At 62.4% G+C, this 115,343-nt stretch carries 96 protein-coding genes and 2 pseudogenes (1 of these 98 running past the window's edge); 69 read left to right on the top strand and 29 right to left on the bottom strand.

What is annotated here, in order from left to right:
- Together ASE26_RS13000 and ASE26_RS12995 are read left to right on the top strand one after the other, a co-directional pair.
- Window positions 1–36 carry the end of a nuclear transport factor 2 family protein gene (locus tag ASE26_RS13000; protein WP_055938861.1) on the top strand. Its footprint begins 303 nt before the window's first position, so only the last 36 of its 339 coding nucleotides appear in the window; its start codon lies beyond the left edge, outside the window; the stop codon is at window positions 34–36.
- Window positions 37–50: 14 nt separating this feature from the next.
- The gene (locus tag ASE26_RS12995) at window positions 51–860 is read left to right on the top strand and encodes a helix-turn-helix domain-containing protein (RefSeq protein WP_200953874.1); all 810 of its coding nucleotides are present in this window, start codon (window positions 51–53) and stop codon (window positions 858–860) included.
- On the opposite strand, the gene ASE26_RS31955 is transcribed toward ASE26_RS12995, so the two are convergent.
- On the bottom strand, window positions 857–2,755 hold the full coding sequence (locus ASE26_RS31955) for a methyl-accepting chemotaxis protein (protein WP_082507621.1): 1,899 nt from the start codon (window positions 2,753–2,755) through the stop codon (window positions 857–859). The genes ASE26_RS12995 and ASE26_RS31955 overlap by 4 nt on opposite strands.
- An 83-nt stretch (window positions 2,756–2,838) precedes the next feature.
- Window positions 2,839–3,663: an ABC transporter substrate-binding protein gene (locus tag ASE26_RS12985; protein ID WP_057246371.1), complete on the bottom strand. Its 825-nt coding sequence runs from the start codon at window positions 3,661–3,663 to the stop codon at window positions 2,839–2,841.
- Between the two features lie 81 nt (window positions 3,664–3,744).
- Between ASE26_RS12985 and dinB the strand changes: the two genes are divergently transcribed.
- Genes dinB through ASE26_RS12965 form a run of 4 tightly spaced genes read left to right on the top strand, consistent with a single transcriptional unit; the run spans window position 3,745 to window position 7,177 of the window.
- Window positions 3,745–4,896 (top strand): DNA polymerase IV, encoded by a 1,152-nt coding sequence (gene dinB, locus ASE26_RS12980; RefSeq protein WP_057246370.1) that lies wholly within the window; start codon window positions 3,745–3,747, stop codon window positions 4,894–4,896.
- 54 nt (window positions 4,897–4,950) lie between these two features.
- A complete protein-coding gene (locus ASE26_RS12975) occupies window positions 4,951–5,589 on the top strand; it encodes a hypothetical protein (protein ID WP_055938852.1) in 639 nt (212 codons plus the stop codon).
- On the top strand, window positions 5,586–6,227 hold the full coding sequence (locus ASE26_RS12970) for a hypothetical protein (protein ID WP_055938849.1): 642 nt from the start codon (window positions 5,586–5,588) through the stop codon (window positions 6,225–6,227). Before ASE26_RS12975 ends, ASE26_RS12970 begins: the two co-directional genes overlap by 4 nt.
- Window positions 6,228–6,280: 53 nt before the next feature.
- Window positions 6,281–7,177, top strand: coding sequence for a recombination-associated protein RdgC (locus tag ASE26_RS12965; RefSeq protein ID WP_055938846.1), 897 nt, complete (start codon window positions 6,281–6,283; stop codon window positions 7,175–7,177).
- Here the strand turns inward: ASE26_RS12965 and ASE26_RS12960 are convergent.
- A complete protein-coding gene (locus ASE26_RS12960) occupies window positions 7,174–8,601 on the bottom strand; it encodes a PLP-dependent aminotransferase family protein (RefSeq protein ID WP_057246369.1) in 1,428 nt (475 codons plus the stop codon). The genes ASE26_RS12965 and ASE26_RS12960 overlap by 4 nt on opposite strands.
- Window positions 8,602–8,681: 80 nt before the next feature.
- On the opposite strand from ASE26_RS12960, the gene ASE26_RS12955 reads away from it, so the two are divergent.
- Together ASE26_RS12955 and dsbD are read left to right on the top strand one after the other, a co-directional pair.
- Window positions 8,682–9,680 carry a redoxin domain-containing protein gene (locus ASE26_RS12955; RefSeq protein WP_057246368.1) on the top strand — a complete coding sequence of 333 codons (999 nt, stop codon included), beginning with the start codon at window positions 8,682–8,684 and terminating at the stop codon, window positions 9,678–9,680.
- The gene (gene dsbD, locus ASE26_RS12950; RefSeq protein ID WP_055938839.1) at window positions 9,677–11,137 is read left to right on the top strand and encodes a protein-disulfide reductase DsbD; all 1,461 of its coding nucleotides are present in this window, start codon (window positions 9,677–9,679) and stop codon (window positions 11,135–11,137) included. The genes ASE26_RS12955 and dsbD overlap by 4 nt, the downstream gene beginning before the upstream one ends.
- 1 nt (window position 11,138) lies before the next feature.
- Here dsbD and ASE26_RS12945 read toward each other — a convergent pair whose 3' ends face one another.
- Window positions 11,139–11,624 (bottom strand): asparaginase domain-containing protein, encoded by a 486-nt coding sequence (locus ASE26_RS12945; RefSeq protein ID WP_055938835.1) that lies wholly within the window; start codon window positions 11,622–11,624, stop codon window positions 11,139–11,141.
- A 116-nt stretch (window positions 11,625–11,740) separates the two neighbouring features.
- On the opposite strand from ASE26_RS12945, the gene ASE26_RS12940 reads away from it, so the two are divergent.
- Window positions 11,741–12,520 carry a hypothetical protein gene (locus ASE26_RS12940; RefSeq protein ID WP_057246467.1) on the top strand — a complete coding sequence of 260 codons (780 nt, stop codon included), beginning with the start codon at window positions 11,741–11,743 and terminating at the stop codon, window positions 12,518–12,520.
- 66 nt (window positions 12,521–12,586) lie between these two features.
- On the opposite strand, the gene ASE26_RS12935 is transcribed toward ASE26_RS12940, so the two are convergent.
- Window positions 12,587–13,537, bottom strand: a complete 951-nt coding sequence (locus tag ASE26_RS12935) for a D-2-hydroxyacid dehydrogenase family protein (RefSeq protein ID WP_055938832.1) — start codon at window positions 13,535–13,537, stop codon at window positions 12,587–12,589.
- A 348-nt stretch (window positions 13,538–13,885) separates the two neighbouring features.
- Here ASE26_RS12935 and ASE26_RS12930 point away from each other — a divergent pair, with 348 nt between their 5' ends.
- Window positions 13,886–15,748 (top strand): phosphoenolpyruvate carboxykinase (GTP), encoded by a 1,863-nt coding sequence (locus ASE26_RS12930; RefSeq protein ID WP_055938829.1) that lies wholly within the window; start codon window positions 13,886–13,888, stop codon window positions 15,746–15,748.
- Between the two features lie 45 nt (window positions 15,749–15,793).
- On the opposite strand, the gene ASE26_RS12925 is transcribed toward ASE26_RS12930, so the two are convergent.
- Complete coding sequence (locus tag ASE26_RS12925) at window positions 15,794–16,273, bottom strand: hypothetical protein (RefSeq protein WP_055938825.1); 480 nt, start codon at window positions 16,271–16,273, stop codon at window positions 15,794–15,796.
- Between the two features lie 95 nt (window positions 16,274–16,368).
- On the opposite strand from ASE26_RS12925, the gene ASE26_RS29960 reads away from it, so the two are divergent.
- The 7 genes from ASE26_RS29960 to ASE26_RS12895 all read left to right on the top strand — a co-directional run bounded on the left by ASE26_RS29960 (window position 16,369) and on the right by ASE26_RS12895 (window position 22,626).
- Window positions 16,369–17,016, top strand: a complete 648-nt coding sequence (locus ASE26_RS29960; RefSeq protein WP_082507620.1) for a PAAR domain-containing protein — start codon at window positions 16,369–16,371, stop codon at window positions 17,014–17,016.
- Window positions 16,964–17,587 carry a peptidoglycan-binding domain-containing protein gene (locus ASE26_RS12915; protein ID WP_156398221.1) on the top strand — a complete coding sequence of 208 codons (624 nt, stop codon included), beginning with the start codon at window positions 16,964–16,966 and terminating at the stop codon, window positions 17,585–17,587. The genes ASE26_RS29960 and ASE26_RS12915 overlap by 53 nt, the downstream gene beginning before the upstream one ends.
- Window positions 17,538–18,119 (top strand): hypothetical protein, encoded by a 582-nt coding sequence (locus ASE26_RS12910; RefSeq protein ID WP_162246608.1) that lies wholly within the window; start codon window positions 17,538–17,540, stop codon window positions 18,117–18,119. The genes ASE26_RS12915 and ASE26_RS12910 overlap by 50 nt, the downstream gene beginning before the upstream one ends.
- Window positions 18,120–18,387: 268 nt before the next feature.
- A complete protein-coding gene (locus tag ASE26_RS12905; RefSeq protein WP_055938819.1) occupies window positions 18,388–19,596 on the top strand; it encodes an RtcB family protein in 1,209 nt (402 codons plus the stop codon).
- 3 nt (window positions 19,597–19,599) lie between these two features.
- A complete protein-coding gene (locus ASE26_RS31195; RefSeq protein WP_200953873.1) occupies window positions 19,600–19,746 on the top strand; it encodes a hypothetical protein in 147 nt (48 codons plus the stop codon).
- Window positions 19,747–19,750: 4 nt separating this feature from the next.
- Window positions 19,751–20,824, top strand: coding sequence for an AAA family ATPase (locus tag ASE26_RS12900; protein WP_055938815.1), 1,074 nt, complete (start codon window positions 19,751–19,753; stop codon window positions 20,822–20,824).
- The gene (locus tag ASE26_RS12895; RefSeq protein WP_057246367.1) at window positions 20,821–22,626 is read left to right on the top strand and encodes a hypothetical protein; all 1,806 of its coding nucleotides are present in this window, start codon (window positions 20,821–20,823) and stop codon (window positions 22,624–22,626) included. Before ASE26_RS12900 ends, ASE26_RS12895 begins: the two co-directional genes overlap by 4 nt.
- Here the strand turns inward: ASE26_RS12895 and ASE26_RS12890 are convergent, their stop codons facing one another.
- Window positions 22,627–23,391, bottom strand: coding sequence for a DUF6624 domain-containing protein (locus ASE26_RS12890; protein WP_156398219.1), 765 nt, complete (start codon window positions 23,389–23,391; stop codon window positions 22,627–22,629).
- Window positions 23,392–23,700: 309 nt separating this feature from the next.
- On the opposite strand from ASE26_RS12890, the gene ASE26_RS12885 reads away from it, so the two are divergent.
- Both ASE26_RS12885 and ASE26_RS12880 read left to right on the top strand, forming a co-directional pair.
- Complete coding sequence (locus ASE26_RS12885; protein WP_055938806.1) at window positions 23,701–24,147, top strand: GNAT family N-acetyltransferase; 447 nt, start codon at window positions 23,701–23,703, stop codon at window positions 24,145–24,147.
- Between the two features lie 20 nt (window positions 24,148–24,167).
- Window positions 24,168–24,656 (top strand): GNAT family N-acetyltransferase, encoded by a 489-nt coding sequence (locus ASE26_RS12880; RefSeq protein WP_055938803.1) that lies wholly within the window; start codon window positions 24,168–24,170, stop codon window positions 24,654–24,656.
- Here ASE26_RS12880 and ASE26_RS12875 read toward each other — a convergent pair.
- Window positions 24,650–27,190 (bottom strand): kelch repeat-containing protein, encoded by a 2,541-nt coding sequence (locus ASE26_RS12875; RefSeq protein WP_156409934.1) that lies wholly within the window; start codon window positions 27,188–27,190, stop codon window positions 24,650–24,652. The genes ASE26_RS12880 and ASE26_RS12875 overlap by 7 nt on opposite strands.
- Before the next feature lie 180 nt (window positions 27,191–27,370).
- On the bottom strand, window positions 27,371–27,568 hold the full coding sequence (locus tag ASE26_RS12870) for a kelch repeat-containing protein (protein ID WP_055938797.1): 198 nt from the start codon (window positions 27,566–27,568) through the stop codon (window positions 27,371–27,373).
- Between the two features lie 137 nt (window positions 27,569–27,705).
- Between ASE26_RS12870 and ASE26_RS12865 the strand changes: the two genes are divergently transcribed.
- The 3 genes from ASE26_RS12865 (at window position 27,706) to ASE26_RS12855 (ending at window position 29,927) form a co-directional block, all read left to right on the top strand.
- A complete protein-coding gene (locus ASE26_RS12865; RefSeq protein ID WP_055938795.1) occupies window positions 27,706–28,323 on the top strand; it encodes a TetR/AcrR family transcriptional regulator in 618 nt (205 codons plus the stop codon).
- A gap of 201 nt (window positions 28,324–28,524) precedes the next feature.
- On the top strand, window positions 28,525–29,130 hold the full coding sequence (locus tag ASE26_RS12860) for a 2-hydroxychromene-2-carboxylate isomerase (RefSeq protein WP_055938792.1): 606 nt from the start codon (window positions 28,525–28,527) through the stop codon (window positions 29,128–29,130).
- A 56-nt stretch (window positions 29,131–29,186) separates the two neighbouring features.
- A complete protein-coding gene (locus tag ASE26_RS12855; RefSeq protein ID WP_055938789.1) occupies window positions 29,187–29,927 on the top strand; it encodes a hypothetical protein in 741 nt (246 codons plus the stop codon).
- 10 nt (window positions 29,928–29,937) lie between these two features.
- Here the strand turns inward: ASE26_RS12855 and ASE26_RS12850 are convergent, their stop codons facing one another.
- The 3 genes from ASE26_RS12850 to ASE26_RS12840 form a co-directional block, all read right to left on the bottom strand.
- Window positions 29,938–30,405, bottom strand: coding sequence for a YbaK/EbsC family protein (locus tag ASE26_RS12850; RefSeq protein ID WP_055938786.1), 468 nt, complete (start codon window positions 30,403–30,405; stop codon window positions 29,938–29,940).
- Window positions 30,405–33,257 carry an excinuclease ABC subunit UvrA gene (gene uvrA / locus ASE26_RS12845; protein WP_055938783.1) on the bottom strand — a complete coding sequence of 951 codons (2,853 nt, stop codon included), beginning with the start codon at window positions 33,255–33,257 and terminating at the stop codon, window positions 30,405–30,407. The genes ASE26_RS12850 and uvrA overlap by 1 nt, the downstream gene beginning before the upstream one ends.
- Before the next feature lie 83 nt (window positions 33,258–33,340).
- Window positions 33,341–33,979 carry a TetR/AcrR family transcriptional regulator gene (locus tag ASE26_RS12840; RefSeq protein WP_055938781.1) on the bottom strand — a complete coding sequence of 213 codons (639 nt, stop codon included), beginning with the start codon at window positions 33,977–33,979 and terminating at the stop codon, window positions 33,341–33,343.
- Window positions 33,980–34,091: 112 nt separating this feature from the next.
- Between ASE26_RS12840 and ASE26_RS12835 the strand changes: the two genes are divergently transcribed.
- From ASE26_RS12835 to ASE26_RS12745, 19 genes are all read left to right on the top strand, one after another.
- Complete coding sequence (locus ASE26_RS12835; RefSeq protein WP_055938778.1) at window positions 34,092–35,315, top strand: arabinose transporter; 1,224 nt, start codon at window positions 34,092–34,094, stop codon at window positions 35,313–35,315.
- A gap of 105 nt (window positions 35,316–35,420) precedes the next feature.
- Window positions 35,421–35,924 (top strand): single-stranded DNA-binding protein, encoded by a 504-nt coding sequence (gene ssb / locus ASE26_RS12830; RefSeq protein ID WP_055938776.1) that lies wholly within the window; start codon window positions 35,421–35,423, stop codon window positions 35,922–35,924.
- A gap of 222 nt (window positions 35,925–36,146) precedes the next feature.
- Complete coding sequence (locus tag ASE26_RS29955; protein WP_082507619.1) at window positions 36,147–36,917, top strand: helix-turn-helix domain-containing protein; 771 nt, start codon at window positions 36,147–36,149, stop codon at window positions 36,915–36,917.
- A gap of 2 nt (window positions 36,918–36,919) precedes the next feature.
- The gene (locus tag ASE26_RS12820; protein ID WP_055939561.1) at window positions 36,920–38,182 is read left to right on the top strand and encodes a type II toxin-antitoxin system HipA family toxin; all 1,263 of its coding nucleotides are present in this window, start codon (window positions 36,920–36,922) and stop codon (window positions 38,180–38,182) included.
- A gap of 27 nt (window positions 38,183–38,209) precedes the next feature.
- Window positions 38,210–38,995, top strand: coding sequence for a hypothetical protein (locus tag ASE26_RS12815; RefSeq protein WP_156398217.1), 786 nt, complete (start codon window positions 38,210–38,212; stop codon window positions 38,993–38,995).
- A gap of 77 nt (window positions 38,996–39,072) precedes the next feature.
- Entirely contained in the window at window positions 39,073–42,945 is a 3,873-nt protein-coding gene (locus ASE26_RS12810; RefSeq protein WP_057246364.1) for a WGR and DUF4132 domain-containing protein, read from the top strand.
- Window positions 42,946–43,019: 74 nt separating this feature from the next.
- Window positions 43,020–46,550 carry a DUF4132 domain-containing protein gene (locus ASE26_RS12805; protein WP_057246363.1) on the top strand — a complete coding sequence of 1,177 codons (3,531 nt, stop codon included), beginning with the start codon at window positions 43,020–43,022 and terminating at the stop codon, window positions 46,548–46,550.
- A gap of 78 nt (window positions 46,551–46,628) precedes the next feature.
- Window positions 46,629–50,117 carry a DUF4132 domain-containing protein gene (locus tag ASE26_RS12800; RefSeq protein WP_162259172.1) on the top strand — a complete coding sequence of 1,163 codons (3,489 nt, stop codon included), beginning with the start codon at window positions 46,629–46,631 and terminating at the stop codon, window positions 50,115–50,117.
- Window positions 50,118–50,150: 33 nt separating this feature from the next.
- Complete coding sequence (locus ASE26_RS12795) at window positions 50,151–54,002, top strand: WGR and DUF4132 domain-containing protein (protein ID WP_057246361.1); 3,852 nt, start codon at window positions 50,151–50,153, stop codon at window positions 54,000–54,002.
- A gap of 4 nt (window positions 54,003–54,006) precedes the next feature.
- Window positions 54,007–55,116 carry an AAA family ATPase gene (locus ASE26_RS12790; protein ID WP_055938762.1) on the top strand — a complete coding sequence of 370 codons (1,110 nt, stop codon included), beginning with the start codon at window positions 54,007–54,009 and terminating at the stop codon, window positions 55,114–55,116.
- The gene (locus ASE26_RS12785) at window positions 55,113–57,461 is read left to right on the top strand and encodes a DUF5682 family protein (protein WP_057246360.1); all 2,349 of its coding nucleotides are present in this window, start codon (window positions 55,113–55,115) and stop codon (window positions 57,459–57,461) included. The genes ASE26_RS12790 and ASE26_RS12785 overlap by 4 nt, the downstream gene beginning before the upstream one ends.
- Window positions 57,458–58,582, top strand: a complete 1,125-nt coding sequence (locus ASE26_RS12780) for a VWA domain-containing protein (protein WP_055938756.1) — start codon at window positions 57,458–57,460, stop codon at window positions 58,580–58,582. Before ASE26_RS12785 ends, ASE26_RS12780 begins: the two co-directional genes overlap by 4 nt.
- Window positions 58,579–60,612 (top strand): SWIM zinc finger family protein, encoded by a 2,034-nt coding sequence (locus ASE26_RS12775; RefSeq protein WP_057246359.1) that lies wholly within the window; start codon window positions 58,579–58,581, stop codon window positions 60,610–60,612. The genes ASE26_RS12780 and ASE26_RS12775 overlap by 4 nt, the downstream gene beginning before the upstream one ends.
- Window positions 60,613–60,627: 15 nt before the next feature.
- Window positions 60,628–63,468 (top strand): DUF4132 domain-containing protein, encoded by a 2,841-nt coding sequence (locus ASE26_RS12770; RefSeq protein WP_156409933.1) that lies wholly within the window; start codon window positions 60,628–60,630, stop codon window positions 63,466–63,468.
- Window positions 63,465–64,508: a hypothetical protein gene (locus tag ASE26_RS12765; protein WP_057246357.1), complete on the top strand. Its 1,044-nt coding sequence runs from the start codon at window positions 63,465–63,467 to the stop codon at window positions 64,506–64,508. The genes ASE26_RS12770 and ASE26_RS12765 overlap by 4 nt, the downstream gene beginning before the upstream one ends.
- 74 nt (window positions 64,509–64,582) lie before the next feature.
- A complete protein-coding gene (locus ASE26_RS12760; RefSeq protein WP_055938748.1) occupies window positions 64,583–65,344 on the top strand; it encodes a hypothetical protein in 762 nt (253 codons plus the stop codon).
- Window positions 65,345–65,389: 45 nt separating this feature from the next.
- Window positions 65,390–66,202: an NAD(+) diphosphatase gene (gene nudC, locus ASE26_RS12755; RefSeq protein ID WP_055938745.1), complete on the top strand. Its 813-nt coding sequence runs from the start codon at window positions 65,390–65,392 to the stop codon at window positions 66,200–66,202.
- Window positions 66,203–66,251: 49 nt separating this feature from the next.
- On the top strand, window positions 66,252–66,818 hold the full coding sequence (folE, locus tag ASE26_RS12750) for a GTP cyclohydrolase I FolE (protein ID WP_028102807.1): 567 nt from the start codon (window positions 66,252–66,254) through the stop codon (window positions 66,816–66,818).
- A 3-nt stretch (window positions 66,819–66,821) separates the two neighbouring features.
- Window positions 66,822–68,183, top strand: a complete 1,362-nt coding sequence (locus ASE26_RS12745) for a thioredoxin family protein (protein WP_055938742.1) — start codon at window positions 66,822–66,824, stop codon at window positions 68,181–68,183.
- Here ASE26_RS12745 and ASE26_RS12740 read toward each other — a convergent pair.
- Entirely contained in the window at window positions 68,180–69,115 is a 936-nt protein-coding gene (locus ASE26_RS12740) for a LysR family transcriptional regulator (protein ID WP_055938739.1), read from the bottom strand. The genes ASE26_RS12745 and ASE26_RS12740 overlap by 4 nt on opposite strands.
- A 101-nt stretch (window positions 69,116–69,216) precedes the next feature.
- On the opposite strand from ASE26_RS12740, the gene ASE26_RS12735 reads away from it, so the two are divergent.
- Complete coding sequence (locus ASE26_RS12735) at window positions 69,217–70,218, top strand: aldo/keto reductase (RefSeq protein WP_055938737.1); 1,002 nt, start codon at window positions 69,217–69,219, stop codon at window positions 70,216–70,218.
- Here the strand turns inward: ASE26_RS12735 and ASE26_RS12730 are convergent.
- Complete coding sequence (locus tag ASE26_RS12730) at window positions 70,215–71,093, bottom strand: LysR family transcriptional regulator (protein WP_055938735.1); 879 nt, start codon at window positions 71,091–71,093, stop codon at window positions 70,215–70,217. The genes ASE26_RS12735 and ASE26_RS12730 overlap by 4 nt on opposite strands.
- Before the next feature lie 108 nt (window positions 71,094–71,201).
- Between ASE26_RS12730 and ASE26_RS12725 the strand changes: the two genes are divergently transcribed.
- The gene (locus tag ASE26_RS12725; protein WP_055938732.1) at window positions 71,202–72,137 is read left to right on the top strand and encodes a zinc-dependent alcohol dehydrogenase family protein; all 936 of its coding nucleotides are present in this window, start codon (window positions 71,202–71,204) and stop codon (window positions 72,135–72,137) included.
- Between the two features lie 3 nt (window positions 72,138–72,140).
- Here ASE26_RS12725 and ASE26_RS12720 read toward each other — a convergent pair whose 3' ends face one another.
- A complete protein-coding gene (locus ASE26_RS12720) occupies window positions 72,141–72,578 on the bottom strand; it encodes a hypothetical protein (RefSeq protein ID WP_055938730.1) in 438 nt (145 codons plus the stop codon).
- A gap of 115 nt (window positions 72,579–72,693) precedes the next feature.
- Between ASE26_RS12720 and ASE26_RS12715 the strand changes: the two genes are divergently transcribed.
- The 5 genes from ASE26_RS12715 to ASE26_RS12695 are packed head-to-tail and all read left to right on the top strand — an operon-like array spanning window position 72,694 to window position 79,362.
- On the top strand, window positions 72,694–76,182 hold the full coding sequence (locus ASE26_RS12715) for a response regulator (protein WP_057246356.1): 3,489 nt from the start codon (window positions 72,694–72,696) through the stop codon (window positions 76,180–76,182).
- Window positions 76,182–77,012, top strand: a complete 831-nt coding sequence (locus ASE26_RS12710; protein ID WP_055938724.1) for a protein-glutamate O-methyltransferase CheR — start codon at window positions 76,182–76,184, stop codon at window positions 77,010–77,012. The genes ASE26_RS12715 and ASE26_RS12710 overlap by 1 nt, the downstream gene beginning before the upstream one ends.
- Window positions 77,012–77,617: a chemotaxis protein CheB gene (locus ASE26_RS12705; RefSeq protein WP_055938721.1), complete on the top strand. Its 606-nt coding sequence runs from the start codon at window positions 77,012–77,014 to the stop codon at window positions 77,615–77,617. Before ASE26_RS12710 ends, ASE26_RS12705 begins: the two co-directional genes overlap by 1 nt.
- Window positions 77,617–78,840 (top strand): hybrid sensor histidine kinase/response regulator, encoded by a 1,224-nt coding sequence (locus ASE26_RS12700; RefSeq protein ID WP_055938718.1) that lies wholly within the window; start codon window positions 77,617–77,619, stop codon window positions 78,838–78,840. Before ASE26_RS12705 ends, ASE26_RS12700 begins: the two co-directional genes overlap by 1 nt.
- Before the next feature lie 51 nt (window positions 78,841–78,891).
- Window positions 78,892–79,362, top strand: coding sequence for a DUF2244 domain-containing protein (locus tag ASE26_RS12695; protein ID WP_082507617.1), 471 nt, complete (start codon window positions 78,892–78,894; stop codon window positions 79,360–79,362).
- Here the strand turns inward: ASE26_RS12695 and ASE26_RS12690 are convergent.
- Window positions 79,359–79,961, bottom strand: coding sequence for an OmpW family protein (locus tag ASE26_RS12690; RefSeq protein ID WP_055938712.1), 603 nt, complete (start codon window positions 79,959–79,961; stop codon window positions 79,359–79,361). The two genes, ASE26_RS12695 and ASE26_RS12690, sit on opposite strands and share 4 nt — an antisense overlap.
- A 169-nt stretch (window positions 79,962–80,130) precedes the next feature.
- On the opposite strand from ASE26_RS12690, the gene ASE26_RS12685 reads away from it, so the two are divergent.
- From ASE26_RS12685 to tssF, 11 genes are all read left to right on the top strand, one after another.
- Window positions 80,131–80,625 (top strand): (2Fe-2S)-binding protein, encoded by a 495-nt coding sequence (locus ASE26_RS12685; RefSeq protein WP_055938709.1) that lies wholly within the window; start codon window positions 80,131–80,133, stop codon window positions 80,623–80,625.
- On the top strand, window positions 80,622–82,808 hold the full coding sequence (locus ASE26_RS12680; RefSeq protein WP_055938704.1) for a xanthine dehydrogenase family protein molybdopterin-binding subunit: 2,187 nt from the start codon (window positions 80,622–80,624) through the stop codon (window positions 82,806–82,808). The genes ASE26_RS12685 and ASE26_RS12680 overlap by 4 nt, the downstream gene beginning before the upstream one ends.
- A gap of 20 nt (window positions 82,809–82,828) precedes the next feature.
- Window positions 82,829–83,272, top strand: coding sequence for a sulfur oxidation c-type cytochrome SoxX (soxX, locus tag ASE26_RS12675; RefSeq protein WP_055938701.1), 444 nt, complete (start codon window positions 82,829–82,831; stop codon window positions 83,270–83,272).
- On the top strand, window positions 83,269–83,712 hold the full coding sequence (locus ASE26_RS12670; protein WP_055938698.1) for a SoxY-related AACIE arm protein: 444 nt from the start codon (window positions 83,269–83,271) through the stop codon (window positions 83,710–83,712). The genes soxX and ASE26_RS12670 overlap by 4 nt, the downstream gene beginning before the upstream one ends.
- A gap of 1 nt (window position 83,713) precedes the next feature.
- The gene (gene soxZ, locus ASE26_RS12665) at window positions 83,714–84,037 is read left to right on the top strand and encodes a thiosulfate oxidation carrier complex protein SoxZ (RefSeq protein ID WP_055938695.1); all 324 of its coding nucleotides are present in this window, start codon (window positions 83,714–83,716) and stop codon (window positions 84,035–84,037) included.
- Between the two features lie 143 nt (window positions 84,038–84,180).
- On the top strand, window positions 84,181–84,837 hold the full coding sequence (soxA, locus tag ASE26_RS12660; protein WP_200953872.1) for a sulfur oxidation c-type cytochrome SoxA: 657 nt from the start codon (window positions 84,181–84,183) through the stop codon (window positions 84,835–84,837).
- Complete coding sequence (locus ASE26_RS12655) at window positions 84,834–85,136, top strand: c-type cytochrome (protein WP_055938692.1); 303 nt, start codon at window positions 84,834–84,836, stop codon at window positions 85,134–85,136. The genes soxA and ASE26_RS12655 overlap by 4 nt, the downstream gene beginning before the upstream one ends.
- A gap of 8 nt (window positions 85,137–85,144) precedes the next feature.
- Window positions 85,145–88,039 (top strand): ligand-binding sensor domain-containing diguanylate cyclase, encoded by a 2,895-nt coding sequence (locus tag ASE26_RS12650; RefSeq protein ID WP_162259171.1) that lies wholly within the window; start codon window positions 85,145–85,147, stop codon window positions 88,037–88,039.
- A gap of 13 nt (window positions 88,040–88,052) precedes the next feature.
- Entirely contained in the window at window positions 88,053–89,318 is a 1,266-nt protein-coding gene (locus ASE26_RS12645; protein WP_055938686.1) for an NAD(P)/FAD-dependent oxidoreductase, read from the top strand.
- Between the two features lie 139 nt (window positions 89,319–89,457).
- On the top strand, window positions 89,458–90,213 hold the full coding sequence (locus ASE26_RS12640; protein WP_057246355.1) for a hypothetical protein: 756 nt from the start codon (window positions 89,458–89,460) through the stop codon (window positions 90,211–90,213).
- 2 nt (window positions 90,214–90,215) lie between these two features.
- Complete coding sequence (tssF, locus tag ASE26_RS12635; protein ID WP_055938681.1) at window positions 90,216–91,892, top strand: type VI secretion system baseplate subunit TssF; 1,677 nt, start codon at window positions 90,216–90,218, stop codon at window positions 91,890–91,892.
- A 1-nt stretch (window position 91,893) separates the two neighbouring features.
- On the opposite strand, the gene ASE26_RS12630 is transcribed toward tssF, so the two are convergent.
- On the bottom strand, window positions 91,894–92,892 hold the full coding sequence (locus tag ASE26_RS12630) for a tetratricopeptide repeat protein (protein WP_055938678.1): 999 nt from the start codon (window positions 92,890–92,892) through the stop codon (window positions 91,894–91,896).
- Between the two features lie 196 nt (window positions 92,893–93,088).
- On the opposite strand from ASE26_RS12630, the gene ASE26_RS12625 reads away from it, so the two are divergent.
- Window positions 93,089–93,364 carry a hypothetical protein gene (locus ASE26_RS12625; protein WP_055938675.1) on the top strand — a complete coding sequence of 92 codons (276 nt, stop codon included), beginning with the start codon at window positions 93,089–93,091 and terminating at the stop codon, window positions 93,362–93,364.
- Here the strand turns inward: ASE26_RS12625 and ASE26_RS12620 are convergent.
- Complete coding sequence (locus ASE26_RS12620) at window positions 93,351–95,360, bottom strand: neutral/alkaline ceramidase (RefSeq protein ID WP_057246354.1); 2,010 nt, start codon at window positions 95,358–95,360, stop codon at window positions 93,351–93,353. The two genes, ASE26_RS12625 and ASE26_RS12620, sit on opposite strands and share 14 nt — an antisense overlap.
- Window positions 95,361–95,594: 234 nt before the next feature.
- Between ASE26_RS12620 and ASE26_RS12615 the strand changes: the two genes are divergently transcribed.
- The 3 genes and pseudogenes from ASE26_RS12615 (at window position 95,595) to ASE26_RS31505 (ending at window position 96,681) form a co-directional block, all read left to right on the top strand.
- Window positions 95,595–95,867, top strand: coding sequence for a helix-turn-helix domain-containing protein (locus ASE26_RS12615; protein ID WP_373922109.1), 273 nt, complete (start codon window positions 95,595–95,597; stop codon window positions 95,865–95,867).
- Between the two features lie 8 nt (window positions 95,868–95,875).
- Window positions 95,876–96,046, top strand: a pseudogene (locus tag ASE26_RS31510) (type II toxin-antitoxin system HipA family toxin); the annotation flags it as partial.
- A gap of 200 nt (window positions 96,047–96,246) precedes the next feature.
- Complete coding sequence (locus ASE26_RS31505; RefSeq protein ID WP_057246353.1) at window positions 96,247–96,681, top strand: HipA domain-containing protein; 435 nt, start codon at window positions 96,247–96,249, stop codon at window positions 96,679–96,681.
- Here the strand turns inward: ASE26_RS31505 and ASE26_RS12605 are convergent, their stop codons facing one another.
- From ASE26_RS12605 to ASE26_RS12580, 6 genes are read right to left on the bottom strand one after another with little or no spacing between them, the layout of a single operon-like run.
- Entirely contained in the window at window positions 96,682–97,842 is a 1,161-nt protein-coding gene (locus tag ASE26_RS12605; RefSeq protein WP_055938662.1) for a DUF3322 domain-containing protein, read from the bottom strand. It abuts the gene before it with no gap.
- Complete coding sequence (locus tag ASE26_RS12600) at window positions 97,826–101,173, bottom strand: ATP-binding protein (RefSeq protein WP_055938658.1); 3,348 nt, start codon at window positions 101,171–101,173, stop codon at window positions 97,826–97,828. The genes ASE26_RS12605 and ASE26_RS12600 overlap by 17 nt, the downstream gene beginning before the upstream one ends.
- Window positions 101,170–101,853 (bottom strand): DUF4194 domain-containing protein, encoded by a 684-nt coding sequence (locus tag ASE26_RS12595; RefSeq protein WP_055938656.1) that lies wholly within the window; start codon window positions 101,851–101,853, stop codon window positions 101,170–101,172. The genes ASE26_RS12600 and ASE26_RS12595 overlap by 4 nt, the downstream gene beginning before the upstream one ends.
- Window positions 101,819–103,300 (bottom strand): DUF3375 domain-containing protein, encoded by a 1,482-nt coding sequence (locus tag ASE26_RS12590; RefSeq protein WP_055938653.1) that lies wholly within the window; start codon window positions 103,298–103,300, stop codon window positions 101,819–101,821. Before ASE26_RS12590 ends, ASE26_RS12595 begins: the two co-directional genes overlap by 35 nt.
- A 9-nt stretch (window positions 103,301–103,309) precedes the next feature.
- Entirely contained in the window at window positions 103,310–103,642 is a 333-nt protein-coding gene (locus ASE26_RS12585) for a CcdB family protein (RefSeq protein WP_200953871.1), read from the bottom strand.
- A complete protein-coding gene (locus tag ASE26_RS12580) occupies window positions 103,627–103,878 on the bottom strand; it encodes a type II toxin-antitoxin system CcdA family antitoxin (protein WP_055939555.1) in 252 nt (83 codons plus the stop codon). Before ASE26_RS12580 ends, ASE26_RS12585 begins: the two co-directional genes overlap by 16 nt.
- 200 nt (window positions 103,879–104,078) lie before the next feature.
- Between ASE26_RS12580 and ASE26_RS12575 the strand changes: the two genes are divergently transcribed.
- The 6 genes from ASE26_RS12575 (at window position 104,079) to ASE26_RS29945 (ending at window position 110,151) form a co-directional block, all read left to right on the top strand.
- Window positions 104,079–104,408, top strand: a complete 330-nt coding sequence (locus ASE26_RS12575) for a type II toxin-antitoxin system PrlF family antitoxin (protein ID WP_055939552.1) — start codon at window positions 104,079–104,081, stop codon at window positions 104,406–104,408.
- Complete coding sequence (locus ASE26_RS12570; protein ID WP_055938648.1) at window positions 104,405–104,920, top strand: type II toxin-antitoxin system YhaV family toxin; 516 nt, start codon at window positions 104,405–104,407, stop codon at window positions 104,918–104,920. Before ASE26_RS12575 ends, ASE26_RS12570 begins: the two co-directional genes overlap by 4 nt.
- Before the next feature lie 120 nt (window positions 104,921–105,040).
- Complete coding sequence (locus tag ASE26_RS12565) at window positions 105,041–107,782, top strand: type VI secretion system Vgr family protein (RefSeq protein ID WP_057246352.1); 2,742 nt, start codon at window positions 105,041–105,043, stop codon at window positions 107,780–107,782.
- Between the two features lie 13 nt (window positions 107,783–107,795).
- Window positions 107,796–109,124, top strand: a complete 1,329-nt coding sequence (locus ASE26_RS12560; RefSeq protein WP_057246351.1) for a hypothetical protein — start codon at window positions 107,796–107,798, stop codon at window positions 109,122–109,124.
- Window positions 109,121–109,840, top strand: coding sequence for a hypothetical protein (locus tag ASE26_RS12555; protein WP_156409932.1), 720 nt, complete (start codon window positions 109,121–109,123; stop codon window positions 109,838–109,840). The genes ASE26_RS12560 and ASE26_RS12555 overlap by 4 nt, the downstream gene beginning before the upstream one ends.
- A 44-nt stretch (window positions 109,841–109,884) precedes the next feature.
- Entirely contained in the window at window positions 109,885–110,151 is a 267-nt protein-coding gene (locus ASE26_RS29945) for a PAAR domain-containing protein (RefSeq protein WP_082591356.1), read from the top strand.
- 186 nt (window positions 110,152–110,337) lie between these two features.
- Here the strand turns inward: ASE26_RS29945 and ASE26_RS12550 are convergent, their stop codons facing one another.
- From ASE26_RS12550 to ASE26_RS12530, 5 genes and pseudogenes are all read right to left on the bottom strand, one after another.
- Complete coding sequence (locus ASE26_RS12550; RefSeq protein WP_229208152.1) at window positions 110,338–111,627, bottom strand: alanine racemase; 1,290 nt, start codon at window positions 111,625–111,627, stop codon at window positions 110,338–110,340.
- A complete protein-coding gene (locus ASE26_RS12545) occupies window positions 111,624–112,991 on the bottom strand; it encodes a D-arabinono-1,4-lactone oxidase (protein WP_057246349.1) in 1,368 nt (455 codons plus the stop codon). The genes ASE26_RS12550 and ASE26_RS12545 overlap by 4 nt, the downstream gene beginning before the upstream one ends.
- Window positions 112,988–113,344: a cytochrome c5 family protein gene (locus ASE26_RS12540; protein ID WP_082591355.1), complete on the bottom strand. Its 357-nt coding sequence runs from the start codon at window positions 113,342–113,344 to the stop codon at window positions 112,988–112,990. Before ASE26_RS12540 ends, ASE26_RS12545 begins: the two co-directional genes overlap by 4 nt.
- Before the next feature lie 508 nt (window positions 113,345–113,852).
- Window positions 113,853–113,994, bottom strand: a pseudogene (locus tag ASE26_RS12535) (IS5/IS1182 family transposase); the annotation flags it as partial.
- 34 nt (window positions 113,995–114,028) lie between these two features.
- Complete coding sequence (locus tag ASE26_RS12530) at window positions 114,029–115,282, bottom strand: IS5 family transposase (RefSeq protein WP_057246348.1); 1,254 nt, start codon at window positions 115,280–115,282, stop codon at window positions 114,029–114,031.
- Window positions 115,283–115,343: the final 61 nt, after the last annotated feature.

Here is a 115,343-nt window from a genome sequence, read left to right as displayed (position 1 = left end):
GGCCGCCTGGCCAGCGTAACCGGGTTCCTCGATTAAGGAAAGGCGGGCGAATGGGCGCAGCAGCACCAGGGCAGTATTTCAGCGATTTCGCGGCGGCGATGCGCTATTGGCGCAGCAAGCGCGGCTTCAGCCAGCTGCGGCTGTCGACCGAGAGCGGCATCTCGCAGCGCCATATCAGCTTCCTGGAAAGCGGGCGCTCGCAGCCCAGCCGCGAGATGATCCTGAAACTCGGCATCGTGCTGGATATCCCGCTGCGCGAGCGCAATGTGATGCTGCTGGCGGCCGGCTATGCGCCGGCCTACCAGGAGCGCAACCTGTCCGACCCCGAGATGAAGGCGGTGATGCAGGCGCTGGATTTCATGCTGCGGCAGCAGGCGCCTTATCCAGCGCTGGTGGTGGACCGCTTGTGGAACCTGGTCATGAGCAATGGCCCGGCCGGCAAGATGATCGAGTGGCTGCTCGACGGACCGCCCAGCACCGGTAATGTCATCAAGCTGACGCTGGCGCCGGATGGCCTGCGCAAGTACATCGTCAACTGGGAAGATGTCAGCGCCGACCTGCTGCAGTGGATCCAGCGCGAGGCCATGGGCGATGGGCCTGGCAGCGAAGCGACCAGGCTGCTGGAGGAGCTATTGGCGATGCCGGGCATCCGGGCCGCGTCGCAGACGGCCAACCTGGACCGCCGCGCATTGCCATTCCTGCCGTTCACGGTGCGCAAGGACGGCGTGGAACTCAATCTGTTCACCACCATCACCACGCTTGGCACGCCGCATGACGTGACGCTGCATGAACTGCGCATGGAGGCGTTCTTCCCCGCCGACGAGGCGACTGCGGAGTGGTTCCGCAAGCTGCCGGCTTAAAACTCTTCCCAGTCGTCGCCAGGAGGCGTTGCGCGCGCTGGTGCTGCCGCAGGTTTTGCCGGGGATTTTGCCAAAGGTTTTGCCGCAGGTTTTGCCGCAGGTTTTGCCGATGCGCTGCGCGCTCCGGCGGAGGCTTGCGTAGCCGCGACGTCGGCCTCGATGATGTCGTCCGCCGCCGCTTCCCTGGCCCTCGGTTGCCCGCTGGCCGCGGCCGCCGCGCGCCGCGATAGGCCGGCGCCGGCCGTCCCGCGTGCTGCCCGCAACGGCGGGATTGTCGCGCGCGCCGGCACGCTGACTGCGCGGGCGGCAGGAGCCGCCGGCGTCCGCGCCGCCAAATATGTCCCTGCCGAGCCTTCCATCCGGAACACCGCCACCGCCTCCACCAGCCGCTCCGACTGCTCCTGCATGCTGCGCGCCGCAGCCGCAGCCTGTTCCACCAGCGCGGCATTCTGCTGCGTCGCGTTATCCATCTCCACGATGGCCGTATTCACCTGCTCGATGCCGGAGGATTGCTCCTGGCTGGCCGACGTAATCTCGTTCATGATGTCCGCCACCTGCTGCACCGATGCCACGATCTGCTGCATGGTGGCCCCGGCGCGATCCACCAGCGCACCGCCGGCATCGACCTTCGCGTTCGAATCGTCGATCAGCTCCTTGATCTCCTTGGCCGCCGCAGCGCTGCGCTGCGCAAGGTTGCGCACCTCCGACGCCACCACGGCAAAGCCGCGCCCCTGTTCGCCGGCGCGTGCCGCTTCGACAGCGGCATTCAGCGCCAGGATATTGGTCTGGAACGCAATGCCATCGATCACGCTGATGATGTCCGCCATGCGCGCCGAACTGGCCTTGATCCCGCCCATGGTATCGACCACCTCGCCCACCACCTGCCCGCCCTCGTTGGCGTGGGCCGCCGCCGACACCACAAGCTGGTTGGCCTGGCGCGCGTTGTCCGCATTCTGGCGCACCGTGGACGTCAACTCTTCCATCGACGAGGCGGTTTCCTCCAGGCTTGCCGCCTGTTGTTCGGTGCGGCGCGACAGGTCCAGGTTGCCCGCCGCGATCTCCGCTGCCGCGGTATTGATCGTATCGGTGGAAGTGCGAACCGAACCTACGGTGCTTTTGAGGGAAGCCACCATGTCCTTGAGCGCATGCAGCAAGCGCCCGGTTTCATCCTTGCGGCTGGTGTCGATGTCGGCAGTCAGGTCGCCGTGCGCCACGGTCTCCGCTACTTCCACGGCTTGCAGCAAGGGGCCCGTTACCGAACGCGTGATCAGGTACCCTGCCAGAATCGACAATATCGTCGCCAGCACCAGCAGGCCGATCATCAGCATCGTTGCATTGGAGGCGGACCTGGTCGCCTCATCGCCATCATGCGCCATCAGCTTGTTCTGCTGATCCAGGATCGCATCGAGCTTGCCGAAGTAGGCGTTCTGCAGCGGAATGGCCTGCTTGAACAGGATCTGCACCGCGCTGTCCTGGTCGCCGTCCTTGAACAGCTTGAGCACTTCGTCGCGCTTGGCGCGGAAGGTTTCAAACGCCTGGGTTTCCTCGGCAAACAGCTTCTTCGCCTCGTCCGACAGCAGGATCTTCTGCAGTTTCTCCGCAGCCGCAGCACCCGCTTTGTCGGCGTCCGCCATGCTGGCCAGGAAGCCATCGCTGCTGATTTTGTCCGGTGCCAGCATGGCGTTGCGCAGCGCCTGCGCCGAACGGTTGGAATAGCTGCGCATTTCGTTGGTCAGCTGCACCTTCAGGTAGCGATCGCTGATCAGCCTGTCCGTCAGGTTAGCGTTGTGGCTCAGGCGGCTGATCCCCGTCAGCGACATCGCCAGTTGGATCGCAATAGCCAGCGCAAAACCGAGCGCCAGCTTGACACCGATATTCATGTTCGAAAAGCTCATGCAAGCCTCGCCGGAAAGTGGTTTTTGTTTCGATGATCGCACAGGCATGGTAACGCGGCGCCGCGATCAGCGCCACAGCAAACTCAGGGTGCCGGCTGGTAGGCGGAAATGATGCCACGCCCGTGGTCCGGCACCAGGCTGCGGCCATTCGCCTCGCCGACATACTTGCCGTAAATGCGAGCCACGGTGCCGTCGGCCACCATGCCAAGCAAGGTTTCGGCAAACACCTTGCGCGCGGCCGGCGCCAGGCCGTCGCGCGAAAGATAGGCGCCGGCCAGCACGGCTGCCGATTCGGTCGCCGGCATCACGCGGGCCTGCTTTTGCAGGCCGGCGCTTTGCAGGTAGCGCGAGTAAATGGTCATCGGCGCCAGGGTCGCCTCGGCGCGCTGCGAGGCCATTTTCCTGAAAGCGATATCAAAGTCGTTGACCACCTCGACCCGGCCTTGCCCGCGCAGCCGCTCGACCTGGGTCAGGACTTCAGGCGCATACAGGATGCCGCGTACCAGGTTCAGGCGCGCGCTGCCATGCTCCACCAGTTCAGCCAGCGATTTGAAGGTGGCCGGCACGCGGTGCGACAGCACCAGGTCGAAGCGCGTCGTCACAAAAGGCACGAACTGGCCCAGGCGGTCGCGTTCGGCGCTGCGGGCGGAACTCGCGGTCAGGTTGATGCGGCCGTTTGCATACTCGGCCCACAGCCGCGCCCGCGGGTACCAGCTGATATTCAGGGGGCAGTTGGTGCGCCGCGCCAGTTCCCGCACAACGTCGATGGCGGCTCCGCCGACCTTGTCGTCCTCGCGGAACGACGCCAGGCCAAGATCGCTGGCGCCGGCATGCAAGGGAGCGGGGCAGGTGGCAGCGCCAAGGGCCGGGACGGCGGCGAAAGCGAACAGCAGTGGAAGGATGCGCATGCCCAGCAGTATATCCAGTGGGCACCTTGCGTAAAATGCTGTATATAATTACAGTGTCACAAGCGAACTCGACTATTTGTTATGGACTGGCCCCGCCGCATTGCCCACCTCGACATGGACGCCTTTTACGCGTCCGTGGAGCTGTTGCGCTATCCGGAATTGCGCGGCCTGCCCGTCGTGATCGGCGGCGGCGGACGCCACCAGCCGCGCGAGCTGCCGGACGGCACCCGCGAGTTTTCCCGCCTGCGCGATTACGCGGGGCGTGGCGTGATTACCACTTCCACCTATGAAGCGCGGGCGCTGGGCGTGTTTTCCGCCATGGGCACCATGAAGGCGGCGGCGCTGGCGCCGGACGCCATCCTGCTGCCGGTGGATTTCGATTCCTACCGCAAGTATTCGCGCCTGTTCAAGGCGGCGGTGGCCGCCATCGCCCCGCAGATCGAAGACCGCGGCATTGACGAAATCTATATCGACCTGACCGAGGTCGAGGGTGAAACGCGCGAACTGGCCCAGCGCATCAAGGACGCGGTGCGCGCCGCCACCGGGCTGTCGTGCTCGATCGGCGTGGCGCCCAATAAACTGCTGGCCAAGATCTGCTCCGACCTGGAAAAGCCCAACGGCCTGACCGTGGTCGGCCATGACGACGTGGCGGCGCGCATCTGGCCGCTGGCGGTGCGCAAGGTGAACGGCATTGGCCCCAAGGCGGAGAAAAAGCTGGTCGCGCTCGGCATCGACACGGTGGGCCAGCTGGCAGCGGCCGACCCAGCCCTGCTGCAGGAGCATTTCGGCCTCAATTACGCCGAATGGCTGCAGCGCATTTCCCATGGCCACGACGAGCGTGAGCTTGCCACGCGCAGCGAGCCGAAAGGCGTCAGCCGCGAAACCACCTTTTCGCGCGACCTGCACGTCAAGCGCGACCGCGCCGAGCTGTCCGAGATCTTCACCCGCCTGTGCCAGAAGGTGGCCGACGACCTGGCGCGCAAGCGCTACGCCGGCCGCACCGTGGGCATCAAGCTGCGCTATGCCGACTTCCGCACCGTGACGCGCGACCTGACCCTGCCCTCGCCCACGGCCGATGCCGCCGCCATCCGCCGCGCCGCCGGCGAATGCCTGCGCCGGGTGCCGCTGGATGACCGGCTGCGCCTGCTCGGCGTGCGCATGTCGGCCCTGTGCACGCTGGAAGAGGCTGCCCAAGCCCAGCCGGCGCAGGGTGATCTTTTTGCCAATATGTGATATTTTCGCTACGCGAGCTGGCAAGCTGAGTCCGGCTGCAAAACGGAATACCCTATGCAAGCAGATTTCCGCCCGGCGCGGCGCGCCTGGCTGGCCGTTATCGCCCTGCTGCACCTTGCAGTGTTCTTGTGCTGGCGCGGCCTGCCCGAGCGGCGCGAAGCCGGTCCTCTGCGTGAAAGCGAACTGGTCTACCTGCTGGCGCCTCCCGAGCCCAGCACCGCCGCCGCGCCTGCCCGGCGCGCGGCGGGGCGGCCGAAGCCGCCCCTGCCCTCGGTCCGCGCCGTCCCCGCGCCCGCAGCGTCCGTTAGCGAGCCTGCGCTCGCCGAGGCAGTGACGGTGCCGGCGAGCGCCGGCGATCCCGGCGATCCGTTTGCCAAACCGGCGGCGCCGGCTGAGAGCCTGCTCGAGAGAAACCGCAAGTTGGCCGCCGGCGTTGACCGCCAGCTACGCAAGGAAAGCCTGAACCAGTTCGCCACCATTGTGCCAGAGCAAAGTCCGCTGGCCCGGCAGCTGGCCCGCGCCTATAAAGGGGAAGTGGTGCTCGAGCAAGTCTCCACCATGGCTGACGGCCGCAGCGTGAAACGCTACCGCGCCGGCGGCCAGGAATGGTGCGAAGTGGTGAACCTGGTGGGGGCGGCGGGGCAGGACCCTTTCCGCGACGGAAACAAATATCAAGTGAAGACCTGCCCATGAGCGCGCTGCGACGGCGGCATGGCTGGCTGCTCCCGATTGCCGGCCTGCACCTGGCCCTGCTGGTTTGCTGGCGCTTGACCGCAACGCCCACCATTGCGACCGAGGCGCAGCGTGAGGGGGAGATGGTATTCCTGATGCACATCGCGGACCGGCAGCCGCAACCGGAGGCGCCGCGGGTTCCCTCGGCGCCGCGCTCGCGCCGCAGTGCAGCGCCTTTGCCCACGGCGGCAGGACCCGCAGTCCCGGCAGCCGCCAGCATGCCGCCGCGGGCCGAGCTGCCACCGGAGGCGGCTGCGCCCGATCCCTTCGCGCAACCGGCGCCCGAGGTGCGAAGCCTGGTTGAGCGAGCCCGTTCAGCGGCCATCGGGGTCGACCGCGAACTGCGCAAAGAGAGCAAAAATGACAATGACCGGGCCCTGGCGCACGAACCGAAACTGGCGCAGGACATCGCCCTGGCCTACAAAGGGTCCGGTGCCTTTTCGATGACCGAAACGGTGTTGCCCAACGGCGACAGCCTGGCACGCGTCACCACGCCCCTCGGCAGCTACTGCATTCTCAAGCGCGGCAACCGCGACAAGGCAGGGCTGAACGCCGTCGACAACAACGGTAAAACATTTATCGTTCGCTGCCCCAAATAGCTCCTGCTAAAATGTCGTTCCTTTGAAAATGCTCAGCTAGGCTGCAAACAAGTATGTGGTTTAAGAATCTCCAGGTCTACCGTCTGCCCGCGCCTTGGGCATTTACTCCAGAACAACTCGAAGAGGCCCTCCAGCCGCAGTCCTTCTCTCCTGCCAGCAGCAATGAGCTGATGCGCCAGGGCTGGGACAAACCGCGCCCGAACGGCGGCCTGGTGCACGTCGTCAACAAGCAGATGCTGATGGTGCTGGGCACCGAGAAAAAGCTGCTGCCATCGACCGTGGTCAACCAGGTTGCCAAGGCGCGCGCTGCTGAAATGGAAGAGCAGCAAGGCTTCGCCCCTGGCAAGAAAGCCATGAAAGAACTCAAGGAACGCGTGCACGACGAACTGCTGCCGCGCGCCTTCACCATCCGCAGCAACACCTGGTGCTGGATCGACCCGGTCAACGGCTGGCTGGTGGTCGATGCCGCCAGCCCGGCCAAGGCCGACGACATCATCAAGATGCTGCTGAAAGCGGTCGACCGCATGCCGATCGAGAGCCTGCGCGTACAGCGTTCGCCAGTCGGCGTGATGACCGCCTGGCTGCAGGACGACGAAGCGCCGGCCGGCTTCACCGTCGACATGGACACCGAACTGCGCGCCACCGGCGAGAGCAAGGCGGCGGTGCGCTATGTGCGCCACACCCTGGAGCCGGAAGAAGTGCGCCGCCACATCGCGGCCGGCAAGCAGTGCACCCGCCTGGCCATGACCTGGGACAGCAAGATCAGCTTCGTGCTGACCGAAGCGCTGGCCATCAAGGGCGTCAAGCCGCTGGACGTGATGAAGGAAAACGACGCCGTTACCCGTAACGACGACGAACGCTTCGACGGCGACTTCATGCTGATGACCGGCGAGCTGTCCAAGCTGCTGCAGGATGTGGTTGACGCCCTGGGCGGCGAAGCGAAAGCTTAAGACCGCGTGAGCGCCAGCAGGCGCTCGCAATAGCCCGCAGCCGTGTCCTCGGGCACATTGGTCACACCAAGCAGCAGCCCGCCGCTGGCGGGTGCTGCCCCGGCATACCATCCGGACAAGGCGGATGGCGCCATGCCAAGGCTGCGTGCCCGCGTAGCGACTTCCACATCGTTGACTCCCTGCGGCAATTGCAGCAGCACGCCCAGTGCCGCCGGCGCATGGACCGCGCCCAGCTGTTCCAGCGCCGCGCCCAATGCGTTCCTGCGCTCCTGGTACAAGCGCTTCATGTGCCGCAAATGGCGCAGGTAGGCGCCGCTATGCAGGAACTCCGCAACGGCCAGCTGCACCACCGGCGGTGGCGCGCTGGCGCAAATGGAAGCCGTTTGCGCCAGCAAGTCGGCCAGCTCCGGCGGCGCTACGAGGAAACCCACCCTTAACGAAGGGGTCAGCGTCTTGCTGAACGTGCCAAGGTGTAGCACGCGGCCTTTGCGGTCCTGCGATGCCAATGCCGGCGCGGCGCGGCCTTGCGGCTGCAATTCGCCCAGGTAGTCGTCCTCGATGATCCAGGCGCCGGCCTGCGCCGCCCACTCCAGCAAGACCTGGCGCCTGCGCAGCGACAGCGTAACGCCGAGCGGCGCCTGCTGGCCAGGCGTCACCACCGCCAGTTTGGCACGTGGCGCCAGGTGCACACCGGCTGCCACGTCCAGTCCTTCGGCATCGACCGGGACCGGCACCAGCTGCAGGCCCGCCGCAGCGAGCGCATCGCGGGTAGCCATATACCCCGGCTGTTCAATCCATGCCTGCTCGCCTTTCAACTCGAGTGCACGCAGGACCAGTCCCAGCGCGCCAGCGTAGCCGTTGCAGACCAGCACCTGCCCGGGCGTGCAATCGAGCCCGCGCGCCACGCACAGGTAAGCCGCGATTTCCGCGCGCAGGGAATATTCGCCGCGCGGATCGGGATAAGACAGGGGCAACGCAGCCGCTGCGCGGGCAGCCCGGCCCATCACGCGCGACCAGGTCTTGAAGGGAAAGGCATCCTGGGCCGGCACGCCGACCTGGAAAGGTTTGGTGCTGACGGCGCGACCGGGAAAGGCCCGCACCACTTCCAGCACTGCAGCACCCGGTGCAGCGCGTGTAGACTCGCTGCCTTGCCGGCCTGCGCCTGCCACAGCGCCTCCGGCACAGACGAAAGTGCCGGCCGCGCCTGCGGCGTAGACCAGTTGTTCATCGCGCAGCCGCTCATAAGCCTGCCGCACCGTGCCGCGCGCGACTCCCAGTTGAGCCGCCAGGTCATTCCAGGACGGCAGCCGTGCCTGCGGCGCCAGGCGGCCATCGCTGATCGCCCCGCGCAGGCCGAGGAAGATCTGGTCTGCCAACGTGGCAGCGGCTTTGCGGTCAATGGCGAGCTTGATCGAATGGTACATAAATTCAGCGCATTCTTGCGTCTTTAGAGTGAACCAAGGCAAAGGTACCATGGTTTTCCTACCAATCCACGAAAGCCATCATGTTCAAACCCCTGATCACCGCACTGCTAGTGAGCCTCTCCACCGTCGCCGCCCATGCCGATGAAGCAGGCAGCGGCGCCAGCCGCGCCAGACTGGCCGGCAAGGCGTTGTTAGGCCAGCCGGGTCCCGCCGCTGTACTGCAAACCATTGACGGCCAGCGTATCGACCTCGCTTCGTACTACGGCAAGCAGCCGGTCTACCTCAAATTCTGGGCCACCTGGTGCGTTCCCTGCCGAGAGCAGATGCCCGCGTTCAAGAAGGCTTTCCAGCAGTACGGCGACAAGCTTGCCGTGGTCGCAGTCAATGCCGGCTACAGCGATACCGAATCGGAAGTGAAAAACTACCGCAGCCAGCATGGCCTGCATATGCCAATCGTCATCGATGACGGTTCGCTGGCGGCCAACCTGAACCTTCGCGTAACGCCGCAGCACATCGTGATTGGCCGCGATGGTCGCATCCGGCACATCGGCCATTTGCACGACAAGGAACTTGAGAACGCCCTGCAAAGCGCGGTAAACGAACGCGCGGTCGCGACTCCCCTGGCGCTGGCGCCGGCTGCTGCGGCGCCCCGTCCAGCCCTGAAAGTTGGCGACATTGCGCAAGGCCTGCCGCTGCCCGTCGTACAGGACAAGCCGCGCGCCCTGATGTTCTTTTCCCCCTGGTGCGAATCCTATTTTCGCGAAAGCCGCCCTGCGATTGCACAGGCCTGCCAACGCATGCGTGAAGAAGCCGAGGCGCTGGCCGCAACGCCGGGGGTTGAATGGACTGCCGTCGCATCGCCGGTATGGTCGTCGGAAAAGGAGGTCGCGGAATTCGCCCGCAGCAAAAAGTCGCGCATGGCCATGCGGCTGGACAAGGACGGAGCGCTATTCAATGCCTTCGGCGTACGCCAGATTCCCAGCATTGTTCTGCTTGACCGGCAAGGCCGCGTAGCGCGCGTCATGGGCCCTGAAGAGCGCGGCCTGGCGCAGGCAGTGCAAGCCTTGCAGGTGCAATGATGCGGCGCCTGTTGCTGGCGCTGCTGCTCGCAGCGCTGGGGATGGCTCGGGCGATGGCTGGGGACTTCCTCGAACCCGAAGCCGCATTTCGCTTCTCGGCGCGGATGGCGGACGGCGGCGCCGCCGAGGTCAGTTTCGACATTGCCGACGGCTACTACATGTACCGCGACCGGTTCCGCTTCACTGCGGACGGGGCCAAACTGGGTGCACCCGAACTGCCGCCAGGTAAAGTGAAATTCGACCAGACCTTCGACAAGGAGGTGGAAACCTACCGCCACCGCGTCACGTTGCGCGTGCCGGTGCAGGGCGAAGGTCCCTTCGTGCTGCGCGTGACGAGCCAGGGCTGCGCCGACGCGGGCCTGTGCTACTCGCCAATGGATTCCGGCGTCACGCTGGAGGCGGCGGCACCGCTGGCGCAAGCGCTGCAAGGCGGCCAATTACTCACGATCGTGCCCCTGTTCCTGCTGCTTGGCCTTGGCCTGGCCTTCACGCCCTGCGTGCTGCCGATGGTTCCGATCCTGTCTTCGATCATAGTCGGCGACAGCGCAAAGCCAAGCCGCCGGCGCGGCCTCCTGTTGTCTGGCGCCTACTCACTGGGCATGGCACTGGTGTACACCGCCTTCGGCGTCGCAGCCGGACTGGCCGGCGAAGGCTTAGCCGCTTCGCTGCAAAAACCGTGGCTGATCGGCGCCTTTGCCTTGCTGCTTTCCGCGCTGGCGCTCTCGATGTTCGGCCTCTACGAACTGCAATTGCCTGCGATCCTGCAATCGCGCCTGGCCGACAGCGCCAATCGCCGCACAGCCGGCAAGCTGGCGGGCGTATTCGGCATGGGTTCCATCTCCGCGCTGATGGTCGGCCCCTGCGTGGCAGCACCGCTGGCAGGCGCGCTGGTCTACATCAGCCAGACGCGCGACGTGCTGGTCGGCGGCAGCGCGCTGTTTGCAATGGCGGCCGGCATGAGCGTGCCGCTGGTGCTGGTCGGCCTGTCGGCTGGCAGCCTGCTGCCGCGCGCTGGTGCATGGATGGAATGGGTCAAGCGCGGCTTCGGCATCATGCTGCTGGCGCTGGCCGTGTGGATGGCGTGGCCGCTGCTACCTAACCCTCACGTTTCCGCGCTTCCGTTTAAGCCGGTCGCCAATGTGCAACAGCTCGAGGCCGAATTGGCGAAAGGCCGCCCCGTCATGCTCGACTTCTACGCCGACTGGTGCATATCATGCAAGGAAATGGAAAAGTTCACCTTCCGCGCCGCGCCGGTGAAGTCAGCCCTGGAAGGCACCGTGCTGCTACAGGCCGACGTCACGGCCAATAGCGAGGAAGACAAGGCCCTGCTGAAACGCTATGGCCTGTTTGGACCGCCCGCCATCATTCTGTTCGATGGCGGGGGCAAAGAGCGGGCGCGCGTAATCGGCTACCAGGACGCCGCGCGCTTCCAGCAAACGCTGGCGAGACTCAAATGATTCAGAGCGGCTGGAACACACCGGCCGCTTTGTTCTTCTGCACGTTATCCCACGCGAAGATCTGGCCATTCATCGCCACGTATACGCCGGGCGGCAGCACTTGCGCCACGCCGCAGGCAAACCCCATATTGAAGAACGCGTCGGAATTATCGATCTCGTAAGGGATCATGGCGCCGGTGAAAACGATGGTCTTGTCCTTGATCGCGGGGCCGAGGACGGCAGCGGTCTGCGGCATGGTATCGGTGCCATGCACGATCACGATCGCTTTCTCGGGAGCGCCCTGGCAAGCAGCCAGCACGCGCTGGCGGTCGGCATCCACCATGTCCAGCGAATCCAGCAGCGACACGACTTCCAGCTCGCAAGGCGTGGTGATGCGGGCGCGCTTGATCGCAGCAGGCAAGTGACTTTCGGTGAAAGCCAGGGTGCCATTCAGTTCGTTGTAATGCTTGTCGAAGGTGCCGCCGGTGGCGATGATACGCAGGGTCATGATGAATTAAAATGAAATCGATGAATGGCGTGCATGATAGCCGAAAAAAGTTTGCGCCTTCCGGCTGGCATTCCGCTGAACAGTTGACTACACTGGGTTTTTTGCCCGGCAAGACCATGAAAGCGCTCGCACCAGGAACCGTGATTTTCCACCGCTACCGCGGGTATGGCGTGATTACGGCTGTCAATTTGCTGACCGGCTGGATTTCCGCCCGGTTTGGCAACGAGTCGCGCACGCTCGACCTGAACCTCTCCACCGACGAAGTGCAGTTTGCCGACGGCGAAGCAATCCTGTTCCGCCGCGCCCCGCCCGACCGCATGCCGCATGCGCGGTTGATGGCGGTGGTGCGCGAATTGCACAAGGCCGGCTACCAGAAGTTATACCTGTACTCCTGGCCCAAGGCATCCGGGCTGCACTGGCGCTGGCACCTGTTCACCGGACCGCGCGACTGGATGCAGCGCTCCTGGCGCGAAGGCTGGTACGGCTCCGGCGCCGACTACATTTTCAATCCCGTGATGGGCTGGGGCGACCAGCCCGGCGCCACGACGGAAGAACTGGTGCACGCGCTGGCCAGGTTCGACCCGCACGGGTTGGCGCAAGCCCTCGGCCGCGACGAAGACCACACCAACTGGTTCGCCCAAGTCTGCGACGCCCTGCTCCCCGGCTACATGTACAGCCTCGACATGCAGCGCCCCCATGGCGGGCCGCTGACCGACATGCCGCCGGTGCCAGTAGTGCCGGTCCGCGCCAACCTCCCGCCCTACAGCGGCGAATCGATCACCTGGCCCCCAGGCTGGGCCGGCCTCTGGAGCAAAGTCCACGCCATGCCCCCACAGCCCAGCCCGTGTCACACCCTGGGGTCACACCCCAACTGTGACACGGACACAGCCGTGTAATGCTTCAGCTCGTGTCACACTTAGGGACTCGGCGTCCCCGTGATGACCCCAAGGTGTGACACGGGCTCAGCCGTTGAGGTGCTTGACCAGGTTCTGGAAGGCGTGGCCGAAGTACAGCTCGTAACTGGCTTTCTCGACGTAGCCTAGGTGCGGGGTGCACAGCACATTCGGCATGCGCAGCAGCGGCGAATTTTCCGGCAGCGGTTCGGTTTCGAACACGTCCAGTGCTGCATAGCCTGGATGGCCGGACTTCAGCGCTTCTTCCAAAGCGCCGCTCGCAACCAGCTCGGCACGGCTGACGTTGACGAACAAGGCATCGCGCTTCATGCGCGCCAGGTCTTCGGCGGTGACGACGCCGCGCGTGCCGTCGGCAAGGCGCAGGTGCAGCGACAGCACATCCGCCTCCGCAAAAAATGCTTCGCGCGAAGCCGCCGCTTGGTAGCCGTCGGCCGCCGCTGCCGCGCGGCTCGACTCGCTACCCCAGACGATCACGCGCATGCCAAACGCCTTCGCATAACCCGCCACCAGCTTGCCGATCTTGCCGTAGCCCCAGATCGCCATCGTGCTGCCGGCCAACACCAGGCCCAGCGTGTTGTGCTCGTGACTGATCGACACTTGCTGCCACTGCCCATCGCGCAGCTTGCCTGCGTACTGGAACAGCTTGCGCCTCGCCGCCATTACCAGCGCCCAGGTCAGCTCGGCTGGCGCAGTCGGCGAGCCGACGCCTTCCAGCACGGTGATGCCAAGCTCGCGGCAGGCCTCCATGTCGACGTGGCCGCTTACCTTGCCAGTCTGCGAAATCACTTTCAAATTGGGCAGTTTGGACAGCAATGTTCGGCTAAACGCAGTGCGCTCGCGGATCAAGACCAGCGCTTCAAATGGCGCCAGCCGGGCCACCAGTTGCCCCATGCCGCGCACGGAATTGTTGAAAATCTTGACCTCATGGCCATCCAGCAGTTTGATGCATTCCAGGCTACGCGTTGCATCCTGGTAATCATCGAGAATCGCAATTTTCATGTCAGTTAGCAGATTTTGTGATGAAAATAGTAGGGAAATAACAGGTTTGTGAATATCTGGAATAGCCTACTACATTGGTCGGGCAATATTCCTACATTTTGGTCGGAATCGCTGGATCGCAGGTGTACAATCGGCCAATTCAAGGAGCCCAACCAGGCTCCAGCAGTATATGTTCCAGCGCCTGAGCACACCCCCGCCAGGCGCTTGCGCCCTCGAGTAATCGGGCGCATCGACAGAACCGCCGTATTTCGCCGAAGTAAGCAAAATTCTTCCGCGCAAGCTATCAGCTGACGACGATTCCTGCCGTGCCGGGACAAGACAGAATTCTTTATTGGCATTGGAGGTACTATGAATCAGCCCGTTATGGGAGGCGTTGCAACTATGAACGCACCAGCTTACATCAAACAGCAAAAACTGATCAATTGGGTGGCGGAAGTTGCCGCGTTGACCAAGCCTGCCCGCATCTACTGGTGCGATGGCTCGGCGGAAGAATACGACCGCCTGTGCGCTGAAATGGTTGCCGCCGGCACCATGAAGAAGCTGAACGCCGAAAAGCGTCCAAACTCCTACCTGGCTTGCTCCGACCCGACCGACGTCGCCCGCGTTGAAGACCGCACCTTCATCTGCTCGCAGACCAAGGAAGCGGCCGGCCCGACCAACAACTGGATGGACCCGCAGGAAATGCGCGGCACCCTGAACGGCCTGTTCGACGGCTGCATGGCTGGCCGTACCATGTACGTGGTGCCGTTCTCGATGGGCCCACTGGGTTCGCCGATCGCCCACATCGGCGTGGAACTGTCCGACTCCCCATACGTCGCCGTCAACATGCGCACCATGACCCGCATGGGCAAGGCCGTGTATGACGTGCTGGGTACCGATGGCGAGTTCGTGCCGGCGATCCACACCGTTGGCAAGCCGCTGGCTGCCGGCGAAAAAGACGTGGCATGGCCATGCAACGCCACCAAGTACATCGTGCATTTCCCGGAAACCCGCGAAATCTGGTCCTACGGTTCCGGCTACGGCGGCAATGCGCTGCTGGGCAAGAAGTGCTTTGCGCTGCGCATCGCTTCCACCATGGGCTACAACGACGCCAAGAACGGCGGCGAGGGCTGGCTGGCGGAACACATGCTGATCCTGGGCGTTGAGTCCCCGGAAGGCAAGAAGCACTACGTTGCTGCGGCCTTCCCATCGGCTTGCGGCAAGACCAACTTCGCCATGCTGATCCCGCCGAAGACCTTCGACGGCTGGAAAGTTACCACTATCGGCGACGACATCGCCTGGATCAAGCCGGGCAAGGATGGCCGCCTGTACGCGATCAACCCTGAAGCAGGCTACTTCGGCGTGGCTCCTGGCACCAACACCAAGACCAACTCGAACTGCATGTCCTGCCTGAACGAGAACACCATCTTCACCAACGTCGCACTGACCGATGACGGCGATATCTGGTGGGAAGGCCTGACCAAGGAAGCGCCTGCGCACCTGGTCGATTGGCAAGGCAAGGACTGGACCCCGGCGTCCGGCACCAAGGCCTCGCACCCGAACGCGCGCTTTACCGTGGCTGCAACCCAGAACCCGGTGATCGACCCGGCGTGGGACGATCCAGCCGGCGTGCCTATCTCCGCCTTCATCTTCGGCGGCCGCCGCTCTACAACCGTGCCTCTGGTAACCGAAGCGCGCAACTGGATCGAAGGCGTGTACATGGCCGCGACCATGGGCTCCGAGACCACCGCTGCAGCCGCCGGCCAGCAGGGCGTGGTGCGCCGCGACCCGTTCGCCATGCTGCCGTTCATGGGCTACAACATGAGCGACTACTTCCAGCACTGGCTGGACATGGGCAAGCGCCTGGAAGGCAAGGGCGCCACCCTGCCTAAGATCTTCTGCGTCAACTGGTTCCGCACCGACGAAAACGGCCACTTCGTATGGCCAGGCTTCGGCGACAATATGCGCGTGCTGAAGTGGATGCTGGAACGTGTTGAAGGTAATGGCGGCGGCGTCGAGAACATCTTCGGCACCACTCCTCGCTACGGCGACATCTCCTGGGACGGCCTGCCATTCACCGCCGAAGAGTTCGAGACCATCACCTCGATCGACAAGGACGCATGGCGCGCGGAGCTGAAACTGCACGCTGAACTGTTCGAGAAGCTGGCATACCACCTGCCGCAAGAGCTGAAGGACAATATGGCCAAGCTGGAACAGCGCCTGAACGGCTAAGCTGCTTTCGCTTCGACAAAAAACGCGCCCACGTGGCGCGTTTTTTTATTCCCTGCTCGCTGTCGACCATTCCGGGCGCTTCTCGACCGGTACTTCCGCCTGGTCGAAGCTGTCGACCTCTTTCATGGTACGCAGCTCGTACAGCGTTTCGATTCCGGAGAAATGCAGGCCTCCGCAATCGGTGGCGACGTGAGAGCCGTCCTTCCAGAACCAGTATTCTCGAATGATCAGCCCGCACTTGCTGGAGCGCGTGCGGCCGGCGTGATAGACATGCAGCTCGGTTGGCCACTTCCTGCCATCCGCAGCGAAATACGAAAGTACGAGCCAGGTGGCGGACTCGCCATCGGGCGCGAGCCGGACGTCATCCGCCCGCCGGTCCGTCGTCAACTTGATGTCCTTGCCGGACGCTGTCACGACATGGACGTTGTTCGACTTGTCGGCATACGCCTTGGCCAGGCTCCCCGCGCTGGCTGTAGAACATCCGATGACAAGCGCAATGGCAAATGCAAAGCGGTGATACAGCATCTCCTGCCCCCATTCTCCGACCGCGTATTGTGCGCGGGCAATTTTTCTGATCAGTTATTATTATCGCAATAATGATGAGAATTCGGTGAGATCATATGGCAGGAGAAATAATCCGTCTGGGCGATACCACAAGCCATAACGGCACGGTGCTCGAAGGTTCGATGCAGGACATCTGCCACGGCAAACCCATCGCCTATATCGGACACAAGGTGCATTGCCCGAAGTGCAAAGGGGATTACCCTATCGTCGAAGGGGCGATGACCACCACCTTCTACGGCAAGGGCGTGGCACTTGCCGGGATGAAGACTTCCTGCGGTGCCACCCTGATTCCAAGCCAGTTCACCGATACCGTTGAATACGGCCAGGGGAAAAGTTCCGCCGCTGCTGCCGGCGCAAGTCCCAAGGCTGCAGCAGCTCCACCGCCGGTCACAGCACCCGCTGCGAGCAAGGCTCTTGCGGGCAGTGGCGTTGCACAATCGCTGGCTGCCAGCGAGGACGCGGCCGAGGCCGAGCAGAAGTTCGACTTGTTCTTCCATGCCAAGGACGCCAACCAGGCCAGCCTGGCCAATGTCCGCTACCGGATCGTGCTGGACGATGGCCGGGAGTTCATCGGGAAAACCGACAAGAACGGGCACACGGAAAAGGTAATTTCCGATTATGCCCAAAACGCAAAGATAGAGATTCCATACTATGACCACAGCCACACTCACGCCGCAAACGGATCAGACACCTGCAGTTGTTAATGTTGTCGATGAGCTGAGCGGAGCAGTCTGGGTACCACGCTTTCCGGCCCAGAACACGACGGACCATCTGAGCGCGGATTTCCAGGCTGCCGTTGACGGCTTCATTGCTGCCTTGGAAGCAGCTGGCGCGGAGGTGCGCATCGCCAATACCTTCCGGCCGAAAGAGCGTGCATACATGATGCATTGGGCGCACAAGATCGCCAGGAACGGCGTTGATGCAGCGACTGTGCCTGCAATGGAAGGCGTTCACATTAACTGGGTCCATCCCACGCCGGAGCAGTCGGTCGCCGGCGCAACTGCGATGGTGAATGGCTTCGGCATCCAGGGGCTGGGCGTCAACACACCGCCGGCCCTGAACACGCTGCACGGGACGGGCGAGGCAATCGACATGTCGATCACCTGGACCGGCAACATCACAGTGGCCAACAAGGATGGTACGACTGTCGAAGTGAACACGGCTCCTCGCACGGGCATGAATACGCAACTTAAAGAGATTGGGGCAACATATGGCGTTAAGAAATTTGTCGGCGGTAACTCGGATAAGCCGCACTGGTCGACAACTGGCCATTAATGCCCTGGCTGCGGGGGCACTGCTGCTCGGGACTTTTGCGCCGGCGTATGCAGAAGCAACAGCGCCATCGCTGATTGGACATTATTCGAACCAGGTATGGGACGACAGTGAGGACCCACATGCGCTATCCGGCTATTACTTGGACTTGTTCAGGCAGGGTAAGGTCGTTTTCGGCAGGATCGCCGTTGCGACAGGTTCACCGGAACCGGTAAGCGCGAAGCTGTACGATGTGTCTTTGAATGAAAAGGCGAAAACAATTTCATTCAAGGCGAAGTATTCGGCAGGGAGCCATGCCGGCAAGAACATCCCTCCCGAAAAACGCGATGCGAAAGTGTTCCTGAGCTTTTCCGGAAAACTGAGTGCGCGCGGTGTCCGGGGAGAGCTGGTCCGGCGCGACGGCTATCCGCCGTTCGCAATCATCGGGAAAGAAAAAGCATTGCTGAAAAAGCAGGACGATAAATTCGTGCCGTCCAGTATCGAAGAATGGAACCAGATGTTCGGCGACCCGGTTCAGCTCGGCCAGGAAAATTGAATATCTCCCAGCGATAAAAATTCTGCTTGACATCCCGTTCAGTGCGGGAGCAGAATCGCGTCCACTGATTTTTTATTAACCCGAATTTTCGAAAGGACGACCATGCCACGTACGGCTATCAACAATCTGCAACTTCGATAGCCCCGCAGCGCGCGCGCTCGGGGCAGGCAATCAAGCCACCCGAGCCGGTCGTTCTTCCAACACGAACCCCGGCCAGGAAACTCGCCGGGGTTTTTGTTTCTACAGCCCCGGCATAACGAAAGACGTTATGCCAATCAAGCAAAGCCTGCACAAAGGCCTGGTGCCTGTGCACATCTATACGGATGACATTGATCATTCGGCCATCCAGCAACTGCTGAATATTTCGAACCTGCCGATCGTGCATCCGCACGTGGCAGCCATGCCCGACGTCCACGCCGGGATCGGTGCAACCGTCGGCAGCGTAATCCCGACGCGCGGCGCCATCATCCCTGCCGCTGTCGGCGTCGACATCGGCTGCGGCATGAACGCCGTGCGTACCACGCTGACTGCGAGCCAGTTGCCGGACAACCTGGCGCGCGTGCGCAGCGCCATCGAAACGCTGGTGCCGGTCGGCTTCGAACAGCACGCCTTCGACAAGGTGCGCGGCTCCGCCCACGCCCGCGTTGGGCGTCCGCTGAACGACCGCCTGGACCGCATCGTGGCGCGCCACAAGGGCATCATGAAGATGCAGCACAAGTTTGCGCAGACCTGGATCTGCCAGATTGGCACCCTGGGCGGCGGCAACCACTTCATCGAGTTGTGTATCGATGAAGAGCAGCGCGTCTGGATCATGCTGCATTCGGGCTCGCGCGGCATCGGCAATGTCATCGGCCGTTACTTCATTTCCGCTGCACGCAAGGAGATGATGCGGCACAAGGTGAACTTGCCGGACCGCGACCTGTCCTACTTCAGCGAGGGTTCGGAACTGTTCGACGACTATGTGGAAGCGGTGGATTGGGCGCAGGACTATGCCATGTTGAACCGGCGCGAAATGATGCGCCGCGTGGTGGCGGCACTGGAGCCGCACGTCCCGCCGTTCAAACTCGATGGCGAAGCGATCAACTGCCACCACAACTACGTGGCGCAGGAATCGCACTTCGGCCACAAGCTGTACGTCACCCGCAAGGGCGCCATCTCGGCGCGCGAAGGCGAGCTGGGAATCATCCCCGGCAGCATGGGTGCCCGCAGCTACATCGTGCGCGGCAAGGGCAACGAGGAATCGTTCTGCTCCTGCTCGCACGGGGCCGGACGGCGCATGAGCCGCAGCGAGGCGAAACGCAAATTCAATCGTTTCGACCTGGCCGAACAGACGCAGGGCATCGAATGCCGCAAGGACGGTGGCGTGGTGGATGAAATCCCCGCCGCCTACAAAGACATTGACCAGGTCATGGCACACCAATCCGACCTGGTCGAAATCGTGCACACGCTGAAGCAAGTCGTGTGCGTGAAAGGATAAGCAATGAAGGTAACCATCAAACTACCTAAGCCGCGCAACCCGCTGGCCGTGCTGGCGCGCCAGCGCAAGGCCGGCGGCCACCAGCGCATCGAACAATCGCGCCGCGCGTTGAAACAGCAACTGCGCCGCCAGCTGGAACGGGAGGAGTAAGCGCATGCAATCAGCAATCATGTTGAACCAGCAGCAGGCGATCGACTTTCTGCTGCACGTTGCAATTACACGCCCGGTATTCATGTGGGGGCCGCCGGGCATCGGCAAGAGCGCCCTGGTGCGCCGCTTTGCGGAAGCCGTGGGCATGGAGTGCGTCTCTTTGCTCGGCAGCCAGCTCGCGCCGGAAGACCTGCTGGGCATCCCGCAGATCGACGGCAAGTGCTCGCGCTTCTTCCCGCCGGCGAACATCGTGCGCGATGAGCCGTTCGTGCTGTTCCTGGACGAGTTGAATGCGTCGTCGCACGAAATCCAGAAGGCGTTCTATTCGCTGATCCTGGACCAGCGCATCGGCGAGTACAACTTGCCGAAAGGGACTATCGTGATTGGCGCGGGCAACCGCGCCAAGGACGCCGCCATCGTCAAGCCGATGCCGTCCGCGCTGGTGAACCGCATGGCGCATATCCACCTGCGCTCCGACCATCGCCAGTGGCTCGAATGGGCCAAGGGCGAGGGCGGCATCCACCCATGGGTGCTGGAATACATCCAGCTGCGCCCCGATCACTTGTGGAGCGAACCGCCGAAGCATGAGGAGCCGTTTTCAACGCCGCGCAGCTGGCATATGCTGTCCGATGCGCTGCATTCGTTCGGTGAGGATGCTGGCGAAGAAATGCTCGATGCATTGGCTTACGGCTTGCTCTCGCCCAACCATGCCGGCAACTTCAAAGGTTTCATTAAGCAGTTGCGCCACAAGCACGGCCTGCATGCCATCATCAAGGGCGACCAGCATTGGCCGGATTCTCCGGCGGACCGCGACGTGCTGTACTTCCTCGCGCAGTCTTTCCGCGCCCACTTGCTGAAGGAATTGCCGGAGGAAGAATCAGCGGTACGCAGCGCGCACCATGCCTTGTCGATCCGCGCCAAGGATATGCTGCGCGACCTGGCGCGCATCAGCGTCGAAATCGCGCAATCGCTGCTCGGTGAAGATGCGCAAGGACGCCGCCTGCCGGCCTGGTTCCTGGTCGAAGTAGCACGCGACCTGCCGCGGCTGGCCGGCCGCGGCCAGAAGGAAACGGCATGAGCAAGGACAAGAAGCCCGATCCAGCGGCGGCTGCGCGCCAGGCCGGCATTGCCTTGGTGCAGGCGCATCCGGTCCTGGGCGCAATCGCCAAGCAGGTTCAATTTCGCCCAGATCCGACGCATCAAATAGCTCCCGCCAAGGGATGGCTGGCACTCTCGCCCGGCGGTACGGTATGGCTGCACCCGAAACGCCGCGCGCAGCCGGAGGAATGGGCGCGCGTGGTCGGCATCATGCTTTCCTGCCTTGGGCTTGGACTGGTGCGGCGCCGTGAACCGGCAGACCTGTGGGAAGTGGCGGCGTTGGTGTCTGCATCGCGCTTCTGTGCTGAACTCAAGCTCGGTGAATTGCCGGAGGAGTGGCGTTTGCCGGAATGCGTGGACGCTAGCGTGGAAACCTTGCTGCAGCGCTTTTGCACCGAGGGCTGTCCCGCGCCGCTGCTGGCCTGGCACGCCGATATCGCGGGCGGCGCATCGCTGTTCGCGGCGCTCGACGAAAAGCCGGTCGCATGGCGACGCCAGACGCCTGTGCCCTGGCAAGAATTGCTGGCGGATGGCATCGCGCGCGGCGTTGGCAGGGCGCTTGCCATCGCCGGCGGTGCGCCTGCGAGCCAGGCGGCCCAGCCGCACAGCCGCGAACACCGTGCGCGCCGGCGCATGATGGACCGCTATCCCTTGCTGGGCGCACTGGCCGCCAGCTTCGACCTGGAGAACGATATCCGCATCTGCCAGCAATACGACATTCGTGTCGCAGCCATCGACGTCGGTGCCCGCCGCATCTGGATCAATCCGGCGGCAGGCCTGAACGATGATGAAACGCTGTTCGTGCTCGCCCACGAATTGCTGCACGCCGGGCTCAATCATGCTTCACGCCGGCGCGGACGCGATCCGGTGCTGTGGAATGTCGCCTGCGATTTCGCCATCAACAGCTGGCTGCTCGAGATGCAGGTCGGTTCGCCGCCTGCCATCGGCATGCTGTATGACGCTGATCTGGCCGGACAATCCGCCGACGAAATCTACGACGGCCTGGCGCGCGATATTCGCCGTGCCCGCAAGCTCGCCACGCTGCGCGGTACCGGCCAGCCCGACTTGCTGGGCGAGGATAGCGGTGCGCCGTTCACCGACGCCGAGGAGTATTGCCGCCGCGCGCTGGCGCAAGGCATGGACCGCTGGGAACACGATGGCCGCCGCGGCACCGTGCCGGCCGGCCTGCTGGAAGAAATCCGCAGCCTGGCACAGCCGCCAATTCCCTGGGATGCGCGGCTGGCGCACTGGTTCGATGAGCGCTTCCCGCCGCTGGAAATGCGGCGCAGCTATGCGCGGCCGTCGCGCCGGCAAGGGGCTACGCCGGACATTCCCCGCCCAATGCTGTGCAAGCCGCCGGAAGAGGAACGCAAGAGCCGCGTCTTTGGCGTGCTGCTCGACACGTCCGGCTCGATGGAGCCGGCGATGCTGGGCAAGGCGCTTGGCGCCATTGCCAGCTATGCGATGGCGCGCGACGTGATTGCCGTGCGGCTGGTGTGCTGCGATGCCATGGCCTACGACTGCGGCTGGGTCGAGCCGGAAAACCTGCTGGACCGCTTTACGCTGCGCGGGCGCGGCGGGACCGTGCTGCAGCCAGGCTTCGACCACTTGCGCGACCTGGCGCGGAAAGGCGAGATGCCGGCGCATGGGCCCGTCCTGGTGGTGACGGACGGCTGGTGCGAAGACAAGCTCGAGACCAGCATGGATCACGCTTACCTGCTGGCCGATGCGCGCCGCTTGCCATTTAGCCCGCGCGGAGAGGTCTTCTACATTACGGAATAGCTATTGGCCGGAGGAGACAGGCATCGGCGGCAGCCCCATCATCTTGCGCCGGATATTGAGCTCGTTGGCGTCTTCGATCACAACGGGCTTGCCGCCGGCGAGCTGGGTGCCATAACGTTGCGGCAGTCCCTTGGCGATGCGCAGCCGGTCCTCGGCCTGCGCCAGTTGCGTGCCAGGCACGTCGTTCTCGGCTTGCGCTTCACGCAGGGCTGGAAGCAGGGCCTCCAGTTCCTTCTCAGGCATGCGCATCAGGACCGCAAAGGCGTTCTGCGAAAGTTCGGGTCCGGCGAAGCGCGTGCCGGGCCAACCGTGCGAGGCCACGATGGTCTTCAGCCGCGCCAACTCCTTGCGGTCGCGCGCCGCATCGCGCTTGCCGGGGGCGCCCATGCCTTCCAGTGCACGGATGGCGGCCAGTTCGCGGGTATCGAGCACCTTGCGCTTGATGATGATCTCTTCGCCGGCGATGGTGGTGGCGGCGCCGCCCGTGCGGATGATCACGCGTACATTGCCGCGCGCATGGGTGGTGCCGCGGCTATCCTGCTCGACCTGGTTTGCCTCCACCTGCACATTGTGCTGCTGCCCGATCGGCAGCATGATGCGCGCAACTTCCTTGCCCGCTGCCAGCGTCTGCACGCTGATACGGCTGGGCTCGGCCGCAGCGGCGAGCCCATGGAAGGCCAGCAGCAGCGGTAGCGCAAGCTTGTAGACGCTCATCATGGATTGACGGTAGCAAACCTGCGCGATCAGTGGAGCACGGATGGTCACGCGCTAAATGCGACGCTGTCCTGAACAAGTGCATCGGGTGGATATTTATACAAAGTTTTTCTTGACACTACATTCGCGCAGAGCGCAGAATCAGCGCTCGTTAGTTTCATAACCCAGATTAAGAAAGGACAGTCATGCGCAATTTCGCTATCACCTGCATTAAGCACACCAGATAGCCCTGATGCGCGTGCGCTCGGGGCTGCTGGCAAATCGCCACCCCCGAGCCGGACGTCCCACGACAAAAACCCCGGTAAGGATACTTGCCGGGGTTTTTGTTTTTTTGGTCCCGGCGCAAGGAGGAAAGGAATCATGGAGATCCAACTCAAAGCTGTCACGCGACAGAACTTCGACGACATCACCGACTTGCGGCTGCTGGACTACCAGCGCGACTACATCGCCAGCAACGCCTATTCGATCGCACAAGCCAGCTTCTATCCGGAGATGCAGCCGCGCGGCATCTACGCCGGCGGCGAGCCGGTTGGCTTCCTGATGTATGTCGACCTGCAACTGGAGGGCCACCCCGGCGAGTTCGGCGTATGGCGCCTGATGGTGGACATCCTGCACCAGGGCAAGGGCTATGGCCGCGAGGCGCTGCATATGGCGCTGGCCGAGATCCGTGCGCGCGGCGGCGTGCGCAAGATCTGGATCAGCTACCAGCCGGACAACAACAGGGCTAAAGAGCTTTACGCCAGCATGGGCTTCGTCGAAACCGACGTCGACGAGGATGGCGAAATGAATGCAGTACTAGAGCTGTAACGAAGAAGAAGGAGTCATTAATGAGACCATATCAACGCTTCCTGAGGAAATGGATCACCACCAACCTGCACGTGGTCACCAAGGAGAATTTCGCCAACATCGCTGAACTGGAACTGCATGATCACCAGCAGGACCATGCGTCGGACACCATGTACGCGATTGCAGAAGCCAGCTTCCACCCGAACTACCATTGCCGCGCCATCGCCGACAAGGACGGCGTGGTCGGCTTCCTGATGTACGCCGCTCCCGGCGCCGAAGAAGAACCGGGCGATTACGCGATCTTCCACCTGATGGTGGACCGCCGCTACCAGGGCAGGGGGCATGGCCGCCGCGCGGTCGACCTGGCGCTGGCGGAAATCCAGAAGCATGGGGATGTGCAGCGCATCTGGACCAGCTACCGTCCCGATAATGCCGTGGCGAAGGACCTCTACGCCGCCTGCAGTTTCATTGAGGCAGGCGTAGAGGAAGACGGCGAGATGTACGCCGTCTGGAGTCCTGATCCTTACTGAGTGAAGGTCAGGTTGTAGGCACCGGTCGCATTGCTGCCGTAGCTGGTAGCTTCGATGGTGTAGGTGCCGGTGGATGGCAAGCTGAAGCTGATGCGCGAGTTGGTGCCGCCGCCGCCGTCATCATCCGATTTGACCACATTGCCGGCCTGGTCGCGCAGGTACAGGTATGTGTCGAAGCTCGATGACGACATGGCGATCGTCACGACCTTGCCGGCCGTACCAGAGAAGGTATAGCGGTCGACGTAATAGCTGCTGCCGCGCGCACCCGCCGGGCAACCGTTCGACTTGAGCAAGCCGCTGACCGGACTACCACTGGTGATTGGCGTGCTGCAGGACGTTACCTGGGTCGATGCCTGGCTCAGGTTGACCGACAGCGCCGGGCCGGAGCCGGACATGGTTGCGGTGGCACTGCGCGCCGCACCCGTGTTGGCCGCCACGGTGAAGCCGAGGGTGGCGTTGCCACTGCCGCTGCTGGTGCCGGGGCTGGTGAGGGTCAGCCAGGACGGCAATCCACTCAAGTTCCAGGTGCAGCTGCCGGGTGCCGTCACCGTGAAGCTGCTGCTGGTGCCGGCCGCCGGAATGGCAAGACTGGTCGGGCTGATGGTCCAGTTCAGGCAAGGAGAACCTTCCTGGCTCAGGGTGAAGCTGGAGGAGGCGCCCGGACCCGATACGGCGGCGGAAATGTTGCGGGCAGCGCCCGTGTTGGCTGCTGCAGTGATGGCAATCGGGCTGTTGCCGCTGCCGCTGGCATTGCCGCTATTGCTAGCCGTTACTGCGGCCCAGCTTGGCAAGCTGATGTTCCAGTTGCAGGTGGCCGGTGCGTTGACGCTGCCGCTCACCGTGCCGCCCGCAGCAGGGAAGTTGGAAGAGTTCAAGGTGACCGTCGGTGCGGTCGGACAGGGAACGCCATCCTGCGTGAAGGAGAATACGGTCGCTTGGCCCAGCGAGGTGATCTGCCCGGAGCCGCTGCGTGCCGCCGTGTCGGGGTTGGCAGCAGCCGAGTAAGTGATATAGCCGTTGCCGGTGCCGCTGCTTGCTCCTTTCACGGTGACAAAGCTTGGCATGGCCGAGACTGTCCAAGGGCAGCCGGCACTGGCTGTTACGTTCAGATAGCCGGTGCCGCCGCTGCGCGTCAGCGTGCTGATTGCCGGCGATACGGTCGGCGTGGAAGTGCAGTTTGCGGAAGCTGCCTGCATCACGGTCACGGTTTCGTTGGCCAACAGGAAGGATCCGTTGCGCGCAGCGCCAGTTTGGTTGGCGGCCGCCGTGAAGGTAACGGTAGCAGGGCCGCTGGCCGGCGTTTGTAGCGGGTTGCTGCCGGCGAGGGTCAGCCAGGCCGGCAGGTTGGCCGCTTCAAAGCGGCATCCTGGCGAGGCCGTCACGGTGAAATTCACTGCGCCGCCGTCGCTGCCGACGGTTTGCGTGCTGCCTACTATGCCCGCGACCTGGCCGGCACAGGCCTGGTCCCAGACTGCGGCGTAGTTCGTTGCATCGTTCAGGGTAGACCCGCCAGAAATCAAGACATTCCCATCCGGCAAGCGCGACAAGGCCGAATCGACCGCGTTGGTGCGTTGCGCGCCGGTCAGGCTCCAGCGCGCATCAGCCGCCCGGTAATGCATCAGCTGGCGCTGGAAGCCCGCAAGGTAGAGCGCATCGCCGTTTGGCAGCATGGCCGCCGCCTGGGGCTCAAATCCTGTTGGCATATTCGGGCCAGCGCTGAATGTCGCGGTGGCGGGATCATAGATTTCCGTGCTGTTGAGGGTCATGGTGTTGCGGCCGCCCGCCACCAGGACTTTGCCGTCTGCCAGCAGTATCGGCTGTATTCCCGAGCGCCCAACCGCCATCGGGCCGGTAGCAGTCCACTGGTTGGTGGCCGGATCCCAGATTTCCGCTCGCGTGCTGTACGGATAATAGGGACCGGTGGCCGTGCTGGCCTGGCCGCCGACTTTCATTACGCGGCCGTCGGCCAGTACGATCAGGCCGTGCCAGCCGGAATTGTCGACGTAATTGCCAGTCTTGGTGAAGGTGCCGGTTGCTGGATCAAAGATGTCGGCAAAGCTGCCGGTCGAGTAGCTATCCTTGCCCATCACCATCACGCGACCGTCCGGCAGCAAGCGTGCAATGGTGCGATAGCGCTGTGTGTTCATATTGCCGGTGGCGCTCCAGCTTCCCGTGGCGGGGTCGAAGATTTCCGCCGAGTTGGTCATGGCGTTGTTGAGTGACACACCGCCGGCCACCAGGATGCGGCCATCTTGCATGGTGACGGCGCCATGCTCCTGGCGCGCAGTCAGCATAGGCGCGGCGGGCGTAAATTGTCCGGTAACGGGATCAAAAATCTCCGTGCTGGCGTAGACGGTACTGCCAGGCAAAGGCGTGCCGCCAGTCACCAGGATGCGTCCATCCTGCAGGGGGCTGGTCTGATGCAGCTTGCGCGGCACGGTCATGGTGCCGGTCGAAACCTGGGCTTGGGCGGACAGGGTAGCGCAGGCCAGCAAAGCGGCGGCTGCGAGGTGACGCAAGGGTGTGGGGTACAAAACTTTTCTCCTCAGAATATTTCTGAGGCACAACTCTATATGTATTTGTGAAATAGTCAATTAAAAAGAATAACGAAATATTCAGTTTTGATATTTCGCGCGCCCGCGCCAAGGGCGCAGGCGCGGAGGCAGACGGCGGGGTTCCCGCCGTCTGAAGGCCCGATTTTTACTGGCTGAATGTCAGCACGTAAGCACCAGTCCGGCGTGTTCGCGTTTGGCGACCAGCATCGGCGCCATCGGCATGAAGATGCCGGTGGACGGGTCATAGATTTCAGTACTTGCCAGCGGCGCTGCGGACAGGCTGCCTGCTCCGCCAGTGACCAGGATGCGGCCATCGGCCAGTGTGCTGGCCTGATGGAACATACGCGGAGTAGTCATGGCGCCGGGGTTGATGCATGATTTCTCCAGTCGATGATGTCCAGTCCGCAACTGTAATCGTGTTTGCAGAATAATCAACTCAAAATGCCAACCATAAATCGCTTGTAATTTCGCACAGCTGTGCTAAAGTTCGCCACATGGACACCCTGACCGCAAAAAGCGAGGCGACCTTCGCCACCATCCTCGACGCCGCCATGGAAATGGCAGCGGCGGAAGGCATCGGCAAGCTGTCGCTGGGCGAGATCGCCAAGCGCACCGGCATCAGCAAGAGCGGGGTGTTTTCGCGCGTTGGTTCGCTGGAGCAGTTGCAGTGCGCGGTGCTGGACGAATACGACCGCCGCTTTGCCGCCGAGGTATTCATGCCGACGCTGTCGCTGCCGCGCGGCTTGCCCCGGCTGCAGGCCCAGGTAGCTGCCTGGTTCCAGCGTGCTGCAGACGAGGCACTGCGCACGTCCTGCCTGTACACGGCGGGCGCTTTCGAGTTTGACGATTACGAAGGCAGTGCGGTACGCGACCGCTTGGCGCAAGGTGCGCTGGCATGGCGCGCTTCGCTGCGCAAGACCATCCTGCAGGCGATGGAAGCCGGCCAGCTAAGGCCGGACACCGAACCCGAGCAACTGGTGTTCGAGATTTACAGCCTGGTAGTGGGCCTGCTGCACGATGCCCGCTTCCTGCGTGACGAGCAGTCGCCGCGCCATGCGCAGCGTGCGTATAACCGCCTGATTTCGACGTACAAGAGTTTCAACGACTTGTGATTTGGGTTGCCGCGGGTTCGCCTGCGGCCTTTTTTTAAGCAAGCTTCGCACGGGTGTGCGAAATTGGAGAGAGAAATGCGATTCCTACTTTTGCTGGTGCCGGTTGGCATCTACTTCATGAGCCATAGCAGCCTGTGGGGCATCCTGCGCGGGCTGCCGAAGAACAATAGCGATTTCGGCGAAAACTATTAGGGAGCGGCCATGGTCCTCGACTTCTACTTTGATTTCGCTTCGGGCTATTCCTACTTTGCCGCGCGCCGCATCGAATGGCTGGCGGCCGCCAATGGCGCTACCGTGAGGTGGCATCCGGTGCTGCTGCCGGCGCTGACCCAAGTAACCGGGGTGCTGCCGTCGCCGGTGGTGCCGGTCAAATGGAAATACGTCACGCGCGATATGCAGCGCACGGCGCAGGAGGAGGCCATTCCCTTCAATCCCTCCGGCGCCTTCCCGCAGATGCTGATCGCACCGGGGCGCGCCATGTTGTGGGTGCGCGCCAACCATGGTGACGATGCGGCGGTGTCGTTTGCGCGTACCTGCTTCCAGGCCTATTACGCCGATGGCGTGGATATTGCGGACAAGGCGGTCCTGCTGGGGATCGCGGAGAGCCAGGGCATCGACGGCTCGGCCTTCCTCGCGGGCCTGGAAGACCCTGTGATCAAGGCGCAATTCAAGCAGGGCAACGAGGATGCACTGGCCAAGGGTGTGTTCGGCGTACCTTTCGTGCTGGCGGACGGCGAGCCGTTCTGGGGCTATGATCGCTTCCCGCAGCTGGAACGCTGGTTGGCAGCAGCGCGCCGCGCGGCCTAGTGACAGCCGGGAGCGCATTGTCTATCCTTACAGGCACTTTCTTGTAGAGGATAGACATGAACCTGAAGCGCGCCGTGAGCACGGCTGTACTGGCCATGATTGCGCTGCCGGCCCTGGCCGAATCCCAGGCCTGCAGCGAGCCGGAACTTGAACTGGCTGCCGTTTTCCTGAAGGAGACTGGAAAACGCAAAGCCAGCGAAGACGAACAGTCAGCCATTGCCAGCGCCTGCAAATCGTGGCCCGGAAAGGAGCCGTACGTCATTGGCGTCTTCGTCTACGAAGGCGGGAAGCAAGACGGCAAGCGGCTGCTTGTCGCCCTGCTTGACAGGGCGCAGGGCAGGGTTGTTGCCAGCAATTGGAGTGTCGTCGAAGAAGACGCCATCATGCGGTACGTCGACGGCATCAGGATCGATACAGCGCGCTATCAACTGCAGCCAGGCCTGCGCGCATTCGGCGTCGATATCAACACGTATTCGCCGCGTTATGCGGAAGGCGGCTACGGCCCAATGCGCACCTTGTATGTGCGCGAAGGCTCCGCGATCCGGCCGGTGCTTTCCGAAATGCCGGTTTCCCGCTGGAGCTATATGGGCGAAATGCAGTGGGAACCAGGAAAAGATGGCGAACCCGCGCCTGAACCTGACATCGAGCGTTTCGACTACACCATCGGCATCGCTGCAACGCGAACCAAGGGCTTTGCGGATCTTCTCGTCACGCGCAAATCAAACCAGAAGGAGACGAAGCCTGCTACCCAGCTGCTGCGTTACGACGGCAAGCAGTATCCGCTGCCGCAGGAGTAGGATGCAGCAGCTAGGCTGGCGCCAGCGCGACATCAATCCATTGCGCGCCAGTCAGCGTCGCCATGCGTTCAGGGCAGATGCGCACGGCGGCATTGATCGCGCCGCCCGCCGGGATCACTTCCGTGTACTCGCGTAGCGAAACATCGCAATAGACGGGAATCGGCCCGGGCAGGCCGAAGGGACAGACGCCGCCAACCGGGTGGCCAGTCAGCGCTTCCACTTCATCCGCGCCCAGCATGCGTGCGGTGGCGCCGAAGTGGGCCTTGAACTTCTTGTTGTCCAGCCGTGCATCGCCGCGCGTGACGACCAGCACAATGCCTTCCTTCATGCGCAGCGACAGCGTCTTGGCTATCTGCCCCGGCTCGACGCCGTGCGCGGCCGCGGCGAGTGCCACGGTCGCGGTGCTTTCCGCCAGTTCGATGACTTCCAGGTCCGGCGCGTGTTGCGCCAGGAAGTGTTTGACGGAATGCAGGCTCATTACTTCTTCTTCAGCAGGGGGCCGAGGTACTTGCCGGTCACGCTGGCCGGGTTGGCCGCCACTTCTTCCGGCGTGCCGCTGGCGATGATCTGGCCGCCGCCGGCGCCGCCTTCAGGACCGAGGTCGACGATCCAGTCGGCAGTCTTGATCACGTCGAGGTTGTGCTCGATGATGACCAGGGTGTTGCCGTGGTCGCGCAGGCGGTGGATCACCTTCATCAGCAAGTCGATATCGTGGAAGTGCAGGCCGGTGGTCGGCTCGTCCAGGATATACAGCGTGCGGCCCGTGTCGCGCTTGGACAGTTCCAGCGACAGCTTGACGCGCTGCGCCTCGCCGCCGGACAGCGTGGTGGCGCTCTGGCCCAGCTTGATGTAGCCCAGGCCCACGTCGAGCAGGGTTTGCAGTTTGCGCGCGATGACCGGCACGGCCTTGAAGAATTCGTGCGCGTCTTCCACCGTCATGTCCAGCACTTCGGTGATGCTCTTGCCCTTGTAGTGGACTTCCAGCGTCTCGCGGTTATAGCGCTTGCCGTGGCAGACGTCGCAAGGTACGTAGACGTCCGGCAGGAAGTGCATTTCGACCTTGATCACGCCATCGCCCTGGCAGGCTTCGCAGCGGCCGCCCTTGACGTTGAAGGAGAAACGGCCAGCCGAGTAGCCGCGCTCTTTCGCGACAGGCACGGTGGCAAACAGGTCGCGGATCGGCGTGAACAGGCCGGTGTAGGTGGCCGGGTTCGAGCGCGGGGTGCGGCCGATCGGCGCCTGGTCGACCGAGATCACTTTGTCGAAGTGTTCCAGGCCGCTGATCGATTCGTGCGGTGCCGGTTCGGTCTGGGAGCCGAACAGGTGGCGCGACAGGGCCGGGTACAGGGTGTCGTTGACCAGGGTCGACTTGCCGGAACCGGAAACACCGGTCACGCAAGTCATCAGGCCGACCGGCAGGCTGAGCGAAACTTTTTTCAGGTTGTTGCCGGTGGCGCCGGTGATGGTCAGCTGGCGCTGCGGGTCGGCCTTGTGGCGCTTTTTCGGCACTTCAATTTTCAGCTTGCCGCTCAGGTATTGCGCGGTCAGCGATTCCTTCGACTTCAGGATGTCCTTCAGCGAGCCGGAAGCGATCACGTCGCCCCCATGCACGCCGGCGCCCTTGCCCATATCGACCACGTAGTCGGCGGTGCGGATGGCGTCTTCATCATGCTCCACCACCAGCACCGAGTTGCCGATATCGCGCAGGTGCTTCAGGGTGTCGATCAGGCGGTCGTTATCGCGCTGGTGCAGGCCGATGGACGGCTCATCCAGCACGTACATCACGCCCGTCAGGCCGGAGCCGATCTGCGACGCAAGGCGGATACGCTGGGCTTCGCCGCCCGACAGGGTGTCGGCGCTGCGGTCCAGCGACAGGTAATCCAGGCCCACATTGTTCAGGAAGGTCAGGCGCGAGACGATTTCCTTGATCACGCGGTCGGCGATGTCTTTTTTCGCGCCCTTCAGTTTCAGCTGCTCGAAGAATGACAAGGTATCGCGCAGCGGCTTCTCGGCGATCTGGTAGATCGCGCGTTCCTGCTTGCCGGTGCCGATCTTCACGTGGCGTGCTTCCACGCGCAGGCGCGCGCCTTCGCAGCTCGGGCACTTCTTCTCGTTGATGAACTTCGCCAGCTCTTCCTTCACCGCCATCGAATCGGTTTCGCGATAACGGCGCTGCAGGTTGTTGACGATGCCTTCGAAGGTGTGTTCCTTGACCACGGCCTTGCCGCGCTCATTCATGTAGGTGAACGGGATGGCGGTCTTGCCGGAGCCGTGCAGCACCACGTCCTGCGCTTTCGCCGGCAGCTGTTCGAACGGCGTGTCGAGTTCGAAATCGTAGTACGCGGCCAGCGCTGCCAGCATCGAGTAGTAGAACTGGTTGCGGCGATCCCAGCCCTTCACAGCGCCGGAAGCCAGCGACAGGTTGGGGAAGGCGACGATGCGGCGCGGGTCGAAGAATTCGATATGGCCCAGGCCATCGCACTCAGGGCAGGCGCCCATCGGGTTATTGAAGGAGAACAGGCGCGGCTCCAGTTCCTGCAGCGAGTAGCCGCAGGTGGTGCAGGCGAACTTGTTCGAGTAGACGTGCTCGGCGCCGGTGTCCATTTCGTAGGCGACGGCGCGGCCGTCGGCCAGGCGCAGCGCGGTTTCGAAGGACTCAGCCAGGCGCTGCTTGATTTCGGCATTCACCTTTACGCGGTCGATTACCACGTCGATGGTGTGCTTCTCGGTTTTCTTCAGCTTCGGCAGCTCGTCCACTTCATAGATCTTGGCGTCGTGGGTGCCGCTCTGCACGCGGAAGCGCACGAAGCCCTGGGCCTGCATGGCCTCGAACAGGTCGGCGTGTTCGCCTTTGCGGTTGGCCACAACCGGCGCCATGATCATCAGTTTGGTACCTTCGGGCATGGCCAGCACGGCGTCCACCATCTGCGATACCGACTGCGCGGCCAGCGCGTGGTCCGGGTGGTTGATGCAGTAAGGGGTGCCGACGCGCGCGTACAGCAAGCGCAGGTAGTCGTGGATCTCGGTCACGGTGCCGACAGTCGAACGCGGGTTGTGCGAGGTGGCCTTCTGTTCGATGGAAATCGCCGGCGACAGGCCCTCGATCATGTCCACGTCCGGCTTTTCCATCAGCTGCAGGAACTGGCGCGCGTAGGCCGACAGCGATTCGACATAGCGGCGCTGGCCTTCTGCGTACAGGGTGTCGAACGCCAGCGACGACTTGCCGGAGCCGGACAAGCCGGTGATCACGATCAGCTTGTTGCGTGGCAGGTCGAGGTTGATGTTTTTCAGGTTGTGCGTGCGCGCACCGCGGATGCGGATCTCTTCCATGCGTGGGTACCTTTCGGGGTCAGCCCGATACTATAGCGTCGAATGAATTCTTGCGCCGCGCCCTCGATACACCAAGCCCAGCGTCAAATACTGTACATATTACCAGTATTTGTGCGGTACGTCAGGTAACCCATGACGGCGCTGGTGATCGAGGCCTCGATGTCGGCCATTTCGAAGCCTGGCGCGTCGATCACGGCCGCGTGCACCATCGATTCCATGATTTGCAGGACAACCCAGGTGGCCAGGTCCAGGTTGGGCGGCGCGATGTCGCTTCGCCAATCTTCCAGCAACGCGCGCACGCGCTTGAAGATGCCCTGGTCGGCTTCGTTTTCCGACTGCGGCGCATCGAAATAGGGGAATTGCAGCTCCAGCATCTTGTGCAGTTCCGGCTCCAGCAGGTGGGCCGCCAGCAGCGCCTGCACCAGGGCGCCGATATGCCCGGCCAGCGTCGGATCGAAGGGCCGCGCCAGCACTTCTTCCACCGTTTGCTGCACCTGTTCCGCGTGGCGCTGGTGCAGCGCCGCGATCAATGTGTCCTTGTTTTTGAAGTACTGGTAGAGCGAGCCGATGCTGATGCCTGCCTTCTCCGCGATCAAATTGGTGTTGGTTCCGGCGTAGCCGTGCTCGGAAAAAATGCGAGCCGTCGCCTCCAGGATCACTTCGACGGTGGCTCGGGAGCGCGCCTGGCGCGGGGCTTTTCGGGGTTGCGGGATCTCGACCATGGGCGCTTTTGAATGCGAGTTTTCGCGGGATGTTGTTGATTCTAAAATTTTGGCTGTATGTGAGCAAATGCTCGCATTCCCGGAATTCATTGTCAACCATGAAAGATTCTGTATGAGCCCACCTAAAGATTTTGCTTCTCCCGCTGCGGCAGCCGTCCCGCCGGCCGTCAATGTCGTCCCAAGGATTTTCCCTATCGTGCTGGCGGTGTTCGCCAGCTTCCTGGCCATCGGCATCGCGTTGCCGGCGCTGCCGTTGCACGTGCATGACCGCCTTGGCCTGAGCACCTTGATGGTCGGCGTCGTCGCCGGCGCCCAGTTCGTTGCGGCGCTGCTGACGCGTGCCTGGGCCGGTGGATTGTGCGACACGCGCGGTTCCAAACGCGCCGTGATGACCGGCTTCGTGCTGGCCGTCGCCTCCGCGCTGGTCTACCTCGCCTCCCTCCCGATGGTTGCGCAGCCCGAGGCATCGGTCGCAGTGCTGATCGCCGGCCGCATCCTTCTCGGTGCAGCCGAAAGCCTGATCGTGACCGGCGCCTTGAGCTGGGGCGTGGGCCTGGCCGGCCCGCAGAACGCCGGCAAGGTCATGGCCTGGGTCGGCATTGCGATGTATGGCGCCTATGCCGCCGGTGCGCCGGCCGGGATGGCGCTGTACCAGCAGGCTGGCTTCCAGGGCATCGCGTATGCCGGCATGCTGGCGCCGGTACTGGCGCTGGTGGTACTGGCTGGTATCGAGGGCCTGCCGCCTGCCAGTGCGCGCCGCATCCCGTTCTACAAGGTGCTGGGCGCGGTCTGGTGGCCGGGCATGGGGCTGGCGTTCTCCAGCGTCGGCTTCGGCGTGATTACCGCCTTTATCTCGCTGCTGTTCACCGCCAGGGAATGGGGCAGCCCGTCGCTGGCGTTCACCGCCTTCGGTGCCGCCTTCATCGGCGCACGCCTGCTGTTCGGCCACCTGCCGGACAAGATCGGCGGCGCGCGCGTGGCCCTGGTGTGCGTACTGATAGAGGCGATCGGGCAGCTGTGCATCTGGCAGGCCTCGGCGCCAATGCTGGTGTACGTCGGCGCCGCGCTGACCGGCTTCGGCTACTCGCTGGCCTTCCCTGGTTTCGGCGTGGAAGCAGTCAAGCGTACCCCGCCGCAAAGCCGCGGCGCGGCGATGGGTGCCTATGTCGCCTTCCTCGATATTTCGCTGGGGCTGACTGGCCCGCTGGCTGGTGCATTGGCTGGCCAGCATGGCGTCAACACGGTGTACCTGGCCGGTTGCGGCGCGGTTTCCTGCGCCCTGGTGATCGCCCTCCGTCTGCTGAAGCCGCCGCGGGCTAACCCGACAACAAATTGAGCTGCGTCAGGTCCCGCTATATTTGAGCGAATATTAATTTAGGGTAAACTCCGTGGTTTTGGGGCCGTCGGAAACAGCCCCCGTTCCACTTCAGGAGTTTCATAAATGGCATCTGTCAACAAAGTGATCATCGTCGGCAATCTGGGTCGCGATCCGGAAATCCGCTACATGCCTAGCGGTGACGCGATTGCCAACATCGCCGTAGCTACTTCGTATCGTTCGAAAGACCGCAACACCGGCGAACAGAAAGAGCTGACCGAGTGGCACCGTATTTCCTTCTTCGGCCGCCTGGCTGAAATCGTCGGCCAGTACCTGAAAAAAGGTTCTTCCGTCTACGTGGAAGGCCGCCTGCAGACCCGCAAATACACGGATAAAGACGGCGTCGAAAAGTACGCAACCGACATCATCGCTGAAAACATGCAGATGCTGGGCGGCCGTGGCGATGCCGGCGGCATGGGTGGCGGCATGGGCGGTGGCGATGACATGGGCTACGATGCACCAGCTCCACGCCAGGCTCCACGTCCACAAGCTGCACCTGCTCCGGCACCACGCCCGGCACCGCGCCCAGCGCCGAACTTCTCGGACATGGATGACGACATCCCGTTCTGACGCATGCCCCTGAGCTAGTTGTAAAAAAGCCCCGCAACTCATTGAAGTTGCGGGGCTTTTTCAATTTCGGGAGGTCGGGAGTAAAGGCTATTCGCCCTAATGTGCCATTATTTTAGCTTTTCTTCTGTTCTTCGTACGGAATACTAGCTAAATCGCTGCTAAAGGCAACGTAATGCCATTATTTTGAGCATAAGCCGAGATTTAAGCTAGAATAATGGCATCATGGCCAAAACTATCTCATCATTGCTCCCTGCGTCCGATGCGCTGCTGCGCGAATTCGGCGCGAGGCTGCGCCTAGCCCGCTTACGCCGTAAGCTGACAGCAAAGCAGGTTGCTGAACGTGCAGGCATGGCGCCCATGACGCTTCGCGCTGTTGAGCACGGGGGCTCTGGTGTGACAATTGGGGCGTACCTTGCAGTAATGCAGGTGTTGGGACTTGAAGGCGATCTTGGCTTGCTTGCCAAGGCAGATGCCGTAGGGCGTGAGCTTCAGGACATTCCCTTGCATAAAAAGTCACGCAGGCGAGAACAGCTGGATAGCGACAAAGAGGGACTGCATGCCGCCGCTGGCGCAGCGAGCAGTCGGATCACTAATCGCATTGCATCCCTGCCTAATGAAGCTCTACGGGAACAGCTGGATGGCCTGCCTCTTAGCCAACTGCGCAAAGTATATGAGCAGTTGCCCAGCGCAAGATTGAAGGAAGTCGTGGAGCTGTTACCGAGCGAACAGTTAAAGAAATTGTCTGCCACGCTTCCCATCGAGCAGATCAAGAGAGTGCTGAGCGAATCACCCGGTAATCGAGTGAAGCAGATCATGGAATCGGCTTCGCTGGAAAACGCCAATAGGACAAGGCAGGATGCTGATAAGTCCTTCCCAGGAACCTCGAGTCCGGCTTCAGCCGGCAACTGGATCGAACGCGGCGGCTTTTCCAGCGCTGAATCGTTAGCGGACCTGATCAGCTCCTCTCCTCCAGTTGGCAAGAAAGCCGATTGACCGTGACCAAAAGCATCTCCGTTTACGCAGATTGGGAACCTCTCCCCAACCCGAGCCTGTTGGGCACGTTGCATGCCCACGCTGGGGGAGGTAACGAAGTCTTTGAGTTCGAGTTTGATTCGGATGCATTATCGAATCAGCACATAGCGAGCGTTTCTTTGGATCCGCGGCTGGGCTTCCATGACGGGCGGCAGCATCCCGCTCATGGACAGACCTTCGGCATATTTGCTGACGCGAGTCCAGACAGATGGGGGCGGCTGTTGATGAAACGCCGCTTGGAGCGTGATCAGCGTGCAGGCATCGAAGACCCAAAGCGGCGGCTCGTCGAGTCCGACTATCTTCTTGGCGTTCACGATGAATTTCGGGTAGGAGGTCTTCGATTCCGCATTGGAAATGATGGCGATTTTCTCGATAACAGATCGCACGTGGCCGCGCCGCCGTTTGTACAGCTGCGTGAGCTGGAGGCTGCAGTGGCAGCCCTGGAACGCGATCACGATAATACTGAGCCAGCAGGAAGTGAGTGGTTGAGAATGTTGATTGCGCCAGGAGGATCGCTTGGCGGCGCTCGACCAAAAGCAAGTGTGATTGATCCGGACGGACGTCTATGGATTGCAAAGTTTCCGAGCTTACGCGATGAGGGAAATGTTGGCGCCTGGGAGTTGGTGGTACAGACTTTGGCACGGCAGTGCGGACTGAATGTTCCGGCAAGCCTTGCCAGGCAGTTCGCAAGTTCCCGCCATACCTTTCTGGTTCGGCGTTTTGACCGCACCGCCCAAGGGCGTCGCCTGCACTTTGCATCAGCAATGACGCTCACGGGCCACAGCGATGGCGACGATGCTGACGTCAGCTATTTGGAGCTGGCCCGGGTATTAATCGATCATGGGGCGCAGACGAATGCCGATCTGCAGGAGCTTTGGACGAGGATTCTGTTCAATGTACTGGTTTCAAATACGGATGACCACTTGCGCAATCATGGATTCATCCTGAAGCCCGGGCAAGGCTGGCGCCTATCCGCTGCGTATGACATGAATCCCGTACCGGGATCGGCAGGCCTTAAACTGAACATTAGCGAGAGTGACAATGCACTCGACATCGACCTCGTGCTCTCGGTAGCACATTACTTTCGTGTAGCTGATGATGACGCGTTCGCGATCATGAAGCATTGTGTGAATGTTGTCAGACAGTGGCGAAAAGTGGCCACGGCGCTAAAAATATCTGAGCGCGAACAGAATTTCATGGCTTCAGCATTTCTGTTGGCCGAGTGAATTGGATACTGCACAGGAATAGCCTTGATGAGAAAGATAGCAATACCCCTCTTCCTAATAGTTATCGTGGTTTATGCCGGCTTCGCGCTGTGGGTGATTCCAGCCGATGGCTTCAGCAAGCTTGGCTTAGGTGAGCGCGGGCAGATCGGCGATACCTTCGGCGCCTTGAACGCCTTGTTCTCCAGCCTGGGTTTTGCCGGCATCCTGCTCACGCTCTACCTGCAGAAAAAGGACATGGCGATCCAGGCGACGAAGGACGACGAGGAGGTGGCCGAGCGCCGCTCCCTGTTCAATCTTGAGGCCAGCATCCAGGCTTACAGCCAGGCCCTTGGCCTTCTGCGTGATGGCAATAACCACCGCGCGACCTGGATACGTGCGGCAAGGATCCTGAAGCATGGCAAGGTCCTGGCGGATGCGGTAACGGTTGATGCGCATAAGCGTGCGCTGGAGCTGCGTTTGCTGGACTACCGCTCGGAATTCCGCGACATTCTTGAGCATAAGCCTGCCGAGTTCTTTTACGGTGTCGATCCTCGCTATTACGAGTTGGGGCTGGACCGCGTGGCGGCACTGGCTTCATTGGCCGACGCCAACGAGCAGGCCCACGCGATGCGATGGCTCGACGAGAAGTCAGTCTATGCAGTGCTGGAAGCGTCGCAGTGGCCGGACGATTACCAGGATCCCTTGCGCGACGACCTGCCCGGGGAAATGGATATCGAGGAAAAGACCTTCTTCGCACAAGGCCTCGCAAGGTACATGGAACACCGGCAGCAGTGGCATTCGATCGCCGGCAACCTGAGTCCACGGAACTCGTAGCGGCGAACAGGCTGGCCGTGCCAAAACCCACGTGTTATAGTCGAAAATATAACATTTCTCTTGGGTAATGAACTACGATGCGCCGCTTTGAATTCGCTGACAACAGCTCGAACAAATTCTGGGAAGTTGAGCAGGAAGGCTCTGATCTGAACGTACGCTGGGGCAAAATCGGCACCCAGGGCCAGAGCCAGACCAAGTCCTTCGCAGACGATGCCAAATGTACGGCGGCGATGGCCAAGCTCATTGCCGAAAAGACCGGCAAGGGCTATGTCGAAGCAGGGGTGGCGCCCACCGCATCAATCGGCAAGTCCGCGCCCAAGCCGGCAACGGAATCCAAACCCAAAGCGGAAAAGCCAGCTGCTGTTGCCGATGCGCCAGCACCAGCACCAGCACGAGCACCTGTGCCAGCGCGAGAGCCGGTCGAAGCGGCTGATCCTTCGACCACGCCACCGTGGCTGCTGCAGGGCGTGCCACTGGCGATTTCCCGCAAGATGACAGCGGCCGCCTTGCCTTCGCGCCGCTTCCCGAAAGCGGTGCCCGAGGTCGACGTGCAGGCCGTATTGAACCGCGCGGCCAACGTCCCGGCGCCGGATTTCGATGCCACCGATGCCGACCTGCGCGATGCGTTTGCGGAAGCGCTGGAGCGCCTGAAGGCGCGCAGCATGGACGGTTCGCTGCTGTCGGACGCGATCTTGCTGGCACTGTGCTGCAATCGTTCGCGCAGCCATGAGGACTGGTCGGAAAAGCCAATCTCCGAGCTGATGGTCGATGCCCTTGCCCGGCACAAAGGCCTGGAGCATTGCGTCGACGCTTTCATCGAACTGCAGCATTTCCAGGTAGAGGCCGAGTGGGTGGGGCGAACCTTGAAGGTAGGCCTTTCGCGCATGGTCACCCGCGAGCTTGGCGATAGCGAGCCTGTATCGCCAGCCGAATTTGCCTTGCGCCGCCAATTGTCGTCGGCGCCGGAGGCAGTCTGGCAAGCCTGTGCGGACAAGATCGAGGCCGCGATCCCGAGCGTCCCGCGCGTGCGCAAGGCCTGCCTGGCCGCGCAACTGCCGGAGCGGCCCGAGTTGTCCATCGCCCTGGTGCGCGATCGGGTCAATGGGGCGCTTCCTGTGACCTGGCCGGTGCTTCTGCTGAGCGGCACCGATCCTGAACTACCAGGTTTGCTGAACAAGACCTTTGGACCTTACAGCCGCTGGACCAGCGGGCCGATGATGGCCGCCACCGTCCTGCAGGAGCGCGGTGTGGATGCCTGCCCGATCCTCGATCTGATCAAGTTTAACGACACTGCGAATGAAGCCCTGACCCAGATCGGCACGCCGGAAGCAATTGGCTTGCTCGCTGACGTCGCGCTCAAAACCAATGCCGGCAAGGGATGGCACAGCCTCACTTACAAGACGGCGATAGCCCGCCTGCTGACCGCATTGCAGCAATGGCCGCTGGCCGGCATTGCAGCCCTGGCGGAAATGGGCGAGCTGCGCGGCAAGGATATGGATGTGATGCGCTCGGCGATGATGAAACTGGTGATTGCGCGTCCCGAATACATTTCCCAACTCCTGCCGTGGGTCAGCCCGGCTGCACAGGAACTGCTGCAACGCTTGTATGAAAAAGCCAGTGAGCCGCTGGAGGTCGCTGCGGCAGCGGACTTGCCGGCCGTGCTGGCCAGCCCGCCGTGGCTGCGCCAGCGCAAGAAGGGCGCCGCAGCGATTGCGGTACAGCCGCTGCCGCTGGACCCTGTCGAGCGTTGGGACGGTATCCCTCGCGAACTATGGGGAAGCGCTATTGAGTGGATGGAAGATGAATTCGCCGAAGCGCGTAAAGACGTCTCCAAGCTGGTTAGTTCGCTTGGATTCCGTTTGCAAGGCTCGGAGTCGGATAAGGTGGCGCACGACCAGGCCTGCGCAGCCATCCGCAATGCAGACGCCAATGGCCTGATTGCAGCCTGGCGTCTGTACAAAGCTGACACGCCGTGGCGAGAGATCTACTCGCATTACCTGCCGTTGTTGCCGGACTCGATGGTCATCGATGCCTGGGTCGGCTTGAGTGCCGCGATGGGGACAGACGGAGTTGCCTTCCTGTTGTCGAGGTTGGGCCTGCGGGCCGTTCCAGGACTTGAGGCAATGATGGGGCGCCGCCCGAGCGACGTCGGGTCGTACGCCAAATGCATTGGGTCGGTTGGCCTGGCATTGCCGATGGCGCGCGCCCTGGCCAAGCTCAAGAAAGTACAGGCGGACGCACGCCAATGGCTGCTGCGCTTCCCCGAGCACGCGGCCTGCGGGCTGATCGCGCCGGCAGTCGGCAAGGCGGGTGAGGATCGCGAATCTGCGCTGACGGCATTGCGCTTCATGGCCGCCAGCGGCCACGAAGCCTTGATCCATGACGTCGCCGCGCGCTACGGGGACCCGGTGATTGCCGCGGCGGTGCGAGCGCTGCTCGAGGATGATCCGCTCGAACGCCTGCCGGCCAAGCTGCCCAAGCTGCCGGACTTCTGGGCGCCGCAAGGTTGGCGTCGTCCCGTGCTGAACGAGAGCGGTGGCGCCAGTGCCGGCAAGGCCTTGCCCGATGAAGCGCTGGACCACATCGGCACCATGCTGATGCTGCCGACGCTGGACGGCCTGTATCCCGGCATCGCGCAGTTGAAGGGAGCGTGCACTGCCGAGTCGCTGGAAGGCTTCGCGTGGGACTGTTTCGTCGCCTGGCTGAACATCGGCGGCAATTCCAGGGAAGGCTGGGCCATGACGGCGCTTGGCTTCCTGGGGACCGACGACACTGCCCGCAAGCTCACCCCTTATATCCGCACCTGGCCAGGCGAGTCGGCGCATGCGCGCGCGGTCACTGCGCTCGATGTGCTGGCCGATATCGGCACCGATGTGGCACTGATGCTGTTGAACGGCATCGCACAGAAAGTGAAGTTCAAGGGCTTGCAGGACAAGGCGCGCGAAAAGATCGACAAGATCGCCGAGGCGCGCGAATTGACCACCGAGGAACTGGAAGACCGCCTGGCGCCGGACCTGGGCCTGGACGACAACGGCAGCGTGCTGCTGGACTTCGGCCCGCGCCAGTTCCGCGTCGGCTTCGATGAAGCGCTGAAGCCGTATGTGCGCGACAGCGAAGGCAAGCGCTTGCCCGACCTGCCCAAGCCGAAGAAGACCGACGACGAAACCCTGGCGCCGGCCGCAGCGGACCGCTTCAAGCTACTGAAAAAAGATGCCCGCACCGTCGCCAGCCAACAGGTGGTGCGCCTGGAGTGGGCCATGTGCAGCCGCCGCCGCTGGCTGCCGGAACACTTCCGCCAGTTCCTGGTGGAGCATCCGCTGGTGCGCCACCTGGTGCAGCGCCTGGCATGGGGCGTCTACGAAGTGGAAGAGGGCGGTAACGCGGGCGGCAATCTGCTCGGCTGCTTCCGTGTGGCGGAGGATGGCAGCTACACCACCGCCGAGGACGACGTGTTCCCGATTCCGGAAGGCGCGAATATCCGCGTCGGCCTGCCGCATGCGCTCGAGCTGCCGCAGGAAGCCGCCGGGCAGTTTGGCCAGTTGTTCGCGGATTACGAGCTGCTGCAGCCGTTTTCCCAACTGGGCCGCGATACCTACACCCTGGCTGCCGAAGAGCGAGCAGACATCAAGCTGGAACGCTGGAAAGGCGCTGTGGTTCCCACCGGCCGGGTGCTGGGCCTGGTCAACAAGGGCTGGCGCCGCGGCCAGGCGCAGGACGGCGGCGGTATCTGGTACTTCCAGAAGCCGCTCTCCGGCACCAGGGTGATCGAGCTGACGCTTGATCCGGGCATCATCGTGGGCATGGTCGATGAGTATCCGGAACAGACGCTGCAAGTGATCACGGTGGGTTCCCCCGCCGCCTGGGGTGAGATCCGGTCCGCGGAAAGCCTGGCCATTCTCGACCCGATTGCGGCCAGCGAATTGATCCGGGATATGGAATCCTTGCGCTAGCAACGGTGTGGGCCGGGCCCACACCTGCATGATATAGTCGAAAAGATAATATTTCTTCTTGGTAATAAGACTTCATGCGCCGCCTCGATTTCACCGACAACAGCCCGACACCGCCCTGGTTTGCCCAGGGCGTGCCGCTTTCGATTTCCCCTGAAATGGCCGCGGCGGCCTTGCCATCGCGCCGCTTCCCGAAAGCGGTGCCGAAGGCCGATGCCGAAGCGGCGCTGCTGCGCCTGGGCGCGATCGAAAAACCGGATATCGCTGCCACTGACCCCGACCTGCGTGCCGACTTTGCCGATGCGTGGATGAGTACGCTTACCGGCTCGCTGGACGGCTCGCTGCTGTCGCACGCGATCCTGCTTGCACTCGCAAACGATCCAGCCCACGGCTCCCAGGAAAAGGGCGAAGCGCCACTCGGGGAGCGTGTGCTCGATGCGATTGCCGAACACAAGGGCCTGGAATATTGCGTCGATGCCTTCATCGGGATGCAGGGCTTGCAGGTCAAGCTGGCGCACAAGAACTACAAGGACTGGCGGGTAAGCGTGACGCGCACGGTTACCCGCCAATTCGGCGACCGCCACCCCCTCTCCCCGGCCGAAGTTGCCATGCGGCGGCAGTTGTCCTCAGTGCCGGAATCGGTCTGGAATGCCTGCGCGGACAAGATCGAACGCGCGATCCCGAACGTGCCTGCCGTGCGCAGGGCCGGCCTTGCGGCGCAGCTGCCGGAACGTCCGGAAGTGTCGAACCGCCTGATGCACACGCTCGGCAAAGGCAAGACATCACTCACCCTGCCGGTGCTGCTGTTGACGGCGAATGATCCGGCACTGCACGGCATGCTCGGCCGCGACCTGCTCGAAGACGACCGCTGGACTTCGGATTTGATGCTGGTGGCGACCGTGGTGCAGGAGCGGGGCGTCGCCGCGGTCCCGATCCTGAAGCTGGTCGCAAGCAGTGCCGGGGCCACCATCGCCTTGAGCCAGGTCGGAACGCCGGAAGCCATCAAGCTGCTGGCGGAAGTGTATTGCGCCACGCCGGCGCGCGGCATGGCCGACGACATGATGTGGTGGCTGGCTGAACGCAAGACGGCGCTGCGCCACCTGGCGGCCGCGCTGAAGCAATGGCCGCAGGCGGGCATCGCAGCCCTGGCCGAACTTGGCGGGCTGCGTGGCAAGGACGGCGAAATGCTGCAGGAGGAACTGGCGAAACTGGTGCGCGCCAATCCCGGACACGTGCAGCAACTCCTGCCCTGGGTCAGTCCTGCGGCCCAGGCCGTGCTGCAACGCCTGGGCGAGAATAACGATACTTCGACACCAACGGCGGTGCTGGCAGGCCTGCCGGGCGTGCTGGCTGACCCGCCATGGCTACGCCCCCGCAAGAAGGCCGTTGCCGCGCCTGCGCTGAAGCTCTTGCCCGTGGCGCCGGTCGAGAACTGGGACGGCATCGACCGTGAACAGTGGGCTTCCCTCGACCGCTGGCATACGAAAGACTTCGACAAGGCGCGCAAGTCCACCGCAGCACTGGTGGACTTGCTCGGGTTCTGCCGCAATCCGGGATATGCCGGCGATGAAGCGCGCCGCATGGCAGCACAAGCCATCGCCAATGCCGACAGCGAGGAATTTGCCGAAGCCTGGCAGCTTTACCGCGAAGGCGATGAGAGGGCACAGCTCTGCACCCGCTTCCTGACGTTGTTGCCGAGGGAAATGGGCCTCGAAACCTGGAATGCGCTGGCTGGCGAGGCGGAGTCTTATGGCGTGGATTACCTGCTTAGCCAGTTTGGCCTGGCAGCCGTGCCGGGTTTCGCGGCAATGATGCGCGAGCACTTCGACAAGATGCTGCCGCTGGCGCCGTATATCGGCGCGGTGGAACTCGCTGGACCCATCGCGCGCGCTGCGGCCAAGCTCAAGAAACTGCAGGACGACGCGCGCCGCTGGCTGCTGCGCTTTCCTGAGCATGCCATCGCTGGCTTGATCGCTCCGGCGATCGGCAAGGCAGGCGAAGAGCGTAATTGCGCCCTGTCGGCGCTGCGCTTCCTGCGCGCAAACGGCTATGAATCCCTGATTGTCGGTATCGGTTGGCGTTATGAGGATCCGGCAGTCGCCGCTGCCGTGCGCGCCATGCTCGACGAAGATCCGCTCGAACGGCTGCCCGCCAAAATGCCCAGGCTGCCCGACTTCTGGGCGCCGGCTGGCTGGCGCCGCCCTGTTTTGAACGATACCTGCGGCGCCAATGCCGGCAAGGCATTGCCGGATGAAGCGCTGGATCATATCGGCACCATGCTGGCCTTGCCGACAGTGGACGGCGTGTACGCCGGCATTGCGCAGCTCAAGGAGGCCTGTACGGCGGAGTCGCTGGCCAACTTCAGTTGGGATTGTTTTACCGCCTGGCTGAGCGCCGGCGGGCCTTCCAAGGAAAGCTGGGCCCTGTCGGCACTTGGATGGCTGGGCAATGACGACACGGCGCGCCGGCTCGCTCCCTACATCCGTTCCTGGCCGGGCGAAGGGTCGCATGCACGCGCAGTGGCGGCGCTCGACGTGCTGGCCGATATCGGCAGCGATGTCGCGCTGATGCTGCTGAACGACATTGCGCAGAAAGTGAAGTTTACCGGCCTGCTGGTCAAGGCCCGCGAGAAGATCGACCAGGTCGCAGAAAACCGCGGCCTGGCCAGGGAGGAAATGGAAGACCGCCTGGCGCCCCGCCTTGGCCTGGACGACGACGGCAGCATGCTGCTGGACTTTGGCCCGCGCCAGTTCCGCGTCGGCTTTGACGAAGCGCTGAAACCCTGTGTCCGGGAGAGCGACGGAACGCGCCTGAAGGATCTTCCCAAGCCGAAGAAGAGCGACGACGAAGCGATGGCCAGCGCCGCAGCCGAGCGTTTCAAGACACTGAAAAAGGATGCCCGCACCGTCGCCAGCCAGCAGCTGGCACGCCTGGAACAGGCGATGTGCAGCGGCCGCCGCTGGCGCCCCGAGCACTTCCGCCAGTTCCTGGCCGACCATCCGCTGGTGCGGCACCTGGTGCAGCGCCTGGTCTGGGGCGTCTATGCGCTGGAAGACGGGAAAGCCACTGGCGGAAAGTTGCTGACCTGCTTCCGCGTATCCGCAGAAGGCGGCTACACGGGCTGGGACGATTACGACACTGCGCTGCCGGCAGGCGAGGAATTCCGTGTCGGCCTGCCGCATCCGCTCGAACTGCCGCAGGCGGCGTTAGCGCAGTTCGGCCAGCTGTTTGCCGACTACGAGTTGCTTCAACCCTTTGCCCAGCTTGGCCGCGAGACCTACCGGCTCGAAGCCGGGGAGCTGGCGGCGGAGACGCTGGAACGATGGAAAGGCAAGGTGGTGGCAACTGGCCGGGTGCTGGGACTGACCAGCAAGGGCTGGCGCCGCGGATCGTCCATGGACGGCGGCGGTGTCTCATTTTTGAGCAAGCCGGTGGGAGGATCCAGCGTGATCGAACTGATGCTCGACCCCGGCATTATCGCAGGCATGACCGACGACTATCCGGAGCAGGCAATCGGTGCTATCACAATGCGGGAGGGTAGCATCGCCAGTCTCGATCCGGTCAGCGCCAGTGAACTGGTGCGGGATATCGAGTCCTTGTTAACCTGATCGGACGCGTGTTAAAGTCAAAATTACAACGCTTCTTTGTGTAACTGGATTTTGATGCACCGTACTGAGCTCCCCGACATGACGACACCACCCTGGCTGGCACAGGGTGAACCCCTGGCGATTTCGAAAAAGATGACGCAGGTGGCGCTGGCTTCGCGCCGCGCGCCAAAGCCGGTCCCGCAAGTCGATCCCAAGGAGATATTCCGCCGCCTGAATGACGCCATCGAAATCGTGCACGAAAAGTGCGATGCCGAGGTCCGTCCTGCATGTGTGGAAGCGTCAAGGCGGCTGCAAGAGCAGTCCCTGGATGGTTCGCTGATGTCGGATGCCGTCCTGCTTGCCGTGTCAAACAATTCCCTGTTCCGCAGCGATAAAGGGGACGAACATCCGTTTGGCGAGTTGATGCTCGATGCCATCGTTGCACACAAAGGGCTGGAATATTGCGTCGATGTTTTCTTGGCAATGCTGAAACTGCACGCGGGACTCTATCTATCGCGGATGACCGGGAAGCGGATGGCGACCATCGAGTGCACCGGCCTCCTTCAACTGGCCCTGCATGAGCCGTTCTGCGGAGTTGAAATTGCCTTGCGCCGCCAGCTGTCCAATGCCCCGGAGGCGGTCTGGCAAGCCTGTGCCGACAAGATCGAGAAAGCGCTGCCATCCACCCCGCTCCTGCGCCGGGCAGCACTGGCCGCGCAGTTGCCGGAACGTCCCGAGCTGTCCAACCGTTTGGTACAAGAACTTATCGGCAGCCCTGCGCATTCGACCTTGCCGCTATTGCTGATATCGGCCAATGAGCCGGAATTGCTACGGGTACTGGGCGAAAAAATGCCGGACGTCGACCGCTATTTCAGCAGCCCGATGCTGGCCGCGAGCATCCTGGCGGAACAGGGCGTGCAGGCATGTTCGTCGTTCAGCGTTGCGGTCACGCGCGATGCCGTCAGCGAGGCCCTGACCCAGATCGGCACGCCAGATGCCATCAAGCTGCTCGTTGAATCCGTGGCGCGGACTTCCGATCCTCGATATTGGCGCTGGCACACCGAGATCACGACCAAGACCGCGCTTGCCCGCCTTGCGGCCGCGCTCCAGCAATGGCCTTTGGCTGGCATCGCTGCGTTGGCGGAACTCGGCGAAAAGCCGGGCAAGTCAGGAGCGGTCGTGTCGTCCAGCCTGGCGGCGCTGGTCAGCCTGAATGCCGACAGCATCCCCCAATTGCTGCCCTGGGTCAGCCCGGCGGCGCAGGCATTGCTGCAACGCCTGCAAGGCCAGGTCAGTACCTCCCTGGCAGAAGCTGCGCTTGAAGACCTGCCGGCCGTGCTGGCGAATCCTCCGTGGCTGCGGCCACGCAAGAAGGCCATTGCGCCCCTGGACCTGCAACCCCTGCCCCTGGCGCCGGTTGAGCGATGGGATGACGTCGATCGTGAAGCATGGGCCCAGCCGACCCCATGGTGGGAAGAAGCCTTCGAGCGAGCACTCAAGGATCCTGCGGTGTGGGTGGCGGAACTGGGCTTCAGCCGTAACCCGGGGCCGGCTGGCGACGAAGCCCGCAGGCAGGCGGTGCTGGCCATCGCCGGCGCCGATAGTACGGCGCTGGCAGCGGCCTGGCGTCTTTACGCGCCTGGCGACAATTGGGCGCGTCTCTATCCGCCATTCATTACGCTGCTGCCGGGGGATATGGGCGTTGAAACCTGGAACCTGCTTTCCAGTGCAGTGGATGCCAGTGGCAGGTACATGGAAATCCTGCTCGCCAAATTCGGCTTGCGGGCGCTTCCAGGCTTTGAGGAGATGCTGCGCCACCGCTTCGACCAGGGGGTCGAGTATGCCCCGCGCTTCGGTTCTGTCGGCATGGCGGCGCCGATGGCGCGCGCTGCGGTCAAACTCAAGAAGCTGCAAGCGCAGGGGCGCCAATGGCTGCTGCGCTTCCCCGAGCATGCCATTTGCGCGTTGATTGCGCCGGCGCTGGGCAAGGCGGGCGAGGAGCGCGATTGCGCAAAGTCGGCACTGCGCTACTTGCGCGCGAAGGGCCATGAATCCCTGGTCATGGAGGTGGCGGCACGCTATGAGAATGCGGCCGTCGCCGCCGCGGTGCGTGCGCTGCTCGATGAAGACCCGCTCGAGCGCCTGCCGGCCAAGGTTCCCAAGCTTCCTGCGTTCTGGTCGCCTCTCGGGTGGCGCCGCCTGGTATTGAATCAAACCTGCGGCGCCAGTGCCGGCAAGACGATACCGAACGATGTGCTCGACCATGTCGGCACCATGCTGATGTTCCCGACCGTCGACGGAGTCTATCCCGGCATCGCACAGCTGCGCGATGCCTGCACTCCAGAGTCGCTGGCGGACTTCAGCTGGGACTGTTTCATGGCCTGGCTGAATACCGGCGGCGCCGTCAAGGAGGGCTGGGCGATGTCCGCTCTGGGCTGGTTCGGTACGGACGATACCGCCCGCAAGCTGATGCCATTCATCAAGGCGTGGCCACCGGAAGGGGCGCATGCACGTGCGGTAGCTGCGCTCGACGTGCTGACCGACATCGGCAGCGAGGTCGCGCTGATGCTGATGAACAGCGTCGCGCAGAAGGCCAAGCAAAAGCCGTTGCAAGATAAGGCGCGCGACAAGATCGTCAAGATTGCCGAATCGCGCGGCCTGTCGACCGAGGAGCTGGAAGACCGCATGGCGCCCGACCTGGGTCTCGGGCAGGACGGTACCATGGTGCTGGACTTCGGTCCGCGCCGCTTCCGCGCCGGTTTCAACGAGGCATTGAAGCCTTTTGTACGTGATGAAGACGGCAACATGCTGCGTGACCTGCCCAAGCCAAGACAGAGCGATGACGAGGCGCTGGCCGGCGCCGCGGTCGAACGGTTCAAGACCCTGAAGAAAGATGCACGGTCCATCGCCAGCCAGCAGGTCGCACGCCTGGAATGGGCGATGTGCAGCCGCCGCCGCTGGCGTCCAGAACATTTCCGCCAGTTCCTGGTCGAGCATCCTTTGGTGCGTCATCTGGCGCAGCGCCTGGTCTGGGGCGTCTACGCGGCAGGCGAGGACGGGGCACAATTGCTGGACTGCTTCCGCGTGGCGGAAGACTGCAGCTACGCCAATGGCGACGACGATGTATTCACGCTGCCGGAAGGTGAGCACATCCGTGTGGGTTTGCCTCATGCACTGGAGTTGTCTCCGCAAACGTCCGCAAAGTTTGGCCAGCTGTTTGTCGACTACAAGCTGCTGCAGCCGTTTGCCCAGTTGGGGCGCGATACCTATGCACTGGATGCCGGCGAGCTGGCGCAAGCGCAGCTCGCGCGCTGGAAGGGAATGCTGGTCGCCAGCACCCGCGTCATGGGCCTGGCCAGCAAGGGCTGGCGGCGCGGCGATATGATTGGCGGCGGCACGTTCTGCTCGTTCCAGAAACCGGTTGGCGGCGCCAGGATGATCGAGCTGACGTTCGAACCAGGTATCTATGCGGGCATGGTCAGCGAGAACCCGGAGCAGGCGCTGGAAGTCGTCACGGTGGGCGCACCCCCGCTGGACCCGATCGCCGCCAGTGAACTGATACGTGACATCGAATCCCTGCGGGCATGAATGCCTGCAAACTTTCTGAATGATTGAACTCCAATGCGCCGCTTTGAATTCTCCGACAGCAGCTCGAACAAGTTTTGGGAAATTGAACAGGGTGGGCTGGACCTGAACCTGCGCTGGGGCCGCATCGGCACACAGGGACAGAGCCAGACCAAATCCTTCGCCGACGACGCCAAGTGCGGCGCCGCCATGGCGAAGCTCATCGCCGAGAAGACCGGCAAGGGCTATGTCGAAATCGATATTACGCCAGCTTCGATTGGCAAGGCTGCTCCCAAGCCTCTGGCCGAGCCGAAGCCTGAGGCGCCTGATGCGGCAGTTGCTGTTCCAGCCCCCGCTGCCGCCGCAGCGCCTGTAGCTGCCGCCGATCCGTCGACCACGCCGCCGTGGCTGGTGCACTGGGTGCCGGTTGCATTACCCCGGAAGCTGGCGGCAGCAGCCTTGCCATCGCGCCGTTTTCCCAAGCCCGTACCGGCGGTCGATGCAACGGACGTATTCCGCCGCATCTTCGAATGCCAGTTGCCGGATGCCGAGGCGACGTACGCCGAACTTCGTCCGGCATTTGAAGAAGCATGGGAGAGATTGCGGACCCGGACCCTGGACGGTTCCGTGCTGTCGGACGCGGTATTGCTGGCCATGGCTGCCAAGCTTCCGTGGGACTGGGAGGGCAAGAACGATGTGCTGGCGGAACATATGGTTCACGCGCTGGCCAAGCATAAAGGCCTGGAGCACTGCGTCGACGCCTTCATCGAAATGCAGCGGATACAGATGCATTGGACGAACGCGGGCAACTTAAAGCGGAAGGTCAGCGCCAGGTCCGTCATCACCACTGAACTTGGCGTATCGGAGCCACTTACGCCGGTCGAAGTCGCCATGCGGCGCCAGCTTTCGTCAGCGCCGGAAGCGGTATGGCAGGTGTGCGCCGACAAGATCGAGCACGCCATTCCCACTGTTCATATCATGCGCAAGGCAGGATTGGCAGCGCAACTGCCCGAGCGGCCGGAGATTTCCGATCGCCTGGCGCCCGAACTGGCCAAGGGGCAAGCGGCCCATACCTTGCCACTCCTGTTGATGACGGCCAGCGATCCCGGCTTGGCAGAAAAGTTCGACATCAAGATTTCGGATCACGAGCGCTGGTGCAGGAATCCGATGCTGGCCGCGACGGTCGTACAGGAGCGCGGGGCAGATGCCTTCGCAATCCTGAAATTGATGCCTTACAGCGAACCAGGCTGCGAAGCCATGTCTTATGTCGGTACCCCGGAAGCCATCAAATTGCTCGCTGAGGTACTTGCCGTGGTTTCCGATACCAATACGTGGACCGCCATATCGCTGAAAATGGCGCGTACCAACTTCTCTGCTGCGCTGGCGCATGCGCCGCTGGCGGGCATTGCCGCGCTGGCGGAGCTTGGAGAGCGGCGTGGCAAGGAGGGCGAAGTATTGCAGACGTCCCTCACGACGCTGCTGCGTATCCATGCCGATCAGGTTCCGCAGTTGATGGCCTGGCTGAGCCCTGCAGCGCAAGCGCTGCTGCAACGCCAGCTTGAGAAACTGGGCACCTCGATGCCGGTCGCGGCTCGGGAGGACTTGCCGGGCGTACTGGCCGATCCGCCTTGGCTGCGGCCGCGCAAGAAGCCGGCTGCGGCACTGGTCGTGCCGCCCTTGCCGCTGGCGCCGGTCGAGCGCTGGGATGGTATCGACCGCGAGGAATGGCTTGCGGCTCACAGCCAGATGTGGGGGCGCTTCAGGAAAGAACCTTCGAATCCGGTCTCGCTGGCCTGGGAGCTCGGCTTCTATGGCGATGCGTCCGACCAGCTGACCATCAGGGCGCTGGCCGTCAAGGCCATTGAGAACAATGATACCAACGGGCTGGCCGAGGCATGGCGCCTGTACCAGGAGGCATACCCTGGTCGCCAGGTTTGTGCGGTGGTGCTTGCGCTGCTGCCGGAAGCGATGCGTGCAGAGGCCTGGAACAAGCTGGAACGCGAGGTTGACCCGTATCATCCCCGTGTCGCCGGCCTGCTTGCCAAGCTTGGCTTACCGGCGCTTCCCGGCTTCGAAGCGATGGTGGCGCGACGCACCAACGACGTAGGTGCCCTGGCCAAATGCTTTGGCTCCACCGGCCTGGCGCTGCCTATGGCGCGCGCAGCCGCGAAACTCAAGAAGATCAAGGAAGACGCCCGCCAGTGGCTGCTGCGCTTCCCCGCGCATGCCATTTGCGGCCTGCTCGCGCCGGCGCTTGGCAAGGCGGGCGAGGACCGGGATTGCGCGGCGTCGGCGCTGCGCTACCTGGGCGCGAACGGCCATGAGGCCCTGATCTTCGAAATGGCCGCGCGTTACGAGGATGCGGCGATCGCCAAAGCGCTGCGTGCTTTGCTCGATGAAGATCCGCTTGAGCGCTTGCCCGCCAAGCTGCCCAAGCTGCCAGACTTCTGGGCGCCGCTGGGATGGCGCCGCCCTGTTCTGAATGACAGCTGCGGCGCCGGTGCCGGCAAGGCAGTGCCGGACAGTGCGCTGGACCACATCGGCACCATGCTGATGTTCCCGACTGTGGATGGGCTGTACCCGGGCATCGCACAGGTCAAGGATGCCTGCACTGCCGAATCGCTGGCGGACTTCGCCTGGGATTGCTTCTCGTCCTGGCTGAATGCAGGCGGCAACTCCAAGGAAGGCTGGGCCATGACCGCCATGGGCTGGCTGGGAACGGACGACACGGCGCGCAAGCTCACCCCATTTATCCGCACCTGGCCAGGGGAATCGGCGCATGCCCGTGCCGTATCGGCGCTGGACGTGCTGGCCGACATCGGCACCGACACGGCCCTGATGCTGTTGAACGGCATCGCGCAAAAGGTCAAGTTCAAGGGCCTGCAGGACAAGGCGCGCGAAAAGATCGACAAGATCGCGGAGGCACGCGAGCTGACCACCGAGGAACTGGAAGACCGCCTGGCGCCCGACCTGGGCCTGGACGACAACGGCAGCGTGCTGCTGGACTTCGGACCGCGCCAGTTCCGCGTTGGTTTCGACGAGGCGCTGAAGCCATATGTTCGCGACAGCGAAGGCAAGCGCCTGGCCGACCTGCCCAAGCCAAAGCAGAGCGACGACGAAGCGCTGGCCGGTGCCGCCGTCGACCGCTACAAGTTGCTGAAGAAAGACGCCCGCACCATCGCCAGCCAGCAGGTCGTGAGGCTGGAGTGGGCCATGTGCAGCCAACGCCGCTGGCTGCCCGAACACTTCCGCATGTTCCTGGCCGGCCATCCTCTGGTGCGCCACCTGGTGCAGCGCCTGGTGTGGGGCGCCTACGAAGTGGCGGATGGCGAGAACGCCGGCGGCAGACTGCTGGCATGCTTCCGCGTGGCGGAGGATGGCAGCTGGACCACGGGCGAGGACGACCGCTTCACAATGCCGGAAGGTGCGAATATCCGCGTGGGCCTGCCGCATGCGCTCGAACTGGCGGCGGAAGTTGCGGCGCAGTTCGGCCAGCTGTTTGCGGACTATGAGCTGCTGCAGCCGTTCTCCCAGCTTGGGCGCGATACCTATGCACTGGGCGCCGACGAGCAGGCAGTGACGGTCCTGGAGCGCTGGAAAGGCGCAGTCGTTCCCACCGGCCGCGTGCTTGGCCTGGTCAACAAAGGCTGGCGGCGCGGGCAGGCCCAGGATGGCGGCGGCATCTGGTTCTTCCACAAGCCGCTCAACCAAACCAGGGTGATCGAATTGAGGCTTGATCCCGGCATCATCGTGGGCATGGTTGACGAATATCCTGAACAAACGCTGCAAACCATTTCGGTCGGCTCACCTTCCAGCTGGGGGGAGATCAAGGCGGCCGAAAGCCTGGCGATCCTCGACCCGATCGCCACCAGTGAACTGATACGCGACATCGAATCCTTGCGGGCATGACACCATGAAGAAAAGTACAACCAAAGAAGCACCGACTTTGCAGCGCCCACCGGCGGAGATCCTCCATGCGCAGGAGCTGCAACGCCTGCGCGACAATGATACCGGCCCGCGTCCGCCGGGCTGGGCGCTGAGCCTGACCGCCGCGCGCAAATTCATCCTGGGCGACGACGAGTTGAAAATCGAGCGCAAGATCGTGGCGCCTGCGGCGTCGATCGAACGCATGCTGGTGACGCTGGCGACGGGCCGCGGCCTGATGCTGGTGGGCGAGCCGGGCACGGCGAAGTCGCTGCTGTCCGAGCTGCTGGCTACCGCCATCTGCGGCAAGTCGACCCTGACCATCCAGGGCGGCGCTTCGATCACGGAAGACCAGATCAAGTATTCGTGGAACTACGCGTTGCTGATCAACGAAGGCCCAAGTCCGCGCGCACTGGTGCCGGCACCGCTGTACCAGGGCATGCGCGACGGCCAGATCGTGCGTTTCGAAGAGATCACGCGCGCGCCGCTGGAAGTGCAGGACTGCCTGCTTGGCATGCTGTCGGACCGCGTCATGAGCGTGCCGGAACTGGCGGGCGAGGACGGCATGCTGTACGCACGCGACGGCTTCAACATCATTGCCACCGCCAACACGCGCGACCGCGGCGTGAATGAAATGAGCGCGGCGCTCAAGCGCCGCTTCGACTTCGAAACCGTGTTCCCTATCCTCGACTTCGACCATGAGCTGGCGCTGGTGAAAGAGGCTTCGGCGCGCCTGCTGGAAAAGAGCGCGATTCCGCGCAGCCTGCCGGTACCGGTGCTGGAACTGCTGGTGACCACCTTCCGCGACTTGCGCGGCGCCTCGCAGGCGCACAGCGGCGACGCCGCGATGGACCGCCTGACTGCTGTCATGTCGACGGCGGAAGCAGTCAACGTCGCCCATGCCGTCGGCGTGCGCGCCTGGTTCCTCGAGCAGCGCGACGGCAGCCCGGCCGACCTGGTCGACTGCATCGCCGGCACCGTGGTCAAAGACAATGCCGACGACCGCGCCAAGCTGCGCCGCTACTTCGAGCAAAAGGTCGCGCGCAGGAACGGGCCCCACTGGCAAGCCTATTTCGAAGCAAGGCATCGTTTGCCGTGACAGAGCCAGTCATCATCGGCGTTCGCCATCACAGCCCCGCCTGCGCGCGGTTGGTGGCGCACAAGATCCGCAGCCTGCAGCCGGCCCATGTGCTGATCGAAGGGCCGGCTGACTTCAACGACAAGCTTGGGCAGATGGCCTTGCCGCACAAGCTGCCGCTGGCGATCTACAGCTTCCTTTCGTCGGAAGCAGGGCATCGCGCATCCTGGTCGCCATTTGCCGAGCATTCGCCGGAATGGCAGGCGCTGTCCGTCGGGAGTGAGACGGGTGCGCAGGTGCGCTTCATCGACCTGCCGGCATGGGACGATGCTTTTGCCGATGTGCTCAATCGCTATGCCGACGTGGGCGACGAGGCGGAGGCTGAACGCGCCGCCACCTACGAAGATGCGCTGCGCCGCAAGATGGCGGTGGACAGCCGGGACGCCCTGTGGGATACGCTGTTTGAACAACAGGATTCCCTCGAGCAGCTGGAGCAAAGCCTGTCCGCCCATTTCGAGCACCTGCGTGCCAATGATGCGGGCTCGATCGGCAACCAGTCGCGCGAACGCATGATGGCGAGATGGATCGCCTGGGCAATGGCGCGCAAGGAAGGCCCGGTACTGGTGGTGTGCGGCGGCTACCATGCGCCCGCACTGCAGCGCGCCTGGCGCAGCGAGGACGGTGCGCACCCGCCCGGACTGCCGGCGCCGGACAATGCTGCCGGGGAAGTGCGCTTCGGCTCCTACCTGGTGCCATACACCTTCAAGCGGCTCGATTCCTTCACCGGCTACGCATCGGGTATGCCGTCCCCGTTCTTCTACCAGCTGGCATGGGAAGAGGGCATGCAGGGCGTGGGACCCGCGCTGCTGCAGCGCGTGACGCAGCGCCTGCGCAACAAGAAGCTGGCGGCATCGACCGCCGACCTGATTGCCGCCCACACGCGCGCCGATGCGCTGGCGCGCCTGCGCGGCCATGCCCCGCCGGCACGCTGCGACTGGCTCGATGCGCTGGCAGGATCGCTGGTCAAGGATGCGCTGGATGCTCCGCTGCCGTGGACCTATCGCGGGCCGCTGCGCTTCGGTACCGACCCGATCCTGGTCGAGATCATGGACGTACTGGCAGGCGATGTGGCGGGCAAGCTGGCGCCCGGTACGCCGCAGCCGCCGCTGGTGCTGGCGGTCGAGGCGGAACTGGAAGCGCGCGGCATCAAGCTGCCGTGCGATATGGTGCTCGATTTGTTCGCGCCCGCCGACCGCGAGAAGAGCCGCGTGCTGCATCGCCTGCTGCTGCTGGACATCCCCGGCATCGACCGGCGCTCGGGCCCTGGCCTGGCAATGTCCGGCGAGCGGCGCGAAGAATGGGCGTTGCGGACACCGCTGGAGCAGCGCGCGGCGCTGATCGAGGCCGCGGCATATGGCGCCACGCTGGAAGATGCAGCGCGCATGAAGCTGGAAGAGCGCATGCGGGCAGCGGGCCGTGCCAACGGCGAAAGCCGTTTCGCGCAACTGGCTGAAGTCCTGAACAAGGCCGCCTTTGCCGGCCTGGCCAGCATGAGCGACGGCATCCTGGCCGAACTGGAAATGGCGGTCGGCGGCGAGCCACACTTTGAATCCTTCGGCACGGCGCTGCCGGTACTGCATTCCCTGCTGCTGCACGGCCAGTCGCTCGACATGGCGGGTGCACCGATCCTGCGCACCGTCATCGCCGCCGCCTTCGACCGTGCGTTGTGGCTGCTGGAAGCGATGGGCATGGTTCCTGCGGTGGACCACAGGCTGCATATCCAGGGCTTCCTCGCCTTGCGCCAGGTGGCCCGCGATGCGCTGGCTGGCGACGCGGCGCTGCCTTTGCAGATCGAGCCCGAACGTGCGCTGGCTGTATGGCGGCGCAAGCTTGCTGACCAGCGCTCCGCTCCGGTCAGCCGCGGCGCAGCGCTGGGGGGACTGGTCAGCCTGAATGCAGGAGGTTCCGCTGCCACAGGCGAAGCCACCTTGCAGGCGCTGGCCCTGCTCGGCGAAATTCCACCGGGACTGGTTGGCGATGCGCTAGCCGGCATGCTGGCCCTGGCGCGCGATGAACTGGTGCATGACGCCCATTTCGTCGCCGCTCTCGATGCATTGGTGAAGTCGCTGGACGACCTCGATTTCGTGCTTGCCTTGCCGGCCATGCGCAACGCCTTCGGCTGGCTGCCGCCGCAGGAACGCGGCTCGCTGGCGGAGGCTGTGCTGGCCCAGCATAACGCGGGGCATCTGCCGCGGCGGGCGCTGACCGCGCACTTCGCCGGTGCCGATGCGGAAGACCTGGCTAAAGCCGCGCTGCTGGAACAGGCCGCGCTGCGCAAACTTGCTTCATGGGGATTGGTGTCATGAGTTTGAAAATTCCCGATTCGCTGACGCGCTGGCGCCTGCTGCTCGGCGAAGCAGCGGCGCCTGCCTTGGGCAGCTTGTCCGGCGAGGCGCGCTCGGCGGACATGGCGCTGGACTGGCTGTACGGGCGCGATACCGACATCGCCGCGCGCGGCGAACGTAACGCAGGACTGGGACCATCGCAGCTGTCCACGCCGGACTGGATCAACACGATCCATGAACTGTTCCCGAAAGAAGTGATCGAGCGTCTCGAAAGCGATGCGGTGGAACTGTACGGCATCGACGAGGTGGTGACCAACCTCGAGGTGCTGGAACGCATCGAGCCATCGGAATCGCTGCTGCGCGCGGTGCTGCACACCAAGCACCTGATGAATCCCGAAGTGCTGGCTGCCGCACGCCGGCTGGTGGCCGAAGTCGTGCGCCAGATCATCGAGAAGATGGCAACCGAGGTGCGGCAAGCGTTTTCCGGTGCGCGCGACAGGCGCCGACGGTCCATGATGAAGGTGGCGCGCAACTTCGACTTCAAACGCACGGTGCAAGGCAACCTGCACCGATGGGACCCGGAGCGCGGAAAGCTGTTCCTGGAAACGCCGATCTTCATGAGCCGCGTGCGGCGCCACACGGAGCGCTGGGACATCTGCCTGCTGATCGACCAGAGCGGCTCGATGGTCGATTCGGTGATCCATTCCGCTGTGATGGCATCCTGCCTTTGGAACCTGCCGGGCATGCGTACCCGCCTGGTCGCCTTCGATACGGAAGTGGTCGACCTGACCTCGGACGTGTCCGACCCGGTCGAACTGCTGATGAAGGTGCAGCTGGGCGGCGGTACCGACATCGCCAAGGCGGTCGGCTATGCGCAATCGCTGGTGGAAAACCCGCAGCGTACCGTGGTGGTGCTGGTCAGCGACTTCTTCGAAGGCGGATCGCAGCATGAACTGGTACGCCGGGTCAAGGCGCTGGTGCAGTCCGGCGTGACGGTGCTGGGACTGGCCGCGCTGGATTCGAGCGCCGATCCCTGCTACGACAAGGACATGGCGGCGCGGCTGGTGCGCGAAGGTGCGCACGTGGGCGCAATGACGCCCGGACAGCTGGCGGCCTGGCTGGCGGAAAAGGTGCGCTCATGAACGCTCGCAGAACCGACCTGCTGGAACTGACGCCCGAAGCGCTGATTGCCCTGGCCAACGCGGGCTTTGTAAAGCGCGCGCAGAAGGATGTCGCCGAAGGCAACCTGCCCGCCATCGAGGAAGGGGAAGATGGCGCCATCCGCGCCACCTACGCCGACGGTCACAGCACGGTGCTTGCGCCGAACAGTACACTGCGCGACGCCAGCTGCACTTGCCCGGCCAGCGGCTTATGCCGCCACCGCGTGACGCTGGTCCTGGCGTACCAGGCGCAGGCCCAGGCGCATCCGGAAAGCGAACCGGCCGACGATTCCGGCCCATGGTCGCCGTCGCATTTCGCTGCGACGATGGCCGAAACCATTCCTGCTTCGACCCTGGCGCAAGCCATGAAGCTGGCGGCGGCGCAGCCGGTGGTCAAGCTGATAGCGTGGCAGGAAGCAGCGCCCGTTCCAGGCGCGCGCCTGCCGATGTGCAATGTGCGCTTCTTCTCGCGCAGCAGCCTGACGCACGCCAGGTGCGATTGCAAGGAGGGCAGCGGTTGCGCGCACGTCGTCCTGGCAGTATGGGCATTCGAGCAGGCGGAGAAGAAGTCGCCGGGCTTTGCCGAAGCCAGCGTTACCCTGGCCAATGCGCAGGCAGGCGGCGCCCCGGCGGCAGCGCGCCTGTTTGATACGCAAGCAGCGGCAACGCTGCTCGAGCGCACGCACGCCCTTGCGCTGCAGGTCTGGCTCGATGGCTCCAGCCAGCCGATGCTGGCACTGGAGGCGCGCTTCGAGGAAGTCTTCGCCCTGGCGGCCCGACTGGGATGGTGCTGGATTGGCGAATCGCTGCATGGCATGAAGGACCTGATGCTGGCGCAGCATGCGCGCTCAAGCCGCTTCGACCCGAAGATGCTGTTGTCGGCGCTGGCAGGCCTGCATGCGCGCCTGGCGGCAGCAGTGCTGGTGGACGGCCAGGCTGCCGCAGGAGAGCTGCCGGAAGTGCCGGCCAGCCAGCTGCTCGGCATCGGGGTCAAGGGCGAAGTTGCGTTGGACCACTTGCGGCTGGTATCCCTCGGCGCCCAGCTCTGGGCGGATGACGAGGCGGAGGGCGCGCTGCTGGTATTTGCCGACCCCGATACCCTTGCGGTGACGGTGATCGATCGCAGCTGGCCAAAGCCGAAGGCCGGGGAGCCTGGCATGGCCATCAAGTCGCGCAGGATTGCCGGCCAGCCGGTGGAAAGGCTGGCCGCCAGCCAGGTTGTCACCAACGGCGCCCGGCGTCGTGCCAATGGCGCCCTGGAGATCGCCGCTGGAGCGCGGCAGACCAACGTCCTCCCCTTGTCGCCCCGGGCGTGGGATGACCTGATGGCGCCGTTGCGGCAGGCCTCCGCCGTTGGGCTGCGCGACTACCTGCTGAACGCCGTTCCGGATTTCGCACGGCCGCTGCAGGCGATTGAGCACATGCACATCGTGCCTGTGGCGCGGGTCGGCGAATGGGAATGGAATGCGGCGCGCCAGACGCTATCCGCCTGGCTCGAAGTCGGCGAGGCCGGCGAGCGCCTGCTGCTGCGAAAGCACCACAATCCGGCTGCGCCGCATGCCATCGATGCGCTGGCCAGTGCATTGTCCGGAGAATCCGGCGCGCCGACTGCGGTATCGGGGACGGTCACGCTGGAAGCTGGACTGGTGGTCATCGAACCGTTTGCCATCCTGACCGAACAGCGTGCCGTGGTGCCGGACGTGGAAACGGCGGCGTCGCGCGGCCTGGCGCCTGCCATGTTGTTGCATGAGCCGCCAGCGCTGGTGGAGCTGGTCAACCAGGGCCACGCGCTGCTTGCCCGCTGGATGCGGCAGGGTTTGCGTCACCAGGCCGCTGGCGCCCTGCAGGAAGCTGCGGAACTTGCGGCCGCCCTCGAGCGCAACGGCCTTGCCGCGGCAGCCGGGCTGCTGCGCGAGGCCGTCACCCTGATGCAGGCGCCGGAAAAGCAGCCCTTGCCCGGCAAGCTGGCAACGTTATACCTATTACTCGCCGAAGTCGCACGTTCGGCTTGAGACCACGGAGATTTCATGGCAAGACAAGCAAAAGCGGACCCATTGCTGGCCGCACCGGACGGTAAAGTCCACTGGACCAAAGGCATGCAGGAATGGCTTGATCTTTTTGTAGAAGATCCAGGCTTGTTCCTGCCCGGCGCCGGCTTTGAAGAACATCATGCGGCGCACAAGGCTTTGCTGGGGAAGGACAACTGGGTGCCCTCCGCCTTCCGCCTGCTGCAGGTGTACGGCGTTGATGCATTGCCGCTGTTCGTCGACTGGATCGCATCGAAGCGCTATAGCCCGCCAGCGGTGCAGACGGCGCTGCTGAATATTCATAGTGAGCAGGCTGTCGACGCGGTAGTCGAACGGCACCGCAGCGCCGAGTTCCGGCCGCTTGTCCTGAAGCTGGCAAAGAAATGGCCCGTCTTCGTCCTGCGCAAGCTGCTGGACGTGAATCCGGCAAGGAAGCAGCCCGCTGCCTTGCTGATCCAGGAAATCCTGAACCAGGATCCTGGCTGCTTGCCGCTGCTGCGGGAGCACGCCAGCGAGGCGCAATCGAATACGCTGGTGCGTCTGCTTGAAGTTGCCGACGCGGCGGAAGAAGCTGAGCCGGCGGAGTTTCCGCCGGTGCTGCGCGAACTGCCCTGGGCGAACCGCGAGCCTTCCCGTGTTCCATCGCTGTCCCTGCAAGCAATCCATGATGTTCCAGGTATCGATTGGTCGAGGTGGAAAGGCTACGAAACCCTGAAGGTGGACGGACCGGATCTATCGGATCTCGCATACTCGGAAGCGGTACTGAAACGTTCGGAAATCGCGTCCGATATGCCTGCGCACGCCAGCTCGTGGGACCTGGCACGGAAGTCGTTATGGGCCATGGGACTGGATGCCGGCGCGATCGAACGCGCGATCGCCTCTGAATCGGTGCACGAAGATGATTTCGCAGTGCGTTCCGGCAGGTACTGGGATTGCGTCTCGTTCTTGCGTTTCCTGCCCCCGAATCTGGCTCTCTCGGTCTTCAATAATATTCCGGCTGAGGGCTTGCGCAGGGGGTATCGAATGCCGGACAAGTTTGCCTGGTTCGGCGCCGCAAGCCTGCCGCGCTTCATGCATCTCTATCCCACGGCATCCATTCAGTCGATGCTGCTGGCTGCTTGCTTCGACTGGGATGCACTTGCGATGTACGTCGCCAGGGGCTTCTACGCTAACCGTTGGGTCAAGCAGGAAGCCGGCGACTGGCTGCTCGCTTACCCGGCCGCTGCCGCACGCGGTTTGCTTCCAGCAGCATTCGGGGAAGATCCCGCCGAGCGGTTTATCGCGCAGAATGCCGTGCGCCACCTGGCTGCCAACGGCCAGGTGGCAGCCGTGGCGGAGCAGGCGGCACGCTACGGGAGCGCCGCGGAAGAGGCCTTGCGCATCATGCTGTCCGAACCGCAGCGCGAATTGTTGCCTGAAAAGCTCCCGGCGCCGCCAAAAAGCGTGCATGTGCCCGGCCTGCCGCGCCTGTACCTGAAATCGAACGGCAAGGCGCTGCCGATCGGCTCCGTGCCGGATGTCCTGACCATCATGGCGCTGTGCAAGCAGGACGCTCCGTTCAGCGGCCTGCTCGCGCTGCAGGAAGCGCTGACGCCGGAATCGCTCGCCAAATTCGGGCAGGCCCTGTTCGAATGGTGGCGCGACAACGATACCCCGCCCAAGGAGCGCTGGATCTTCTGGATGCAGGGTGTCATCGGCAACGATGAAACCGCGCGCCAGTTGAATGTCGCGTTGAAGCAGTGGCGCGCGGCACTGGTCCGCGTGCGCGCCTACGATGCGATGGAAATGCTGGTGCAGATCGGCTCCGATGTCGCCTTGATGTACCTGCACCAGTTGAGCGAGCAAACGCGCTACAACGATTTGCGTGAGCGTGCGGTGGGAATGATGGAGGACCTCGCTGAGCAGCGTGGCCTCAGCATGGAGCAACTGGCTGACCGCACGGTGCCGGACCTGGGCCTGGACCAGAATGGCCGCCTGGCGCTGGATTTCGGCCCGCGTTCCTTCATCGTGCGCTTCGACGAGCACTTGCTGCCGTATGTATGCGACAGCGACGGCAAGCGGATCAAGGACCTGCCCAAGCCAAACAGCAAGGATGATGAAGCGATTGCCAAGGCTGCCTCGCAGCGCTACAAGGACCTCAAGAAGCAGGCCAAGAACGTCGCCAGGGCCCAGGTCAATCGGCTGGAAGACGCCATGTGCGGGCAGCGCCGCTGGTCGGCGGAGGAATTCGAAACCCTGCTGGTGCGGCATCCGCTGCTGCGCCACCTGGTCCTGCGCCTGGTGTGGGGCAGCTACGACGCGAGCGGCAAGCTGCTCACCCTGTTCCGTGTTGCGGAAGACCTGAGCTATGCCGACGCCAGCGACAATGCCTTGCAACTGCCGCTCGATGCAAAGCTCGGCATCCCGCACCGCCTGGAACTGGCGGATGCCGATGCGCAGGCGTTTGCGCAGCTGTTTGCCGACTACGAAGTCCTGCAACCGTTCGAACAGCTGGGCCGAGCCACCTACCGCCTCGACGAAGCGGCGCTCGATGGCAGCACCCTGCCTGAGTGGCAGGACCGCAGAGTGAGCACAGGCGCCCTGCTGGGTCTTGAGAACCGCGGCTGGCAGCGCGAGGTTGGGGACGGCGGCTGCATCGATTCGTTCGTCAAGACGCTGGACGGCGGGAAGACGGTCTTCATCACCCTGGAAGGGGAGTGGTTTGTCGGTGACCGTGCCGACCCGACGGCGATTCATACGATTACGCGCTGCGGGCTGGGTGGAGCGCAGTGGCGTACCTTGCCTCCGGTACTGGTGAGCGAGATCCAGCGCGACCTGCATCAAATGTACTGGACCAAATGAGCTACGATTTCGAGCTGATCCAGCGGCAGGTAGCCCTGGTGAGCTACGGCAGCAGGTTCCTGCGCAAGAAGCTTGCGCTCGAGGACTGGTACCGGCACGGCATCTTCTTCGGCGCGCGGCTGCAGTTCAGGGACCGTGCGGGGAATGCCTTGCTGGCCGACGACTTCACCCGCTGGCTGGACGTCCTGGCGCAAGCCGGGGCCACTGGGCTGTCGCTGCATCCGGTAGAGCTTGTGGGCATCGAGGTGCCTCAGACCCTGGCCCGATGCACGCAGGTGGTAGCGGTCCACTACCCCGACCGCTACCAGCTTTGGGCGGTCGGCACGGAGCGGGGCGCGTGGGAGGCAGGAGGCTGCGCGGGCAACGTCGATTGCTACCTGTTTGTGGCCGAGCGGCCAGGCGGGCTCGATGTGCCGAATACGGACTGGAAAAAGCTGGCCAAGGCAATCGCCGCCGATCTTGATACCCCGGTTCCTTCGGACGGGGTGCCGGCAGCGCCTTTCTGCGTCGAGGCCAGGGAGAGCGCGCCATGGTCGAAGATGCCGCTGTTCGTTGCCACCGGCGCCGATTCGCTGGCACACCGGGTGCTGGCGACGCTGGACCGGCGGCAGGGGCAATTTGCGAACGACATGAACCCGAAGAATGACAACAGCCATTTCCAGCACCTGGACGAGACGGGCGCCGCGGCCATGCAGCACTGGGGCGAGCGGCTCGATAGCTGGATAGGCGAAGTCCTGCTGCGCGCCGCCAATATCGATCATGGAAGCGTCGAGTCGCATAAGGAAGAACGTTTGCACGGCGCGCCGACGCCGCTGGATCAAGTGCCGGCTGCGGCCCCGCCCGCGCCATTAAGCCTGCCGCCCGTTGCCGAAATGCCGCCGCCGGCGGAGCGCAAGTGGACGCGCCACATCGGGCTGGCCATCGCGATTGCCGTACTCAGCGTGCTGGTCATCGCCTTCGCCCACATCATCGCCCGCTTCCCCTGGCTGGCCGTCGTGCTTGTCCTGCCGTGGGTGCTGTATATGCAACAAAGGAAGTAGTTAAGCTGCGGTTGTAATTGACAGAAAATACACGACAATTCATGATTTGATATTTATTTCCACTGGGAAAAATCATGTTCATTGTTTGGGGGCGCAAGATTACGCGCCGTGCATTGGGGTATGTCGCGGATTTCTGCGGCGTTTGCAGGGTGCCGCGCGCTTTCCGCATGACCCGTCTCGGCTCGGTAGGCCATGTTTATTACATCAGCTTTGGCGAAGGAAAACTGGTCGGGCACCAGCGCACCTGCACCAGTTGCGGTGCATTCAGCGACGCCGACCTGAATGCCTATGCCGGCGTATCGAAGAGCTCCGGTTCACTGGAATCCCTGAAGCGGGAAACTTACCCTGGCCTGGATGCCGCCCTGGAGCAGCGCCTGGCACTTGAAGTGCGCATGCAGGCCGCGCCGCACCTGTTGTCGGCGGAAGAGCGCCTCGGGCTGATTTTCTCACCGATTAACCTGCTGTCGCCCAAAGTGGAAAAGCACTTCGCGACCACGCATATGGACGGCGGTGTGGCGCTGGCAATCGCCGGCGGCATCGGCCTGTGCTTCATCGTTCCTGCCATTGGCGCCGCCATTTCATCGGAATATGGCCCGCCGGGCTTCCTGCTTGGCATGGCGCTGGGCTTCGCCCTGCTCATCTGGCAGCTCATCGCAGCCGGGCCGCGCTTCATGCGCAAGGAAATCCTGCCGCTGCTGGCGAAATCGCTGGCGCCGGTGAAGCCGAGCGAGGCCGAGGTCGACCGCGCCTTGCGTGAATTCAAGCAGGCCGGCCACAAGATCGGCAAAAAGTTGACCGCGTCGCAGGTCATCGAAGCCATTCGCTCGCCGCGCTAGAAGTTCAAGTATCATCGGCCTGTTGCCAGGACTATATTAATTGCCATGCTACAGACCCCTGCCGGTTTCCAGCCCCTGATCCAATCCCTCAACGCCGCCGATATCCAGACGCTGGTCTTCCACAAAGACCGGCTGCTGCTGCGGGAGGAAAGCCTGGCCCTGCCGCCGCATGCGGAACTGGTGGCAGCCGGACTGGAACTGGCCGGAGCCATGCCGCTGGGTACCTGGGAAGGGCGCTACTGGCAGGTCGCGCAAGCGCCGCATGACACGCCGCCGTTGCCCGGCCACTCTTACGTCGGCCTGCGCACCCTGTTCGGCACAGTCGATGACGGATTGCTGGGCGTTGCAGGTCGCGCCTTCCAGATCGCCGAATGGGCGCGCACCCACCGTTTCTGCGGCGCCTGCGGTTCGCCGATGCTGCTGGCGCCCGGCGAGCGTGCCATGCGCTGCACCGCCTGCAGCCATCTCGCTTATCCGCGCATCTCGCCTGCGATGATGGTGTTGATCAAAAAGGGCAAGCAGCGCCTGCTGGCCGCGCATGCCAATTCGCCGTACAAGCGCTATACCGCGCTGGCTGGATTCCTCGAGGCCGGCGAATCGGTGGAGGAGGCGGTGCATCGCGAAGTATTCGAAGAAGTCGGGCTGCGCGTGCACAACCTGAAATACTTCGGCAGCCAGTCCTGGCCCTTCCCGCATTCGCTGATGATTGCCTTCACCGCCGAATACCTGGACGGCGAGATCGTCACCGACCCCAATGAAATCAGCGACGCGCGCTGGTTCGGCCCGGAAGATGAGTGGCCGGTGCTGACGCATACGGTTTCCATCGCCAGCGAGCTGCTGGCAGCGAACCGACCCTGAACGCTGTATACTGGTGGATTAGATTCCACATTTCACGGTCCTTGCAATCATGACTAAAGAAGTATTCACCGAAGACGATTGGCGCCGCCTGCTGGAGCACCTGGGCGAAGACCCGAATCGTCCAGGCCTGATCGAAACCCCGCACCGTGTCCACAAGGCGTGGAAACACTGGGTCTCCGGCTACGGCCAGGATCCGGCGGAAGTGCTGAAGGCTTTCGAAGATGGCGCCGAGCAGTACAACGAACTGATCGTCGTGAAGAACATCCCGGTGTACAGCCATTGCGAGCACCACCTGGCGCCGTTCTTCGGCAAGGCCACCGTGGGGTATGTACCAAATGGCAAGATTGTCGGCCTGTCCAAGCTGACCCGCCTGGTGGACGTGTTCTCCAAGCGCCTGCAGGTGCAGGAACGCATGACCATGCAGATCGCCGAAGCGCTGATGACCGTGCTGGAGCCGAAGGCGGTAGGCGTGGTGGTCAAGTGCCGCCACCTGTGCATGGAATCGCGCGGCATCCGCACCGCCGGTGAAGAAACCGTGACCTCCGCCATGCTGGGCGAACTGCAGCCTAACCTGGCAATGCGTACCGAATTCCTGGCACTGGCTCGCGAGTCCTGATCCATGGCTGACACCATCGAGTGGTTCGAAGGCGGTTTTGATGCCGCACTGGAGGGGGCCCAGGCTGCCGGCCGTCCGCTGTTCCTGTACTGGGGCGCCGCGTGGTGCCCCCCGTGCAACCGGGTCAAGTATGAAATCTTCGGCCGCGAAGAATTCCCGGCCAAGCTGCAAACCATGGTGGCGATGCAACTCGATGGCGACAGCCCGAACGCGCAGGCGATGGCCGCGCGCCTGAAGCTGCGCAGCTATCCGACCATGGTGATGTACCGTCCGGATGGCAGCGAGATCACCCGCCTGCCGTGCGAACTCGATGGCGAACTGTTTGGCGAAGCCCTGATGGCGGCGCGCTTTGCCGGCAATTCGGCGGGCGAGTCGATGGCCGCGGCGCTGGACGGCACGCGTGCCCTGTCGCCGTCTGAATGGACGTTGCTGTCGAACTATTCCTGGGATACCGATGAAGGCGTGCTGCTGCACGGCCGCGACCTGGGCGTGACCTTGACCACCCTGTCGCAACTGGCTGCTGCTGCGGTAACCGGCGAAGCGCCGGCCGCTGCGCGCCAGGTGGAGGATGCCGCCACGCGCCTGCGCCTGCATGCGATGGTGGCGCAGGCTGGCCGTGTGGTGGATGCCGCGTCGCCTGAATTCCTGTTGAAGGTGCTGGGCGATGCGCGTGTAGCGCGCGCCAATATGGACATCTTCGGCAATAGCGGCCACCAGCTGGTACGTGCCGCGCCGGCGCGTCATGCTGAACTGGCGACCGCCATGGCGAACGCCGCGCATGCGTGGGCTGAGGACATGTGGCTGTCGGCGCCGGATCGTCTGACTGCGGTGCGTTTGCAGGTGCGCATGTCGCGCATGGGTTATGCGGCGGAAGGCTTGCCGCAGCTTGTGCGTACGCGCGTGCAGCATGCGCTGGCACTGGTGGATGACAAGCATGGCCGGCATACGCTGGTCAACACGGCGGCCAGTGCGCTGAACGATGCGGGGCTGCATGCGGAAGCTGAAGCTTTGCTGCAGGCGACGCTGACGGAGTCGCATGCGCCGTACTATTTCAAGCTGAGCCTCGCGTCCGCGGCCAAGCGCCGGGCGGATCTTCCGGCAATGCTGGATTGGTATGAGAAGGCCTGGTGCTCGGCGGTGGGTCCTTCGACCCGCATCCAGTGGGGCGCGACTTACCTGTCGGCGCTGATCGATACCACGCCGGGTGATGGCGCGCGGATCGAGGCTGCGGCGGCAGGGCTGGCGCAGGATTTTGTGAATGCGCCGGATGGGTTCAAGCAGCGCAATCTGACGCAGGCGCAGAAGCTGGTGGCGAAGTTGCCGGCGGGCTTGGCGTTGGGTGACGTGCTGCGGGCGGGCATCTAAACCGGTAAACCAGGGTCAGACCCAGATTGACCGGGTTTTGGGCCCAGCCTCAACACCTCCCCCAGCCAATCCACGAACACACGCACGCGCGGCGACAAGTGCCGGTTATGCGAATAAATAATCGACACCGGCATCGGCGCCGGCCGCCACTGCGGCAGCACCTCCACCAACTCCCCTCGCTCGAGCAACGCCTCAATCCCCGGCAGCGGAATCTGCGCCAACCCGATCCCCGCCAGGCAGGCCCCCAGGTAAGCCTCCGAACTCCCCACCGACACCTTGCTGCGCACCGACAGCGTCTTCACCTCCCCATCCGCCACATATTCCCAGGGCAGGTCGCGCCCCGTCTGGCTGGAGAAGTAGTTGACCGCCCAATGCTCGCGCAAATCTTCCAGGGTGACAGGCGTGCCATGCGCCGCCAGGTAGGACGGCGAGGCCACATTCACCTGCACCATCGCCCCCAGCGGCTTGGCCACCAGCGTTGAATCCCGCAGCACCCCCGCCCGCACCGCACAATCAATCCCTTCCCCCACCAGGTCCGCCATGCGGTCGTTGGCCCCCACGCGAATCTTGATGTCCGGGTAGCGCGTGAAGAAATCCGGCAGCGCGGGAATAACGCTCAGGCGCGCAATGCGTTCCGGCAGGTCGACCCGGATCGTGCCGGACGGTTTGCGGCCGTCGGACAGGAACAGGGCATTGATGTCTTCCAGCTCATTGAGCAGGGCACGGCAGCGCTCGACGTAAAGCTGGCCTTCAACAGTCAGGCTGACCTTGCGCGTGGTGCGCTGGAGCAGCCGCACGCCGAGCTGCTGCTCGATGGACTGCACGGCATTGGTGACGGTAGGGCGGGGCAGGTCGAGCTGTTCAGCGGCCTGGGTGAAGCTTTTGCTGTCGGCCACCGCCAGGAAGACCTGCATGGCTTTCAACTGGTCCATTATTATGCGTTCCCGAATAAAGATGTAGCAAACGCCGCATTTATTGTTGGAATCGATAATAGCACAATGGTCCCTATCGAAACCCCACCTGGAGATCACACATGGAAACCCGCAAACTTGGCAGCACCGGCCCGCAAACCTCCCAGCTCGGCCTGGGCCTGATGGGCATGTCCGACCTGTACGGCCCGGCCGACCGCGCCGAAAGCCTTGCCACCATCCGCGCCGCGCTGGACGCCGGCGTCACCCTGCTCGACACCGGCGATTTCTACGGCATGGGCCACAATGAAATGCTGCTGGGCGAAGCGCTGCAGGGCCGCAACCGCGAACAGGTGCAAATCAGCGTGAAGTTCGGCGCCCTGCGCGATCCGGATGGCGGTTTTATCGGCTACGACGCGCGCCCGCAGGCCGTGGCCAACTTCCTGGCCTATTCGCTGCGCCGCCTGGGTACCGGCTACATCGACATTTACCGCCCGTCGCGCCTGGATCCTGCCACGCCTATCGAGGAAACCGTCGGCGCCATCGCGGAGCAGGTGCGCAAGGGCCATGTGCGCCATATCGGCCTGTCTGAAGTGAATGCCGAAACCTTGCGCCGCGCCCATGCCGTGCACCCGATCACCGACGTACAGATCGAGTACTCGATGATTTCGCGCGGTATCGAAAACGGCTTGCTGCAGACCGCGCGCGAACTGGGCGTCGGCATCACCGCCTATGGCGTGCTGTCGCGCGGCCTGATCAGCGGCCACTGGACGACGCAGCGCGAAGGCGAGCAGGATTATCGCGGCCTGCACAGCCCGCGGTTCCAGGGCGAGAACCTGAAGCACAACCTGGAGCTGGTCGAGCGCATGCGGGCGGTGGCGCAAGCCAAAGGCATCAGCGTGGCGCAGCTGGCGATTGCATGGGTGATGGCGCAAGGCACGGATATCGTGCCGCTGGTCGGCGCCCGCACCCGCAGCCGCCTGCAGGAAGCGCTGGGCGCGCTCGATGCGGTGCTGTTGCAGTCCGACCTGGAAGCGCTGGAGCTGATCGTGCCGCAAGGCGCAGCAGCCGGTGGCCGCTACAACGATTACCAGCTGTCGCACCTCGACAGTGAGAAGGCAGCCTAGGCGAAGACCTCGCCCAGGAAGTCGATGAACGCCTGCACCTTGGCCGCGCGCTGGTGCCGCTGCTGGTACAGGGCGGTCAGCGTGGGTCCCGGTGCCTGGTACTCAGCAAGCAATGGCACCAGCGCGCCACTGCGCAATTCCTGCTCCACCGACAGCGACAGGAACTGGCCGATGCCGGCGCCGGACTTGCAGGCTTCGACCAGCGAATCCACATGGTCGAACGCGACGCGCGACGGCGGAGTGAACACCGCGCCATCCGCGAATTGCCATTCGCGCAGGCGGCCCGCACGGGGCAGGATGAAGTGCAGGCAATCGAAGCGCACCAGCTCTTCGGGTGCGCCAGGCCTGCCATGGCGCGCCACGAAGCCGGGCGACGCGCAGCAGGTGAAGCGCGTCCGCAGCAAGGGCCGCGCCACCAGGCGCGCATCGCCGATATCCCCCAGCCGCAGCACCACGTCGTAAGCCTCTTCCACCAGGTCCACCATGCGGTCGCTGGCGCTGGCCTGCAGGGTGATGGCCGGATAGCGCTCAACGAAGCGCGGCAGGGCCGGCGCAATATACAGGCGCGATACCAGGCCAGGCATATTGACGCGCAAGGTGCCGCGCGGCTCCCGCGTTGCCTGCTGCAGGTTGGCCTCCAGTTCCTGCATGCCGGCCAGCAGGCGCTGGGCCTGTTCATAGCATTCGCGCCCCTCGCCGGTCAGCGACATGCTGCGCGTGGTGCGGTTCATCAGCTTGACGTGGAAGTGCGATTCCAGCGCGTTCACCTGGGCCGTGACCGAGGACGTGGAGATGACCAGCTTTTCCGCCGCGCGCGAAAAACCTCCCGTTTCCACGACTGCGCAGAAGACGCGCAGGGCATCGAGTTTATCCATGCTGCCATTATCCACAATTCGTGGATCCCGTTTTCAGCCGGGCCCCATTTTTCCCGCGGCTTGCACTGCCTACACTGGCATGCATTGAAACCCACAGGAGTCCTTGAAATGAAAGCCATGATTCTCGAAGCCGCCGGCAAGCCATTGATCCTCGGCGAGATTGCCAAGCCCTCACCGGCGGCGGGGCAGGTGCTGGTGCGCATCCACGCCAGCGGCGTCAACCCGCTCGACCTGAAGATCGCCGCAGGCCAGGCCGGGCATGCGCGCATGCCGCTGCCGGCAGTGCTGGGCATTGATATGGCGGGCGCGGTGGAAGCAGTCGGGCCGGACGTGAGCGGCTTTGCGCCAGGCGACGCGGTCTTTGGCATGACGGGCGGCGTCGGCGGCGTGCAGGGTTCGTTGGCGGAATATGCTGCGGTCGATGCCAGCCTGCTGGCGCTGGCGCCGCGCAGCATCAGCCTGCGCGAGGCAGCGGCGCTGCCCCTGGTCTTCATCACCGCCTGGGAAGGTCTGGTGGACCGCGCTCGCGTGAAGGCCGGCGATTCAGTGCTGGTGCAGGGCGGCGCCGGCGGCGTTGGCCGCATGGCCGTGCAGCTGGCGCTGGCGCACGGGGCGGTCGTATCGGCCACCGGGCGGCCTGCCCAGCGTGAACTGATCGAAGCCATGGGCGCCCGCTTCATCGAGCAGGCGGAAGGGGAAGAATTCGATATCGTGTATGACACGGTAGGCGGCGAAGTGCTGGACGCATCGTTCCGCGCCGCGCGCCAGTATGGCGGGCACGTGGTGAGCAGCCTTGGCTGGGGGACGCATGCCCTGGCGCCCTTATCGTTCCGGGCGGCAACTTATTCGGGCGTCTTTACCTTGCTGCCGCTGTTGTCCGGCAAAGGCCGGGCTGCACACGGCGCCATCCTGCGCGAAGCGGCGCGGCTGGTCGATGCCGGCAAGCTGAAAGTGCAGCTGAATCCTGGACGCTTCGCGCTCGCAGAAGTGAACCAGGCGCATGCCGCGGCGGGAGGCGGCAAGGTGGTGGTGGATATCGGCTGATGCCTATTGCGGCGGAGGCGCCGCAGGGGCCGGGGTGGCCTCCGCATCGAAGCGCATCTTCGACTTCTTGCTCTCCGCTGTGTAGGTCCCGAGCCTGGTGCCGGTGGCGGCGGTATTGCCGCCTTCGGCGACCAGGGTGCAGCCCTGTGTCTCCACCTGCCACACATACTTCCCGGCGCGCAGGCTCCAGACGTTATCGCCACTGGCGAACAGTTCGAACTCCAACCCTTCCAGCGGCATCTCGCCCAAGGAAATCGCACGCTGGCATTCCGGCAGGCGCGCCGCCATCAGCGTGTACTGCGCATCTTCCTTCCAGAAAAACTCCTGCTGCCGCCGCACGGTCAGCGTGTGTTCGCGCGTGCCGTCCGCATAGAAGGTTGCGGAATCATTAACGCAGCCAGCCAGCAAAAACAGCGGCACTACAATCAGGATCTTGCGCATTGGGCGATAGGGAGTGATTGGTTTGAAAGCAATTATAGCCCCCGCGCACGATTGCCGCGCAAGCTCCGCCGTAGGGGTACACTGGGATATTCCCGATGCCTGTCCGACCAATTCAATGCAAAGAAGTTCGACCATCGACGACCAGGGTTTTCGCCGCATCCTTAACCGCAACGTGAAGATCCCGCTGCTTGGCGGGATTGTTGCTGCCGGCATTTTCGTCGTGCTGTTCGCCTACCTGATGAGTACCTGGAGCGCAGTGGAATCCACCGAACGCGCGATCGGCAATGCGCAGGAATTGCGCAAACTGGCGGTCGATATGGAAAGCGGCATGCGCGGCTACCTGCTGACCGGGGATGACGCATTCCTCACGCCCTACGTCGCGGCCCGGCCGCGCTTTGAAGCGGCGACCGATTTCCTGTCCAATATCGTGTCGGATGACTCGACGCAGGTGGAACGCCTGAAGCACATCCGCGCCCAGCACCAGGCATGGCTGCGCGCCGCGGAGCAGATGATCGCCGCCCGCCGCCAGCAGGGCGATTACCTCGGCATGGTGCGCGCCGGAATGGGAAAGATACCGTTCGACGAGTTGCGAGAACAATTCCGGGCCTTCATAGAGCACGAGGAGCGCCAGAGGGCCACGCGCGGTGAAGCGGTACGCGTGGTGGGCTTCTGGACGGTGGCGATCTTCCTGGCAGTGAGCCTGACGGTCAGCTGCCTGCTGGCCTGGCTCGGGCGGCGCGATCTGCTGCGGCTGTCGGCGGTGTACCGCGACGCATTGCAGGAGCAGCACACGCATGCCTACCAGCTGCAGCACCAGGCCTGGCTGCGCGAAGGCCAGAGCCAGTTGGCCGAGCAGGGCATCGGGCAGATGACGCTGCCGCTGCTGTCGTCAACGCTGCTGCAGTTCATGGCGCGCTACCTGGATGTGGCGGTCGCCTCGTTCTATGTGGTGAAGCCGGACGGCTCGCTGGAACGCACGGCGGCGTATGGCTTCAGCCAGGAAGACGAAGCGAGGGGGCGCCAACTGCTGCCCGGCGAAGGATTGGTGGGGCAGGCGGCGCGCAGCCGGCGCGCGGTGCACCTGGGACAACTGCCGGAAGGGTACATCAAGGTGACCTCCTCGCTGGGCGATGGCATGCCCCATCAACTGGTGCTGGTGCCGGTGCACAGCGATGGCCGCGTGAACGGCGTGGTGGAGCTGGGCTTCATGCGCGAAGCGGGGCGGCGTGAGCTGGACTTCCTCGAACTGGTAGCGGCGAATATCGGCATGGCGATCGAGGCCACGGTCGCGCGCCAGCGCCTGGGCGAGGTGCTGGTGGAAACCCAGTCGCTGAACGAGGAGATGCAGGTACAGCAGGAGGAGCTGCGCACCGCCAACGAGGAACTGGAAGAGCAATCGCGCGTACTGGAGCGATCGCGGACCAGCCTGGAAATGCAGAAGCTGGAGCTGGAGCAGAGCAACGAAAAACTGGCAACCCAGGCGGAGATGCTGGACCAGCGCAATGCCGCGCTGGCGGCAGCGCGGGTCGATGTGGAAGCACGCGCGCGCGACCTGGAACGGGCCAGCGAATACAAATCGCAATTCCTGGCGAATATGTCGCACGAGCTGCGCACGCCCTTGAACAGTTCCCTGATCCTGGCCAAGCTGCTGGCCGATAACGCGCAGGGCAACCTGGACGAGGAGCAGGTGCGGTTTGCGCAAACCATCTACAACGCCGGCAATGACCTGCTGGCGCTGATCAACGATATCCTCGACATCTCCAAGGTGGAGGCGGGCAAGCTGGAACTGGCGCCGGAAGATGTGGTGCTGCAGCTGATGATCGATAACCTGCAGGCAGTATTTGCACCGTTGGCGCAGGAAAAGCACCTTGAGTTCGTCATTGATCTTTTGCCAGGCTTGCCGGAGAAGATCTATACCGACCGGCAGCGGCTGGAGCAGATCCTCAAGAACCTGTTGTCCAATGCGGTCAAATTCACTGATCGCGGCAAGGTAATCCTGCGCGTGTCGCCGGGCGAAGCAGGCTTGCTGCGCTTTGCAGTGATTGATACCGGCGTTGGCGTTCGGGCGGAGCAGCAGGGTGCGATCTTCGACGCCTTCCAGCAGGGCGATGGCACGCCAAGCCGGCGCTTCGGCGGGACCGGCCTGGGACTGTCGATTTCGCGCGACCTGGCCCGGCTGCTGGGCGGTGAGGTCGAGCTGTCCAGCGTTGAAGGGCAGGGCAGCACGTTCACCCTGCTGCTGCCGACGCAATGGGCGGTCGCCGCGCCGCAGGACGAGCTGCCGTCCAGCACGGTATTTTCCGTCCCGTCCGCCATGCCGGCGGACCCGCCGCCCGCGAGCGATCCATTGCCGGCCGCCGATGGCGCCGGCAATGCACTGCGCCCTTTCGAAGACGACCGCAGCGCCGCCGCCCCGCCGGAACGCAAAGTCCTGATCATCGAGGACGACCCCGCCTTCGCCCGCATCCTGTACGACCTGGCGCATGAAGCCAGCTACCGCGCCCTGGCCGCATTCACCGCCGAAGAAGGCCTGCAACTCGCCCAGGAGCAGCAGCCGCAGGCCGTGATGCTCGACATCCGCCTGCCCGACCGCTCCGGCCTGTCGGTGCTGCAGATGTTGAAGGACAACCCGCAGACCCGCCACATCCCGGTGCACGTGATCAGCGGCACCGACAACGGCGAGGCAGCCCTGCACCTGGGCGCCGTCGGCTACGTCCGCAAACCCGCCGGGCGCGAGGAACTGCTGGCCGCCTTCGACCGCCTGGAACGCCGCTTCACGCAAAAGATCAAGCACATCCTGCTGGTGGAAGACGACGAACGCCAGCGCGAAAGCATGGTCAAGCTGATCGAAGACGAAGACATCGACATTACCGCAGTCGCCAGCGGCGCCGAAGCGCTGGAACAGCTGCGCGCTACCGTCTTCGACTGCATGGTGATGGACCTGAAATTGCCCGACATGCAGGGCAGCGAACTGCTGCAACAGATGTCCCAGCAGGAAATCGCCAGCTTCCCGCCAGTGATTGTCTATACTGGACGCAACATGACGCGCGCCGAAGAAACCGAGCTGTCGAAATACTCGCGCTCCATCATCATCAAGGGCGCCCGTTCGCCCGAGCGCCTGCTGGACGAAGTGACGCTGTTCCTGCACAAGGTCGAGTCCCAGCTCTCCAGCGAGCGGCAAACCATGCTGAAGGCGGTACGCAGCCGCGACCGCGTGTTCGAAGGCCGCCGCATCCTGCTGGTGGATGACGACGTGCGCAACATCTTCTCCCTGACCAGCGCCATCGAGCAAAAGGGAGCCCTGGTGGAAATCGCCCGCAATGGCCACGAAGCCCTCGACAAGCTCGACACCGTGCCCGACATCGACCTGGTGCTGATGGACATCATGATGCCCGGCATGGACGGCCTGGAAGCCACGCGCCGCCTGCGCGCCGACCCGCGCTTCGTCCGCATGCCGGTGATTGCCATCACCGCCAAGGCCATGAAGGACGACCAGGAGCAATGCCTGGCCGCCGGCGCCAACGATTACCTGGCCAAGCCGATCGACCTGTCCCGCCTGTACTCGTTGCTGCGGGTGTGGATGCCAGCCATGGACACGGTGTGATGAGCGACGGGGCGCCTATCAGCAGCGTCGAAATCGAGCTGCGCATGTTGATGGAAGCGATCTTCCTGCGCTACAGCTACGACTTCCGCGACTACACCAGCGCCTCGCAAAAACGCCGCGTGCTGCACGCCATGAGCGAAATGGGCTGCGCCACCGTTTCGCAATTGCAGTCGCGTGTATTGCATGAAGCCAGCGCCTTCAGCCAGCTGCTGCAATACCTGACGATACCCGTCACGGAAATGTTCCGCGACCCAACCTACTACATCGGCCTGCGCGAGCACGTGATGCCCGTACTGGGCACCTACCCCTCGCTGAAGATCTGGGTGGCCGGCTGCAGCACCGGCGAAGAAGTGTTCTCACTCGCCATCCTGCTGAAGGAAGAAGGCCTGCTGGAGCGCAGCATCATCTACGCCACCGACATCAACCCGCAATCGCTGGAGAAGGCCAAGAAGGGCGTTTTTCCGCTGGAGAACATGCGCACCTACACCGCCAACTACCAGGCGGCAGGCGGCAAGCGCGCCTTCTCCGACTATTACACGGCCGCTTACAACGCCGCCCTGTTCGACCGCTCGCTGTGCGAGAACGTCACGTTCGCCGACCATAGCCTGGCCACCGATTCGGTGTTCGCCGAAACCCAATTCATCAGCTGTCGCAACGTGATGATCTACTTCAACAAGAAGTTGCAGGAGAGGGCGCTCGGGCTGTTCCACGAGTCGCTATGCCACCGCGGCTTCCTGGGTTTGGGGAGCAAGGAGAGCATCGACTTCTCCGCCTATGGACCGAGGTTTGAAGTGCTCGCCAGGCGCGATCGCCTGTTCAGGAAAAAATAATGCAAACCGACCCTTCGCTGGAACTGGCTGTGCAAGGCCGCACCACGGAGGCGGTCGTGATCGGCGCGTCGGCCGGCGGTGTGAATGCGTTGTTGCAGATGCTGCCGGCGCTGCCGCGCGGTTATCGCTTACCGATAGTCGTCGTGCTTCACGTAAAGAGTGGTAGGCAAAACCAGCTGGTGGAGGTATTCCAGCAAAAGGTCGCGCTACCCGTACGCGAAGCGGGCGACAAGGAGGACGTAATTCCAGGTACTCTCTATTTTGCACCGGCTGGTTACCACCTGCTGCTCGAGAACGACCGCAGCTTCTCGCTGAGTTGCGACGCCCCCCTGCATTTCACCCGGCCCGCCATCGACATCACCATGGAGACGGCGGCCGACGCCTACGGCGCCGGCCTGGCAGGCGTATTGCTGACGGGCGCCAATGAAGACGGCGCAGCGGGCATGGCGGCCATTGGCAGGGCCGGCGGCCTGACGGTCGTACAGGACCCGAACGAAGCAGAAATTGCAACCATGCCGCAGGAGGCGATCAACGCCCGCGCTCCCGACCTGGTGCTGCCGCTTGAGCAGATCAAGCAATTGTTGTTGATGCTGGAGACGCACTGATGGAACCGACCAATGTACTGCTGGTGGACGACCTGCCGGAAAACCTGCGCGCCCTGAATGCCCTGGTGCGCGCCGATGACCGCGTCATCTACCAGGCCCGCAACGGCGAAGAAGCGCTGGCCCTGCTGCTGGAACACGAATTCGCCCTCGCCATCGTGGACGTGCAGATGCCCGGCATGGACGGCTTTGAACTGGCGGAGCTGATGCGCGGCACCGGCAAGACCCGCCACATCCCCATCGTCTTCGTCAGCGCCGCCGGCAGGGAGTTGAACTACGCCTTCAAAGGCTATGAAGCAGGCGCGGTCGACTTCCTCTACAAGCCGCTGGATTCGGATGCGGTGAAAAGCAAGGTGAATGTCTTCGTCGACCTGTACCGGCAAAAGCAGGAAGTTCGGCAGATCGTTGAACAGCGCGAAGCCACGGTGCGTGAACTGAACGCCGTACAGCAGGAGCTGCAGCGCGCGCTGGAAATGCGCGACCAGTTCATGTCGATGGTGGCGCACGAACTGCGCACGCCGCTGAACACCCTCTACCTGGAAGCGCAGATGCGCAAGCTGCAGCTCGAGCGCGGCAACATGGACCACTTCGCGCCGGAGCAGCTGGAACGCATGGTGGCGCGCGACATGCGCCAGATCCACGCCATGGTGCGCCTGATCGACGACATGCTCGATGTATCGCGCATCCGCGCCGGCAAGCTCTCGATCCGCCCCGCACGCGTCGACCTGGAAGCGCTCTTGCAGCGCATCGTCGGCGACCTGTCGCACCACGCCGCCGACATGCAGAGCGAACTACGACTGTCGATCGTGCAGCCGGTAGCCGGGTGCTGGGATGAATTCCGCGTGGAGCAGGTAATCGTCAACCTGATCAACAACGCCCTGCGCTACGGCGGCGGCAAGCCGGTCGACGTACGCCTGCATGCCGACAGCGAGAATGCCCGCATCGAAGTGATCGACCAGGGCGTCGGCATCCCCGAAGAGGTGCTGCCGAAAATCTTCGAACCCTTCGAGCGCGGCAAAATGGAAGGCATGCCCGCGGGCTTAGGCCTGGGCCTCTACATCTCGCGCCAGCTCGCCGAGGCCCACGGCGGCACCCTCGTGGTCCGCAGCAAGTCCAACGAAGGCGCCACCTTCATCTTCACCTTGCCCCGCGCCGACGAAATGTCCAACCGGGGGTCAGGAACGAATGTGGACATTCTTAGCGAAAATGTCCACATTCTTTCCTGACCCCGAAGTGGACATTTTGCTTTTGGCAGCGAGTTGTGCCTAGAATGTCTCATGAACCGGGACTTGCTCAGCGAACGCAGGGAATGGCTTCTGCGGCGCAATTGCTCATTGTCGCCCCAGCAGATGGGGATGGCTTATGCCTTGATGTGCCTGTTCTCGTTTGCGGTCGCAACGGGCTTTGTGTTGATCGGCATGTGGCAGGTGCTTTTCTTCACCGTGCTGGAGATGACGGCCGTGGCGGCCGCTTTCCTTTACTTCGCTCGCCATGCCACGGACTATGAACACATCGTGCTCGCCAACGGCAAGCTGCTGGTGGAACAGGTCTCCGCCGGCAAGATGAGCGTGACGCAGCTCGAACTTTACTTCCTGCGGCTGCAAATGCCGGCCCGCTATGGCGACCTGATTCACCTTGAATCGAAAGGCGTGGCGGTCGATATCGGCTACTTCGCCACCGACCCGCGCCGCCGCGCGCTGGCCCAGGAGCTGCGCGCGGAAGTGCAGGGCGGACTGTTCAGCAATTAGAAGCGGTAGCCTACGCCCACGCCCAGCATTACAGGATCAACCTTTACCTTGCTGACCTTCACGCCCGCCAGCAGCACGTCGCTGCGGATCTGCACTTTCTTGATGTCCAGGTTGAGCGACCAGTTCTTGTCCAGCTTGTAATCCACGCCAGCCTGCAGGGCCAGGCCGAAGCTGTCATGCTCCAGGCTGCCCAGGCCGCCCAGCATCTTGTTCTTGGAGAAGGTGGTCCAGTTCACACCCACGCCAACGTACGGGCTGAACTGGGCGGACGGCATGAAGTGGTACTGCGCCAGCAGGGTCGGCGGCAGGTGCTTGAAGGTACCGATGGACTCGCCATCAATGTACACGTCATGCTTCTGCGGATAGGTCAGCACCAGCTCGGCGGAAATATTTGGGGTGAAGAAGTATGAAATATCCACTTCCGGAATGGTCTTGTTGCTGACGCTGATGAGGTCGGATGGTCCCACGCCGAGGATCGGATCGGACTTGTCCGCAGGGTTGATGTGCACGGCACGTGCGCGCACCTGCCAAGGGGTTTCCTGTGCCATTGCACCAAGCGCCACGCTACCCAGGACAACTGCCAAAATCGCTTTCTTCATTTCACTGCCTCTTTCGTTTGGTCATTGAGATTTGCTGACTGAAAGTGTATTGATGCGACGCAGCAAAATCTTTGACCTAAGTCAAAATTGCCCGAACGAACACAAGTTAGCTAAAACGGGAGTAATATTTCGCGGATTCACATCCCACCTATTCCCCCGGAGGCAGGACATGAAATTGCACGTCAATGGCCAGGTACGCGAGTTCGAGGCCGAAGAAGATACCCCGCTGTTGTGGGTGATCCGCGAACAGCTGGGACTCACCGGCACCAAATACGGCTGCGGCGTAGCGCAGTGCGGCGCCTGCACCGTGCACATTGACGGCGAACCGACGCGCAGCTGCGTGCGCCCTGTCTCCACCGTGACGGCCGGGCAGAAGATCGTCACCATCGAAGGCCTGGGCCTGGACGGCAGCCACCCGGTGCAAAAAGCCTGGGCCGCGCTGGATGTGCCGCAATGCGGCTTCTGCCAGTCCGGCATGATCATGGCCGCCGCCGCGCTGCTGAAACAGAAGAAGAACCCGACCGACGCCGATATCGACGCCGCCATGACCAACATCTGCCGCTGCGGCACCTATAACCGCGTGCGCAAGGCGATCCACGTGATTGCCAAAGGCGGCGACGTGAAGACCGCAGGCCTGGACATCGTGGAAGGGAGCAAAGCATGAGCGGCATGACCCGTCGTGGTTTCATCGGCCGCTCGCTGGGCGCCACCGCAGGCCTGATGTTCGGCTTCCACATCCCGTTCGCAGAAGCGCAGCAGGCGCCAACCGCTGCCGCTCCCGACGCGCCTGAAATCAACGCCTGGGTCGTCGTCAAACCGGACGACACCATCGTGGTCCGCATCGCCCGCTCCGAAATGGGCCAGGGCACGCTGACCGGCCTGGCGCAGCTGGTGGTGGAAGAACTGGACGGCGACTGGAGCAAGGTCACCACCGAATACCCCTCGCCCGGCCGCCAGCTGGCGCGCAACCGGGTGTGGGGCAGCTTCTCCACCGGCGGCAGCCGCGGCGTGCGCGAATCGCACGAATACGTGCGCAAGGGCGGCGCCGCAGCCCGCACGATGCTGGTGCAGGCCGCAGCTACCCAATGGGGCGTGCCCGCGAATGAATGCGTGGCCGCGAAAAGCGTGATCACCCACACGCCAACCGGCCGCGCGCTCACCTACGGAAAAGTCGCCGACGCCGCCGGCAAGCTGCAGGCACCCGCCGCCGCCGACATCAAGCTGAAAGACCCGAAAGACTGGAAGCTGGCCGGCAAGCGCCTGGCGCGCCTGGACACGGTCGACAAGACCACCGGCAAGCAGATCTACGGCATGGACTTCAAGCTGCCGGGCATGCTGAACGCCGCTATCAAGGACTGCCCGGTCTTCGGCGGCAAGGTGAAGAGCTTTGACGCTGCAGCTATCGCCAGCAAGCCCGGCGTGAAAAAAGTACTGCAGGTAGGCGACAGCGCAGTGGCTGTGGTGGCCGACACCTGGTGGCGCGCCCGCAGCGCCCTCGATGCCTTGCCGATCGAATGGGACAAAGGCCCCAACGCCGGCATGAACAGCAAGGACACCGCCGCCTGGATCAAGGCAGGCCTGGACGCACCCGAAGCCGCAGTCGGCAACAGCAACGGCGACGCCAAAGCCGCCCTGGCCAGCGCCCACCGCAAAATCGAAGCCGTCTACAGCTACCCGCACCAGAACCACGCCACGATGGAGGTGATGAACGCCACCGCCGTGTGGACGCCCGAGCGCTGCGACGTCTGGACACCAACGCAGAACGGCGAAGCCGCCTTGGCCGCCACCAGCGAGGCCGCCGGCCTGCCGCTGGCCAAATGCGACGTGACGAAATTGCACCTCGGCGGCGGCTTTGGCCGCCGCGGCGCCACGCACGACTGGGTGACGCAGGTCGTGAAGATCGCCAAGGAAATGCCCGGCACACCGATCAAGTTGATCTGGACCCGCGAAGAAGACATGCAGCACGGCCGCTACCACCCGGTCAGCCAATGCAAACTGACCGCAGGCCTGGACGCAAAAGGCGAGGTGACCGCACTGCACATGCGCATTGCCGGCCAGTCGATCCTGGCCGCGCTGTTCCCGCAGAACGTCAAGGACGGCAAGGATCCCGCAGTCTTCCAGGGCCTTAACCCGCCCGGCCCGGAAGCTTCGTTCGGCTACACCATCCCGAACCTGCTGATCGACCACGCCATGCGCAACCCCGCCGTGCCGCCAGGCTTCTGGCGCGGCGTGAACCTGAACCAGAACGCGATCTACGTCGAATGCTTCATCGACGAAATCGCCCACGCCACGAAGCAGGACCCGCTTGCCCTGCGCCGCAAGCTGATGAAAGACAGCCCGAAACACCTGGCGGTCCTCAACGCAGCGGCCGAGAAAGCCGGCTGGAGCAAGCCACCGAAGAAAGGCATCTACCGCGGCATCGCCCAGACCATGGGCTTCGGCAGCTACGTCGCCGCCGTGGCCGAAGTCTCGGTCAGCAAAGACGGCAAGCTGAAGATCCACCGCATCGTCGCCGCCACCGATCCCGGCCACGCAGTGAACCCGCAACAGATCGAAGCGCAAGTGGAAGGCAGCTTCGTCTACGGCCTGAGCGCCGCCTTGTACGGCGAGATCACCATCAAGGACGGCCAGGCCGAGCAAACCAACTTCGACACCTACAACGTGCTGAAGATGGACGAAATGCCGAAAGTCGAAACGGTCGTCATGCCAAGCGGCGGCTTCTGGGGCGGAGTAGGCGAGCCAACAATCGCCGTAGCCGCCCCCGCAGTGCTGAACGCCATCTTCGCCGCCACCGGAAAACGCATCCGCGACCTCCCGCTAAAAAACCACAGCCTGAAAAAGGCATAGAAAGAGGCGAGGCGCCCCAAATGCCGCCAGTCCGCGCCCTTCGCTCAGACGGTGTCAGACCCTTGGGTCTGACACCGGTTTACCGGTTTCTGCTAGCGTCAGCCATAACAATAGCCCCCGCCCACGCCCAACCAGGCAACCCCGACACCGGCCGCGCCATAGTCGCCAACCGCCAGCTAGGCCTCTGCCTCCTCTGCCACCCCGCCCCCATCCCCGAGGAGCGCTTCCAAGGCAACCTGGCCCCCGACCTGGCAGGCGTAGGCGACCGCTACACCCCCGCCCAGCTCCGCCAGCGGATAGCCGACAGCAGCGCAATCAACCCCGGCACCATCATGCCCGCGTACCGCAAAACCACCGGCCTGACACGCGTAGCGCCATCGCACCGCGACAAACCCATCCTCACCGAGCAGCAAGTGGAAGACGTAGTCGCCTACCTCGCCACCCTGCGCGAAGAAAACAAATGACCACCCGCCGCCAACTCCTAGCCGCGCTCCCCCTGCTGGCCCTGGTTCGCCCAGCCCAGGCCACGCCCGCCGAGATGACAGCCGCCATCGGCGCCTACACCAACAACGCCAGGATCCAGCGCGCCCGCGTACAGATCGACATCGCAACCTTGATCGACAACGGCAACGCAGTCCCCGTCACCGTGCGCGTCGACAGCCCCATGACCGAGCAATCCCACGTCACCGACATCGCCATCTTCAACGAAAAGAACCCTTTGCCCGACGTGGTCCGCTTCAAGCTGACACCCTTGGCCGGCAAGCCAGAAATCAGCACCCGCATCCGCCTCGCCACCAGCCAGACGCTCACCGCAATCGCCCGCACCAGCGACGGCCAATGGTGGCAGCAGACAGTCGACGTGATCGTGGCGTTGGCCGCCTGCGTCGAAGGCGAGGCAATCTGACATGGCCAGCGCCCTGATCCACATGCCCGCCACCGCCAAGCCCGGCGAAGTGATCGAAGTGCGTGCCCTGATCGCCCACACAATGGAAACAGGCTTCCGCCCCGGCCCCGACGGCAAGCTCCTCCCGCGCGACATCATCCGCAAATTCGAATGTCGCTACAACGGCAAAACGGTCATCAGCACCGAGCTGCACCCCGCGATGAGCGCCAACCCCTACATCGCCTTCTTCATCAAGGCCACGGCCAGCGGCCCCCTGGAATTCACCTGGACCGGCGACAACGCCTTCACCCAGACCGAAAAAAAGCAGCTGACAGTGCAACAATGAGAACCGCCGTCCTCCTGCTAGCGCTAATAAGCACCACCACCCTCGCCGCAGACAGGGTCAGACCCTATGGGTCTGACCCAGGTTTACCGGTTTTAAACGAGCGCAAATCCGGCGCCGAATACATGTCCCCCGCCACGCAAGTAATGCAACGCGACGACACCCAAAACCCCGCCATGCTCTGGGTCGCCAACGGAGAGGTACTCTGGCGCACCGCGCCAACCGATGGCAACGGCAAATCCTGCGCCACCTGCCACACCAACGCCCAAACCACCATGCGCGGCAAAGCCACAGGTTTCCCCCGCTTCAGCAAGTCGGCCGGCAAAGTCATCACCCTCTCCGGCCAGATCAACCAATGCCGCACCGGCGCCCAGCAAGCAAGCCCACTGAAGCCCGAATCCCAAGACCTGCTAGCCCTCGAAACCTACATCGCCCTGCAAAGCCGCGGCATGCCCCTAAGCCCCGCAACCGACAAGGAAACAAAACAGTCCGCAGCAAGAGGCCAGCAACTCTTCACCACCCGCATCGGCCAGCTGAACCTCAGCTGCGCCCAATGCCACGACAACAACGCAGGCAAGCGCCTGGCCGGCGCCCTGATCCCCCAAGGCCACGCCAACGCCTACCCCATCTACCGCCTTGAATGGCAAGGCGTAGGAAGCCTGCAACGCCGCCTGCGCAACTGCATGAGCGGCGTACGAGCCGAAGTCCCACCCTACGGTGCCCCCGACCTGGTAGACCTGGAAGCCTACCTCGCCCACCGCGCCCAAGGCATGCCCCTAGAAACCCCAGGAGTACGACCATGAAGACAATCGCCGCCCTGGCGCTCGCGCTGTCCACCACGCTCCCCGCCGCATCCGCAGACGCCATCCAGCCCGGCGCACGCCTTGCCGCAAGCTGCACCGGCTGCCACGGTACCAACGGCGCCACCCAAGGCAAAGCGCTACCTCCCTTGGCCGGACAGCCCAAAGACCAACTCCTGGCCGCGCTAAAAGACTTCAAGACCGGCAAACGCCCCGCCACCATCATGACCCAGCTAACCAAAGGTTACACTGACGACCAATTGGAAATAGTGGCAGCGTACTTCGCCGCCCAGAAAAAATAGAAATGCGATTGAAACTGCTCCAAAGCTTGCTTGCGGCCGTATTGGGTATGGCGACGCTTGACGCCAGCCCCCAGCACATCCCTTTACAACACTTTGGACAGAGCGAAGGCCTCGGCAACCTCTCCGTCACGGCACTGAGCCAGGACGCCAGCGGCTACCTCTGGGCAGGCAGCGAAAATGGCCTGTTCCGCTACAACGGCGCCCACTTCCGCCGCTACGGCATCACGCAAGGAATGACGGACCCCTTCGTCACCGCCCTGCACAGCAGCAGTACCGGCGCGCTATGGATCGGCAACCACGAAAACCTGTACCGCCTGAACCAGGGCCGCCTGACGCCCGTGTTGTGGAACGGCGAGAAGATCCCCGTCTGGCCCTACCAGCCCATGGCTGAAGGCACCGGCGGCGACCTGCTGCTGGCAAGCGAAGGCCGCCTGCTCGTCATCACCGCAAAAGGCGACAGCACCAGCGTCCGCCATTACTTCGACCAGGCCACGCTCAGGGCCCACCCGGAACTGCAAGCCGTGCGCAGTGTTTACGCCGACAGCAAAGGCACCCTGTGGCTGGCCTGCGAAGCATCCCTGTGCCAGGCCAGCGAAGGCCGCATCCGCGTGCTGGGCGAAGCAGAAGGGCTGCCGCACGACGAATGGAGCAGTATCGCCATCGACAAGGACGGTAACCTGTGGACCCGCAGCGCCCAGCGCATCTTCACGCTGCCCAAAGGCGCCAACCGCTTCGAAGACCGCACACCCCCGCAAGACATGATGCGCAAGCACATGCTGCGCAGCGAGCTGCATATCGACGACAACGGCAACGTGCTCACCAACGCCGACCCCGGCCTGCTGCGCTGGCGCCAGGGCCGCTGGGAAGCTTACGGCAAAGAGAACGGCCTGGCCGCCGGCGGCGGCATCACCGCCGTCCTGCACGACCAGGGCCACGGCACCTGGCTGGCAACGCGCGGCCGCGGCCTGCAGCACTGGCTAGGCTACGGCAACTGGGAAAACTGGACCGCCCAGCACGGCCTGCCCGACGACGTGATCATCTCGGCCCTGCGCGACCGCCGGGGCGCCATGCACATCGGCACCCGCAACGGCCACGCCATGATGGCGCCCGGCGCCAACAAGTTCACCACCCCAAGCACGCCGCCGGCATTGGCCAGCCAGCAATGGGCCAGCATGGACATGGACCGCAGCGGCAGGCTATGGGCCGGCAGCTACTCCGGCATGCTGATGCGTTACCTGCCGGACAGCGGCAAGACGGAACTGGTCGCCAAGCTGCCCTTCATCACGCAAGTACTGGCCGACCGCAACGACCAGATGTGGCTGACAACCTGGAAAGGCGTCTACGTCCTCCCCGCCAGCGCGCCCACCGGCACGCAGCCGCAACTGGTGAAGATGCCCGAAACAGCAGGCCGCCACCCAGAAAACCCGGTCGGCGCAGGCTGCATGGACCAGCAAGGCCACCTGTGGCTGCCCAGCGTAACCGACGTGCTGCACTACGACGGCAAGGCATGGCAAGTACTGCCCCTGGGGGACACGGTAGGCAAAGCCACCTTCGACGGCATCGCCTGTTCGCGCGACGGCAAGCTATGGGCCGCCGCCGGTGGAGCCCTGTGGCAGATGACTACGCAAGGCAAGCCACGCGCCACCCGCATCGAAGCGCCAGTACTGCGCGAGCGCAGCGTCTACGCCATGGTTGAAGACAGCCGCGGCTGGCTCTGGGTCGCCACCGGCGCCGGCATGGCGGTCTGGAACCGCGAGCGCTGGCGCATGCTGAACCAGACCCACGGCCTGGCATGGAACGACTTGAACGGCATTGGCTTCTACGAAGACCAGGACGGCTCGATGTGGGTCACCACCAGCAACGGCCTATCGCACCTGCTGCACCCCGAAACCCTGTTCGACACCGGCGCGCCGCCCGTCGTGATTGAAGAAGCCAGGCGTGGCAGCACCGAGCTCGCGCCAGGCGCAGCGCGCCTGCCATGGTCACGCGAACCGCTGGTCTTCCGCCTGGCCAGCCTGCAATTCGAAGGCCGCCAGGGCCTGCACTACCGCTACCGCCTGGCCGGCCTGGAAGACCAATGGAACGACTCCGCCCAGCCGGAAATGCGCTACGCAGCCCTGCCGGGCGGCGATTACCGCTTCCAGGCCGTGGCAGTGGATGCCGACAGCGGCATCCAGTCCAAGCCCGCCGAACTCGCATTCTCCATCGCACCGCCATGGTGGCGCAGCTATCCCTTCTACGTGCTGTGCGCCGCCGGTATTACGCTTGGCTTCCTGCTATTCCACCGCATGCGCCTGCTGGTCCACAAACGCCGCGAAGCGGAACTGGAAGTGATGGTGCAGGAACGCACCCGCGCCCTTGAAGAAGCGCAGGAAGCCCTGAAAGTACGCGCCTTGAAGGACGCCCTCACACGCACCTGGAACCGCGGCGCAATGATGGAAATCCTCGAGCGCGAAATCGGCAAGAGCCAGCGCACCGGCGAAAGCTTCGTGCTGGTCCTGCTCGACCTGGACAAATTCAAGAACATCAACGACACGCACGGCCACCTGGCCGGCGACGCCGTGCTGGTGGAAACCTCCCGCCGCCTGATCGCCACCGTGCGCACCTACGACTCCGTTGGCCGCTACGGCGGCGAAGAATTCCTCGTACTGCTGCCAGGCCTGTCGCTGCCGGCCGGCGCCAACCGCATCGAAGCCCTGCGCCATGCCATCCGCAGCGAGCCGGTAGACATTGGCGCCGACGCCGGCCTGCCGGTCACCGCCAGTTTCGGCGCAGTCGTCTTCAAGCCGCATAGCCAAGCCACCGCCACCGACCTGCTGCACCAGGCAGACCTGGCCCTGTATCGATCGAAGAACGAAGGCCGCGATCGCATCAGCTACGCGGACGAGACAATGCAAACCTGACCAAGGAGGCACCATGGAGCGTCGAACATTCGTGCAAGCAGCCGCAATCCTCGCAGCTACCACCGGCTGCGCCAGCATCGGCGGCCGCGCCCAGGCCCATGTGGTCGTGGTCGGCGGCGGCTACGGCGGCGCCACCGCCGCCAAGTACGTACGCCTGTGGAGCCAGGGCAGCATCGACGTCACCCTGATCGAACCGAGTGCCAACTTCGTCAGCTGCCCGCTCTCCAACCTCGTGCTGGGCGGCTCACGCCAGCTGCAAGACCTGACCCGCAGCTATGACGACCTGCAACGCAAGCACGGCGTAAAGATCCTGCACGACAGCGCCTCCAGCATCGACCCCGAAAAGCGCACGATCAAGCTGTTAAGCGGCGAAGTACTCAGCTACGACCGCCTGATCCTCAGTCCCGGCATTGAATTCCTGTGGAGCGAACTGCCCGGCATGAGCGTAGAAGGTGCACAAGACAAGATCCTGCACGCCTGGAAAGCCGGCCCGCAGACCACAGCCCTGCGCGCCCAGCTCGAAGCCATGCACGACGGCGGCGTATTCGCCATGACTGTACCGCCCGCGCCATACCGCTGCCCACCGGGCCCGTACGAACGCGTATGCCAGGTAGCCCACTACTTCAGCCAGCACAAGCCGAAATCCAAAGTCCTCCTGCTCGACGCCAACGAAGACGTGGTCAGCAAAGGCCCGCTGTTCAAGAAAGTCTGGAAAGAGCGCTACGCCAGCATCATCGAATACCGTCCCAGCTTCAAGACTGTCGACGTAGACGTAGCCGCCCGCACCGCCGTCTCCGAACTGGGCGACAAAGTAAAAGCCGACGTGCTGAACGTAGTACCACCCCAGCGCGCCGGCGCCATCGCCGCACAGACCGGCCTGGCCAACATGAACAAACGCTGGTGCGAAGTCGACTTCATCACCTTCGAATCCACGCAAGCGAAAAACATCCACGTGATCGGCGACGCCATCCAGGGCTCCCCCCTGATGCCCAAGTCCGGCCACATGGCCAACCAACACGCCAAGGTCTGCGCCGCCGCCGTAGTCGACCTGCTAAGCGGCCGCGCGCCCGAACAATCACCGCTGCTCACCAACACCTGCTACAGCTACGTAAGCGACAAAGACGTCATCCACGTCGCCAGCGTGCACGCCTACAACGCCGAAAAGAAAACGCTGCTCGTCGTCCCGGGCAGCGGCGGCGTCAGTCCCGGCCCCACCGAGCTCGAAGGCCACTACGCCAACAGCTGGGCCCAAAACATCTGGAACGACATCCTTTCCTGAAAAAATGTCCACCTCGGGGTCAAGAACCGAAGTGGACATTTTCCGCAACGCAGCTCGCTGGACCTTTGTCTCATCTCAAAGAGTGCCGAACTCTTGAGTGCCACCATGAGCAGGCTTATCCCTGCCTAATGGTGACCCCATGCCACAATCCGCTGCGTCGCAAAGCCCGAACCTCTGGCACATGTCAGCCCTGGTCTGGGGCACCTCCCTCTTGCTTATATCGCTGTTCGCGATGCCGATCAGCCTTAACCCGCTGGGCATACGCCTGCAACTCTGCCTGACAGCTGCCCATATCGGCGGCGTGTTCTACCTGTGGCGGCTTGCCGCAAAGCGTGGCAACCCCGAACGCCTGATCGACATCGCCATCATCACGCTGGTGTTTATCTACTTCGTACCATTGTGCATGTTCATCGCGCCCGTGATCGTGTTAGCGGCATACGCCATGCCGGAGAATAACTGGGTACCCGTCGTCGCCATGATGATGCTTTGTTCAGCCATCCTCACCATCGTGCGTCTCTGGACCACTGCAACCGACAAGCACACCGGCCACCGCTTCGAAATATGGCTGGCAGAGGAACTGAAGGGCGACACGATCAGGACCAATTCAATCAGTGTGTTGTTAAGCCATGTGGGGCGCCACACCACGGAGCCAAGCCGCATCGATGGATGGTCAATGGTCGCCGCCATAGCGACCGGCCTGCCGATCCTCACCGCCGATATCGCCTACGATAGCTGCAGCGGCAGCCTTGCCATTTGTGCGTTGGCCGCCACACCATTGGCCATGCATGCTTTCTCCCGACTGGTGGTGCGCGCCTATTTGTGGATATTCCGCCTGCACCGGTTCGAGCGTGAAACAGGCCTCAAGATTGTCGTCAACCTGCGCAATGAAAAATAGCCATGGACAAGCTCCTGCATTTCTACGAACAAGAGCTGGGCCGCCTGCGCCAGGCAACGCGAAAGTACGCTGAAGCCCACGCCAGCACCGCCGCTGCGCTGGAGCTTGGGCCGGACGCCAGCACTGATCCGGAAGTCGAGCGCCTGCTGCAATCAGTAGCGCTGCTCAACGCAGCCACCCAGCAACTGATCGAAGACGGACGCAGCGACTTCCACAAAGCGCTGCTGCAAACTCTCCAGCCGCACTGCCTGCGCAAGATGCCCGCATGCGGCATCGTCCAGGTCGACACATCGGCCGCGCGTCCCAATGAAATCAGCGCGGTAAGCAGCCTGCCGCGCGGCACGATCCTGCGCTCGGGCTCAAGCAGGTTCGTCACCACCGGAGATATCTGCATCGCTCCACTCGTCATTTCCGAAGCTAAATTCCAGCCAACACTCGACGTGCCAGCGACATTGCGCCTTCCACGCGAATCCACTTCGTCGCTTTGCATCAGCCTTGAGTCGACCGCCAGCAACACCTCGTTCGACAAGCCCCCCACATCAAGGTTCAGAATATGGGTGGATGGCGAATCTGGGCTGCGCGCAGCACTGCTCGACGCCATCCTGCTGCAAAGCCAATGCGTTTGCATCGAAGCGGGTGCCAGCTGGAACGTATTGGAGAATTCGCCCTTCACCCCAGCGGGGGCCAGCATCGAAGATTGGCTTCTGCCGTACCACGCCGGCCAGCAAAGCCCGCGGCTGCTGACGGAATTTTTCCACATGCCGCAAAAATTCGACTTCCTCCACCTCGACCTGCAAGCGCTATCCGCACACTGCCCGCCCGGGTGCAAACGCATCACGCTGCACATCATCCTGCCGGCCTTCGATCAGCGGCTTCGCCACGCCGACGCGACAAACTTCCGGCTGTCCTGCGCACCGGTCATCAACCTTTTCCCGCAAGCCGCCGCACCAATCCGTATGGATGGCCGAAGCGAAGCCTACCCGGTCACGCCAAGCCAGCCCGGCCTGGTCATCCACCGCATAGACAAGGTCTCGCTCATGAACCGCAGTGGTGACCGCCTTCTGCCCCCGTTTCACGGCACAGAACACACGGGCTTCGGCCCCTACTGGCAACTGGACGAAAGCGAGGGATTCGCCCTGAACTTCGTAGACCGTGAGCAGCGACCCGCCAGGCTCGAAACAGGAACGATCTCCGTGCAGCTCACTTGTACAAATGCGGAACCGCCGCAAGCCGGCTCCAGGCTGACGACAGAAGCAATTACCGGCGGCTTCCCCATCCGCTTCATGCACGGCCCAGCCGCTGGACGCAGTCTCTCCAACCCGCGCGCCCAATGCGAAAGTCTCTACGCGGACGGTACTACACTGCCAGCTTTGCGCGAGCTTTTGCAGCTCCACGGTTGCCCCTATGCCGAAAGCATGAAAGCCCTGGCCACCAAACCCACCACCGCCTGGCTGAATCACCCCATGGGACGGATCCATATGCACGGCACAGAATTCACTTTGCTGGTCGACCAAGGCGCCTTGAGCGGGCATAGCATCCGCATGTTCGCCGAAATACTGCTTGCCACACTGGCGGACAAGCTGCGCGAAAACCGCTTCGCCAAGCTCCGTATCGCCACCGAGACTGGCCACGTGCTTTGCCAGGCAGGCCCGCAAGCGGGAACGCGCCCGCTCGCATGAATCAGCTATAGACCTGCCACGGCCACTCCATGCCGCCGTCTCCATTGGCCCTGCGCCGCATAATCTCGCTCGATAGCTTGTCATCAATGGCTGTAAGCAGTTCCCGATACTGCGCAACCTGCCAATCCGGCTGCGGCACGCGGAGATCAATGGAGCGCTGCTCCCTGCACGCCATCATCTTTGCCCGCTCCGCCAGGACAGCTGACTGGTTAAAGAGCCAGTAAAGGAAGCGCTGCGCCTCCACACCGTCCTCCCAGATCGCGCCATAAGAACCGAGGTACAGCTTGGCCAGCGGAGGCTTTTCATTTGGCCAGAAATGTGTGACCGGATAAGGATTCGGCTGATACCCGTAGAAGATCATCTCTGCGATATACGGATTGATCGCAATGCCGCGCCGGAAAGCAGTCGCCGCCTCAACCAGCCTTTCCTGCTGAAACAGGCTTATCCCAAGCTCGTAGAAGTAGGGCGCGTATTCTTCTCCATGCTCGTTAAAGCAGGCATGCGCCTTATCATGCTCGCCGGCCCGCAGCAAAGCATGCCCGATCACGAAACGCACGCCGCAACTATCGTCGGGATCCGCGCGCTGAACCAACTTGCACCAGTCCGTAGCCTTGTCATACTTTTTGTCGGCAACGTAGCAAAGCAGGACAGTCTTCAACAATGCCAGGTAAGGCCGGTTCCCATCGTGATGCCACGGGAACGGCCCCGCGAAGTCGTCCGGAATCATGCCGTGCACGGCCGCCATCCCTCGCACCGCAGTATCAAGAGCCTTTGCGTGCTTGCCTTTTGAAAAATGGATCGTGGCGAGGATATGGTAGGGCCGCAGCAGCGGACGAAAGTCGCGGATCATGGATTCGCAGAGGGCGGCCATGCGTTTCTGCTGGATCCGCCCATCTTCGAAGGCCTCTACCAGCCGGTCGAATTCATCGGATGTTTCTTGCGAGCCTGGCGCGGTAAAGACAAACGCCCCGGACTTGTCTGCAAATACCTTGAATTCCATGGCTGGCTCCCCTGATCGGATGTGAACCCGATTGTAGGCAGCGGCCGCAGTCGCAGGCTTTGAGAACGATCAACGGTGTGGCAGGAAAGCACAAGCCCTGCTACCGTTTGCGGTTTTGACAACTTTACTTTCAGTGACCGAATTCACCTGGGCATACCTCCAGATCCTGGAGATCGTAAGAGCACCGCTAACCGTGATGGCAGCGGGCATCTTCGCTGTGATGCTGCAGAAGCAGCTGGTTCAGCGTCAGCCACCCAAGCGGTGGCTGGTGATGCTGAACCACGCAATACTCCTGCAGTTTGCAGCCGTGCTGCTGGCATGGCTCCTGATAGCTTCGCAATCCGACCGGGCTTACTACTACTTGGTCCTCAACTTCTTCCTCATCACCTGGACGTCGCTGCCATTCTTCGTGCTGGCAGCCCTGCTGCCACCGGCCATGCGGCTACGCCAACGCAAACTCAGTTTACAGTGAAAGTCCTGCTGGTCCCCGACAAACCATAGATGGCGCCATTCCAGCCGTTCTTGTAATCGCCGTAATGCCGAATGCGATACTGTCCGGTCGCCGCATCGGCAGGAATGCTCCATCCAATAACCGCCTGCGAAGTACCCCACACCGGATCGATCCGCACCCAGCGATAAGTCGTATTCCAGTCCCCATCCACGGCCACTGCGCGCCATGCCGCACCATCCCAGCGCTGCACTTCCAGGAAGGTGCCGTTAAGCCGCAGGTTATTCTTGGGATGCCCGGTCCAGAACGAAACCTCAACACGCTGGCCCCGTGAATAGCTTGCATTCGCCTGCTGCACCACATCGCCGAAGCTCTTGAAGATCGGCGTGTTATCCAGCACCACACCGGTCTGGAACGACATCTGGTTGCCGCTCAAATCCCGCACCGGCGCGCTGCCGCCAACCGCCGTTCCCTGCCTGAGCGCAGTCGCCAGCTCATGGAAGCTTTGCTGGTACGCCCCCAGCGTCCACTTGCCGAAGTGTGTGGAAGCGCCTTCGTAATGCTGCGCATCGTATTCCTCCGGCGTGGTGACATAGCCCGAGTAGGCATTCGAATATCCGGCAAACACCAGGTGCCGCACATCGCTCCCCAACGCCGCCCGGACGGTGTCCCGCACGCGGCGCCCCGACATGATGGTGAATTCCGCCGGCGCCGCAATGATCGCCAGCTGCCCGATGCGCACGATGGAAACCGGCAGCACCTCCGGCGACCAGGGGAAGGGCGTCTGCGTACCCGTCGACAGCAACACCGGCTTGACGCCCTGGCAGTCGCGCACCCACTGCGGCGCCGGCGCGATAATGCCGCCCAGCGCCTGGAAGAATGGATTGCCAGTCAGGTCGCCCTCATTGAAGCCATCGAGCCCGCGCCCATCTTCCGTTCCCGCCGCGAACGCACTGCCGATGGCGGCCGGGCAAGTGCTGCGCGCCACACCGTCCGCAAAAGGCGCCGCCACCGTCACGCGCGAAAAATCGACGTAGCGCTGCCGGTAATCCACCGGCCCTGCCAGCGGCTCCAGCGCGCCGTTGTAGATGGAAAGCGCCTTCTGCAACTGCCGCTCGCCGATGATGCGCGTGTTATCCAGTTCATTGGCGGTGGGCCCGGTGCCATCCAGGTTCAGGTTCGGCGTCATGTCGCCCGCGTTCGACTGAGCAAAGGCCGCCACGAAATCGCCATCCGAGTTGTAGCGCACGCCCTTCAAGTCGTGCTCCCAGCGCCACTCCGCATAGCCCTTGTTATCCGGTGTGATCAGCCGGTTCAGCGGCGTCATCGACACGCCATGCGTTGAGAACCAGCTGATCACGCCCACATCATTGCTGCCTTGGCGGAAGCGCAGCACCGTCATCTCCGGATCGATATTGCGCCCCCAGCGATCGCGTTCCGCCTGCGGATTACGCAGGTAGGCAGGATTCGAACGGTTATTGCTGGCATCCGTCAGCTCGCCCTTGCCGATAGCGATGCTGCCCGGCTTCAGGTCGCGATGCGCCTTGTCTATCGCCGCTACAATGCCGCTGACAATCGCATCGAAGGTGCGCGAGTTGAAGCCGTAGGTAGTGAAGTTGTACAGCGCGTAGTGGGAAAAGCCACCCGGCCCGCCATGCGTATGGGTCGCAGAGAGGATCACATTCTCCGCCGAGTACAGGTTGCCGTAGCGCGCCTGCAACTGCCGCAGCACCGCTTGCTGCACACCCTGGAACACCATGCCCAAGTCATTGTTGACGAAGACCACGCGCTTGCCGCTGGCCTGGTCCACCACAATGAAAGCCCGCGCCCGCTGCCGCATGTGGATGCCCGCCGACACCTGCGAGGTCGAGCCGTATCCCATCATGCCTACTTCCGCCGCCTCGCCTGTGATGTCGGACATGCCGCGCCCGACGAGGAAAGGATCTGCATATGCCGCACTACAAACCACGCTTGCGCCCAACAGAGAAACCAGGCGCGCGAACCGAATGAGCTTCGTCATGACCGTCTCCTATGCCGCTGCTGTTTGAAAAACGACGAACTGGGAGAATAACAGTGTTTTTATTTTGGCCGATGATTTTGATCAAAACGCTACAGTAGCAAGCGAGAAGCCGCTAGTTTCGGAATATCAGAAATTTGTGGAATATACTGAGCGCTCACATTGGATTTTCTGAAATTCCGAAATATGAGCCGAAAATACCCCACAGCGTTACCAACAGTGCAGGTCGTAAGCGAGATGGCCGACATTGGCGGACAAGTGCGAGCGCACCGCAAGCTACAAGGATTACGCATTGATGATGCTGCGGCGCTGATCGGTGTCTCGGTGGACCTGCTATCACGGCTCGAAAACGGTGCAGGCGGCATTCGCACCGACAAGCTCCTGGCAGTTCTGGACGGTCTTGGCCTGGCCCTTGTCATCACACCAAAAGACCACGAGCTTCTTCAACACCTACCTCAAGGCCGGCTTGGCGGCGAAGAGGCTACAGGAACCAGCCCAATCACCAGCTAAGCTTATGGCTGCATAAGCGCCATGTTGCCGATATTGGCTACCAGCCGCTCAACGAATCATGGTCCTTGCGTTATGCGGATGAATGGTCGGCGGACCGGCAGGCGTTTGCACTTTCGCCGGCACTGCCGCTGGATGCGGAATGCGGTTCGGCTTCGATCCGCCGGTTCATCGAAAACCTCCTGCCGGAGGGGCGGGCGCTGGACATCGTGGCATCAGCCCAAGGGGTCGCTAAGAGCCAGCGACCTGCCAGCCGCGTACAAATACAAACGCAATATCGGCAACGTTGGCGAGGCCGCGCTGTATCGTGATGGCGTCAGCCTGCCCAAGCTCTTCGGCTTGCTTGAACATGCCACCCCGCAAAGCGGTTGACAGGCTTGCCATGCTGCGCTGGACGCTCTTCCAGCTTGTGATTGGGAATAGCGACGCCCATGGGAAGAATTTTTCCTTCCTCGTGCACCGGTCAGGCCTGCAAGCAGCGCCTTGGTATGACCTGGTGGGCGTCGTGCAATACCCGCAGTTCTCGCACGACCTGGCCATGGCGTTCGGCGACGAGTTCAACCTCGATCAGATCAAAGCGTTCTCATTGGCCGACTTTGCCCAGCGCTGCGCAATTGACCGGCAACTGCTGGTGCGTGAGTGCCGCCGTATGCGGGAAGGCGTGCGGAAGCATGCTATGGCCGCGACGAGCAGCCAGTCTTATCTGCCGGGGGAGCAGGTGCTGGTGGATAAGATTGCGGAGTTTGCCCTGTCCCAGTCAGATCGGTTAGCAACATTGGCTGAGGAGGCAAGCCGTATTTCGCCGGACATGCTGTGATCAGCGCGGAATACCCAGTGCCAGAAGGACCAGCTGCCACGAGATGCGTTCCTGCTCCAGCCTTAGGCAGTGCCCCCAGCGATGATCCCGCAATCCCTGGTAGACAATGCGTTCCGCAGGCTGCAAGAGCGGCAAGTCTTCCGCGGCGCATTGATCTGCCTCCTTGGTCCACAGCGAAGAAAACTGCAGCAAGGTCGCTTCGTCCATCAACAGCGATTGCAGTTGCGGCAGGTGACAGCGTGCGCGATGAAGGATCGCGTAGCCGTGCGTGTCGATGTCGCCCCAGTAGATGCCCCTGCAGCCGCTGATCCATGGAATGCGCGATAGTACGTCAACGTTATATCCCAGCGCGATCAAGGCGATGGTGCCTGGCATGTCGGGCAAAGCCAATCCCGACTGCAGGTTTTCCACAACCAGCACGGTTGTTGGTTCCAGTGACATGCCGGCCAACTGTTCAACGGGCGCGCTGAAATCACGCAAGCCGCCGCACCTGGCACGCAAAACAGGGTCGAGAAGCCGCACCTGCACGACGGCAGGCAGAGACTCCAATCCGCTCAGGCTATGGAAATCCTCCCCGTTGCCGTCCAGCTTACGTATGCCAGCCAATAACTTTGCAAGCAGGCCTTTGCGCGGCTCGATCCATTTGGTATCCAGGCCCGCTATCGGCAGCTGCCGAGGATAGAGGCCGGAGCGAGGATTCGCCTCCAGCCAATCCAGCGCAAGCAGCAGGCGCTGAAAGTCGGCATCTTCAAAATCGGCCAGCACATTGAACAGGCGGGAGGCAGTCAGCGCCAGTTGCGGCCAGCGCTGGCACAAGTCCTGGAAACGGCGTTCGGCAATGCGCCAGCGATCAAGCTCGCCAATCCACGCGCAAACCGCACGTGGGCCGTCCAGATGCAAGGCCTCTGGCAGGCGTTGAGTGCCGAGCAGGCGCCAGCGGCGCTCCACCCACTTAACATCGCCTTCGCCGCTCCAATTGCGCCAGACGGAGGCCCAGTCGCGCACAGCGTCGACCTGCTTCAAAGCCTCAGCCTCGCTTGGAGGCCCAAGTGGAATCACCAGCGGCCACTGCTGCGAAGGATCACCGGCAACCAGCCATTCGCGGTGTTTGCCTGCGAAGCGTTTTTTCAGCAGCGTGCGAACATCATCCGGCTGCTTCAAGGGAGGCCTCTGCGCGTACGTCGGAGGCCAGTTTCAGCCTCCGTTGTTCTTCATCGTATTCAATCAGCAGTATTCCGGACTCACGCCGGTCGCGAATCGCGACAAAACAGGCGCCGCCAATGAAGGGTTCCAGGGTCATTACAGACTTTAACGGCGTGGCAACGATCATCTGGAATCCAAAATTGGCAAAGATATTCATGGCCAGCGCGGTGAACTCGTTGTCTGCCTTGTCAAAGGCTTCATCCAGCACCACCGGCGCGTAGACTGGCACGCCGCTTTCACTGCCGCCAAGCTGGTAGCGCAGCGCAGCTGCGAGAACAGTAGTCGCCAGCTTCTGGCGCTGGCCGCCGGATTTGCCAGCGCCGCTCTCGAGCACATCCTGTTCGACGCCATGTTCGTCGTACTCCCTGCCGATGAATTCGACGTGCAGGCGAACATCCAGGACGGATTCGCGCCAGCGCCGCTGTTCGGCATCCTGGCTGGAGAGGCGGTCCACCAGGCGGCGCAGTTCGATGAACCTTGCTTCCGCCGCTTCCGGATCGTCATGCCACGCGTGGCTGAGCGCATCGAGAATGTCCTGCTTGAACTGGCGCACGTCCGGCAGTTGCCGGTCTTTCGGCTGTATCTGCAGGTAGGTTGTACGTTCCTCGTTGCGGTTGAACGGCACCTGCCGCAAGCTCTCGTTCACCACCTCCATGCGTGCCAGAATCGCCTTGCGCGCATCACTCAGGTAGGTGTTCAAGGCTGCCAGGTTCTGGTGACTCTGGTTGCGCAACAAGTCGAAGAAGCGCTGTTCGTGGGCCGGCAAGCCATCGGTCTCAAGCCGCGTCAGTTTGGTGAAGAAGTCCGGTGCAGCTGCCAGCGCGGCATCCAGGCCATCGGAATCGGCACGCCAGTTGCTGATGAACGCTGAGAACTGGGCTTCGATAAACTTGCCGCAATCGCCGATATGCTCGCTAAGCTTCAGGATGTCGTCTGAAATGCCCTTGCGAACTACCCGGTCCGCATGGTCGACGTCCTTCAATACCAGCGGTTGCGGCAGGCGAAGATAGCGCTCGTCCAGGCCCTGTTGCTGGTAGGGCGTCGGGCGGACGATGGAAGGATCCTGCTGTGCCGCGGCAAGCTGCTTTTCATGCAGATCGATCTCGCGCTGCCGCGCCAGCAGCGACACCTTCTCTTCCTCCAGTGCCGCCGCCGCCTGCTTCACCAGCTCGCGCTGCTGGCGCAGGCGATCGTCGATCGCCTGCAGGTTGGCGTTGCCGTCGCGGATGGCCGCAAGCTGGCGTTCGATTGCGCCGATGCGCAGGACTAGGGGCTCGACTTCGATCTCATGCCATTGGAGGTTGGCGAGGGTATGGCATTGCAGCACGCGTGCGCCGGCCTCGCGCCGCTGCTTGCCAAGGGCTGACAGCTGGATTTCCAGCGACTCATGTTGCTGGCGGAGTTCCTGGTCCTGCTGTTCGTACAGGCTTAGCTTCTCGCGGTTATCGAAACCAAGGACCCAATACCGCCTGTCGTTGACGCTATTCCTGTCGTCCTTCTCATGGCGTGCACGATTGTGCTTGACCTGTCCTTCGCGCGTCAGCGCCCGTTCCGGCGCGGCGCGGAAAGCGCGCATCGACTCCACGCACTCGTAGTCAAATCGTTGCCGCAAATCGGCCTGCAGCCAGTCTGCAAAGCGGCCGCTTTTTACATTCAGTTTGGTGACCAGCGAACTTGCCCGCAGCGCCCGCGCCTGTGACTGTTCGGCGCGGCCGGTACGGAAATACACCAGCTTCTGGCCCAGGCTGGCCTCGTTGACGTGGTTGGCCAAGGCTGCGTAATGTTCCTCGTCGACGAGGATGGACAGCGCGAAGCCGTGCAACACGCGTTCGATGGCGCCACGCCACTGTGCCTCCTCCGGCTTGACCTCCATCAGCTCACCGGCAAAGGGCAGGGCGTCGTGACCCAAGCCCAGCGCGGCTGCCAGCTGCCGGCGCATTTCAAGCATATGTGCCGGGATGCTGCTTGGCTGGCGCCGCAATGACTGGAGTTCCTGAAGTACTTCCTCACGCTTGCGCTTCACGTCATCGCGGGCGCGTCCCAGCTCCAGCAACTGGTCTTCACCGGTGGCGCTCTGCTGCCATTCCTCGAGTTCCCGCCGGGCCTGGCCGGCCAGCAGCGCGAAGCCATCCGGCGAGCCCGCAAAAGTCCATTCGAGTGCAGTGCAGGCATCGACGGCCTGCTTTCTCTTGGCCATCCGCCCGATGCGTTGCTCTTCCACCAGGCGGCGTTCGATTTCCAGCTGCTCGATGCGGTCGCCGCCGGCGGCACTGCGTTGCAGCTCCAGGTCGCGCAAGGCGAGTTCGCGGTTGTCCTGGGAATTGCGCAACTGCTGGACACGGCCGGACATGCCTTCAACGTCGATGCGCAATGCCTCGATATGCCCGGCCAGCAGCTTCATTCGCATCTGTTCGCGGTAGCCATTCAGTCCAGCTTCCAGCTCCTTCAGACCGTTGCGCTCCAGTTGCAGTGACTCCATCTCCTGGTGCCGCGCGCGGGCTGGCGCCAGGGTTTGTACCTGCCGGCGTGCCGTAACGACAGACTGGTGCGCGGCGTTCAGCTCGCCGAACTCGTTGACCAGGCGGTCCGCCACCTCGAAGGTTTCCGGCTTGTCCAGCATGAAATCGCGCAGGAAGGTATTCAAGTCACCCACGTTCTTGGCAGACTGCGTCTTGTGCAGCAGGCGCAGCGTCATTTCACTCTCGATGCCAAGCAAGCGGCAGAAGCGCTCGCAGTAGGGCCGGAATTCATCCTTGATGTGGGCGTCCGGGAGGGTTTGCTTCAGCTTGCGGATATCGAAATTGGTGCTGCCAAAGTCCTGCAGTTCCCGCAGGTCGAACGGGCGCTCCAGGACGAGGAAGATGCGCTTGACATCGGTGTTGGCATTGCTGTTCCCACGCAGCCAGAACAGCTGGAGCAACACTACATCCTGCCCGTTGCTGTTGTGGTAGTGCAGGGCAATCGCGGACCAGGTGGTGGTGCCGCCGCGCAGGTAGCGCGTGGACGTAACGCCGGAGGCGCTATCGCTCTGCGCAGACCAGGCGCCGCGGATGTAGCTGACCAGGTTGCGATCGCGCCCAGTGCGGTCGGCCTCGCGCGCCGCGGCGTTGAAATCGATCCAGCGCGGCGGCACCAGCAGTGCGGAAAACGCATCCAGCAAGGTCGATTTGCCTGCGCCGGACGGGCCGACGATCAGGAAACCGCGCTCGCTGATCGGAATATCGTGCAAACCACTGAAGGTGCCCCAGTTGAATACCTGCAGGCGCGCCATGCGGAACTGGTCGTTCATTCCTCGTCCTCGCCATCATCCAGCGGCTGGCGCTCCAGTTCAGGTGATTCGCCAGCGGCCATCGCATCATACAGGGCCGTCAGCGCTACAATCTCCTCAGCGGTGAACAGGAGCTTCAACGTAGGTGAGATCTCAAAGCGGTCCTCGCTGGCGCGGATCTTCTGCAGGATATTGTGCTTCTTCATCTTCTCGATGGAGGCGGAGATACGTTTGGTGAAGCCGGCACGGTCGGTGCTGGCTGCGCGTTCGTAAAGCACCAGGTTCTCCACCATCTCATCACGCGCTACTACGGCGCGGTCGCCGTGCGCTTCGGCCTGGGTCAGTCGCTGGCGCAGGAACAACACCAGCACGGAGTCGATGAACGTCAATTGGGCGCGGCGCAACAGGATTGGTATATCCAGGTCGCCGGCATCCACTTGGCGTGTAAAGGCCACCTGCAGGTCGCGGTCGATCACCAGGTCCAGGAACAGGTCGTGCAAGCGGCGTTGCACCACTGTCTCGTCGCGCAGCAGCACAGGCCACAGCTTGGGATGGCGGCGCCCTTCAAGCGAAGGTCCTGATAGCAGCTGCACCAGCACCCGGCGCGTATCCAGCGGCAGCTCACCGGTATCGTTCATGAAGAGAACGGTCGGCGCCGGCGCAACGTCAGCCTGCGCTGCCGCCTGTTCGGGCAAGTCCATCCTGTTGATCCTTGAAGAAGTAGATAGCCGGTATTGTAGCTTTGCGTTGCACGTTGTCGTTGCCAAGCCAGGTAACGGTCTCGCTGGACTGGGCCACCATGCCATAGCGGCTGCCCAGCGACATCAGGCCGATCACGCTGCCCAGCCCCTGGGCGGCGGGGAACGCGTACAGCACGTCGGCGACGGAACACTGGGAATGCGTTGCCAGCACCGCCTGGACATTGACTGCCAGCGAGCGGAAGTCGATTTCCGACTGGGCGACCAGTTCGCCGATAGCGGCAAGGTCGATCGGGACTGCGGCAGCCTCGCCCATCCGGTCCGGCAGTGCCTGCAGTGCGGGATCGTGCAGCAGCCACTGCGACAATGAGGACAGCTTGCTGCTGGTCAGCTCCAGCGTGTAGTTGAGGGTATCCGTCGCCTTGACCTCTTCCTTCAATGCCAGGGCCGAACGCTGGGCGGAGCGAAGTAACTGGGTCAGGCGGCGCTGCTCCATGAATTCCCGGCTTTGTACGAAGTGCTTCAGGCTGCGGGCGAAGGATTGCAGCACTTCGTGGACGATGCCGCCTTGCTCCAGTAGCGTACGCGTGAGGCGCAGCAAGAATTGACGCTCGGCTGGATTCAGCGCAGCGACAAATTCGCGCGACATTAACTGGTCCAATGCATCCTCCAGGGTGGAGGACTGCACGGGATCGGTCAACAGGCGCCAGAAGGCCGAGAAGGTGCGGCCCGCTTCGCTCTCGCTGATCAGGTCAATGCCGGCAAACAGCGAATCCAGTACTTCGCCCCGGCTGCCTTCATTGTCCATGATGCGTTCGCGCAGGTCGCGGTTCAATTGCTCGAACTGGTCTCGCACCCGGCGGAAGTCGCCCGCCAGGTTATCTGCCAGCGCAATGATCTCGCGCGTGCGTTCCAGCGCCGCCGCTTCCGGAAGGATGATTGCCTTGCCTTGTTCGATATCGGCAATTTCGCGCTCGATGCGTGCCTGCTCAGCGCGCAGGCGTGCAATTCGACGGCCCTTGTCGGTGTCGGTATCGTCGGACAGCTTGGAGAGCGCGTCTATCACCAGCCCTAGCCGGCTCTCCGTGGCGGCGCTATGTGGTTTTGCCAGGCTTGAAATGAAGCGGATTGCTTCGACGGTAGACGTCGCAAGCTCGTACTCTTCTTCTTTCGAGCCGGGCGGGAAACGACGTTCGAGGTAGCCATCCCCCAACCAGGAAGCGGCATATTGCTGCGCGGTTTGCGGCCACTCCTCACCAAGATTGCGCAGGCGTTCAAGTTCGCGCTCAATGCGCTCGTGGAAGATGGATGCAGGCAGGCTGCGTTCACTTTCGTATAAATGTGCTTGCAGCAGGGCGATGACAGTCGGCCCGTTGGCGGCCGCCAAAAGCCGCCATAAAGGCTGCTGGCGCATTTGCCGATAGGCGGCTAATGGTTTGTCCGGTTTCATTTTGTCTCTTCAGTACGCGCCGAAGACCCTGTCCAGCGCGGCCTGGATAACAAACTGACTGTCACGTGCTGACGCCACCCTGCTCTTAAGCTCTGCCAAGGGAATGGCGCCCAATTGCGGAGTGTCCAGCACGTAGTCTCCGCCATCGATCTGGATGATAGGGAACAGGTCTGGCGGCAGCGCAGATGAAGAAAATCCAGCCAATGGACGCAATGGCACCACGATCCTTGTCGCCAATCCGCTAATGACATTGCTCTGCACATCGACCAGGTATGGGATATTGCGATGGTTCCGCCCCGGATTGACGTAGATGTCAAAGCGCGCCATCAGAATGCTCGCCATTCCTGCAGGGCGACCCCTTCCTCGATTACCCGGTTGTTATAGGCGTCGAGAAAGCTGGCATGCTCCTCATTCCATTGCTGTTCCCTGCGGGCCTGGATCTCTTCCCGCAAGCGCTGTTCACAGACTTGCGAAATGTTGATACCCAGACTCTTGGCTGCCTGATAGACGTCCATGGACAGGGTGATGTTAGTCGCCTTTTTGCTTGGCAGCTTGGGAAGGGATTGTGCTGGCTTCATACGGCTCCAATGCGTATCAGGCATGAGGATGTTAATGCGCATTATACGCCCACGGTCTGTTGACGCATTTGCCGGTTTCTTTTTAACAATTGCCAAGATGTTGACATTTGTGCATACGTTTCATCTGACGAATGCCTCGTAAATTGACTTGGTAATGCAATCGCATTACCATGGATGTTCATCATCAGGCGCCACGAATCATGCCTACCTTCCTTAAAGCCGAATCTACACTGACTGACCGGTATCAGACCACCGTTCCGGAAACGGTACGCCGCGCGTTGCGACTGGGGAAAAAAGACAAGATCCGGTACACGATTACTGCCAATGGCGAAGTGCTGCTCACCCGCGTGGAAGGCCCAGAGGCCGAAGACCCTGTTTTGAGCCATTTCCTGCGCTTTCTGGCTCAGGACATTGCGAACTCTCCGGAGCAACTAAAGGCGATCGATGCGCAGCTTGTCGAGCGCCTGAAGGAACTTACCGAAGGTGTTGAATTTGACATGGACACGCCGCTGCCGGAAGAAGATGAATGAGCGGAACAACGCCCATTCCACTGCGGCGTCATGGTTGGACAATCTATGCCCATCCGCTATTTCTTGCCCAACTCGAGGCACTGGTCCAGCAGGTTGAAGCGCTTAAGCAGAAGGATCCAAAAGGGTACGTAACAAAGAACCCAAGCAAACGGCTTGCGGCAATCACCAAGCTTGCGTTTGACGTTATCCCTCAAGATCCGACTCGCCCTGAATATCGGCAGGGAAGTACGCTCGGCGAAGAACACAAGCACTGGTTCCGCGTCAAATTCTTCCAGCAGTATCGCCTCTTCTTCCGGTTCCATGCTTCCAGCAAAGTGATCGTTTTTGCGTGGGTGAATGACGAGCACTCAAAGCGCGCCTATGAAGGCGGTGACGATGCGTATCGGGTCTTCCGGAAGATGCTTCAGGGCGGTCATCCTCCGGGCGATTGGGCCGAGCTACTGGCTGAAGCGACTCGCGAAGCGCAGCGATTGCAAAAGTTCGCTATCTCGAAAAGAACTTGGCAAGATTGAGCCATATCAAAGCCAGCGATATTTAGCTTCGCCCGCATTCGATTTGCTGAAGATCAACGTCGACAAATTTTACGCGTGTAACCATAGGCACCTGCGTCAACCAGACGATGGGAGCCTAAAGTGGACAATGCACTACTCAGCTTCTTCCAGCAAGACAAGGACCTGGTCACAGAAAACCGACCCTTGCGCCTGCGTCTGGCTAACCCGACGCAAATGCTGGAAGACGTGCTGCTGCCACAACGCGTCCAGGGCAACGAGTCAATCTGCGGCAGCATTGAGTACCGCATCCTGTGTGTCTCCCTCGACGCCTTCATCCCGCTGAAAGAACTGATCGCCCTTCCTGTTGCAGTCGACATCGTGACTGACCGCGGCGACCTGCGCAGCGTATGCGGCATTGTCACCGAGGCCAGCGCCGGCGACAGCGATGGCGGCCTGGCCAGCTACCAGTTGGTGCTGCGCGATGCGCTATCCATCATGGAAAAGCGCAACAACACCCGCGTCTTCCGCAACAAGAACGAAGTGGAGATCGTGCGGGTGATCCTGGACGAATGGCTGCAGACTAATCCCATCATCGGAACCTGCTTCCGCTATGAGATGGATGAATCGTTCCGCATTGACGCCTATCCGCAGCGCGAGTTCACCATGCAGTACAACGAATCCGATGCCGCCTTCATTCGCCGCCTGCTCAAACGACGTGGCATCGCATGGTACTTCCGCGCCGACCAATCGGATTGCCCATCGCACACGATGGTCTTGTTCGACAACGCTGATACGCTGCCGCCAAACGCCGCAGGCATTGTGCGCTACCACCGCGACGCCGCAACCGAAGAGCGCGACACCATCACATCGTGGTGTGCTGTCCGCACCCTGCAGCCGGGAAGCGTGTCGCGCTTCAGCTGGAACTACAAGAATCCGCAAGATTCTGAATTCATGACCACTAAAGTTGACGGCCGGGTGGACCAAGGACCAAACGGCAACGAGATGTCCGCTACGCTGGATGACTACCTCGTTCTTTCGCCGCACGCAGGTGATGACCACGACGACCTTTGCCAACTTGGTCAGCTAGCCATGAACCGCCATGACCTTGAATCAAAATGCTTTCACGGCGAAGGCAGCGTGCGTGACTTCTGTGTTGGCGAATACTTTGAACTTGAGGGTCATCCAGAAATTGACGTACACGCTATCGGAGAACGCGAGTTCGTCATCAGCGCGCTGCAAGTGGACGTATCAAACAACCTTTCCAAAGACCTTGCTGCGCGGGTCGAACATTTGTTTTTTCGTAGCCGATGGATGCCAGGCGCAGACATCGAGTTATCGCCAATGCGCGTGAAAGTGGGCTTCACTGCTGTTCGTCGCGGTATTCCTATTGTCCCCGCCTACGACGCGCAAGTGGACATGCCCAACGTCCCTTTGCAAAGCGGTGTTGTCGTTGGGCCAGATGGCGAGGAAGTGCATTGCGACGAGTTGGGCCGCGTGAAAGTTCGCTTCCGTACGACACGCAAGGAAGATCACTTGCATGCTCAAGGTTCTGGGGCGGCAGAGAATGAAAATGATTCTGCCTGGGTGCGTGTGACAAGCAACTGGGCAGGAGGACAACGCGGCGCTTTTCAGTTCGGGCAATTTGGATTGCCCCGTATTGGAACGGAAGTTCTTATCGCCTTTCTTGGAGGAGACCCAGACCGACCAATTGTTATCGGCCAACTTTATAACGGAAATGCGCGCATTCCTGCATTTCATGCTGATAGCTCTGTGCCAGCTAATCGGTATGTCTCAGGCATTCGCAGTCATGAGATCCGGGGTTCAGGTGCGAACCAAATCAGATTAGACGACACCCCTGGAGAGCTGAGCGTGCAGCTCGCGAGCAGTACTGAGGATAGTCAACTAAATTTAGGTTTTCTCACGGGACCCCGAGTATTGGGTACTGGTGAACGACGGGGAACAGGCGCGGAGCTGCGTAGTGCAGGCATTACGACGGTCAGAGGCGCCGGAGGACTCTTGTTGAGTGGATGGAGACAAAGCAGATTCGATGCGGCCCATGCCGAATGCAATGAATTCAAGTCGCTTATTGAAGACTCCGCGTCAACGGCGACCCAGATAAGTAATGCCGCAGAATCTCGAGGTTTGGATCCGGACCTTGGCGACGAACTTGCCCATCTCTCCGAGAGCTATCGATCTTGGGAAGGTCGTGGACCAAATGAATCAGGCAACGGCGAGATTTCAATCGCTTCCCCATCTGCCATCGCAATGGCAACCGCAGGAACGTTTGCCAGTTACTCGAAGGAAAACTCATACCTCATCTCAAACAAAAACCTGCATTTTCATGCAGCGCGGTCCACTTCCGTCGCAAGTTTTCAGGACATTTCAATTTTCGCCTATCAAGGGAATCTCAAGGCCATTTCAGGTAAAGGGAACTTCGTCATTCAGAGCCAAGAGGGCACGGGTGAAATGCTCGCGACTCGGGATCTGCGCATTACGTCCACGGACGGAAAGGCGATCGTTTGCGCAAGCGAGATCAAGCTAGTGAGTGCCGACGGTTCCTATATCAGGATTGGCGACGGGATAACGCTTGGCTCTAGCGGAACAGTAAAGATCCTTGCGTCAAAGTTCATTTTCGATGGACCAGACACCGAAAGTACTGAACGAGATGCGAGATCTCATGAGCGAAATATTTCTATTAAAAAGCGCGAAGTGGAGATTGAGTATGTCGATGCTGACGGAAACTCGCCGAAGCAGGATGAGTTGAGGTTGACGTTCTTCGCCGAAAGACAGGAAGTTACGCAGTCAATTACAAACGGGCGAGGTGTTCTTAGGGATCTGCCGTCGGGAGCTTTCAGAATTGTCCAGCAGAGTAGATTGGTTTGAACAGGAGGAAGACATGACAGCCTCGTTAAGGAAGGCGCATCAACAAGAACAGACGATTTGCATTGACCTGCCAGGCGAAGCGGTGAACTGCTGGAACGAAAAGGCAAGGAAGGTCCGTGTTGTACTACGCAAGCACCGTGATGTGATCTTCGACATCTCGCTCGAAGAGAATGCTTTGTACTCTGTCTATTCAGAAAAGGACCCATTCTATGATGCGATGGAAAAGAAGCTGGTGCCTGCTGGCAAGGAGGTCAATTTTTTCAATGGGACGCTTAAGCATTTCTGGGTAGGACGTGGATTTCGCGGGGCCATGGTGTTAAAGAAGAATGGAACTCTTATAGGCCGTTACTTCCCCTACGAACCTAACGGTGTGCATATTGGCGAAGAGCCGCGAGTAAAGCCTGCCCCACTTTTGGTCGTAATGAAATCTCATGAGTGGCGGCACTCTGATACCTATTCTCAGGTTCTCAGCCGTGACCGTTCAGGATCAGATGAGAGATTTACGCTCATTGTTCAATTGGATATCGAAGACAAGGGTATGCCTCGTGAGTTGCTGGAATACCTTATGCATGGGAGCGACAAGGAGCTGTTCTATTCAGGGAACGTTATTACAAGAAACTGGGTATTTAATCAGATTGCCGCCCAGCTTGGATTTACGAGCGACAACTTGAACTGGATAAAAGAACTCTGGGGGAAACGACTGAAATTTCAGAAGATTAGAGGCACGCTTAGCGTAATACTCACCGGCAACAAGCAGGCTCGACAGTATCTCACTGCAAATTGGTACGGCGCGAAGAACGCAAAGGTCATTGCATTCTCCTTCGGTGTTGGATCTGCACAAGGCCTTCGCAATGCAGGCTGGGGGGCGATCAAAGGAATGACTGGTAAAGGCGGTGTGGCGACGATTTGTTTTGTGATTGCCATTGATGTAGCCGAATGGTTAAAGGAGTACGAGGACAAGGACCCCATAACCGGGCTTCCAAAGCGGGATTGGAATGATCTCTTCATTAAGGTTGGGACAGACATCGGCAAGGCCGCTATTGGAGGTGTACTTACTGCCGCAGTAGGCTGGATCCTTGCGACTGTCGTGACTAGTGCTGCGGCATTGTTCGGTGCGACTATTGCGTTACCAGTCTTGGTGATTTGCACGGGAGTCATTGTCCTCAACGTTGCAGTAGGTTTTCTGGTCGACCTGGCGGATCAGCAGTTTGGACTAAGTGATAGTCTCAGAAATGCAGTTAAACCTTCCCTTGAAAAACTAGAGAAGGACTTTGGGGCGGACTATCAAGGTTTCGACAGTGCAGTAGGGCAGGCTCTTGCTTACGGCGGACTTGGAGCATGAAAGCAGGATCCTCCAATTTTTGGTTTCTTTCTGCGGCGTGGTGGATCATGATGGTCGTGCTTGGCGCGGCTTTCACATCACCCATTTTCTCGTGGGGATCGATTGTCCAAACCTGTAGATTTCTAATAGCTCCGGCAGCAGCGCTTTTAGCACTTGGGTTCTTTCTCAATAATCCGCAACGATATTTGGCATGCCTTGCATTAATTATGGCTATTTTTGTAGTTCCAACGACCCTTGTTTGTTTGGCTCCGCTCGCATCGCTAGCATTTTTCATGAGCGAGAGAATCACATTTGGATACCTCGCATTGCTTGTCTTTGCCCTTGGAACACTGTCACTGTGGTTCGTTGTCATACGAGTACTCCGCGAAGGGCGGCTAGGAATCAAGCCCGCAGATTCTTATGTTTTCTTCGAGGATGGCATCGCATACCTCAAGCTTTCTGACTTGCACGGACCTCATACATCTAAAGGCGACACTAGGTTCACATTTCTTGCATCACCAATCGCTGGACTTGCAATGATTGGGTATCCATTACAAAAACTTCTCGTTTTGACGACTGGCGGGGCCGCTATCGCTCTATTTATCGCGATCCTTCTCACCCCAGTGGCTAGTTGGCTACTCGCGTGGATGGTTTGCAAAATTTCCTCATGGGTTTTACCCATTTGGAGGTATGAGCGCATGCACCGGACTCAGGTTTATTTGAAGGGGATGATGTAGTCCGTACAAGTTGGTGATTTGTCTTGCCAAGGAAGGGGGCGAAAGTGGCAAATGTTATCCGGGTCGGTGATCCGACATCTCACGGAGGGAAGGTTGTCGAAACCAGCGCAACGCACGTGATTGTCCGCGGGAATCCAGTGGCCTTAGTTGGCGACAAATGCACATGCCCGATGACCGGGCACCAAAACTGCGTCATCATCAGCGGTAACGCCAACCATACCGTCAACGGCAAAGCTGTCGCATACGAGGGCGATAAAACTAGCTGCGGTGCGACATTGTTTTCGACCGTTGAAACATTCGCGTCGAGCTAGGGAGTATTGAGCAACGCCCTTGGTGCCATGCCCTTTGAGCGAGCAAGTGTCAAAGAAGTCAAGAATTTTCTTGGTAAGGCTCCCCCAGTTCAGAGCGTTGAGGAACCCAACTCCGTGAGGGAGTATGAAAGACAGCAAGAGTCGCAGCTTTGCACAGGACTTCAATAGTTAAGGCGAAATGTGGAGTCAGGGCATGGCAGGCATTACGGGCCAGTGCTCCGTAACGTTTCCACCCTCCATTACAACGATATCGCCAAATTGCTGCAGTACCGACTCGCTCTGCCGCGGTCGCAAGAATATGAAGTCATCTACCTGCAACTGCTGTGCCCCTGACCCTAGCAAAGCCTGCTGGTTCGACGAGTTCCCATACAGGCCGCTAGCCGCCAGCCCTGCGGGGGATACTGGATCAGCCATCCAATTGCCGCCGTAGACGAAGTAGACCCGTTCCTGGTTCACATCCCATGCCCGCACCGCATCGCCCAGCGCCTCCACACCGCGCGGCATCTGGAAATGCCGCCCAGCCTTCAGCACAGGCGTTGCGATGAATGCTGCAGATGCCAAGTCCTTCAGCAAATCCGTATCGAAGTCACTCGGCTTGACGAGCGCTGAACCCAACGCAACCTCGTTCGCCGCACCGCTGCTGTCATGCATGCGATATGTAGGCGACCCACCGGCATTGAACACGAGCCCTGCCAGACTGCCATTGGGCCGCATCGCCTGCGCTGCCATCCCTGCGTAGTCACGATAGATCGCTTTGGCATCCGTGAGCGCCTTCTCGCGGAGGCTTGCCAACGGCAGCTTGGACACGTGCGCGTCGTAGCCCATCATCCCGCTCCATTGCAGGCGCGGTTCCTCCTTAAGGATCGCCAGCATCTGCTGCAGCACCTGCGCGCTATCGACACCGCCGCGATGCAGCCCCACATCAATCTCCAGGCTTACGCGCATATCGAGCTGCTGTGCCTTTGCCAGATCTCGATACTGTGCCAGGCGCTCCGGCGTATCCACCAGCCACTGCAACTGTCTCCCAGGATTGAACTGGCCGCCTTGGAAGTCGTGATAGAACTCCGCCGCCGCAGCTGCAGGTAAAGGCTTGCCAAGCAGCAGGTCCGCATCGCCACGCTGCGCAGCAAGCTGCTGCAGGTAGGGCAGGTTGAACACCATCAGCCGGCGCGTTTGCATGGTTTGCATCAGCAAGTCCAGCAAGGGCAGGCAGGGCAGGGACTTGGCTACCAGCCGCAAAGGCAAGCGCCCATCCACATTGCGCATGACCTGACGCGCATTGGCCAGCAGGCGGTCGCGATCGATGACCATGGTTGGCGTAGCAATGCCCGCCGCACGCAAAGCCTTCGAAGCCCGCGCAAAGTACTCTGCATGCGGCGCCCCCTTGTCGCGCGGACGAACTGTCAGTGCTGCAACACCAACCAGCCCGGCGCCAATGGCAGTGATCACGGCACGCCGCTTCAGCGCCACCATCATGCCACCCCGAACATTGAATGCAGGTGCGGATTCAGCATGCGCCCCTGCGGGTCCATCTGCTGGCGCAGCGCCAGGAAATCCTTCCAGCGCGGGTAAAGCGCCGCCAGCTCCTTCGCCGTCAGGTTATGCAGCTTGCCCCAATGCGGCCGGCCGCCATGCTTGCGGAAGATCGGCCCCAGTTCGGTCACCAGGTAATCATGCGCCTCGCCATGCGCTGCGTGCACGGCGATGGAGCAGCTATCGCGCATGTGGAAAGGACTGAGCCAGGCATCATCTGCCTTCACGAAGCGGAACTCCATGGGGAAGTAGACCTCGTTGCGCTTCTCCAGCGCAGCGATGATCTCCTTAACGCAGGCAATGCCGGCCTCGCGCGGCACGTGGTATTCCGTTTCATTGAAGCGTGTTGGCCGCACTGTGGAAAGCAGCTTCCACGAGCGGTTCTTCGCTTCCTCTGTGAGGTCTTCATCGATTAACTTGCCCGCCGCCCAGCGCCGCATGTCCGGGAACTTGCCCAACCAGTCGCGCAGCTTGCGCAAGTCGCTCAGCATTTCCTCGTCTTGCGAACGCGGTACCAGCACGTCGCTGCCCTGATACTCATCGTGCGCAATGCCTGCCGCATAACCGGTGAAGGGCAGGTAGTAGAACTCAAAGTGCCTATGCTTGCGCGCCAGCTCGGCGGCCTGTTCCATAATTTCGCTCACTGGGCGTAGCCACACCTTGCGGTGCAGGCTGAAGGAGGGCACCACCCGCACGGTCGCCTGCGTAATCACACCCAGGCTGCCAAGGGAGACGCGAGCTGCGGCCATTTGCTCCGGATGACGCTCCTGGTCCCACTCTACCACCTCGCCCTGCGGCGTAACCAGGCGCAGCGACATTACATCCGCATGCATGGCCTGCAGGTTCGCGCCCGTGCCGTGCGTGCCTGTACTGATTGCGCCCGCCAGCGACTGCATGTCGATATCCGGCAGGTTGCGCAAGGCCAAACCAACGCCATCCAGCTGGCGCGAAATTGCAGCCAGGCGCGTGCCGGCGCGTAGCGTGGCCGTCATGGCGGCCTTGTCATGCGACAGCACACCGGACAAGCGTTCCAGCGAAACGATCGTGCCGTTGGTGGGCACCAGGGGAGTGAAGGAATGGCCGGCACCAACGCAGCGCACCGTACCGCCGGCATTGCGCAGCAAGTCGGCCAGCGCCTGTTCGTCGGCAGGAGTGGCCAGCGCCTGCGCCTGGCATTGCTGCACTTCCGACCAGTTCTTCCAGCGGAAGGGGCTAGGTAGTGCCAGCTCAGCTTGGGCGCGACCGGCGAGCAAGCCAGCCGCCGCAGCCATGGCGCCGGCTTTCAGGAAAAGGCGTCGCTGTTTCATGTTCCGCTCCTTGCCATGAAGAGCGTCAACGCGCGTAAGTCGCCTGCGCTGCAGTCATTGCATTGGCCCATGGCAGGCATGGCGTTAAAGCCATCGCTCGCATGCTGGACTAGTTGATTGATGCCTTTGTCAAGGCGCGGCTTCCAGTGCGGCGCAAAGCCCGCCAGCGGCGCTCCGCTGCCGTTCCGCGCATGGCACACGGCGCAAGAGCGCTCGTAGCGCTCCGCCAGTCGCGCATCGACTGGCCGGGAAGTCTCGGCCCATTGCAGGTCGGCCGTAGCCGGTTCCTGTTTGGCGGCAGAGCAGGCACTGAGGCCCGCCAGCACGATCACCACGCCCAACAACGCTCGCATCGACTCCCCTTCTTCAAGTGGAACAACGTCGAATGAGGATAACGACGAACTTTAGAAAAAACAACGTTTTTCTGTTTCAAAGTGAACAGAATGCCAAAATTTAACGCCCGTTAACCAAGGGCTGTGCTGGCCAGCGCCTTAATCCATGAAGACAATTTCCCGCGTGTAGGCCTGATAAAGTTTTGGCTCATTGATTTTGTTTTTTAGTCCGGTCTGAATAAATCGTTATTCAGCAATGCCTGGGCTGGAGTCGGCGCCAAGTCCCCGCCACCGGAATCGGCGGCGGCATTGCCTGGGCTGCGATCAAGGCCAAAAGAAGCCGCAGCTTCCGCAGGATCATGCGCRGGTTGTGTCCGCAGCCGTACAGCAGGGCATGGAACGCATCGCCGTCTGTGCCTTTCAGCCAGTTCCGGGTCCGGTCTGAATAAATCGTTATTCAGCAATGCCTGGGCTGGAGTCGGCGCCAAGTCCACGCCACCGGAATCGGCGGCGGCATTGCCTGGGCTGCGATCAAGGCCAAAAGAAGCCGCAGCTTCCGCAGGATCATGCGCAGGTTGTGTCCGCAGCCGCACAGCAGCGCATGGTACGCATCGCCATCTGTGCCTTTCAGCCAGTTCCGTCGCAAACGGCCATCATTTTTCATGTGCCCGNCTGTGTTTTTATTAAACAGTCGCAGCCACCAGTTTATTGCAACATGCGCAGGTTGTGTCCGCAGCCGCACAGCAGCGCATGGTACGCATCGCCATCTGTGCCTTTCAGCCAGTTCCGTCGCAAACGGCCATCATTTTTCATGTGCCCGATTGCCGGCTCGATGGCGCTGCGGCGCCGGATATCGCGCCGCAGGCGCTGCGTGATGTTGCGCTTGAGTTTGGGGTGATAAACCTTGGTGCCAGGCTGCACCTCCACGCCACRGTAGCCCAGGTCCACGAAGACTTCCTTGGGTTGGCAGTCAGTCAGAATCGCCACCTGCTCCAATGCCTCGAACAGCGTGTGGCCATCGTACGGATTGCCAGGCATGCTGCGCATCCCTACCACCAGGCCTTCCTTGTGCGTGGTGGCGATCGACACCTTCACGCCGAACTCGTAAGGCTGGCGCGATTTTCCCTTGGAGATGCACTCGGCCTCCGGCGCGTGCAGGCTGTACAGCTTGTTTTTGTCTTTCTGCTTTTGCGTCAACAAGCGCTTGGCCTTCGCCAGCAAGTCGCGGGCCTTGTCCTGCATGGCGGCAGGCAGCTTTTCCTGTTGTCGCTGCMCGTCGCGCCACACGCGGCCAACCACCGTCTTCAGTTTTTTYAGGCTGGCGCGCATGCGCTTGTACTGCTTAGCATGGGCATAACGTCCCGCCTGCGCCGCCAGCTTTGGTGCTTCGCGGTTGTAGTTCTGGCGCAGCACCAAGCCGCCTTCGGCGGCCAGTTTGACCAGGTGCTGCCTGGCCCGCTCCAGCAACTTGCTGTCAGTGGGATGGGCAATGGCTTTTTCCTGTACCGTGCTGTCGACAATGATCTTCTCGTAGCTTTTGGGCTTCACCACATTGGTCGACTCAGCTGCCTTGATCGTTTCCGTCAGCATCCACTCCAAGCCTTCTTCACCGATCCGCTTGCGCCAGCGCGTCAACGAGCTGGGGTCAATCGGCGGCTGGTGCTGGAACCAGGTCTCGCCGCAGAACAGCTGCCAATACGGGTTCTCGACCCAGCCYCACACAACATCTTCGTCGGATAAGGCGAACGTGTGCTGCAAGTACAGCAGGCCGGCGATCAAGCGTGTCGAGGTCGCCGGGCGACCACGCGACGAAGGAAAATGGGGCGCCCACTTCTGCTCGAACACTTGCCAGTCGAYGTGCGCCGCCAACCTTGCTAACGGGTGGAGCGGATTCACCAGCTCGTCCAAACGCTGGCGAAACATGTCGTTGCTCTGCGGTCCAGCTGGTTTTGGTCCCATCTAACCCTCGAAAATTTGCAAGGAATTGCGCCCATTTTAGCGAAACCTTGCAAATCTCAGC

Source organism: Duganella sp. Root198D2, assembly GCF_001428585.1.
Lineage (GTDB): Bacteria > Pseudomonadota > Gammaproteobacteria > Burkholderiales > Burkholderiaceae_D > Rugamonas.
The sequence above is the reverse complement of the archived record's forward strand: the minus strand, read 5'-3'. Positions and strand labels throughout refer to the sequence as shown.

Bases quoted from the DNA above. Each gene is read 5' to 3' on its own strand.
- ASE26_RS12805 (WP_057246363.1), top strand. From the start codon at position 43,020: ATGCGCCGCCTCGATTTCACCGACAACAGCCCGACACCGCCCTGGTTT.
- ASE26_RS12985 (WP_057246371.1), bottom strand. From the start codon at position 3,663: ATGCGCATCCTTCCACTGCTGTTCGCTTTCGCCGCCGTCCCGGCCCTT.
- ASE26_RS12780 (WP_055938756.1), top strand. From the start codon at position 57,458: ATGAGTTTGAAAATTCCCGATTCGCTGACGCGCTGGCGCCTGCTGCTC.
- ASE26_RS12545 (WP_057246349.1), bottom strand. From the start codon at position 112,991: ATGAAACAGCGACGCCTTTTCCTGAAAGCCGGCGCCATGGCTGCGGCG.
- ASE26_RS12800 (WP_162259172.1), top strand. From the start codon at position 46,629: ATGACGACACCACCCTGGCTGGCACAGGGTGAACCCCTGGCGATTTCG.
- ASE26_RS29960 (WP_082507620.1), top strand. From the start codon at position 16,369: ATGGCAGGAGAAATAATCCGTCTGGGCGATACCACAAGCCATAACGGC.
- ASE26_RS12595 (WP_055938656.1), bottom strand. From the start codon at position 101,853: ATGGACTTGCCCGAACAGGCGGCAGCGCAGGCTGACGTTGCGCCGGCG.
- ASE26_RS12925 (WP_055938825.1), bottom strand. From the start codon at position 16,273: ATGCTGTATCACCGCTTTGCATTTGCCATTGCGCTTGTCATCGGATGT.
- ASE26_RS12765 (WP_057246357.1), top strand. From the start codon at position 63,465: ATGAGCTACGATTTCGAGCTGATCCAGCGGCAGGTAGCCCTGGTGAGC.
- ASE26_RS12585 (WP_200953871.1), bottom strand. From the start codon at position 103,642: ATGGCGAGCATTCTGATGGCGCGCTTTGACATCTACGTCAATCCGGGG.
- ASE26_RS12740 (WP_055938739.1), bottom strand. From the start codon at position 69,115: ATGGACCAGTTGAAAGCCATGCAGGTCTTCCTGGCGGTGGCCGACAGC.
- ASE26_RS12930 (WP_055938829.1), top strand. From the start codon at position 13,886: ATGAATCAGCCCGTTATGGGAGGCGTTGCAACTATGAACGCACCAGCT.
- ASE26_RS12960 (WP_057246369.1), bottom strand. From the start codon at position 8,601: ATGTACCATTCGATCAAGCTCGCCATTGACCGCAAAGCCGCTGCCACG.
- ASE26_RS12705 (WP_055938721.1), top strand. From the start codon at position 77,012: ATGCAAACCGACCCTTCGCTGGAACTGGCTGTGCAAGGCCGCACCACG.
- uvrA (WP_055938783.1), bottom strand. From the start codon at position 33,257: ATGGAAGAGATCCGCATCCGCGGTGCGCGCACGCACAACCTGAAAAAC.
- ASE26_RS12835 (WP_055938778.1), top strand. From the start codon at position 34,092: ATGAGCCCACCTAAAGATTTTGCTTCTCCCGCTGCGGCAGCCGTCCCG.
- ASE26_RS12795 (WP_057246361.1), top strand. From the start codon at position 50,151: ATGCGCCGCTTTGAATTCTCCGACAGCAGCTCGAACAAGTTTTGGGAA.
- ASE26_RS12555 (WP_156409932.1), top strand. From the start codon at position 109,121: ATGAAAGCAGGATCCTCCAATTTTTGGTTTCTTTCTGCGGCGTGGTGG.
- ASE26_RS12575 (WP_055939552.1), top strand. From the start codon at position 104,079: ATGCCTACCTTCCTTAAAGCCGAATCTACACTGACTGACCGGTATCAG.
- ASE26_RS31955 (WP_082507621.1), bottom strand. From the start codon at position 2,755: ATGAGCTTTTCGAACATGAATATCGGTGTCAAGCTGGCGCTCGGTTTT.
- ASE26_RS12975 (WP_055938852.1), top strand. From the start codon at position 4,951: ATGCAAGCAGATTTCCGCCCGGCGCGGCGCGCCTGGCTGGCCGTTATC.
- soxX (WP_055938701.1), top strand. From the start codon at position 82,829: ATGCCGCCAGTCCGCGCCCTTCGCTCAGACGGTGTCAGACCCTTGGGT.
- ASE26_RS12815 (WP_156398217.1), top strand. From the start codon at position 38,210: ATGAGAAAGATAGCAATACCCCTCTTCCTAATAGTTATCGTGGTTTAT.
- ASE26_RS12540 (WP_082591355.1), bottom strand. From the start codon at position 113,344: ATGCGAGCGTTGTTGGGCGTGGTGATCGTGCTGGCGGGCCTCAGTGCC.
- ASE26_RS12865 (WP_055938795.1), top strand. From the start codon at position 27,706: ATGGACACCCTGACCGCAAAAAGCGAGGCGACCTTCGCCACCATCCTC.
- ASE26_RS12745 (WP_055938742.1), top strand. From the start codon at position 66,822: ATGGCTGACACCATCGAGTGGTTCGAAGGCGGTTTTGATGCCGCACTG.
- ASE26_RS12885 (WP_055938806.1), top strand. From the start codon at position 23,701: ATGGAGATCCAACTCAAAGCTGTCACGCGACAGAACTTCGACGACATC.
- ASE26_RS12770 (WP_156409933.1), top strand. From the start codon at position 60,628: ATGGCAAGACAAGCAAAAGCGGACCCATTGCTGGCCGCACCGGACGGT.
- ASE26_RS12900 (WP_055938815.1), top strand. From the start codon at position 19,751: ATGCAATCAGCAATCATGTTGAACCAGCAGCAGGCGATCGACTTTCTG.
- ASE26_RS12560 (WP_057246351.1), top strand. From the start codon at position 107,796: ATGACAGCCTCGTTAAGGAAGGCGCATCAACAAGAACAGACGATTTGC.
- ASE26_RS12810 (WP_057246364.1), top strand. From the start codon at position 39,073: ATGCGCCGCTTTGAATTCGCTGACAACAGCTCGAACAAATTCTGGGAA.
- ASE26_RS31195 (WP_200953873.1), top strand. From the start codon at position 19,600: ATGAAGGTAACCATCAAACTACCTAAGCCGCGCAACCCGCTGGCCGTG.
- ASE26_RS12590 (WP_055938653.1), bottom strand. From the start codon at position 103,300: ATGAAACCGGACAAACCATTAGCCGCCTATCGGCAAATGCGCCAGCAG.
- ASE26_RS12600 (WP_055938658.1), bottom strand. From the start codon at position 101,173: ATGAACGACCAGTTCCGCATGGCGCGCCTGCAGGTATTCAACTGGGGC.
- ASE26_RS12630 (WP_055938678.1), bottom strand. From the start codon at position 92,892: ATGGAATTCAAGGTATTTGCAGACAAGTCCGGGGCGTTTGTCTTTACC.
- ASE26_RS12670 (WP_055938698.1), top strand. From the start codon at position 83,269: ATGACCACCCGCCGCCAACTCCTAGCCGCGCTCCCCCTGCTGGCCCTG.
- ASE26_RS12965 (WP_055938846.1), top strand. From the start codon at position 6,281: ATGTGGTTTAAGAATCTCCAGGTCTACCGTCTGCCCGCGCCTTGGGCA.
- ASE26_RS12880 (WP_055938803.1), top strand. From the start codon at position 24,168: ATGAGACCATATCAACGCTTCCTGAGGAAATGGATCACCACCAACCTG.
- ASE26_RS12970 (WP_055938849.1), top strand. From the start codon at position 5,586: ATGAGCGCGCTGCGACGGCGGCATGGCTGGCTGCTCCCGATTGCCGGC.
- ASE26_RS12735 (WP_055938737.1), top strand. From the start codon at position 69,217: ATGGAAACCCGCAAACTTGGCAGCACCGGCCCGCAAACCTCCCAGCTC.
- folE (WP_028102807.1), top strand. From the start codon at position 66,252: ATGACTAAAGAAGTATTCACCGAAGACGATTGGCGCCGCCTGCTGGAG.
- ASE26_RS12955 (WP_057246368.1), top strand. From the start codon at position 8,682: ATGTTCAAACCCCTGATCACCGCACTGCTAGTGAGCCTCTCCACCGTC.
- ASE26_RS12995 (WP_200953874.1), top strand. From the start codon at position 51: ATGGGCGCAGCAGCACCAGGGCAGTATTTCAGCGATTTCGCGGCGGCG.
- nudC (WP_055938745.1), top strand. From the start codon at position 65,390: ATGCTACAGACCCCTGCCGGTTTCCAGCCCCTGATCCAATCCCTCAAC.
- ASE26_RS12905 (WP_055938819.1), top strand. From the start codon at position 18,388: ATGCCAATCAAGCAAAGCCTGCACAAAGGCCTGGTGCCTGTGCACATC.
- ASE26_RS12700 (WP_055938718.1), top strand. From the start codon at position 77,617: ATGGAACCGACCAATGTACTGCTGGTGGACGACCTGCCGGAAAACCTG.
- ASE26_RS12615 (WP_373922109.1), top strand. From the start codon at position 95,595: ATGGCCGACATTGGCGGACAAGTGCGAGCGCACCGCAAGCTACAAGGA.
- ASE26_RS12580 (WP_055939555.1), bottom strand. From the start codon at position 103,878: ATGAAGCCAGCACAATCCCTTCCCAAGCTGCCAAGCAAAAAGGCGACT.
- ASE26_RS12790 (WP_055938762.1), top strand. From the start codon at position 54,007: ATGAAGAAAAGTACAACCAAAGAAGCACCGACTTTGCAGCGCCCACCG.
- ASE26_RS12840 (WP_055938781.1), bottom strand. From the start codon at position 33,979: ATGGTCGAGATCCCGCAACCCCGAAAAGCCCCGCGCCAGGCGCGCTCC.
- ASE26_RS31505 (WP_057246353.1), top strand. From the start codon at position 96,247: ATGCTGCGCTGGACGCTCTTCCAGCTTGTGATTGGGAATAGCGACGCC.
- ASE26_RS12625 (WP_055938675.1), top strand. From the start codon at position 93,089: ATGGCAGCGGGCATCTTCGCTGTGATGCTGCAGAAGCAGCTGGTTCAG.
- ASE26_RS12550 (WP_229208152.1), bottom strand. From the start codon at position 111,627: ATGATGGTGGCGCTGAAGCGGCGTGCCGTGATCACTGCCATTGGCGCC.
- dinB (WP_057246370.1), top strand. From the start codon at position 3,745: ATGGACTGGCCCCGCCGCATTGCCCACCTCGACATGGACGCCTTTTAC.
- ASE26_RS12940 (WP_057246467.1), top strand. From the start codon at position 11,741: ATGAAAGCGCTCGCACCAGGAACCGTGATTTTCCACCGCTACCGCGGG.
- ASE26_RS12710 (WP_055938724.1), top strand. From the start codon at position 76,182: ATGAGCGACGGGGCGCCTATCAGCAGCGTCGAAATCGAGCTGCGCATG.
- soxZ (WP_055938695.1), top strand. From the start codon at position 83,714: ATGGCCAGCGCCCTGATCCACATGCCCGCCACCGCCAAGCCCGGCGAA.
- ASE26_RS12730 (WP_055938735.1), bottom strand. From the start codon at position 71,093: ATGGATAAACTCGATGCCCTGCGCGTCTTCTGCGCAGTCGTGGAAACG.
- ASE26_RS12850 (WP_055938786.1), bottom strand. From the start codon at position 30,405: ATGAGCCTGCATTCCGTCAAACACTTCCTGGCGCAACACGCGCCGGAC.
- ASE26_RS12945 (WP_055938835.1), bottom strand. From the start codon at position 11,624: ATGACCCTGCGTATCATCGCCACCGGCGGCACCTTCGACAAGCATTAC.
- ASE26_RS12720 (WP_055938730.1), bottom strand. From the start codon at position 72,578: ATGCGCAAGATCCTGATTGTAGTGCCGCTGTTTTTGCTGGCTGGCTGC.
- ASE26_RS12685 (WP_055938709.1), top strand. From the start codon at position 80,131: ATGAAATTGCACGTCAATGGCCAGGTACGCGAGTTCGAGGCCGAAGAA.
- ASE26_RS12895 (WP_057246367.1), top strand. From the start codon at position 20,821: ATGAGCAAGGACAAGAAGCCCGATCCAGCGGCGGCTGCGCGCCAGGCC.
- ASE26_RS12775 (WP_057246359.1), top strand. From the start codon at position 58,579: ATGAACGCTCGCAGAACCGACCTGCTGGAACTGACGCCCGAAGCGCTG.
- ASE26_RS12570 (WP_055938648.1), top strand. From the start codon at position 104,405: ATGAGCGGAACAACGCCCATTCCACTGCGGCGTCATGGTTGGACAATC.
- ASE26_RS12935 (WP_055938832.1), bottom strand. From the start codon at position 13,537: ATGAAAATTGCGATTCTCGATGATTACCAGGATGCAACGCGTAGCCTG.
- ASE26_RS12645 (WP_055938686.1), top strand. From the start codon at position 88,053: ATGGAGCGTCGAACATTCGTGCAAGCAGCCGCAATCCTCGCAGCTACC.
- ASE26_RS12860 (WP_055938792.1), top strand. From the start codon at position 28,525: ATGGTCCTCGACTTCTACTTTGATTTCGCTTCGGGCTATTCCTACTTT.
- ASE26_RS12870 (WP_055938797.1), bottom strand. From the start codon at position 27,568: ATGACTACTCCGCGTATGTTCCATCAGGCCAGCACACTGGCCGATGGC.
- ASE26_RS12640 (WP_057246355.1), top strand. From the start codon at position 89,458: ATGCCACAATCCGCTGCGTCGCAAAGCCCGAACCTCTGGCACATGTCA.
- ssb (WP_055938776.1), top strand. From the start codon at position 35,421: ATGGCATCTGTCAACAAAGTGATCATCGTCGGCAATCTGGGTCGCGAT.
- ASE26_RS12915 (WP_156398221.1), top strand. From the start codon at position 16,964: ATGACCACAGCCACACTCACGCCGCAAACGGATCAGACACCTGCAGTT.
- ASE26_RS12725 (WP_055938732.1), top strand. From the start codon at position 71,202: ATGAAAGCCATGATTCTCGAAGCCGCCGGCAAGCCATTGATCCTCGGC.
- ASE26_RS12680 (WP_055938704.1), top strand. From the start codon at position 80,622: ATGAGCGGCATGACCCGTCGTGGTTTCATCGGCCGCTCGCTGGGCGCC.
- soxA (WP_200953872.1), top strand. From the start codon at position 84,181: ATGCAACGCGACGACACCCAAAACCCCGCCATGCTCTGGGTCGCCAAC.
- ASE26_RS29955 (WP_082507619.1), top strand. From the start codon at position 36,147: ATGGCCAAAACTATCTCATCATTGCTCCCTGCGTCCGATGCGCTGCTG.
- ASE26_RS12655 (WP_055938692.1), top strand. From the start codon at position 84,834: ATGAAGACAATCGCCGCCCTGGCGCTCGCGCTGTCCACCACGCTCCCC.
- tssF (WP_055938681.1), top strand. From the start codon at position 90,216: ATGGACAAGCTCCTGCATTTCTACGAACAAGAGCTGGGCCGCCTGCGC.
- ASE26_RS12620 (WP_057246354.1), bottom strand. From the start codon at position 95,360: ATGACGAAGCTCATTCGGTTCGCGCGCCTGGTTTCTCTGTTGGGCGCA.
- ASE26_RS12690 (WP_055938712.1), bottom strand. From the start codon at position 79,961: ATGAAGAAAGCGATTTTGGCAGTTGTCCTGGGTAGCGTGGCGCTTGGT.
- ASE26_RS12855 (WP_055938789.1), top strand. From the start codon at position 29,187: ATGAACCTGAAGCGCGCCGTGAGCACGGCTGTACTGGCCATGATTGCG.
- dsbD (WP_055938839.1), top strand. From the start codon at position 9,677: ATGATGCGGCGCCTGTTGCTGGCGCTGCTGCTCGCAGCGCTGGGGATG.
- ASE26_RS12695 (WP_082507617.1), top strand. From the start codon at position 78,892: ATGAACCGGGACTTGCTCAGCGAACGCAGGGAATGGCTTCTGCGGCGC.
- ASE26_RS12760 (WP_055938748.1), top strand. From the start codon at position 64,583: ATGTTCATTGTTTGGGGGCGCAAGATTACGCGCCGTGCATTGGGGTAT.
- ASE26_RS12715 (WP_057246356.1), top strand. From the start codon at position 72,694: ATGCAAAGAAGTTCGACCATCGACGACCAGGGTTTTCGCCGCATCCTT.